The following is a 114,417-nucleotide window of genomic DNA, read 5'->3' on the forward strand; positions in this document are numbered from 1 at the left end:
AGCGCCGTGGATGGGCGACGGCCTATCTGCGCGTGCCGATGGCGGCCGGTCTGGCGACGGAACGGCTCATCCTGCATATCGGCCAGCGGATGCGATGGGCACGTGGCATGTTGCAGATCCTGCGCCTCGATAATCCGCTGATCGGGCCAGGCCTCAGCTTTGCCCAGCGTTTGTGCTATTTTTCCGCCATTGCCGGTTTCGGCTATGCAATTCCCCGGATTATCTTTCTCGGATCGCCGCTCGTTTACCTGTTTTTCAGCCAGACGCTGATCGCCGCGTCGCCGATGGCCATCGCGGTCTATGCGCTGCCGCACCTTGTGCACAGCATTGCAACATCGGCCCGCGTCAACCGCAACTGGCGCTATTCGTTCTGGAGCGAGATCTACGAGACGACGCTTGCGCTGTTTCTTGTGCGCGTCACGATCGTGACCCTGCTTTTTCCCCGACGCGGAAAGTTCAACGTGACGGATAAGGGCGGATTGCTGGAGCGATCGTATCTGGACTGGACGGCGATTTACCCAAACGTTGTCTTTGCCACCATTCTTGGGTCGGGTGCGCTGTTTGGCGTGTGGCGACTGGTCATGCAGAACAACAGCGCAATTGTCGTCAACGCATTATGGACGAACCTGCTCTGGATTTCGATCAGCCTCATCATCGTGCTGGCCTCGATTTCGGTCGGTCGCGAGAGCCGTCAGATTCGCCAGAGTCCGCGTGTGAATGTTCGTATGCCGGTGATGATCCGCTTTCCGGACGGTCGCCTGCTGACCGGACACAGCACGAATATGTCGAATGGCGGCCTATCGTTCGTTGCGTCGGATGTGCTGGACCCGATCGATGCAGGACAACAGATTCAGGTGCTGGCGGACGATGGCGGCACCATGCTTGCCATTCCGGCGGAAATTCTGCGCAAGACCGATGCGCACGTGCTTTCGGTAAAGTGGCGCAATTCAACCCTTCTGGAGGAAGCCCAGATTATCCGTCTCGTGTTTGGTCGTCCGAATGCCTGGGTCAACTGGGCGAACTATCCGCCGGATCGTCTGGCCCATTCGGCGTGGCTCGTCCTGCAAAGTATCCATTCCCTTTTCCGGGCACCGAAAAAGATTGCTGCGACCCCACCGGGACCACGCGCGGCGCCGGGTCGAGCGGAGAAGCGCGCGATCATGCTGCGACCGCAAAGATCTTCGCTTCTGAAAATCGTCGTGGCGGCCCTGGCTCTTGGCTACGGAACCGACACACTGGCGCAGACGCCTCCTGTGGTATCCTCACCACCGGCGACAGCCGGCGAACCGCCGCTACCGGACCTGCCGACGGGGAATGCGTCGCCAGACAATGGCGCATTATCGGCGCATGAGGCCGCACCCGTCCCTGGTCTGGACATGGCCGACGGGCAGACGATGCTGCGCAGTTTTACCCAGCTCGGAAGCGCTGACATATTGCCCATGACACCGTGGATTCCGATCCAGGGGCTGGAATTCGGCGTTCCTTCGACCCAACTGGTAACGGGTGCCACGCTGAATGTTTTCGGCGCGCTGTCGCCGAACATGCTGCCGGCCGCCAGTGGCGTTACGATTTTTCTCAACGACCAGTATGTTGGCACGATTCACGTGGATCGCGAGCATCCGGCCTTCGGCCCGCTCGCATTTCCCGTCAATCCGCTCTTTTTCAAGAACCGCAACGTTCTGACGTTTCATTTTGCCGGTCAGTACACCGAGACATGTGGCAATCAGGTCAGCGAGACGCTCTGGGCCCGCATCATGGGCAAATCGACCCTGTCGATCAGCACCGCGCCATTACCGCCAACGCATGACCTTTCAGGCCTTCCTTCGCCGTTCTTCGATCCGGCCGTTCGCGAAAAGGCCCGCATTCCGCTGGTTCTGGCAGCAGATGCCGATCGCGTAACGCTCAAGGCCGCCGCTATTCTTGCGTCGTGGTTCGGCAGTCTTACCGATTATCGCGGCGTGACATTTCCCGTGCTGCAGGATGCCCCCCCGAATGGCAATGCGGTGGTGGTAGGTACCGCGCAGCAGGTGCGAAGATTTCTGACGAACAGTTCGCCCATCGAAGGTCCGACGCTGCTGGAGGTGAACAATCCGAACGATGCGTTCGGCACCCTGCTGCTGGTCACAGGACGCTCCGCCGCCGAAGTGACGACGGCCGCGCGGGGGCTGGCTTTTACCGCCGACGATCTGGCCCATGCCGCGCGTCAGACGGTTGTGCCGGTCAATACGCCGCCACGCCGCCCCTACGATGCGCCCGCCTTCATCAATCTGACCCGGCCGGTACGGTTCGGCGAACTGGTGGATCTGGGGCGTCTGGAAGGGAACGGCTACGTGCCGGGAACGCTTTCCGTTCCGTTCAAGGCACTGCCGGACCTGTATACATGGCGAAACCGGCCATTCCTCGCCAGCGTCAGTTTCCGTGGTCCCCTCGGCACGGAAATCGAGCGGTCCCGGTCGCATGTCGATATCAGCATGAACGATATCTACCTGCGCAGTTACGCGCTGGCGCCCCCGCACCGTCTGCCGGCATGGTTGCGAAGCTTCTGGCCGGCTGCCTCGGCGGTACAACAGGGGCATGTTTCCATCCCGCTCTGGACCTTGTACGGCCAGAACGACTTCCGTTTTTACTTCGAAACGAGACCGATCGGGCAGCGTGATTGCAGCGGCATGACGCAGGATCTCCGGAGCAGCATCGATGCTGATTCGACGATCGACCTCAGTCGCGCCTACCATTTCACGTCCCTGCCGAATCTGGCTTTTTTCGCCAATAGCGGGTTTCCCTATACCCGCATGGCCGGCCTGCACGATACGGCTGTCGTTTTGCCGCAAGTTCCGTCCCCCAGTCTGTTGACAGGATTTTTCGATCTGATGGGCAGTTTCGGGGCGATGACGCATTATCCTGTCGTCAACATGGGCTTGCTGGCGCCAAACGAGGTGAACGATCAGGAGACGCGCGACCTGATCGTCATCGACAGCCTGCCCGGCAGCGACTGGCTGCGTGGTCTGCTGGCAGACACGCCCTATAGCCTCGATGGCCGCAGCCTGGTGTATTCGGCGGGCAGCTTGCTCGACGGCATTCATTTCGCCTGGCCCGCCGCGTCGGATGAGCGTGTCCAGACGCAGTCTTTCCGGAGCAGCACCCTTCTGGCGGAAGGGGGTGCCCTGTTCCAGCGCCAGTCTCCCTATGCCGCCCATCGCACGGTGACGGTATTGCTGGGCGGAGCGCCGCAGGGCGTCGATCGTCTGGTGCAGGCCATGCGCGACCAGCACCTGCAACCCGCCATTCAGGGCGATCTTGCGATCGTCAACGGGCAGAAGGTGATGGCCACGCGTAATCTGCCGACATACACGGTGGGCAAGCTGCCACTCTGGTTGTGGCCGGATTTCTTCATGCGCAACCATCCGGGGCGTGTCGTCATCGCCGGCCTGGTGGGTGCGCTGCTGTGCGCGCTCGTGCTATACAAAATCCTGACATTGCATGCCGCCATCCGTCATCGGGATCTCGACGATGCGCCGTAGATTTCTCACATGGCATGGCGAACGATCATGCTTCATCGTCCTGCATGGCGGCCTTGCCGCCATGCTGCTGATGGGCGCGGCAACTCCGGCTCAAGGTGCGCCGCCGGCGTCTCCTGCCGCGGCACCGGCGAGTTCGACGGCCTTCCTGCTGGCACGCGCACGTTACTGGTATGAGCGGCGGGCGTTCAGCGATGCGCGTGCGGCGCTTGAGCAGGTCCAGCGCATGGCGCCCGATGATCCGGACGTGATCGAATTCACCGGGGAATGGGCCCTGAACGACGGCCGGCCCGCAGAAGCCACGGCGGCCTTGCGGCGTCTTCAGCAGATTGCGCCGGATAGTCCGGCATTGCAGCATCTCTCGTCGATCATCCGGCTCCATCGGATTTCGCCGGAGGAGCTGGAGCAGATCCGTTCGCAGGCAAGAAGTGGGGAAACGGCCGAAGCGGCACGGCGCTATCAGGCGCTTTTCCCGCAGGGACCACCACCGCAATACGCGCTGGAATATTACACCACATTGGCCGGCGTCCCCAGCCAGCGCGCAGCGGCACAGGCCGGTCTTGCCCGGATTCTGACCGCGTCGCCGAACAACATGGCGGCCCAGATCGCCTATGCGCAGAGCCTCACATGGACCGAGGGCACGCGCGTCGCCGGCATTCAACGTTTGCAGCGGCTTGGCGACAACGCGGCCACAACGGCTGAACAACGTGAGCAGATCCTCCGGCTGGAGCGTCAGGCGATCCTCTGGTTGCCGGCAACGCCCCAGAATGCGCCGGTCATGTCAGACTGGCTGCGGACGCATCCGGATGACACGGACGTTCTGGCGTTGCAGAAACGCGCGCAGACCGACAATGTCGATCAGGGCAGCCTTGCGCGGATGCAAGGCTATCACGACCTCGACAGCGGCAATCTGGATGCAGCCGCAGCTAGTTTCGAAAAGCGTCTGGCGACGGCGCCACAGGATGCGGACGCGCTCGGTGGCCTTGGCGTGGTGCGTCTGCGCCAGAAGCGCAATGCCGAGGCTGTCAGGCTGCTCAACGAGGCGATTGCCGCCGATCCGGCCCATGCCGACCACTGGCGTCAGGCGCGCGATGGTGCGCAGGTCGGCAGCCGCTACGAGGATGTGCGTAACATGGTCTCCGCGGGGAATTTCCATGGCGCCGAGCAGGCGCTGGCCCCCATTATCGCCGGCTCTCCGGGCGAGACAGGTGCGCTGCTGATGCAGGCCGATATCGCGCGTCGGGCAGGGGAGTACGATCATGCGATCGCCCTGTATCGCCGTTTGCTGGCCAGTCATCCCTCGCTGGCTCTCGCGCAGGCCGGTCTGGTGCGCACGCTTCTGGCCAGCGGCCAGACCGATGCGGCGGCGCGGGCGTTAAACGATTCCTCAATTTCCGACCCTCGTTTGAGGGCATCGATCGATATCGCGCGCGCAGACCGCAGCACGAGCCTGCCGGACAGGATCCAGCTTTTGCGTCAGGCCGTTTCCAACAACGGCAGCGATCCCTGGGTCCGCCTGCATCTCGCGCAGGCTCTGGTTGCGCAGGGCACGCCGGACGAAGCCCGTGAGGTCATGGCGCCGCTGCTCGCACCCGGCGCTCGCCTGTCCACCGAACAGCTTCAGGCCGTATTGTTCTATGCCGGACAGACCGGCGATTCCGCGACCATCGAGCGCCTGCGGTCGCGACTTCCGGCGCATGCCTATACGCCGGAAATCCGGGCACTCTTTCGGCAGGCGGAAGTGCGGGAGGCGGTTCGCAACGCGCCGGAGGATCCGATTGAGGCGCGGCTCTACTTCATGGGTCTGGTGCGGGATGGCGACCCGGATGGTGCATTGGGTGCATTGATCGGCAATGCCTTGCTGGATCGGAACGACCGGGCTGGCGCGTCGGAAGTGCTCAATGCGCTCTGGCGTCAGAGCGGCACCCTGTCGGCCGGGCAGCGTCTTGCCTATGCGGGGATCGAGATGCGGATGGGTGATCTGGGGCGCGCACGCCGTCTGATCGCGCCGCTTCGGGAAGTCGAGCTATCGTCTGCGCAGGCCTCCTCGCTGCAACAATTGCAGACCGGTCTCGCCGTGGCGGCGGCCGACGCCTACAACGCACATGGCGAGCGGGCCAAAGCCTACGATGTTCTGGCACCGGCGCTCAATTCGGCTACTGCCCCGGTTTCGGCACGGCTCGCGTTGGCGCGCCTTTACCAGTCGGACGGTCAGTTGGCGGAGGCTTACCAGATCAACGCGGCGGCCGTGGAGCGCGATCCTTCCGATCTCGATGCGCGTCTCGCTCTGGTCGAGACGGCGGTGGCGATGCATCGTTTCGACGATGCCCAGAATCTGGTCGAGGAGATGAACGGCGTGGGTCCCTCGGACCCGCGTAGCTGGATCGCCGCGGCGACGCTGGAACGGGCGCGCGGCAACTGGACAACTGCCGTTCAGGATCTTGCACAGGCGCGCACGCTGCGGAGCCAGCAGATCGGGCAAACGGGCGTTCAGCCGGTCATGGACCAAAATCCGTTTCGGCAGCACGACACAGACGTATCGGACGGCGCGACGTCCGGTGATCCGATGTTGCAGCAGATCGATACCCGTCTGAATGACGTGACGCAGGCTTTCGCGCCGACGATCAATATCACGCCGGGGATCGACAGCCGGTCCGGCTCCGGCCTGAACGGGCTTACCGCGCTTTCGGTCAAGGCGGATGGCAGCCTGCCACTCGGGACGGGGCGTCTGACGCTGTCGGCGACCCCGACGGTTCTGAACAGCCGCGCCTATAGCGCCGATGATGCGGTCGGACTGCGTTCGATCGGCTCGACGATACTAACGCCGGGGGTAAATCAGGGAGGCCGGATGAACGCGACCGGCGTCGCGCTGGGCGTTGTCTATGCATGGCGCTGGCTGACGATGGATGTCGGTACGTCGCCGCTGGGTTTCCGCGTCAATAATATCCTTGGCGGTGTCGAGGTGGCTCCGAAGCTTGGACCTTATACGGTCCTGCGCTTGCAGGCGGAGCGACGGTCGATTGCCGACAGCATCCTTTCCTACGGCGGTATAAGGGATGTCGGGACCGGCGCGACGTGGGGCGGCGTGACGCGAAACCGCGCCAATATGCAGATCGAGTATGGAACGGATGCCGTGGCCGTTTATGGGCGGGCGGCTGTCTCGGCCATCGAGGGGCGAAATACCAAGGGGAATACCGAATACGGGGCTGGCGCGGGCGGCAGCATCCCGGTCTATGACGCTGATAACCAGCATGTGCGTGTCGGGACCGATCTGACCTGGTTCCGGTACGATCGCAACGAATACCAGTTCAGCTATGGCAACGGCGGGTATTTCTCGCCGCAATCGTTCTTTGCCCTGACCTTTCCGGTCAACTACACGGGCCAGCAGGATCAATGGTCGTGGAAGCTGGGCGGCCGTATCGGCTATCAGACGTATCATTCCAATCCGTCGCAATATTTTCCCAGGAACCCGGCGATGCAAAGCGTCCTGGTATCGCGGGACCCCGTCAACAGCATGTTGCCCGGCCAGTCGACGTCAGGTCTGACCGGTGGCGTCGATGGCTATCTGCATTATCAGCTGACATCCGCGCTGCGACTGGGCGCCGAATTCAGTTATCAGAAAGCCGGTCCCTGGAATGAACTCGGTGCTCAGCTGTCCGCTCATTATGTCTTTTCGAAAGCCCCGTAATGTCCGCTGATTTCTCCTTCTTCCTGCATGCGCTTGCGACGGAATTCGATGCCCAGGCCGGCGTGAAGGCGCGTGACCACCTGTTGCGCGCGGTGGGTCATCGCATGGCGCAGCGTCTGCCGCTTCCCGAGTGCCGGACGCTGGAGGCTCTGGAGATGGAGAGCAATGCGTTGCTGGCGTTTCTCGGATGGGGCAAGGCGCGCATCACGGTATCGACGCAACCGCGCGGACTGATTGTGTCGCTCGTGGACTGTCCCACGGTCGGCGCTCTCGGGGAACCTGCCGGTTACTGGCTCGGATGCAGTATTGGCGGGCTTTACGAGATCTGGCTGAAAAATGCCGAACACGATCAGGAAGTCGACTGGACGTCAAAAATCCAGAAGGGTGTGGATGCTTCCGCATCGGGCGCGTTGTCGATTCTCCTTGAGGCACAGCGCCGCGAATGATGCGGCCTGCGTTTCCGCATTGTCACGCATGATGTAGACGCCTCCTGCCGATGCCCGTTAAAAATCAGGTGCAGAGCATGGAGAAGGATGTATGGCGCAAGATCCCTATGAGATCCTGGGACTGACGCGGCAGGCGAGCGCCGATGATATCAAGCGGGCCTATCGTGGTCTGGCGCGGAAATATCATCCGGATCTCAACCCTGACGACACCGAAGCGGAGGCCCGTTTCAAGGCCGCGAACGCCGCGCATGGATTGCTGTCCGATCCGGAAAAGCGCGCGCGCTATGACCGTGGCGAGATCGATGCCGACGAGCAGGAGCGGGGACCGCCGCCCGGATCGGGTGGCGGTTCGTGGCGGACGCATGCGGAAGGCGCGCATGGCGACCGCTATCGCTGGCAGGGTGGGGGCGAGTCGTTCGACGCCGGCGGCTTCGAGGATTTTTTCGGCGACTATTTCCGTCATGGCGCGGCACAAGATCAGGCGCCTGGGCGCGGTCGGGACGCGCAATATGTCCTGACGGTGCGCTTCATCGATACGGTGCGCGGCGCGACCAATCGCCTGACCCTGCCGGACGGCCGGACGCTCGATGTCAGGATTCCGCCCGGCATTGAAACGGGACAGGTCCTGCGTCTGCGAGGCCGGGGAAACCCCGGTCGCAACGGTGGGCCGGACGGCGACGCGCTGGTCGAAATCTCCGTGGCGCCCGACCCCGTCTATACCAGGAACGGTCAGGATATCCTGCTCGATCTACCCGTTGATCTGCGGGAGGTCGTTCTGGGCGAGCGTGTGACGGTGCCGACGCCGCATGGCAATGTCGCGATGAAGATCCCGGACGGGGCCGATACAGGGCGGGTCATGCGGCTCCGTGGAAAAGGAATGCCGGCGCGGGGATCGACGCCGGCAAGCGATCTGCTGGTCACGCTGCGCGTTCAGGTTGGCGCGCGCGACGCGAAGCTGGCGGACTTCCTGCGCGACTGGAAGCCTGACGGCAATGTGCAGGATCCGCGCGCGTCCCTCTGGGCCGCCCTCAAGCAGGCAGGAGATGAAGCATGAGCCAGATCGTTACCATCGAAATCATCTGCCGCCGTCATCAACTCGAACAACAGGTGATCCAGCAATGGATTGCGCGTGACTGGCTGCGTCCGGACCCGCTGGGCGAGGACGATTACGCGTTTCAGGACATCGATCAGGCGCGTGTCAGCCTGCTGGTCGAACTGCGCGATCTGGAGATCGGGGATTCGGCGATGCCGGTTGTCCTGTCATTGCTTGACCAGTTGTATGATGCGCGGCGTCTTCTGGGTCGGCTTCGCGAAACGTTGGCGACGGCACCTGCTCCGGTGCGGGAAATGCTTGGCGCAAATCGTCACGAAGGCTGAAAGTCCTGTTGGCGAGCAGGGGAACGGGCCTGCTCGTCAGGGTATAATCATTCCGGTCCAGGCATATGTTTCACGTGAAATGCCGGACCGGTTTGACGTGAAGCGTTACCCTTCCAGGTCTTCGCTTTCTTCCTTGCGGGTGGCGAACGGCACTTCCCGTTTGTTATCGAGTTCGTTCATGTCCCCGCCGGAATTCCCGAGATTTTCCTCCAGCCAGGCTTCCTCGATCGGCTGACCGTTGGCGGCAAGGCGCACGGGGGACTGCACCGGCTTCTGCCCCGCATCGGGGTTGCTTTCCATGCCGACCAGATCGGTGGCGGCTTCCCTGTAGCCCTCCGGTCCGCATGCCGGCTTGCTATCCGCGGCCCATAGTTCCCTGGCCTTGGCGAGGATGCGTGCCGCGCGCTGCGGGGAGTCTTCGAGAGGGTTATCCATTTTGCCGACTTTCCAGTTTCTGACGTGATGAAACAATTTCGGAGAAGGATGGCTGGCGCCATGCGGTGAGGCGTTCGCTTATTTGTCCAGCAGGCTTCGTTCACCCAGTTTGACCAGTTGATCCGCCTCGACACCTTCGGGGTTATGTTTCGCTTTCCGGGCGATCTCGCGTTCCTCCTCCGTGGCATGCTCGCCGCCTTTCAGCACGTGTTCGGCCAGGCGAATGACTTCCTCTTTCGTCAGCAGTTTCGGCGTATGCGTTGCCTTGCGACCGAGGTCCCGAAGCGAACTTGCGGCATGAGGCACACGATCATGAGGCATGGTGTTCTCCTTATCCTGCTGTCTGACAAGATAACGGCCACTATGCGCAGTCCTGATTATGAGGCCGTGGGTGCTGCTTCTGCCGCCCTGTTGATGGCGACTGTTGCTTCGCTTGTCAGCACACGGAAAACAAAGCTCTCCGTCAGGTAAAGTTCCACCGTCTCGGCCGTATGGCTGGCATAGCCGATCGAGAAATCCTGCCCGATATCGAGCGCCAGATCACCGCCGCGCATGGAGACGACAAAGCCGCCCTCGATGGCGGGCGCCCAGATGAGCTTGCCGTCGATCATGCTTTCGATGTGCCTGCGCACAGGGTAGCCGTCGTCATCGCCGCTGCTTATGGCACGGTAGGCCTGCGCGCCCAGCACGATCGAATATGGACCGTTCACGCCGGCCAGGCGCAGGGTATTGAGTGCCTCGGCGATGACGCGGGGATAATCCTGAACGGAGGGCGGCAAGGCCAGATGGGCATTCGATGTTGCTTCCCGCACGCCCTGAATGCCGGCGGCGGCGTAACCGTCGAAGATGGCCCGGTCTTCCGCGAAGGCAATCTTGCGCGCCGCATCCTTGACCGGCTGCCAGTCCGAGTCCTGCGAGCCGTTGTCCACGGCATCGATTTCCTCGCGGGATAAGGTGAAGGGCACGCGCAGTTCCACCGGTGCCAGAACCTGGCGCCGCAATGCCTGTATGCCGTCGCCCGGCGCATCGATCTTCTGGCCGCGACCGGTGCCCACGCCGGCAAAGGCACTTCCCTTGGGCTCGGATGTATCCACGACGCGCCGACCGGCGAGATGGCGACGGATGGTGCGTGCGGCTTCGTCTTCGATCTGTGCCCATGCCGCGCTGGAGATCGGGGCCAGATGCCGATGGAGATTGTTCATGTCATGGTTCCTCTTTCAACGAGCCGATACCCAGAGACGTGCCGCTTGCCGCGCCCTGCGCATCAGGCGGCGCGGGAACGTGCTCACCATTGTCTTCCGCAGCGGGTGGCGCGACCGCGATATCGGGTGCACCATCAAGGAAATCGGCGGTGGGAATGAAGAACAGCGCGCCCGTGACGGGGCGGCTGACATCGAGGATGCGGTCGTAATTGCCGGGTGGCTTGCCGACGAACATGTTTTGCAGCATTTGCTCGATCCGGGCCGGGGAGCGGGCGTAGCCGATGAAATATGTGCCGAACTCGCCCTTGCCGACTTCGCCGAACGGCATGTTGTCGCGCACGATCTGCAATTGCTGACCGTTCTCCTCGATCGACGTCAGCACATTATGGGCATAGCTGGGCTTGGCAGCGTCGGCCAGTTCGATATCCGACAGTTTCTCCCGCCCGATGATGTGTTCCTGCACGGCGGTGGGGGTCGCGTTCCAGCGTTTCAGGTCGTGGATGTATTTCTGGACGATGACGTAGCTGCCGCCCGTGAAGTCGGGATCTTCGTCGCCGATGATCGTTGAATCGATGGCGGCCTGTCCGCTCGGATTTTCCGTGCCGTCGACGAAACCGAGCAGATCGCGCTCATCGAAATATTTGAAACCGTGGACCTCATCCACGACTGTCGCTGCGCCTTCGAGGCGGCCCACGATCGCCCGTGCCAGTTCGAAGCACAAATCCATGCGTGTGGCGCGAATATGGAACAGAAGATCGCCGGGCGTGGCCGGGGCGTGGTGAACACCGTGAATTTCCTGGAACGGATGAAGGTCTTTGGGTTTCGGCGTGCCCAGAAGGAACGCCCATGCGGCCGAGCCGATGCCGGTCACGCAGGTCAGGCGTCCATCGGGAATGCGGAAGCCGACCCCGCGCACGAGGGATGACAGGTCGCCAAGCAGGTCGCGTATCTGCGCGCCGGTATCCGTTGTCGCATCGCGGTCGAGGGTGGCAACCAGAAAGACCGCGCTGCGTGTCAGTCTGGTATCGACGGCTTGAGGTATGGCCAACAGATAAACACTCCACCTGAACGGCGTTCACATCACGATGATTGATCCCGGAGAATAGGGGATGGGTCGATGATGGCAAGGCGGGGGAGCCGACTCTCTTCTGATATTCGCTTTCTCATATTGGCAACGGACAGTAAGCATCCGGCGAGAGCCGCGGATATATTCAGGCGGCCTGGGTATGCTGGTCTGAGCGGGCTGCTTACCGTTCTACATGGCTGAACGGGAGATCGAACGCTGGCAATACTGGAAGCGTTTGCGCGTATTCAAGCGCCGCATGTTCACACTGGCCAAGGGCAGGCAGCCGGTCCGGTCGATATCGGGCACGTGTCGACGCCGAGTGAAGCGGCCTCGACGGCCGAAACGGTGCCGCAGGCGTCATCCGCGCGGGCTGAGCCGGCATCAGAGGCGGCGGAGCCAAAGGCGACCGAGGGCGAGAATGCCGCCGCGCACGATCCGGATCCGGCGACACAGCACCAAGAATAGAGCTTGGGGCCAAAATGATGGCCATCGGCTTAAAGCCTAGTCATATCAATGTGTTATGATTGGGATTTTGGTGGAGAGAGTTGGATTCGAACCAACGTAGGCGTACGCCAGCGGATTTACAGTCCGCCCCCTTTAGCCACTCGGGCATCTCTCCTGGCCGGGTTGGGGGATATGGCGGATCGTGTTGCGAGTCAACTGGCAAGCATTCATTTTGTGGCATGACGGCGCATAATCCTTCGGATTATACGAAGCGCATGTCCAGACGACCCGCATCTCCGTCCCGCCGTTCTTCCTCCGGTTCGCGTGCCGCTACGGCCATGCCGTCCGGCAGCTACTGGCTGTATGGCCAGCATGCGGCAGAGGCCGCCTTGGCCAATCCGCAGCGTCAGGTGCATGAGATACTGGCGACCAAGGACGTGGCGTCGGCGCTGGACCCGAAGCGCTTCGGGCGGACGCTGATTCCCAATGTCGTCGATCGGCAGCGGCTGGACCTTCTTTGCGAGCGCGATGCCGTCCATCAGGGGATCGCATTGCGTGTCGATGCGCTGGCGCCCCCGTTGATCGATGAAGCCTTGCAGCGTCCCGGACCGATCCTGGTGCTCGATCAGGTGACGGACCCGCGCAATATCGGGGCCATTCTGCGCTCCGCCGCGGCATTCGGCGCGGCGGCGTTGCTGTTGCAGGACCGGAACACGCCGCAGGAAAGTGGTGCGATGGCGAAGGCCGCTTCCGGCGCGCTCGACATCGTGCCCATCCTGCGGGAGGTCAACCTGTCCCGGGCATTGTCGCAGCTTCAGAATGCCGGTCTGTGGGTGGTCGGGCTGGATGCGGATGGCACGCGGCTTGATGGTCCGAGCTTCGGAAGCCGGCGGGTGGCGCTCGTTCTGGGCGCGGAAGGGGCGGGCCTGCGCCGGCTGACGCGTGAGAACTGCGATGAGATCGCCAGTGTCTACATGCCGGGCGACATGGAAAGCCTTAATGTTTCCAATGCGGCGGCTGTCGCTCTTTATGAGCTGGTCCGGCCGCATTAGGATTTTACTGGCGGCGGCCTGTCGGGATGGATGGCAGCTTCCGTTCTGGGTGGAGATGGTGACGGAAACGGAAACCGGCGCGTGATGTCGCGTTCTGGATCCGGGCATTGCGTATTGTCGTGACCGCCGTTCGCAAAAGGAAGTTTCCGTATGAAAGCCATAGGCTACAGCCGCACGGGCGACGTCGACGTCCTGCAGGATATCGAATTGCCCAAGCCGCATCCCGGCCCGCGCGATCTGTTGGTAAAAGTGGAGGCGATCTCCATCAATCCGGTCGATACGAAAGTTCGCAAACGCGCGGCGGCGCTGCCTGGCGATGCCTATCGCGTTCTGGGTTGGGATGTTGCCGGCACCGTGGAGGCCGTCGGCGATGCGGTGACACTCTTTCAGCCGGGCGATGCCGTCTTCTATGCCGGTGAATTGCAGCGCCCGGGTGGAAACGCCGAGTTTCAATGTGTCGATGAACGGCTGGTCGGGCACAAGCCGGCATCGCTGGACTGGGGCCAGGCCGCCGCGTTGCCGCTGACGGCCGTCACGGCCTGGGAGATGCTGTTCGATCGCATGAAGATTGCACCTGATACGACGGGTGCATTGCTGATTGTGGGCGGTGCGGGCGGTGTCGGCTCGATCATGATCCAGCTGGCGCGGAAATTGACAAAACTGACTGTCATCGCAACGGCATCACGTCCCGAAACGGCGGCATGGGTCGAACGAATGGGTGCACGGCACGTCATCGATCACCGGGGTGATATGAAGGCGCAATTGCAGGCGCTCGGCATCCAGACTGTAACCTATATCGCCAGCCTGACGGCCAGTGACGAGCATCGTCTGCTCTACAGCGACATTATCGCGCCGCAGGGTTATCTTTCGTTGATCGATGATCCGGCCAGTTTCGACATTATGCCATTCAAGTCGAAAAGCGTGACGATCTGCTGGGAACTGATGTTCACGCGCTCTCTGTTCGAAACGGATGACGAAATCCGCCAGCATGAGATTCTCGAAAGGGTCTCCAGTCTCGTGGAGGACGGGACGCTGGTCACGACGGAGAATGAGCGTGGCGGCAGGATCGACGCCGCAAATCTGCGTGCGGCGCATGAGGCGTCCGAACGGGGACGCAGTATTGGCAAGACGGTGCTGGTCGGCTTCTGATCGGGGAGAGGTGAACCCTCTCCCTGTCAGGCCGCACTTAAGGCGCGGTCACCAGAGCGCGACGATCCATGCGACGATGAACGTCAACCAGACGACGGCGATGAACGTGGTCATGATGACGCTTTTATCCGTGCCGCGCTGACAGGCACGCTCAATAGAGATAAGCCAGGAAGGGTGGTAAATTGCGCGCATTGGAGTAGCCCTCGCCGGAACAGTCGGTTCCTTTTCATGACGTAGGAATTTCCGAAAAATTACGCAAACTTCATCATTTCATATCCGCCATGTCCTGAATGCAGGGCTTCCGGGAGTGACGGGTATCGAACGTTACATTTGGAAACCCGACGCGAGACAGAGAGCCATAGTGTTGACATGGCGAGGGGGGAATTTCGGTTGTCAAATCGGAGCCTTACGATGTTTCGCAAAGTTTTCAGCCTGATCGCTCTCGGCAGTGTCGTCATTGCCACGCAGGGTGCTGTTGCCCAGCCCGGCATGCATGACCGCGGTTATGGGCGTGGGGATCGCATGGGGCCTGCCAACGGTCCTGACAGATATGATGGTGGCTATGAATGGCGGCGGGGAGATTATTACCATGGCCCGCGCGACCGGCGATGGATCGTGCGTGACTGGCATCGCCATCATGGTCTCTATGCGCCACCACAGGGCTATTACTGGATCCAGTCCGGCGGCCAGTATCTTCTGACAGCGGTCGGCAGCGGGTTGATCGCGGGGGTGGTCGGCGGGACGGTCGTCGCAACGCCGGTGCCTCAGGCTTACGGCCCACCACCACCACCGCCGCCCTATGGCAGGCCGTGAGGCAGCGGCGTCAGATCGCGTAATCGACCGGCGGCAGGCGCTGGTCCATGCCCAGCGCGGGGAGGGACGTATGCCGCGTCCCGATCCGGCGGGCAGGATTGCCGACGACGGTTGTGTAGGGTGGGACGCTCTCCAGAACGACCGATCCGGCGCCGATCTTCGCGCCTTCGCCGAGTTCGATGTTGCCCAATACCTTCGCGCCGGCCCCCACAAGGACGCCACGGCGGACCTTGGGGTGCCGGTCCCCGACGGATTTTCCGGTGCCGCCGAGCGTGACGCCTTGCAGCATCGAAACGTCGTCCTCCACCACGCAGGTTTCACCGATCACGATGCCGGTCCCGTGGTCGAACACCAGTCGTCGGCCCAGCTGCGCGGCGGGATGGATGTCGACTCCGAAGCGCTCGCTGACCAGACTCTGAAGATGGCGCGCCAGGTGTCGGCGATCATGCCCCCATAGCCAATGGGCGATACGATGTGCCTGAATGGCGTGAAAGCCTTTGAAGAACAGGAACGGGGTGACGTAATCCGGGCAGGCGGCGTCGCGTTCGAAGATCGCGATCATGTCTTCGCAGGCCGCTTCGGCAATCGCCGGTGTGTCGAGTAATGCCGATGCCACGAGGGCCGAAAGCGCTGGGGCGGAGATCGCACGATCGGCAAGCTTGGTCCCCAGCAGTGCCGAGAGGGCGCTCTGGAAACTGCGATGTTCACTGATGCCGGTAGCGAAGACGCCCTGGATCAGGACATCGCAGCAGACGTCGCTCTGCACGAGCATTTCGCGCCAGACGGCGTCGAGATTAACGGGCGTTGTCTCGCTCATAATCCCATGGCCCGACGTACGAAGGCACGTTTGAGTCCCGGCATCCGGTTCATGGTCTTCAACCCCCAGTCGCGTGCCAGCCGAAGGGCGGGATTGTCGTTGCCGAACAGGCGTTCCAACCCGTCACAGGCTGCCAGCATCATCATGTTGTCCGGCCGTGCCCGACGCTGATAGCGCATCAGCAGTTGGGCGTCGCCGAGGTCATCGCCACGCCGCCGGGCTTCCTCCAGCAGGGCGGACAGGGCCACGATGTCCTTGAACCCCGCATTCAACCCCTGTCCGGCGATGGGATGCAGGCCGTGCGCCGAATCACCGGCGAGTGCGAGACGCGGCCCGACATATCGTTGGGCATATTGGGCGGAGAGCGGATAAATCCACCGTCTTCCGAGCGGCGTGATGTCGCCAAGCGCGTCATCGCCCATGCGTCCGGCGATTTCACGTGCAAAAACGTCGTCCGGCAAGGCGTAGGCGCGTTGGGCGCGGAGGGTTCCGTCCGCCCAGACGATGGCCGAGCGGTGTGGATGCCCGGCATTGCCGGCAAGCGGCAGGCGTGCGAACGGTCCCTGCGGCAGGAAGTGCTCCAGGGCGCGACCGTGATGCGGTTTTTCGTGCGCGATGACGGTGATGATGCCGCACTGATCGTATGGCAGGCGGGTGACGCCGATACCGGCCTGATCGCGCAGGGGGCTGCGTCGACCTTCCGCCGCCACGGCCAGGGATGCGCGGTAGGTTTCGCCGGAGGCCAGATGCACGGTTACGCCCGCTGCATCGAAGGTGAAACGGGCGGTGTCAGGCGCGCGCAGGATAAGCCCCTCCCGATCTGTCAGCGCCGTGTTGAGGGCCGTGCGCAGATCGCGTGCTTCGACCGTGAAGCCGAACGGTCCGTCGGCATCCTCTTCCGTGAAATCCAGGGACCAGGACGACGGGCGGCGATGCGGCTGCCCGTCGATGACGTGAATGGCGCGGATCGGTTGCGGGCGATCGCCCAGATGCGTCCAGACGCCGGCGGCGGCCAGCATGCGGCGCGACCCTTCGGCGATCGTATAGGCGCGCCCGTCGAAAGACGGATCTTCCTGTCCTGGCAGAGCCGCCCGATCGATCAGCAGAACTTTCATTCCGGCTGCCGTCAGGCGGCAGGCCAGCGTGGCGCCCACGGGGCCGGCGCCGTTGATGCAGACATCGACGACCGGCGTTCCTGCCGCGATGGCGCCGGTTTCGGAGGGATCGTTCATGGTCATGGCGACAATCCTAGAACAACCGGGTGCGTTCCGAAAATCCGCTTCTGTCGGGCCCTTGCCAACATCGTTGTGAAACTGGCACGAGTTCCTGATATACACGCGGTATCCACGGCGGCCCGCCCCGCCAGACCCAGCACGGAGAAGGTGCGATGAAACTCGTCACGGCCATCATCAAGCCGTTCAAGCTCGACGACGTTCGCGAGGCGTTGACCCCGCTCGGCGTTCAGGGTTTGACGGTTACCGAAATTCGCGGCTTCGGCCGCCAGAAGGGCCAGACTGAAATCTACCGCGGCGCGGAGTATCACGTCAGCTTCCTGCCGAAGGTCAAGATCGAAATCGCGGTGTCGGAAGCCATTGTTGACGAGGTGGTCGAGACCATTCTCTCGGCTGCCCATACCGGGAAGATCGGCGACGGCAAGATTTTCGTCTCGCCGCTGGATCGCGTCATTCGCATCCGGACGCGCGAGACGGGGGAAGGCGCCCTATGATGCCGCGCTTCCGTGTTGCATCGGTGGCTGCGCTGGCTTTCGCCATCGCGCCGGACGCCGCTTTGGCCGCCACGCCGCAGATCGATACGGGCGACACGGCATGGATGCTGGTCAGCACCGCGCTGGTGTTGCTGATGACCATTCCGGGGCTGGGCCTGTTCTATGCGGGCATGGTGCGCAAGAAGAACGTGCTCGCCACGCTGATCCAGTCTTTCGCGATCTGTTGCATCGTCAGTCTCGTCTGGATGGTGGCGGGCTACAGCCTTGCCTTCGGCACCGGCACGCCGTGGATCGGCGATTTCTCCCGTGTCATGCTGCATGGCATTGCCGATCATTTCCATCATGGCGTGGATGACGCATTCGTTCTTGGGGCCGGTTCGTCGAACCCGACGGTCATGACCATTCCCGAGAGCGTCTACATGATGTTCCAGATGACGTTCGCGATCATCACGCCGGCGTTGATCGCGGGCAGCTTCGCCGAACGCATGAAGTTCTCCGCGCTGTGCGTCTTCACCGTCTTATGGTCGTTGCTGGTCTATGCGCCGGTCGCGCATTGGGTGTGGAGTCCGATCGGCTGGGTCGGCGGTTTCGGGGCGGTGGACTTTGCCGGCGGCACCGTGGTGCATATCAACTCCGGTATCGCCGGTCTGGTCACGGCACTCGTGATCGGCAAGCGCAACGGTTACAAGCAGGACGATCTTTCACCCTTCAATCTCACCTATGCCATCATCGGCGCCGCGCTGCTCTGGGTCGGTTGGTTCGGCTTCAATGCGGGCTCGGCGGGCGGCGCGAACGGCCGTGCGGGCATGGCGATGCTGACCACGCAGGTTGCCGCGGCGGCCGGCGGTTTGGCCTGGATGATCGCGGAATGGATTCATTCCCGCAAGCCCACGGCGCTGGGCATCATCTCCGGCGCTGTCGCCGGGCTGGTGGCCATCACGCCCGCCGCCGGATTTGTCCTGCCGGGCGCGGCGGTGCTGATCGGGCTGATCGCAGGCGGCATCTGCTTCTGGGCGTCCGTCATCCTCAAGCATCGTCTGGGCTATGACGACAGTCTCGATGCCTTTGGGGTGCATGGTGTCGGCGGGATCACGGGGGCCTTGCTGACGGGCCTGTTCGCTTACGGTCCGCTTTCCGCGACGGATGCCAATCCGTCCGGGACGGTCGGGTCGCTGGTTCAGTTCGTCCGGCAGGCGGAGGCGGTGGGCATCACGATCGTCTGGAGCGTGGTGGTCACATACCTTCTGCTGAAAGCCATTGACCTGACGATCGGCCTGCGTGTCAGCCGCGAGGCGGAACTCGAAGGTCTCGACATGGTTCTGCATGGTGAACGCATCAATTGAGCGTCGTCTGTTCTGGTTCTGTAGAGGGAAAGCGTTGATGAAATTCACTCGTTACTTTGGTGCCGCCTTGCTGAGCGGTACGATTGCCGCCACGACTTTCACGATGCCGCCGGCGCATGCCATCTCCGCGCGTGAATGTCATCAGAAGTTCACGGCCGCCAAGAAGGACGGCACGCTGAACGGGCAGAAATACAAGGAGTTCAAGGCCGCGCAGTGCGGCGATGCGAGTACGGCCGCTGTTGAGAAGAATTCCACGCCGGCGGACAAGGCGGCCGATACCAGCGCGAGCACGAAGCCTGCCGCATCGACCACGACGCCTGCCTCGCCGGGGGCCGGGATCGCGTCCAGACCCAGCACGGTTGCCGCGGGGAACGTCGTGTTTCCGTCATCCGTCGCGGCGCAATATGCCAAGCTGACGCCCGGCAAGGCCCGCATGAAGACCTGCGTGGACCAATACAACGCCAACAAGACCACGGGCGGGAACGGCAATCTGAAATGGATCGAGAAGGGCGGCGGCTACTGGTCGCAGTGTAATGCCAAGCTGAAAGGCTGAGCCTTTCGCAGGGAGAGACCCCGGTCGGCGGACCGGGTTTTTTTTGCCCTGTCTTCAGGTCGCGTTGGCGGCGCCACCGGACCCGAAACGGCTTGCGAGGATGGACATCTCCGGGATCTCCACCCGTTGCGTCGGGAACGGCAGGGTGATGCCGCGTTCCTGGAATACGCGTTTCATGCGGCGGTTGAATTCGCGCTGGACGGGCCAGCGTCCGCCGGTGGTCGTCGGCAGGGCGCCCAGGACGCTGACGGATGTATCGTTGAGGGAGTCGACGCCCCAAAGCTGGAAATCGTCGGTGATCCAGTCCCTGAATGCCGGGTCATCACGCATGGAGGCGGTAATGTCGTTCAGGGCCGTGACGACATGGTCCGTGTCCACGTCGTAACCGACCTTGGCGACGATCATCGCCTTGGCGAAGTCGCGGTTGAAATTGGTGATCTGTCCGAGTGAGCTGAAGGGGAAGATGTTCATCGAGCCATCGCCGCCACGGACGTGTACCGTGCGCAGCGACAGTTTCTCGACAACGCCTCCAACGCCGTTCAGCGTGACAGAATCGCCGACTGTCAGTGCGTTTTCCATCAGCAGGAAAATGCCGTTGATGAAATCCTGCACCAGTTTCTGGGAGCCGAAACCCAGCGCCACGCCGAAGATCGAGGCGCCGGCCAGAAGCGGGGCGGTGTTGACGCCGACCTGACTGAGGACCGTCAGGCCGATCACCACCGCGAGGACGACCAGCAGGAGGATGCGCAGCATCGGTTGCAGGGTGCGAATGCGTGCGATGCGGATGGCGCCGTCATCCCAGCCATCGGCGCGCCGCACATAACGTTCGATCGCGACGTTGACCCATTCCCAGACACCGGCGGCGACGATCAGCGCGACGAGAACGGTCATGATCGACGACAGCGTGCGGCTGCCGATTCCCCCTTGCCGGAACAATGTGTCCATCGGTGTGCCCCAGGCCACGAAAAGCGCGAACACCGTCAGGAGTGAGATGATGAAAGCCAGGATCCGCCGTGTGATGGGGTAGTAGAGGCTCAGGCGGGCTTTCGTGTCGTCGCTCAACGCGGCCCATTCCGGCGCATGCCGGAAAAAGCGCTCCAGCATGCCGTAGGCCGCGATGCTGATGACCCGCATGATGACGAGCGCCGCGACGCTGCGGAAGAAAATCGTCCAGATCGTCGAATAGCCGTTATGGATTTCCGCGGCCCAGACGAGCCAGAGGCCCATATCGAAGAACAGGGCCGCGATCCACCAGATGCGTCCGACCAGAAGGATGAGCCGGGACGCATAGGCGTTCTGGTTCAGTTGGCGGCAGACGGCCATGACATGTGTCCGGCTGCGCAGGATCATCATCGCGATAAGCAGGTGCACAAGGAGTGCCAGGACTTTCGTCAGCGCCAGGACGATGGCTGTTGGCAGGGCGCAGTCGTCCAGCAGGCCGATGACCGCGCCGCCGATCATGACGACCATGGCGATCAGCCTTATCCATCCGAACAGATATTCGGCGGCCCAGTTTGAGATCGTCAGCAGGCGAAGCCATGGTTGCGCCGGTGCGAAGAGCGCGCGCGCGGTCACGATGACGGCGCTTCCCGCGACGCCGATCACCGCCATGTCGCGAAGCGCGAGGCCGATGGTTTCATCCTCCGAGGGATCGAGCCAGATCACCAGTGCGGCAGCCAATGGAATCATCCCGACGGCAAGCGCGTCCAGTAACAGCCCGCCCAGGGCGAACGGAAGACGCCGCAGGGCGAGCAGCAGGCGCGCCAGTGCGCCCTGATGGCGCAGGCGCGCTTCCTGTTCGGCGGCGATATCGTCCGGCTGGGACAGATTGTCCGGTGTATCGGGTTGGGGCACATCGACGGTGCGTGCGGCGTTGACGGCGGCCATTTCGCCAGCCGAGAGTGCGGCCGCGCTCTGGTCGTTTTGCGCAGTGGCTTCGGCTTCCTGTGCTTCGATATCGCGGCGGACAGCCTGCGCCGCTTCTTCCTGTTCCTGTCGCGCGCGCGCCAGATTGTCGAGGCCACGTTGCCGCGCCAGATTGGCGAGCTTGTCCTTCGGGCGTTTGATTAGCAAACGCATGATGATGACGAGCCCCGCGGCCACGGCCGCGAAGATCGCCGCGCGCAGGATGATGCCTGTCAGCTCGGCCCGCAGGGGAGCGTTCTGCCGGATATGCCGCATCCAGGCGGGCACCTGGCGAAAATCGATGACGGTATGAATCAAGGCATCGAATTTGCGTCGCCCCGTATCGCTGAAATTGGAAAATCCGCTGACCAGCTGGCCGCCGAGGCTGTCGGGACGCAGTTTCTTGGCCGGCGTCGTTGCGGGCGCCGCTGCCGCCTGCGTCGCTGCCGGTGCGGCACCGGTCGCGGCCTGTGCCTTGACGAAATTCTGCAGGGTGCTGGCGAACTGTCGCCGTCTGGTGTCGTCGTTCAGGACGCCCAGCAATTGCTGGGCCTGCGCTGTCGTCAAAGCCGGTGGCGTCGATGCCGGGTCGGCGGCGTGAGCATCCGGTGGAGCAGCCAGCAGTGCGGCGACCGAAAAAAGGATGACTAGGAAAAGTCGTCTTACGGTCGATGCCGGATATTCCGCCAGATCGATGCTGACCCGCATGAGGCGCCGCTCCATTCGTTAGAACAAACGTCGTGCTCCGGCTCATGATGGGTTGGATACGATCGGAACGCGACAGCGTTTCTACGCGCCGTGCGGTGCCGGCGTTGCCGGGGGGTAACGCAGGGATTACCTCCCTGACATTCACATTTTCCGGCGTATCATGGTACGTTGTGCTCCAGTTCCGCGAGCCAGACGGCGGCGTTGCCGTCGGAAGGCGCGCGCCAGTCGCCGCGTGGCGAGAGGCTGCCGCCGGGCGAAAGCTTGGGGCCGTTCGGCGCTGCCGAGCGCTTGAACTGGCTGAAACCGTAGAAGCGTTGCAGGAAAACCCGCAGCCAATGCTTGATCTGCGGCAGGTCGTAGGCGATGCGGCGGTCGTGCGGGAAATGGGCCGGCCAGCCGCCTTGTGTCGCGTCCTGCCAGGCTGCTTCCGCCAGCCAGGCGATCTTGGACGGCGTGAAGCCGTAGCGAAGGGTGTAGAAAAGGTTGAAATCCTGCAGGGCGTAGGGGCCCACTTTCTCTTCCGTGCTTTGCACGCCCTTGGCATCGCCCGGCACCAGTTCGGGTGTGATTTCCGCACTGACGATCCGTTCGAGGATCGGTCCGATATCCGGGGCCAACTGGCCTTCGCGTGCGAGCCAGCGGATCAGGTGCTGGATCAGCGTCTTCGGCATGCCGGCGTTTACGTTGTAATGCGACATCTGGTCGCCAACGCCATAGGTGCACCAGCCCAGTGCGAGTTCGGACAGGTCGCCGGTGCCGATCACCAGACCGTTCAGCTGGTTGGCCAGGCGGAACAGGAAATCCGTCCGCAGGCCGGCCTGCACGTTTTCGAACGTGACATCGTGCACGGCCTCGCCGCGCGCGAAGGGGTGGCCGATCGTCTCGAGCATCTGCAATGCCGTCGGGCGGATATCCAGTTCGTGCGCGGAGACGCCCAGCGCCGTCATCAGTGCATGGGCCAGGCCACGGCTTGTCTCGCCGGTCGCGAAGCCTGGCATCGTGTAGGCTTCGACGCGGTTGCGGGACCAGCCCAGTTCATCGGCCGCCCGCGCGGCGACGAGCAGCGCAAGGGTGCTGTCCAGCCCGCCGGAGACGCCGATGATCGCGCGCGCGGCGCCGCTTTCGCGCAGGCGTTGCGACAGGGCGCTGACCTGAATTGTCCATGCCTCGTAACAATCCTGCGCCAGTCGGCGCGGGTCCTCCGGGACGAAAGGAAAGCGCGCGATGTTGCGTCGCAGGCCGATATCGCCTTGCGGCGGTGCCAGGGTGAATACGATACGTCGCCATGCCGTGCTTACGCCGTGCGCATCCGCGCAGGCGCCGAAGCTGCCCATGCGCATGCGTTCCTGCCGCAGCAGGTCGAGATCGATATCCGCCAGGACATGGTGCGCGCCCGTCGGGAAACGCGCCGATTCCGCCAGGACGCGCCCGGCCTCGTAGATCGATACCTGACCGTCCCAGGCGACATCCGTCGTGGATTCTCCCGCGCCGGCTGCCGCATAGACATAGGCGCATAGCGACCGGGCGGATTGGGAACGACATAACAAATGCCGCTCGTCCGCCTTGCCGATCGTCACGTTGCTGGCGGAGGGGTTGGCGATCACGCTGGCGCCGGCCAGAGCCAGCGCCGTGCTTGGGGGCGCCGGTACCCACAGGTCCTCGCAGATCTCCACGCCGAGTGTCAGGCCGGGCACGTCTTCGGCCTCGAACAGAAGATCCGTGCCGAATGGTATGTCGGTGCCGTCGAGCCTGATGGTTTCTCCACGGCGACCGATGCCGGGTGCGAAATGACGGGCTTCGTAGAATTCGCGATAGTTGGGCAGATAGGATTTCGGCACGACGCCGAGTATGTGCCCGCGATGGATGACGACGCCTGTGTTGAACAATCGATCGGCGTGGCGTAGCGGCGCGCCGACGACGATCACGCAGCTCCAGTTCCGGCTTTCGTCGCGTAGAACCGCAATCTGTTCTTCGACGGCATCGAGCAGTGCATCCTGAAAACGCAGGTCGTCGATCGCATAGCCCGAGAGACCCAGTTCCGGAAAGACGGCGATGGCCACGCCGAGTGCGTCGCAATCTGCTGTCATGTCCGCCAGCAGGCGGGCATTTGCCGCCGGGTCGGCCAATCGCACCGGCATAGTGCATGCGGCCAGACGCGCCATGCCGTGACGATATAATGAGCGGAAATCCGACAAGCGTGCCTCCATCGCTGATGTGGAGCATGTAGCATGGCTGCAACACGAAAGACGATTCCTGCCGAACTGACCGATCGGCAAAGCATCCGTCATCTCCCGGCAATGAACTTTTGTATGTCTTCGACCGTTGCAGCGCTGATAACGGCGGATTGGCCCGTCCGTGCTCCCGTTGGGAGCCTTTAATGGAGTTTCGTCATGGACCTGTTGCGCTGGACCGTTGTTTTTCTCATTCTGGCCTTGCTGGCTGGCGTTCTGGGTTTCGGCGGTATTTCGGCGGATTTCGCCTATATCGGCAAGATTCTGTTCTTCATCTTCCTTGTCCTGCTGATCGTCAGTCTTGTGTTGGGGCGCGGCCGGGGACGCGGGCTGTAATCATCCTCGCGATTGCTGCGGCGTCATCGAGAGCAACCTCGGCCACTACTGTGGCCGAGGTTTTTTAATGCGGTTTTCTGTCAGAAATTCGTGGTGAACTGACCGCCGATGACGGCTGCGTCGCCGAACGTGGTCGTGGCGCCGGGGTGTTCGAGATACTGGAAATCGGCCTGAAGCGCCGTCGCCCGGAAAAGATGGATGCTGTAGAACGCTTCATAGACGTTCTCCCAGCGCTGCACGCCATAAACCGGACCCCATTGATTGGAGATGAACGGCATGCCCAGGGCCAGGGACGATTCCTGCTGCAGGCGCACCGTGTGGCTCATATCCATATGCTGGAACATGACGCCGACCTGATCCAGGGGGCGTCCCCATGGTTCGCCGCTTTCCAGCAGGCCGATCCATTCATGATCGCGCATGGCGACCTGATTGCCCTGTGCGTAACCCAGACCACCGATGACGATCAGGCCGTTCGACACGCCTTTGCCATTGCGCACCAGCATCTGGTTGAACATGAACCAGCTCGACCACTGGCCCGACTCATAGCGCTGGGGCAGGCCTGTCGCCTGAAAGGAATTGCCGTTGGCGTCTTCATACAGGTTCGGGTAGCGGGAGTTATCGTACCACGCGCCGATCTTGTAGTGGCCCAGCAGATCGTTCTTGCCGAAAGAGGGCGTCCAGCCGACTTCGATCTGGGAAGAGATCTTGCCCAGTCCATCCTGACCCAGCGCCCAGCCGGAGATACCGCCGTTATAGGCATGAGGGCTGACGGCGAATATGCCGCCCATGATATAGGTGCGCTCTGTCGGCCTTACGCGCAGAACCGCGCCGATGTTGGCGGAAGGCCAGTCGCGACCGCCTGGCACGTATTTGCCGGGGGCGAAGTTGCCGCAGACGGAGACGTTCATGAACGAGCAGGCGAGGGCGTCGAAATTGAAGAATGTTCCCGTCGGGATCACGCCGAGCGACAGGATGATCCGGTCATGGAGAAAGGTCTTGTCAGCATACATATCGACGAGATGCGCAACGACGTTACCGCGTGCGCCGTAGATCTGTTCCGGATTGGTGACGGAATCGCCGAGAGTGTGACTGAAATTGTTGCCGTGGCCGTTGATGACCAGAAGGTGGGTCCATAGCCCCGGGATACCCGCCAGTTTCTGCCAGTCGATATCCAGTTCTCCCGCCAGCTGACCTGCGACGACATGATCACGTGTACGACCGCCTGTAACGTTCCCCATGAACTCCTCGTTAAGAGCGATATTGAGAAAGATACCACGGTCCTGCAGCCAGGGTTGTATCCCGCCCCAGTCGCCGAACAGATGAGGGTTGCCGTAAAGCGACGGCACGAGAGGGCCGATCGGCACGGCGCCCTCGCCGGCAATTGGAAAGCCTATCGCCTTGTAATTCGGTGAAAAAAGCGTTTTCGCCGTCTCGGATTGAGCGGAGGCCCTTCCCACGAAAAGGCGGTGCGTCACGGGCGCGACAGATAATGTTATAAATAACACGAAACCCATGCAGAGACGGTGTTGCCTTGGTTTCGACAGCAGCATTTTGAGAACCTTCCATCCGGGGCAATCATAAAACAAGCGCATAAACTGCACATAAGTTAATAAATCTACATTATTCGGAAAGTAACTTATGTCGAAACACGTTCCTGTGACGCAAATAGAATGAAATAAAAAAATATGTTCGTAATATAAAAATCATGAAAAATATTTCGATTTTAAGTGCACGATTTATTATTTGGAAATACATGGAAAAAACACGACAAAAGCAGATTTTGCTTTTACCGGGGATAAAAATCGATGTTTTCAAGGATGGGATTGATTTCTTGAGAAAGATAACACACATTGTGAAACAAAGTAAATTTTAAAAATTACATGTATCGATTCCCCAATAAAAATGGGAAATGACGATATCCGTAATGTAATTATCGGTGATTGGTCACTATTTAACCGATGTATTGAAGTAATGGAGGCGCGGTAAACTTTCGGCATGGTATCAGAATGAATATTCCGACGATTCATTCTGGTGCTGATTGCAGTGGCCACGACTCACGGTCTATATTTTGAGCCCGTATCCTGGTGCTGATCTGTTGCGAGCACCGGTAAAGCAGTGGGGCAAGGCCGCGATCATCGATATTTCGGAGGATGGTTCGTAGTATGCGGACGATGATGATGGACGTGAATGTCGATCTCTTCGCGGCAAAAACTACGAACCGGGAGATTTCAAGGGGCTCTTTACGCCATGATGTGGTCGAGCGCCTTACAGAAAGCCTGCATATCGGCCATCGAGCCGACCGTCACACGAGACATGGTGGGCCAGATTTCCCAGTTTCGGCCGATTTCGACGTTTTGCTTCGCAAATGCGGCTTTCATCTGGGCTGCCGATTTCTTCCAGTCCACCATGAACATATTGGCCTGACTGTTGGGCAGGAAATGAACGCCCCGCTTTCTGAGATGATCGAGCGTCATCGTGCGGGCGGCGATCATTTCATTGCGGCGGGCAATGATGTTTTCAGTCTGCGTCAGGCTGCTGGCGCCGCAGGCAAGCGCGACGATATTCAGCATGGTCGTCACGTTGGCGCCATCATAGCGCATCATGCGCTGCTGCAGGTCGGGGCGCGCGAAGTTCAGGCCGAGGCGCAGGCCGGCCATGGCGAACATCTTGGAGAATGTTCGCAGCACGACGACGTCCTTGCCCTGTTTGACGAGCGATATGGCGCTGGGTGTTCCGGAGAAGTGAATATAGGCTTCGTCCACCATGACGATGGATCCGGCGGGCTTGTTATCGACCAGCCAGGCGATATCTTCCAGCGGGGTGACGGTGCCGGTCGGATTGTTGGGCGAGCAGATGTAATAGAGACCGGCATTCGGATCGGCCTGCAACATGGCGCGGACATCGGTCACGTAACCGTTGTGCGCGGTGAGTGGAACGCGTGAGAGCTTGACGTTGAGCCAGCTTGCGGTGCGCCACGCTGCTTCATAGGAGGGGTTTGCCGTCACCAGTCCGCGGGTTGGGGAGCAGAACGACACGACCGCGCGTGAGAGCGGATCGCTGGAGCCCGACCATGGGAGAATATGGTCGACGGGACAGTTTTCGACCTGCGCGGCCGTATCGAGCAGAGTCGAGCGCAGGTGATCGGGCTCGTAGCGATTGCCGTGAGGAACCATGGCCTGACCGGCACTGCAGGCGGTCGGGAAAGGGCCGGTCCAGCATTCATTGCTGCCGATGCGCACCATGTTCGGGTGACCGACGAAAGCCTGGTCGGGCTTGAATGTCTCGGCGTGAGCACTTGGTGCAAATCGTGTCAGGGCGGCGCCCATGCCCAGCAGGCTGGAGATGCGACCAAATTGCCGGCGGGAGTAGCCGCGCGACTGGAGTTCTTCTCGGGCGTCTTTTGATAGCGTGGCACTCATGTGGGTCTTTCCTGATCCGGAATGGTTCGGATATGCAAGCTAGGGATCGGCAATGAATAATGTCAATGTCGTGACCGTAAAAGGATGAATCTTTCTTTTTTCAGTTGATATCTGCTCGAATCTTACCAGAAGCGTGCGGCGAGCGTGTGGATGAAAACGGCTGTCGCAACGCAAAGCCATGCGGTGAGCAGGATGGGAATGATCGGTCCCCGAGCTTTCCCGAAAGGCAGGAAAAGGATTGAAAAACAGGCGACCGGCAGGAAATAGCGCCCGTGAACGCCATGGATGACCGATGCGCCGACTGGCGTCCAGATGACGTCCAGCGACAGAAAAATAGCGGCAGCAGCCAGCAACATGATGCTGGCGAGAATGCTGCCTCGGACGATCCCCGGAACGTTGAGCGACAATCCCGGTCGTAAGCCGGGCCAAAGGGCGCAGAGCAATGCGGCGCTGCCGATTTCGACGAACCAGGCGGGGACCGGCGTGTCCATCCAGGCAAGGACGCCGATGAACTGGTGCAGATAGCCGTTGCCATAGACGACGAGCGACCGTGCGATCTGGCTTGGGAAGGCCGTGGGGTGGTGGAGGAGATAGAGGAACTGGCCGCGATCCGACACGCCGAGTTCCGGCAGGAACTGAAGTTTGATGGGGGCGACGCAGAAGATCAGCCATCCGAGGGTCTGGATCGCGGCGATCACCGGGCAGAGCACGACGACAGGCCGGTCGGCACGGCTGGCGATCGCGCAGGGCAGGAGCGAGAGAACAAGTTCAGGGGGCTTGGCGGTGCCCAGAATGCCGAATGCGAGCCCGAAACCGACCCATGCTATCCGTGGCCAGCGGAAGTCGGACCGGGTTTCGTACCGGCTGAGAAGAGCGGCCAGCAGGGCGTTCGCGGCGATCAGGGGGCCATCCTGCGACAGTGAGGCGGCGAGGTCGATGCTCATCGGCAGGCTGCAAATCAGAAGTAGAAATGCAGTGCCGCGCATGGCGATGGCGATGGCGGCCGTGCAGAGCAGCGCAAAGACCATGCCGTTCATCAGACGTGCGATGTAAAAGGTATCGAGGATCGGCAGGCGAAGTATTTGCCCGAGGCGGATGGCGGCGGCTTGCGGCAGGTAGCAGAACGGGCCGTACGTGACGGTGTTCGGAAAGCCGATCAGCGCGCGTGGACCGGTCCAGGTGGACTTTCGCATATCGGCGATGACGGCGGGGGACGCTTTTCTGTCAGTATGGAATCGCAGGGTGTCGAAGCGGTGAAGCAGCGGCAGGACATTGGCTGGGACGTAGCCGCCGCTCTGGCCCTGGGTCTTGATGCCGATCAGCCCGCCCTGTGCGACCTGTATGGCCCGCAGGAAATGAGAGGCTTCATCCAGGACCTGGAATGGCGGGCTCAGGAAACTGCCGCCGACGATCAGAAGAATGGCGAACGGCAGGAAAATCGTTGCGAGCCGACGGGAGGAGGGCTTGATGACCATGCTGCGCACTCTGGTGTCCCGACGGCGAAAGCGGATGTCCCGAACAGGGCCGCAAGGTCATAACGGAAATTCAATATTCCGGTTGCTCGCCCTTGATAGGGACGGATGTCGGCGTGCCTTTCGTGCCCGCATAGGTCAGCAGGACGACCGTGGCCGTGTCGCCGGAGACGCCCCGATGTACGTCATCGACGCTTTCGGCAAAGGCCTGCCCGGTCTGGAATGTCCGGCGCTTGCCGCTTTCGCGATCCTCGATGGTCAGCGAGCCTTGCAGGACGTAGCCGGCATTGGGGAATGGATGACGGTGCCACGGCAGGGCGCTGTGGGGTGGGATCGTCAGCTTCAGGACGGTCAGTTGCGGCGGGGTCGCAGGATAAGCCTTGTATGGAACGCCATTCCATGAATGGTCTTCTTTCAGAAGGATTTCCGCATGGCCGGAGGCACTTTGTGGTGTCTGAGCGTGGGAGACGGCGGGCGTTGCAACGAGAAGGGCGCAGATTGTCATAGTTTGGCGCACGTATGAACTCATGTTTCTTGCTGACGATGGCATTGGAACGTGTGGCCATGCGGGTTGGTTTTGCCGTGTCGCGGGTTTGTCGATAGAAGCGGCATCGAGCGACGGTCGCCGGTCAGTCCGGCCTTGAAGTGGAGAAAATCGTTGAGCGCATGGCACCGTGGAACGTTGGACTGCGCCGAGGCCGATCGGCAGCACGTCGCGGAGATCGTCGACAAGGCCGGAACCTCGTTCGCGCGGGGCATGCGTATTCTGCCGCCGGAACGGCGTTATGCGATGTATGCGATCTATGCTTTCTGTCGCGAGGTCGACGACATAGCGGATGGCGATGCAGGCGTGGCCGATCCCAAGGCTGCTCTGGACGATTGGCATGCGCGGATCGCGCGACTGTATGAGGGCGAGACGCGGGGCGCGCTGGACCGGGCGTTACATGCGGCGATCCAGCGCTACAACCTGCGGCAGGCGGATTTCGATGCGGTCATCGACGGCATGGCGATGGATGCCGGGGCGCCCATCGTTGCGCCGGATGAGGCGACGCTCGATTTGTACTGCGACCGGGTGGCTTCGGCTGTCGGGCGGTTGTCGGTCCGGGCGTTCGGCGATTCGTCGGATGCCGCGGATCGGGTGGCGCATCATCTCGGACGTGCGCTGCAACTGACGAACATCCTGCGCGACATCGAGGAGGACGCCGAGCGCGGGCGCCTTTATCTTCCGAAAGAACTGCTGGAGCGATACGGTGTGCCGGCCGACCCCAACGAGGCACTCTATGCGCAGGGGCTGGACACGCTGGCGCGCGTGTTGGCGGCGCGCGCGCAGGATCACTTCCGGCAGGCGCGGATCACGATGAAGATGTGCGACCGTCGGGCGATGCGCCCGGCACGGATGATGGCGGCGTCCTACGTCTGTGTCCTGTCGGCGTTGCAGCGGCGCGGCTGGCGCCATCCGGAGCGCCCGGTCCGTGTCGGGCGCATCGGGCGTGTCCTGCGCACATTGGCGGCGTATGTAGGCTGACCGATGACGCATGTTCACGTAATCGGTGGCGGTCTGGCGGGCCTTTCCGCGGCGGTGGAACTGACGGGCCGAGCACGGGTGACGGTCTACGAGGCGGGGCCGGCATGCGGTGGCCGGGCGCGGTCGTATTTCGACAGGGCACTGGGCACGCGGATCGATAACGGCAACCATCTGTTGTTGTCGGCCAATGACGCGGCTTTCCGGTATCTCGGGCTGATCGGTGCGGAGAAATCGCTGAAAGGGCCGGGCAAGCCGGTTTTCCCGTATTTCGATCTGGAGGCCGATCTGGCCTGGACATTGCGGTTGTCGCGGGGACGGATTCCGTTCTGGGCCCTGCCGGGCGGCGCGCGCGTGCCGGGAATGCGGCTGAAGGAATTACGATCGTTGTTCGCGCTGCTTGGCGCGCGGGACGAGACGACGGTGGCGAACTGTCTTGTGCCGGGGATGTTGAGCCGCCGTTTGCTGGAGCCGTTCGCCGTTTCCGCCCTGAATACCGATTGTGAGACAGGCAGCGCGAAACTGTTGGGCAATGTGGTTCGTCAGTCCCTTGCCAGGGGGGGGATGGCGTGCTGCCCGTGGTATCCGGAGAAGGGCCTGTCCGAGAGTTTCGTCGATCCGGCGGTGGCGCATCTTTCGGTCATGCAGGGCGAGGTGCGGCATGGCGCGCGCGTCTCGGGAATCGAGACGAGGGGAGCGCGGGTCACGGCGTTCGCGCTCGGTGCGGAACGCATTGTCGTCGGCTCCGAGGACTACGTGATTTTCGCTGCGCCCGGATCTGTCGCGGGTGGCGTGCTGAGCGCCCATCTGTCGAGTTTTCAGGTCCCGGATGCCTTCGAGAGTATCATTAATGTGCATTTCCGGCTGCCATTCGTGCCGGACATACGCGGTCGCGTGGCGGAGGCCGGGTTTGTTGGTGTGGTCGGCGGCATAACGGAGTGGGTGTTCGTCAAAGGGGATGTGCTGTCCGTGACGGTCAGTGCCGCCAATCGTTATGCTGCGCGTGATAACGAAGAGTTGAAGGCAATGATCTGGAACGAGGTGCGGCGCGTCATCGGGCCGGTGACGGTCGGCGGCCTTCCGGAAGCGATGCCGACGGCGCGCCTCGTCTGGGAAAAGCGTGCGACTTTCGCGGCGACACCGGCGCAGGACAGGCGTCGTCCTGACGCGAAAACGCGGTTTGAGAATCTGGCGTTGGCAGGAGACTGGACGCAGACGGGTCTGCCTTCGACGATCGAAGGGGCAATCCGTTCGGGCGTTGCGGCGGCGCACACGCTGGGGCTCGTCAGCTAACGCCGTATAAACGTGACGATTTGATGACGATCCGGTAGAACGCGTTTTCTTTGCAGTAGTTTGAGGACGACAGCGAACAATGTTGATCTATTCCGACGTTCTGGAGCGGCGCGATGCGTCGGCGCAGCCTGACCTGGCAGCGACCGAGACGCAGCGTGTGCAGCAGGCCGTGGAATCCGCGCAGGCGGCACTGGCCGGCATGCAGCAGGACGATGGACATTGGGTATTCGAACTCGAGGCCGACGCGACGATCCCGGCCGAATATGTGTTGCTGGAGCACTATCTCGATCGGATCGACGATACGCTGGAGAAGCGGATCGGCGTTTATCTGCGTCGTATCCAGGGGGAGCATGGCGGCTGGCCGCTCTATCATGACGGCGGCTTCGACCTGTCGGCTTCCGTGAAGGCCTATTTTGCGCTCAAGGCGATTGGCGACGACATCGATGCGCCGCACATGAAGCTCGCGCGAGAGGCTATTCTGGACCGTGGCGGTGCGGCGCGCACCAATGTGTTCACGCGCTTTCAGATGGCGCTGTTTGGCGAGGTGCCATGGCACGCGACGCCTGTCATGCCGGTCGAGCTGATGTTGCTACCGAAAACGGCGTTTTTCTCGATGTGGAACATGTCCTACTGGTCGCGTTCAGTGGTGGCGCCGCTGCTGGTCTTGCGGGCGATGGAACCCAGGGCCATCAATCCGCGCGGCATCCACATTCAGGAACTGTTCGTCACGCCGCCCGACCTTGTCACGGACTGGATTCGTGGTCCGTATCGTTCTGTCTGGGGGCGGGTTTTCAAGCATCTCGACAGTGTTCTGCGCCCGATCGAGCCGCATTTACCGGAATCGCTGCGCAAGCGTGCGATCAGGAAGGCCATCGACTTCATCGAGCCGCGTCTGGGCGAGGGTGGTCTGGGAGCGATCTATCCGGCGATGGCGAATGTCGTGATGATGTATCGTGCGCTTGGCGTCCCGGACACGGATCCGCGTGTGGAGCAGGCCTGGCGCGGCGTGCAGGACCTGCTCGTGCATAATGGTGATGAGACCTATTGCCAGCCATGTGTTTCGCCGGTGTGGGACACGGGACTGTCCGGTCTGGCCATGGCGGAGGCATCTTCGGGGCCGGGGGCGACGAAGCCCGCGGAAACGAAGGAACGGTTGCGCCGGAGCATGGAATGGCTGCGCGAGCGGCAGATTCTCGACGTCAAGGGCGACTGGGCCGTCAATTGTCCGGACGTGCGGCCCGGTGGCTGGGCGTTCCAGTATGAGAACGATTTCTATCCGGATGTCGACGATACGGCTGTGGTCGGCATGCTGATGCATCGGGAAGATGCGGCGGGCAATCAGGAAGCGATCGAGCGTGCGCGTGAGTGGATCATCGGCATGCAGAGCACCAACGGCGGTTGGGGAGCATTCGATATCGACAACGATCTCGAGTTGCTCAACCATATTCCGTTCTCCGATCATGGTGCGCTGCTCGATCCGCCGACGGCTGATGTGTCGGCACGGTGCATATCGTTCCTGTCGCAGTTGGGACATGCGGAAGATCGGCCCGTCATCGATCGGGCGCTGACCTATCTGTTCGAGGAGCAGGAACCGGAAGGTTGCTGGTTCGGGCGTTGGGGCACCAACTACATATACGGCACATGGTCCGTATTATGCGCGTTCAATGCCGCGGGCGTTCCGCATGACCACCCCGCTGTGCTGCGGGCCGTAGCGTGGCTGGAGAACGTGCAACGCGCGGATGGTGGCTGGGGCGAGGACTGCGCGACGTTCGAAGGTGGCACGCCGGGGCAATATGACGAAAGCCTGCCGTCGCAGACGGCCTGGGCTGTTCTGGGTCTCATGGCGGTCGGACGACGTGAATCCGAGGCGGTCAAGCGCGGCATCGCCTATCTGGTCTCGGCGCAGGACGGGGAAGGTCGCTGGCACGAGCAGCCATACAATGCCGTTGGCTTTCCGAAAGTCTTCTATCTTCGATATCATGGATACAAGCAGTTCTTCCCTTTGATGGCCCTGTCGCGGTTCCGTAATCTGGGACTCAGCAACACAGGCAAGGTCGAATACGGCTTCTGATGCTAGGCGCGCTCGTTGGATTGACGGCGGAAGCCAGGCTGTTGCGGAAAGTGCTGCCCGAAGCGCCGATCGCGGTGAGTGGCGCGACCCTTGACGGTGCGCGGCGGGCATTGGCCACATTGCGCGCGGCAGGTGCGACGGAATTACTGTCATTCGGTTGCGCGGCGGGGCTGTCGCCGGCCATGCGGCCCGGTGCGATTCTGGTGCCGGAGCGAGTTTGTGTTCACGGGCGCCATTATACCGCGAATGCGGCGCTGAGGCGGCGGTTTGGTGCAGATCGCGCGGATGTTGTGACCGCCGGTCTGTTGCAGAGCGACGTGCTTGTTGAGACGGCGCGCGAGAAAGCGGCGTTGTTCGCCGAGAGCGGATGCGTGGCCGTGGATATGGAAAGCGGGCTGGTCGCCGAGAGTGGTCTGCCTTTCGCCGTGCTGCGCGTGGTTTGCGACGACGCGGCGCGGGATTTGCCGCCGGTGGCGTGCGATGTCCTGTCCGCCGGTAAAATTTCGGTTCCACGGCTGGTGGGCGGTCTGCTGCGTCAACCGGGGCAGATCGGTGCCCTGATGGCGCTGGGACGCGAAGCGGCGGTGGCACGCAAGAGCATGGCGAGTTTCCTGCGCGGCTTATAGGCCGATTGGCGTTGCGGGACTTCAGTCGAGATCAGCCGAAACGTTCCACGGCCATTCCTGCCGCCAGTCCGGCCAATGCGCCTGCGGGTGTCAGCCAGGAAAAGGCGATTGCGTGCCCTTGTATCGACACGTCGGCGAGAATGCCGAGCGTGGCGAGTGCCGCGGCGAAGGCGGCATAGGCGCAGCGTGGTTTGGCGCCCGACCGCAACATGGCGAGCAGGAACACGCCAAGCACGGCCCCGTAGCAATAGGATGTGATGGAAAACGCGAACAGAACGGCGGAGTGAATGCCGCTGGAAAAGAACAGCGTCGCCAGAATCAGGGCGACGGCCCAGAACGCCGTGATGCGCTGCGACAGTGCACGGTCCGACAGTTCGAACCGGCGGAGGAACGGCTTGAAATCGCCCATCACCGCGCCTGTCATGGCATTCATCGCGCTGGAGAGGGAACCCATCGTGGCGGCCAGGATGCCGGCGACCAGCAGGCCGCGCAAGGCGGGTGGCAAGGTCAGGATGAAATCGGGAAAGAGCTGGTCTGGCGTGGCGAGCGGGGCGCCATGGTGTTGCGCATACAGAAGGGCGCCGACGAGTGACAGGGCGGCGAAAAGCAGGCCGACAAGGAAGGCGCTCCCGATCATGGCGGCCTGCGCGCCACGCAACGTGCGGGCGGCGAGGCAGCGCTGGATCATGAGTTGATCGGTGCCGTGTGAGGCCAGTGTCATGACCGTGCCGCCGATGATCGCGGCGGTAATCGTGAAGGGGCTCGTGAACGGCGGCTTTCCGGAAGAGAACAGATGCGCGTTCTGGAGTGTGTGCGACAGCGTGCCGGGTTCGAGCCGGTGCAACAGGATGGCGATGCAGGTGAATGCGCCGACGAGATAGAGCACGAGCTGGATGGAATCCGACCATATGACGGCCTTCAGGCCGCCGAGCATGGTGTAGGACAATGTCAGCGCCATGATCGCGGCCAGCAGGGCGATATGTCCGATCGGTGAATTCAGACCCGGCAGGCCGCTGGCCGCGCATAGTGCCGCAACGGGCAGCATGCCGGCGAACAGCCGCACGGATTCGGCGAGCAGGCGTGTGACCAGGAAGCTGGCCGAGACAACGCGCTGCACGCCATGGCCGAATCGCTGGCCGAGATATTGGTAGGCGCTGGCCATGTTGCGGTCGCGGAAGAGTGGCAGAAAGCGGAAAGCGACGATGATGCGGCCCAGAAGATAGCCGAGTGCCAGGCCGACGAAGACGAACGAATTGCCATAGGCGACGCCGGGAATGCTGACGACGGTGAGAGTCGAGGTTTCCGTTGCCACGATGGAAAGGCCGATTGCCCAGGCGGGCAGGTCGTGATGCGCTTGCGACGGATCGCCGCGCTGGCCGCGCGACAGGGCCAGCGAGACTGTGGGCAGGAACACGAGATAGGCCAGGATGACGAGCGCGGTGATGGACATTCCCTTTGCGTAACTTGTTACCGGGTTTGCGCAAGAGGGCGACGCGATCGATACGAATCCGAAAGGTGCGATAACCTTTTGTGGGATTGTCTCGTTGCCGGGGTCGCTTCAGGATGGTGGGCATGAACGAGCATCATATTCCTGAATCGGTTCGGCTGGCGCGGCGGACCCTGCTGGCGTCGGCGCCTCTTTGGCTTGGGGGATGCGCGCAAGGCCGACAGGAAGCGCGTTTCGCGGACGTGCACCGTCGCATACGGCGTGCCATCGCTGACCGGCAGACGCTCGGCGCGGTCGTGGCCATCGGGCATGGCGGGCAGGTCGTGTATCATGGCGCGTTCGGCCTGCGCGCCGTGGTGCCGCAGCGCCTGCCGATGCAATGGGAGACACGTTTCGACATGGCGTCGCTCACGAAAGTGCTGATCACGGCGCCGAGCGTGATGCAGTTCTGGGAGCAGGGCCTTTTCGATCTGGACGATCCCGTGGCCCGTTACTGGCCGGCTTTCGGTGCGAATGGCAAGGACGGGATCACCATCCGCATGTTGCTGACGCATTATTCCGGTCTGCCGCCGGATCTCGACCTGATCGAAACATGGTCGGGACGCGAGGCGGCCTTGCAGCGCGTGATCGCAGCGGCGCCGACGGCAACGCCGGGGCGGAACTTTGTCTATAGCGATATCAATTTCATCACGCTCGGCGTGCTCGTCGAGCAGTGGAGCGGGATGTCGCTGGCCGATTATGCGCGCGAACATATTCTTCTGCCGCTGGGCATGACGGAATCGGGGTTCCTGCCGCCGGAGGCCTGGCGCGCGTCGATTGCCCCGACGCAATACGACGAGCATGGACACCTGTTGCAGGGCGTGGTGCACGACCCGACGGCGCGACGAATGGGTGGCGTGGCGGGGCATGCGGGCCTGTTCTCGGATGCGCGGGATACGATCTTCTATGCGCAGGCGCTGCTGGACCGTCTGGCCGGGCGCCCCAGCGCGTTCCCCTTGAAGCAGGCGACGCTGAGGATGATGACGACGCCGCAGCAGCCCAGGACGGATGCGACCGACCTGCGTGGGCTCGGATGGGACATCGCCACGCATTTTTCATCGCCGCGTGGCGATATTTTTCCGAAGGGATCGTTCGGACATACCGGCTTCACCGGAACGTCGCTCTGGTTCGACCCGCTTTCCGATAGTTACGTGATGCTGTTGACCAATCGCGTGCATCCCGATGGCAAGCGGAGTGTCGTATCGTTGCGGCGCGATGTGGCAACGCTGGCGGCAAAGGCGCTGGGACTGGAAAAGACTGTCTAGTCTCAACAACCCCGTCGGGAAGCGATGACTCTCAGGACGACGAAGCGATACCGGATCGCCTGACAGGCGTTTTAACTGGGAAGACGGGGTCGGCGGCGTGATGCTGGTCCCTGATTTCCGGCATGCCGAAATCCTTGCGCTGTCGGGTATTTATTGCAATCGCGGTCGATCTCGACTATGTCTGTGGCATAATGACAAAATCAAAAGGCGCCCCATTGTGGGCGCTTTTTTTATGCGCGGAATTTGAACATGGCGATTGATTTGCAGATCAACCCGGCTGATGGCGGCCCGCTGGCTTTGCGCCTGCTGGAAGATCGGGTGCTGAGGCTGGAGACGTTGTCGGGCACGTTGTCCGACCAGCATGAGCAGCTTCGCGCGGAGATGCGGCACGAAATCCTGTCGCTGCGTGACCAGATGAAGGCGTTGGAGAGCAAGGTGGAAGACGGTAACCGGATCGTCAACGGCAAGCTTGACCGCCTGATCGGTGAGCGCGCAGTGGTGACGGGGCTGATTACGCTTGTGACGTCTGTGCTGGGGACGGGTGCCGTGCATATCGCGTTGTCGATGGGGATTCACTGATGTCCGGTATCGATGTCAGACAGTTGAAATACCTTGTGGTCGCGCCTTCCCTGGCGGCGCTGGGGCTGAACGAACCGGCGGCGATCAATCTGGTGACGGGTACTGCGCTGGCCGAGACGCGCGCGGTCTATCTGCGTCAACTCAATGACGGGCCGGCACTGGGGCTATGGCAGATGGAGCCGTCGACACATGATGACTGCTGGGCCAATTTCCTGAATTTTCCAGCGCAAAAGCGTTTCCTGACGGTTCTGCGGGGTATGTTGAGCCCCGATTTGCCGAAGGCGGCGCAGCTGGTGACGAACCTGCGGTATGCGGCTGCGATGACGCGGATCAGGTTCTATCGTGTGGCGGAAAATCTGCCGTTGGCGGATAATGCAGCCGCGCAAAGCGCCTATCACAAGAAATATTATAATTCTTGTCTTGGTTCGGCAAATGCCGATGCGAATACTGGGCTTTTTCAGCAGGCTATCGATGCGTGATGTGGCGGTGCCGAGGACATTTATGCATCACGCTCTCGACACCACCATCAACATTAACGAATTATTTGTGACGAAAAAGGGGCAGAAGATGCCGATTGAATGAAATTTCACAAAAACGATACAGGATCGATATCAATATCGACGCGCTCCTGCGATGCCGTGCGCAGGCCGGCCAGCCATTGACGCAGGATCGGCTGCACCGCGACGTTGCGTCGTGTGCGCAGGAGAAGGCGTCGGCGATGTCGGCCACGCAGCATGGCGAGCGGGGCCGGGGCGGGACCCAGGATCTGCACGCCGGGAAGATGTGGCGCGTGCTCCCCGATGGTGCGGGCCAATGCGTCGGCGGCCTCCGCCGTTGCGGCGCTGACGATAAGCGCGGCGAGGCGACCGTAGGGCGGCCAGAAGCCGGGGCGGCGCTGGTTCGCTTCCTGCTCCATGAAAGCGCGATAATCGTTGGAGACGAGGGCCTGCATAACCGGATGTTCGCTGACATAGCTTTGCAGCAGGACGCGACCGGGCGCCTCCGCACGACCGGCGCGCCCGGCGACCTGATGCAGCAGTTGCACGGTGCGTTCCGCGGCGCGCAGATCGCCGCCGCCGAGACCCAGATCGGCGTCCACCACGCCGACGAGCGTCAGATGAGGAAAGTGCCAGCCCTTGGCGACAATCTGCGTGCCGATGATGAGGTCGACCTCCCGCGCGGCGATGCGCCGGACGGCGTCCGCCGTGGCCTGGGGTGAGCCGAGCGTGTCGGACGCCATCACCAGGATGCGGGCATCCGGGAAAAGCGCGCGCGATTCCTCGAGAATGCGTTCGATGCCTGGCCCGATCGGCACGAGGCTTCCTTCCGCCTGACAGTTCGGGCAGGTCGGAGGCAGGGGGTCGGTATGGCCGCAATGGTGGCAGGCCAGTTCACGCCGGGCGCGATGTTCCACCAGCCACGCCGAACAGTTCGGGCATTCCATGCGGAAGCCGCAGGCGCGACACAGCGTCAGCGGGGCATAGCCGCGACGATTGAGGAAAAGCATGGCCTGTTCCTGCCGTGCGAAGCTTTCGTTGATGGCTTCGGTCAGGACCGGTGAAAGAAAGAGGCCACGTTCGGGCGGGTGCGCGCGCATGTCGATCAGCCCGACTTCGGGCAGGACCGCGCCACCGTGTCGGGCGGCCAGCGTGAGATGGGCGTAGCGGCCCGCCTCGACATTGGCGAGGCTTTCCAGGCTTGGTGTCGCGGAGACGAGCACGACCGGTACATCGGCGATCCGGGCGCGCAGGACGGCCATGTCGCGGCCATGATAGGTGACGCCGTCTTCCTGCTTGAATGCCGTATCGTGTTCTTCATCCACGACGATCAGGCCGAGGTCCGGGAAGGGCAGGAAAAGCGCCGAGCGCGCCCCTACGACCACGCGGGCCTGTCCTTCGGCAACCGCGCGCCATGTCATGCGCCGTCGCTTGGCGCCGAGATCGGAATGCCAGACGGCGGCCTGCGCCCCGAAGCGCCGGGCGAAACGGTCGGTCCACTGGGCGGATAGTGCGATTTCCGGCAGGAGGACCAGCACCTGCCGGCCCTGCCGCAAGGCCTGGGCGACGGCTTCCAGATACACCTCGGTCTTGCCCGAGCCGGTGACACCTTCAAGCAGTGTCGCGCTGTAGCGCCGAGCGTCGACGGCCTCGCTCAGGGCCTGGGCGACGATGGCCTGTTCGTCCGATAGTACCGGTGGCCGGAAATCGGGATCGAGTGCTGCGAACGGTGCGGCGACGGGAATGACCATTTCGCGAATAAGGCCGACATTGGCCAGCCCGCGCACGACGCTGGGGCCCACATCGGCGATGGTGGCCAGCTCGGCGGTGGTGCGCGGCGCATTGCCGAGGGCGTCCAGCACTTTCCGTCGCGCCGGCGTGAGGCGGACTTCCGTCGGATCGGCATTCCCGCGCACCCATCCCAGCGCCGGACGCGGCGGTTCCGCGCTGCATGCGCGTATGGCCATGGCCAGAACGAGGCCGGGCGGCGTCAGCGTGTAGGCGGCGAGCCAATCGATGAATCGGCGCAGCGTTTCCGGGATGCGTGGGGTGCCGAGCAGGGCCCGGACAGGCCGGAGCCGCCTGCGCTCGATGGGCTGGGAGGGTTCCGGTGCGAAATCGGCGGGGACGGTGCTGGTCGCGTCCCAGACGCAGCCGATCTCTTCCCGTCGGCCCAGCGGCACGGTGACGAGATCGCCCGGCTCGACGGTATCGGGCGGCAGGAAGCCGAGATAATCCAGCGGGCCGGGAAACGGCAGCGGCAGCAGGACCGACAGGCGCGGGCGTGCTGCGTCGGGGCTCTCGCGCTCTGCTGCGCCGTCATCTAAGGTCATGGATGCCATGCATATTGTCGAACGTTCTTCATCCGGTCCCGGTTCTAGCCCAAGGCGGCGGCCTCGTCGCCTCAATCCTTGTCGGATGATCTATCCATGATGGCCCGGGCGGCGCTGGACGCGTGGCTGTCCTGGCTGGCGCAGGCGCGACGTGCGAGCGGAAACACGGTCGCCGCCTACCGGGGCGACATCGAACAGGCGCTTGGTTTCCTGACCGATCATCTGGGCCAGGAGCCGGATCTGGCGGCGTTGCAGCGCCTGTCCCTGGCGGATCTGCGGGCATGGCTGGCGTATGAAACGGCGCGGGCGGAACGGGGTGTCACCGGTCGTGTCGGGACGCGTGACGGGCAGGCACGAACGCGGGCGCGCCGTGTTTCCGCCCTGCGGTCGTTTTTCCGCTATCTCTCCGAACGGCACGATATCGACAACCCTGCGCCGGGTCTCCTCGCCGCACCACGCGTCAAGAGACGGCTGCCGCGCCCCCTGACGCGCGATCAGGCGCTGGCGGCGCCGGAGGAAATCGCCGTCATGGCGCATACGGGGATTGGCGCCCTGCGCGATGAGGCGCTGTTTACGCTGCTTTACGGCACCGGCATGCGGATCGGCGAAGCGCTGGCGCTGAATATCGGCGATCTCGATGCGTCCGGTGGCGATGTTCTGCGTGTTGTCGGCAAGGGCGGCCGCGTGCGCATGGTGCCGCTTCTGCCGATCGTGGCGAAGGCGCTGACGGACTGGCGTGCCCAGCATCCGTCACCATCGCCCGATGCACCGCTTTTCGTGGGCGCACGCGGCGGGCGGTTGCAGGCCCCTGTAGCGCGGCGGGCCATGCAGCAATGGCGGAATACGACGGGTGCTGCCGCGAGTGCGACCCCCCATGCGCTACGCCATTCCTTCGCGACGCACATGCTGGAGGGTGGCGCGGATTTGCGTGCGATTCAGGAACTGCTGGGCCATGCCAGCCTTTCGACGACGCAGACCTATACCCTGGCCGATGAAAAGCATCTGATGTCCGTCTGGCAGGCGGCGCATCCGCGCGCGCGCCGGTCATGAGGTGCCGCTGGTGGGCTGGCTTTCTGGGGCTGGGCGCGCTGGTTTCAGCGAGTGCCGCTATGGCGTCGCCCTGTCGCATGACGCCGGTCGCGCAGGTTCCCCTTCATGACGACGGATTGTTTCTTCATATTCCGGTCATGCTCGACGGCCGGGCGGCGAGTGTTCTGGTCGATACGGGTTCGGAGGGAAGCCTGATTACCCCGGAGGGCGCGGATCGCCTGCGGCTGCGTCCGGATGCTGCGCATGCGACGTTCATGCAGGGGCCGAACGGACGCGGCCAACTGGTGCCGAACCTGCTGGTCTCCTCCATGCGGATCGGCGCGATGGACCTTGGCGCGCGCACCATGCCGCTCGGTGCATTGCCGGGGCTTCCGGCGGTGACGCCGCCGATCATGGGACTGATCGGCGCCGATGCGTGGCATGGCTATGATCTGGAGATCGACGCGCCCCATGGACGGTTGACGTTATGGGCCGTTCGACTGGGATCGACGGTCTGCCGCCGACCGCCCGACTGGCCTGACGGCTACGCGGCATTGCCCGCTTTCACCGACGGCGGGCGTCTGACGGTAGCATTTCAACTGGATGGCCGCGCGGGTCGCGCACTGGTGGATAGCGGCGCGCGTTCGCATATCGTCGCGCGGCGTTTCGCGCATGAACTCGGGATCGGCGATGACGCACTGGCGCGCGATCCCGGCGGCATCACCAGCGGCGTGGACCTCAATGCACGACGTTACATGTGGCATCGCTTCCATCGCCTCACGCTGGGAGATGGGGCGGGGACGACGAATGCCGCCAATCCCGCATGGTCCGCGCCGGTTCTCACGGTCTCGGATATTCGCGATTCAGCGGATATGCTGCTCGGCGCCGACTGGTTTGCCCGGCACGATGTCTGGCTTTCCTATTCGACCGGGCAGGTTTTCGTCGCCGCACCGGAATCGCCGCGCGTGCCGCTGAGGCGATAACCAGCCGAAGCGGTGCTTTCATCTATTGCCGCTGGCGTGCCTCGGCGGCGACAAGGCGGATCCACGGGTGCCGTTCGGTCACCAGCGAGACCACGCGTGCCTTATGGGCCGCGCGTTCGGTGATCCCGTTGGTCATTGAGGCATCATGGTGACGGTATTCGGCCAGAACTTCCGGCACGTGACGGCCCGTCAGGCCGCGCTCGGCCAGCCCGCACCACAGATCGTAATCCTCCCAGCCCATCGCATCGCGCGCCACATAATAGCCACCCACCGCAGCCCAGGCCCATTTCGCCACCATGGCCATGGCATCGACGTGGTTGCCGCCGATAAGCGCGAGCGGTTCGAAGGGCAGGTTGCCCAGGAGGTCCGGTCTGGTGGCGTTGTCCGGGTCATCCGGCGTTGCCTTGCCCATGACGATGCCCTCGGTATTGAAGGCGCGGAGGACCGGATAGGCATAAGCGGTCTGCCCGTCCGCCATGGCATCGCGCAGTCGTGCACAGGCATCCGGCAGGAGGCGATTGTCGGCATCGAGTTGCATGACGAAGGGCGTTTCCGTCGCGGCCATGCCGACGTTTCGCGCGCCACCCAGACCGGCGTTTTGCCGGGTGCGACGCAGGATCAGGCGGTTGAAGCGCTCCGCATGGCGCGTCATCCAGTCCTCGACAAGCGTGACCGAATCGTCCGTCGAGCCGTCATCCACGACGATCAGGTCCAGCGGTGAGAGGGTTTGAGCGCGAACGGAATCCAGCGCATCCAATATATACGTACTGTAGTTATAGCTGGTCACCACGACGGTGACGTCAGCCCCTCCCAAAAGGTCGCGCTCGAACAATGCGTCGCTTTCCGGAACGACAGGCAGTGGCGCCCTGGGCATGGCCTGACGGGACAACAGCGTTTCAGCACTGCGGGCAGCATCGGCGTCCGTTGCGCCCAGGCCGTCGAAAATCGTTCGCAGGCGTTGCGTCTGAGCCTGCGGGCCGAAATGCCATAAAACGTCGTGATACGCGTCCTGCGCCATGCGACGACGCTTCCCGGGATTCTCGATAAGATTGCGTAATGCCGCAGCCCATTCCTCGGGCGTGTCGGCCAGAAAGCCGGTGATTCCCGGTCGAATTACGCGGCGGAATGGCCCGGTTGGCGAGGCGATGCAGGCAGCGCCGGCCAGGGCGGGCTCGAAGAACTTGATTTCCGATTTCGCCTCGCAGAAGACATTGCCGGTCTCCAGTGGCGCGATAGAGATATCGAAACGGGCGAATTCGTCCGGCAGATCGGCCAGCGCGACCATGTCGCGCCATTCGATCCGGTCCGCGATCGTCTCGAGTGCGGGAAACTCCTCCATGAGCAGGACGGGGCGCCTGTTGCCGGCTTCACGGAACAGCACGAGCCGGACGTGCGGATAGGTCCGCAGGAGATCCGCGAGAACAGGGGCGACGGCTGCGAAGTCGCGCTGGTGCGTCCGAGAGCCCGTGGCATAGCCGATGCGGACCAGTCCATCGTCGATCCGGCGTCGATGTGCCAGCCGGGATTTCGCATGGGCGGCGTCATTGAAGATATTCGGCACTTCGTGGGTCAGCGGCAGATTGACGCGCATGGCGTCGCCGAGTTCGCGGGTTGTCGCAAAGCCGAGATCGCAGCGCAGCATCGTGCGTCGCATATCGGCGAAACAGCGCTCGATCCGTTCTTCCGTCGCGCCGATGGATCGTATGCCGTCAATGACGTCGATCCGGGCGAGGTGCGGGATGAAAACGATATCGTCCGCGTCGAAAACGAGTGTGGCGCCTTTCTCCCTGCCCAGTCGCAGGAGGATATCGACATGACCGCTGAATTCCACACGCCACAGAACCATGATGTCGGCCCAGGCCACGTCATCGCCGCCAATTGTGGCACAAGGCATGACACGGGTGGCGTATCCGGCGGCGCGCGCGGCTTCGGCGAGCCGATCGCAACGATAGGCGACGCCAGGCGTGTCCGGCTCGCCGGCGATGAACAGGATGTGTCGTTCGGACGACGGTAGTTGTGCGGTGACCGGCGCGGCAACGACCGGCGGATGACGTGGTCGCAAACGGCGGCCAAGGTAGCGGACGGCACGTAATGGCAGGGCGCGGCGCGGGGGAACTGTCGCGGATTGCGCGTGGCGTTCGGAGAGTGCGGCATCGCGCTCGGCGACGGCGGCCTCATAGGCTGCCTGCGTCCGATCGTATTGGGCAAGGGCGGCGTCGCGTTGGTATGCCATGTCGCGTTGCAGGGTGACGAGTGTCCGGATGCGTCGGGCGTCGTCCTGCCGTTGCTGCAACAGACGGGCCTGCGCCTGTTGCGACTGCCACAGGGCAGCGGTGGTGGCGGCGCGACGGCGCAAGATCCGGCGTTCCGCGGCGTAGGCCGGATCGGCTAGCCATGCGAGCGCGGCTCGATCGGTTCCCGACGGTGTCGGCATCCGGATGAGCACATGAGAATCGAGATGGAAGTCATCATCGTGCGCATGTTGTTCGGAAAAACGGATGACGGTCGCTGAGGATGTAAATTCGTGCCGGGGATCAGTATCGCTTGTCACAACGATCGACGATATCTGCGATTCGTGCGGCAGAAGCGCAATCCGACGCTCGAATATCTGATTGCCGAGCATCTCGCGCAGCGGCCTTATCATCCAGCCGCAGGATGACGTAAAAGTGATCGTGCAGGGATTTGAGTCGGAAAGCTGATCGAATACCCACAACAGGAACGGCAAATATCGGGCGAATTCGTGTTGCAGTGCATCTGCCGGAACTGGCTCGTCGAAAATGGAGAGCCTGTTCACGGTGACACATGAAAGGATGGTGTGTTCTTTAGACACGTTGATTTCGATACCCGCCTATTTGAAATAACAAGCCGTCTTGCTCAATTTCACGATCTTTAGCCTATCTGCACCGCAAATTTAAGATTGCCGTATGACTCTCAGGGCCCACTTATCTTGCGGCATCCCAGGGGGCAGCGGGATGTAAATCGAAAAAAACATGAACAATTCATAAAATCTCATGCGCTAATTATTGCATTCATGCCACGCGAAGCTGGTTGCCGGGAAAAGAAAAAAATTATGACTGGTATGGCTGCACGAATATCATTGCCAAGGCGCGATTCCATTTGATAGAGAGCGGTTGGATAGAAAAAGTCGGGGCGGTCGTGCGGCTGTCCTTGGTAAAATGAATCCTTCGGGATCAGAAAAGGAGCAGAGCGTATGGCAATTGTGACCGTCGTTGGCGCTTCCGGCACGCATGTTCAGGTTACCGTCGACGGTGGCCAGACTCAGCGTCTTGCGCAGGAATACGCGACCAGCATTCAGAATGCCTTCAGTGGCGGCACCCTTGACGTGGTGGACCTTGCACCGGGCAGCAATCAGTTTGCGTCCAGCGCGATGTCGACAGTTCAGGGGCAAATCACCGTCGGTGGTTCCTATACGTTGAATGGCAGCTATACGAACGTTGCAGTTGGCGCTTTGGCCTCCAACGACAGCCCCGTTACGCCGCTTAATGGCCAGGTTACGATCAACGCGGCCGGTAGCACGGGTTCGTCGCTGAGCATTCTGACGGGCAACCAGGGCAACACCGATGTGACGGTCGGCAACCAGTCCGGCACCTTTGTTGCCGCCGCTGGCACCAACGCGTTTCATGGTGGCGACAGCACTGGCGACTGGCAGATCGCAACCGGCGCGGGCACGACCAACACGCTGTCGCTCGGCACGGGCGCCAATTATGTTGCTTCCGAAGGGCACGACACCATTGATGGGGCGGCCGGCGGTACCGATACGGTTACGCTGATCGGCGGTAGCTCGCTCGTTTCCTTGCAGCAGAACGCTGCCGTCGTGGATCTGAGCACAGGTAACAACATCTCTGTTGGTGACAACAGCACCGTCTTTGGTGGTTCGGGATCGAGCGCCAACTTCACGGGCGACTCCAGCACGATCGTCGGGGCGTTGGGCGACACCATCTCGGCTGCCAGCTCGCTGCAGGTCATCCATGGCTCGAACAACGACATCTCGGTCAGCGGTAACCTGTCGTTCCTGAACGGCACGGGCACCACGACCATCGCTGCCGGCAATGCGACGATCTTCGGCGCCTCTGGCCTGAACGCGATCACGAGCACCATGTCCAGCCCGGCGCTTTTCGTCGGCAACGAGGGGCCGGAAACGGTCAACGGCGCTTCGTCGACATCGGCGCTGCATGCCTTCGCCGGCTCGGGCAACGATGTGCTGATCGGTGGCAGCGCGTCCGATACGCTGGTCGGCGGTGTTGGCAATGCCACGCTGACGGGTGGTTCGGGTGCGTCCAACCTGTTCGCCATCACCAAGGATCATGCCGGTGGTAACTATACCATCACGGATTTTGGTAGCGCGGCTGGTAACATCACGGCGCTTTACAACTACGGCCTGCAGAATAACAACGGTCTGCAGAGCGTGTTGAATAACGCAACGGTGGCTGGCGGCAACACGACGATCCAGCTGTCCGACAACTCCAAGATCACCTTCGTCGGTGTTACCGACCTGAAGGCCTCGGACTTCAACCTGAGCTGATTTCATCTGGTTGATCGATCGAGAAGGGCTGGACCGCGAGGTCCGGCCCTTTTTGTTTGTATAGCCGATTTCGAGAGGCACTCCGAAGGTGTATGTCGCCTGTCATGCGTCCGACCGATTTCCCTCACCTGAGTGACTCGCCATCATCAGATCTATTGGCGGCGCGAGACGCAGCCCTGCGTGACAGTTACCGTGAAAGTGCGGCGCTCTATGGGTTGCGTGCGGCGGACCTTCGTGCCGAGATCGATGAACTCCGGCGCATCAAACGTCTCCGTGAAGAATCGCTTTCCTGGCGCATAACGGCGCCCCTGCGCTGGGTTCGGTCGCTTAGTCTTGGCCGCATGCCGTCCGGCCGACCGCTGAGCAATGCGCCGGACAGGGTGCGTGCATTGTGGCAGTCGGGCGGTCTGCGCGCCGTCATTGGCACCCTGCTGTCGGAAGGGCGCAGCAAGCGATTCCTTGCGGTCGATTCGGCTGACGATCAGGCGATCAGGCGTTACAAGGCGCCGTTGAAAACAGGCCAGACGCCACTGGCGCCCCATATTCTGATCATCGCCGAACTCGGCCTCCGGCAATGCGCCAAATATCGTGTCTGGCAGAAGCGGACCTTTCTCGAATCGTTGGGCTGGCGCGTAACGGTCGTGGATTGGCGGATGACCAAGCTGGCCTGGGCGACACTTCAAACTTGCAGCGCCGTCATATTCTATCGCACGCCGGGATTCGACTCGGTCCTGGCTCTGGTGAATGAGGCCCATCGTCTGGAGCTATCTCCCTGGTGGGAAGTGGACGACCTGATTTTCGATGCGGACGAATATCGTCAGAATGGCAATATCGAGACTCTTCCCGCGTCAGAGCGCGAACTTCTTCTGTTCGGCGTGACCCTGTTCCGCCGCTGCCTGATGGCTTGCAACCGCGCCATCGCATCGACTGAGAGTCTCGCGGCTGCCATGCGTCAGGTCGGTGTCGATGATGTTGCGGTACTGGAGAACGCGCTGGACGAACAGACGCTGCGTTTCGCGGAGGGCGCTCTGGCACAAGCGCAGCACGACCCTTCGCGCATATGGGTCTGTTATGGCTCCGGGACCAACACGCACGATGCCGATCTGCTACAGGCAGCGCCCGGATTGCTGATGGCCATGCAGCAGATGCCGGAACTCGGTATCCGCCTGTTCGGGCCGGTGAGGCTGCCTTCGGAGTTCGACGCGTTCGGCGAGCGTGTGGAAAGGCGCGACGGTCTTGACTACGCCCATTACCTTCGGGAACTGGCCTGCACCGATATCAGCATTGCGCCGCTGGAAAACACGTTATTCAACGACGCCAAGAGCAACATCAAATTCCTCGAAGCCGCGATTCTGGGGCTGCCGACGGTGTGTTCGCCACGATCGGCTTTCATGACCGTCTTGCATCCGGGTGAAAACGGCATGGTGGCGACGACATCGCAGGAGTGGGCGGATGCGATCGTCCAACTCGCCCGCGATCCCGCACTGCGCTATCGGCTTGGCGGGCAGGCGCGTCAGGACGTGCTCGACCGTTATGCGCCCGACATCATGACCCGCACGCAAGCGGCACGTATTTTCGGGCAGCCGCAGGCGCGGCGTGGCGACGCGATGCGCGTGTTGATGGTCAATGTGTATTTCGCGCCGCGCTCGTTCGGCGGCGCCACGATGATCGTCGAGGAAATGAGCCGTCGGCTTCGGCAGGATGGGCTTGAGGTGGGCGTATTCACGACGGAAGTCTCGCAGGAATCCGCCTTCGAAGCCGGGCATCGCTATCAGGTGGATGGCATCGATGTGCTCGCGGTGCCGGGTGCGGTCGAGGGGGATGCGCTCGGCAGTCTGGATAATCCGGATGCCGCGGCATCCTTTGCCGCCTGGCTGGCGGCATTCCGGCCGGATATCGTGCATATCCATGCGTTGCAGGGCATGGGTGTCGGCCTGCTTCGCGTTTGCGAGGAATACGGTGTTCCGTATGTCATCACGGTGCATGACGCATGGTGGCTGTGCGACCGGCAATTCATGGTTCGTGAGGACGGTCGATATTGTTTCCAGAAGACGATCGACCTGCAAATCTGCCAGACCTGCGTACCGCATGCACGACATCTGGCCAGTCGCGCGGTCATCATGCAGCACGGTTTGAAGAATGCGGCCCTGATCCTCAGTCCTTCCGCGACACATCGCGATCTCTACATCGCCAATGGCGTCGATCCGTCGCGCGTGGTGGTCAATGCGAATGGCTTTCGCTGGCCGGCCCGACCCAGAAAGCCACGGTCGGTCGGTGCGCCGCTGCGCTTCGGCTTCGTCGGCGGCACGGAGGATCTCAAGGGCTATTCGTTGCTGCGCCGCGCGGCCAGGGCGGTGGCGCGCGCCGACTGGTCGTTGATCGTCGTGGACAACAAGCTGAACCTCGGTATTCGCTCCATCGACCCGGAGGACTGGCATATCGAAGGCCAGTTCCGGATCCGGCCTGCCTACACGCAGGACACGATGGACGATTTCTATGACGAGATCGACGTGCTTCTTTTCCCTTCACAATGGAAGGAAAGTTTCGGCCTGACGGTGCGCGAGGCCCTGGCGCGCGATGTCTGGGTGATCGCTACGGCCCCGGGCGGTCAGGCCGAGCCCATTGAGGATGGCATCAACGGCACGCTGATCGACCTCGACAACCATCCCGAAACGCTGATGACCGCCATGACGGCGCTACTGGCGGCACCATCGCGCTTCGATGGTTACGTCAATCCCCTGAAAGACCGGTTGCCCCATTATGAAACGCAGGCAACGGAATTGCGTGAAATCTACGCACGGATCCTGAACTGATCGCGCAGCAGGAGAGAAAGCGCGCGCCAACGGTCTTCCGCCGCCACAGCCTGGATCAGCTTGCCGCGCCACGTCGCGCGCAGCGCGCCCGGACGACGTGGGTGATGGGCCAGATACGCATCGATCCATGCGGGATCGAAAAATCCGGGGTCGGGCAGCGCATCCCGCCAGCCCTCGATACCCTGGATGGCGCTGGGGTTGTCGCGCAGCAGTTCCACCTTGATGAAGGGCGCACGGTCGCTGCGCAGCACGGTGCGCCAATCGGTATGCATGGGGTTGGTGGCGATCAGGCGCGCGATGCCACGTGTGCTGGACCAGCATGCCCCCTGTTTCAGGCCGGCCGCCTGTAACGCCAGCCCCAGGCCGAGTTCGCCATGCAGGACGATCTCGTCTTTCGTCATCTCGTTGAAGGGCTGCCTCAGCACGCGCTGTATGGCGGGGCGACGAAAGGCATCAGCCGTGAAACAGACGAACCACGATTGCAGATGATCCACGACGGCACGGGAGGCGACCATCCCCCAGACGTCATATTGCTGGCGGCGCATCCGCTCGACCAGAGGGGAGAGTGGCTGGAGCGGGCCGAAGACGCTGTCATTGGCGAGGAGGATTTCATCCGCGTCCTGTGCGAGGTCCAGTTCGAGCAGATGCTGCCATGCGCCGAAGTCCAGCCCGCCATTCGGGCGCGGATGGAAGGCGATGGGCAGCCCTTCCAGTCCCGCGTGCAAGGCAAGGCGACCGGCTGACGTCAGGTTTTCGCGACCGGACAGAGCAATATGAATGGAAAAGCCACAAGAAGCGATCTGCCGCAGGTAATGCCGGGTCTGCGGCGGAATTTCCGGTTGTTCGTCATACTGGGCAAACAGGCAGATGGATCTTTTCACGCTGTAATAACCATTTTAATTTCTTTTAAGTTACTTGGCCGGTATGTTTTTGCGGTGCCCGTGAAAGGGCGTCGCCCAGCTGTCTGACGAGAAAAACGCGGAGTTTCAATGAGCAAAGCTTTTATCGCCGCCGCCTTGCAGGAGTCGATGCAATGCACGGGCGTCGCCGCCAACCGCGCGGCAACGGACCTGATGGCGGCAATTGTCGCGGAACTCAGGAAGGAAGGGGGCTTCACGCTGCCGTCCTTCGGTACGTTCTCGGTCCATAAGCTCAAGGCGCGGAAGGCCCTCAATCCGCGCACCGGGGAAAGCGTGCGGGTCAAGGCGGGCAAAACGGTTCGGTTCAAGGCCAGTCCCAATCTTCGCAAATCGGTTTGACACCGACCCGTTCAGGCATCGGGCGCCTGAACGGGTTGAGTCTGCTGGTCCTTAAACGTCGTGCACGGTGTCGAGATCGCCGAAGCGTGTGAATTCCCCTTCGAAATAAAGCGGAATCGTGCCGGTCGGCCCGTGGCGCTGCTTCTCGAGGATCAGCTCGGCCTTGTTGTGCACGAGCGCCATTTTGCGTTGCCACTCATCCATGGCGACCTGGTATTTATCCATGCTCTCATAGGCGCTGTCTTTGGGCATGCGCTGTTGCAGGTAATATTCGTCGCGATAGACGAACATCACGGCGTCCGCGTCCTGCTCGATCGAGCCGGATTCACGCAGGTCGGAGAGCATCGGCCGCTTGTCCTCACGCGATTCCACCTGTCGCGAAAGCTGGGAGAGGGCGATGACCGGCACCTCGAATTCCTTGGCGATCGCTTTCAGGCCCTGCGTGATCATCGAGATTTCAAGCACGCGGCTGTCCGGCTTGGTGCCGAGCGCCGGCCGCATGAGTTGCAGGTAGTCCACGACCACCAGGCTCAGCCCCTTGGTGCGTTTCAGGCGACGGCACCGCGTGCGCATGGCGGAGAGCGAGATGGCGGGCGTGTCGTCGATATGCAGCGGCAGGCTGGAAAGTTCGCGCGACACGCGCACGAAGCGGTCGAACTCGCGCTGTCCGATATCGCCGCGGCGGATACGCTCGCCGGAGACTTCCGCCTGTTCGGACAGGATACGTGTGGCCAACTGCTCCGACGACATTTCCAGCGAGAAGACGGCCACGGTTCCGGCCGGGGGCTGGTTTCTGTCCTCCGCTTCCCGCTGAATGGCGCGCGCGGCGGAGAAGGCGATCTTCGTGGCCAGCGCGGTCTTGCCCATGGCCGGACGCCCGGCGAGGATCAGCAGGTCGGATGGATGCAGACCGCCCGTTTTCTTGTCGAAATCGCGCAAACCCGAGGTCAGGCCGCTGACATCGCCCGTGCGCTGGAAGGCGTGCTCGGCCATTTCCAGCGCGCCGGTCAGCGCCCGTTCGAAACTGACGAAGCCGCCGTCCTGTCCCTTGTCGGTGGCGAGCTTGAACAGCGTTTCCTCGGCCACGGCGATCTGGTCCGTGCCGTCCAGTTCCGACCGCGCGCCGAAGGCGTTGTTGACCACGGTTTCACCAATGTCGATCAACTGGCGCCGCACCCATGCGTCATGGATCGCGCGTCCGTAATCGCCGGCATTGACGATGCCGACCATCGCCGTCAGCAGTCTGGCGAGGTAGGCCGTGCCGCCAACCTCGTCCAGCAGGCCGCTATGTTCGAACTCGGCCCGCATGGTGATCGGATCGGCCAGCATGCCGCGGTCGATACGCCGCGCGATGGCCTCGAAGATGCGCCCGTTGATCGGATCGGCGAAATGCTCGGCGATCAGGAAGTCGGACACGCGCTCGTAGGCCTTGTTATTGGTCAGCAGCGCACCGAGCAGAGCCTGCTCGGCCTCGACATTGCTCGGCGGGGCGCGACGGAGCAGGCCGAGAAGGCCATCGGTTGAATCGGTGTCTTTGGGGGGCGTATCGATCATGTTCACGCCACCTTCCTATCATGGGCCGGTGCGATTCGAGAACGCGCCGGATCGTGTCGTTTGCGCCGTGCAGCATATCCGCATTTACATGTGCCATGTATGCGACGGTCGGCGAGAAGCCTCGCCTGACGTCCGGCATTCATGAAATCAACCGCAACATATCGGCCCTTATCGCGCCCCTTTTGAACAGGCCAACTGCCGGAACAGGGACGCTGGGGGGCATGATGCAGACGATCGGCGCATTGTCGGGGATGGGTTGGGGCAGGCGTGGTGACGAACCATTGCCGACGAATCCGATCGCATGGTTGCGGCAGCAGCTGGACGGGCCGGATCAGGCCGTCTTCCCATCGTTAGGCGACAGCGCGGACGGGCTGATCGCGCTCAGAACCCAGCGGCATGACAAGATGCCCGGCGACCCGCTGGTCAAGCCGGTCTTCCAGGCGGAGACCGTCGCGCAGATGAACAATCTGCTGCGGACCGAACAGCCGTTCCGCGAGCGGCTTGCCTGGTTCTGGTGCAATCACTTCACGGTCAGCGTGCGGCAGGGTGGCACGCGCGCCGTCGTTGGCGCCTATATGCGTGAGGCGATCCGCCCGAATGTTACGCGGCGTTTCAGCGATATGCTGCTGGCGGTCATGCATCATCCGGCGATGCTGATGTATCTCGACAACACATCGTCGATCGGACCGGACAGTCGCGCGGGACTCAAGCAGCATCGTGGCCTGAACGAGAATCTGGCGCGCGAATGTCTGGAATTGCACACGATATCGCCCGCCGCCGGCTACACACAGGCGGATGTCACCAGTTTCGCGGCTGTCCTGACCGGTTGGGGCGTGGACATGAAGGCCGAGCGCCCCGGTTTCGTCTTCCGGGCCAACGCGCACGAACCGGGCGAAAAGACGCTGATGGGCCGCACGTTTCCGGAAGGCGAGGAAGGTGGCCTTCAGGCGCTGCAATTCCTTGGCACGCATCCGGCGACGTATCGCCATATCGCAACGCAGATGGCGACGCATTTCCTGTCGGATGTGCCATCTCCCCATGATGTGGCGGCGATTGTCGCCGCCTTGCATGACACACAGGGCGATCTGGGTGCGGCGGCCATGGCGCTGGTGCATCTGTCGGATGCGGGCCGACCGGGCGCCAAGTTCCGCACGCCGATGGATTACACGACGGCCGTTCTCCGGGCGCTCGATGACGGGGAGGCAAGTGTCGCGCCTGACGACCCCCATTCTCCCGCGCATCGACTGGCTGGCGGCCTCGGTTATCTCGGGCAGCCGTTGTGGAACGCGCCCCTGCCCAATGGCTGGAGCGATCGGGCAGCGGACTGGTCGGCTCCGGCGGATGTGATGGCGCGGGCCGACTGGGCTTATCGCATCGCGGCATCTGCCCCGCCGGTCGATCCGCTGGACGTTGCCCATGCGACACTTGGCCCCGCATTGCGCCGGGAGACCATCACGGCCATCCGCCATGCCGGATCGCGGCGCGACGGACTCACGCTGTTGTTTTCCTCTCCCGAATTTCAGAGGCGATAATCATGATGCTTCGTCGTCGCTCCGCGCTTCTCGGGCTGACAGCCAGCTGGATGCTGGGTCGCTCGTCACTCGCCATGGGGGCCGTTGCCGCCGGACCGGACGACCCGCGCTTCGTCGTGATCATCCTGCGTGGCGCGCTGGACGGCATGGCGGCCGTCACACCTTATGGCGATCCCAATCTCATCGCATGGCGGCGGGACCTGTTGCTGCCCGAACCGGGGCGCGAGGGCGGCCTGCTCGACCTTGGCGGATTCCATGGGCTGCATCCGGCGCTCAGCGGCATGCATGATCTTTACGGCGCGGGGCAGTTGCTGCCGGTCCATGCCGTCGCCGGGCATTATCGCAGCCGTTCGCATTTCGAGGCGCAGGATTATCTCGAAAGTGGCGCGGACGAGCGGCTGACCAGCGGCTGGCTCAATCGCGTCGTGGGGGCACTACCCCGGCATTCGTCGCAACCTGATGGCAGCGGACTCGCCATGGGCCTTTCAGTGCCGCTGCTCCTGCGCGGTCCGGCGCGCATCGGCAATTTCGCGCCGGCGGGCGGGCAGCGGCCGGATGCCGATCTCTATGCGCAGATCGCGGCCCTGAACGCCACCGACCCGACGACGGGCCCCGCTTTCCGCAACGGCCTGAAGGCACGCGGCTTCTCGGAGGATGCCCTGCGTGGGGACGTGCCGGCGACCGGCGACGATCATCACAAGCCGAGCGCGTTTGTCACGCTGGCCGATGCGGCAGGGCATATGCTGGCCGACTCGAACGGCCCGCGCATCGCCGCGCTGGAGGCGGGAGGATGGGACACGCATGCCGCGCAGAAAGGGCGACTGACCGGACCGTTGAAGCAACTCGATGCCGGACTGACGGCCTTGCGCACGGCGATGGGCCCGGCGTGGTCGCGCGCTGCCGTGCTGGTCATGACGGAATTCGGCCGAACGGTTCGCATGAACGGGACCGGCGGCACCGATCATGGCACAGGCACGGTTGCCTTCCTCGCCGGCGGGGCCGTGGCCGGCGGGCGTATCGGTGGCACATGGCCGGGGTTGAGACAGGACCAGCTGTTCGAGGATCGGGATCTCGCGCCGACCACCGATCTGCGCGCCGTCGCCAGCGGGGTCCTTCGCGATCATCTGGGCCTGAAGCGTGCCGAACTGGCACGTGTATTCCCCGGATCGGACGCAACGCCGCTCGGCGGGCTGATCCGCGCGGCGTGAACGCCCCTAGGCCGGATGGGCGCACTGGCGGATGCGTGCCGTCCAGTCCCGGTCCGGTGAAAATTGCCGATGGCCGACGGATCGAACGACACGCAACGACAGGGCATTCAGAAGCCATGCAGCGCGGACATCCGGCAGATCGCGCGCGATTTCCTGCTCGATACACAGGCCACTGGCCAGGAGCCGGCGGCGTCCGATGCCCGGCAGGGCGCCGTCCGAGAGCGGTGGCGTCACCAGCCGGTCGCCGCGCAGCGCCACGAGCGTCGCGGCACTGGCGCAGGCCAGCCGTCCGGCCTGATTGAGCAGGAGCGCATCGTCCGCGCCCGCGTCCTGCGCCTCCATCCGTGCGAGAATGCTGGGGAGGTAATTCAATGTCTTCACGCGGCTGAGGATCGTATCGCCATGCCGGATCTGGCGACTGATATGCAAGTTGACGGCGGGCAGGGTGGGGGTGGAAGGGAAAGTCGCGATCAGGACCGTCTCCTGCGTTTCCTCCGGCGGCAGAAGGCCGCGCGGGCCGGGTCCCCGCGTAAGCGTCAGGCGCAGTGCGCCGTCCCGCAAGCGATTGGCTGCGATTGTCTCGGTGATCGCCTGGCACAGTTCCCGGCGATGCGGCGGCGACAGGCGGAGCAGGCGCGCACCTTCGGCCAGACGGTCGAGATGCAGTTCGATCAAGGGCGGGTGGCCGTTCACGACGCGCATCGTCTCGAAGATGCCGTCGCCAAGCAGAAAGCCCCGGTCGCCCGGATCGATCCGCGCTTCGGCCGGAGGGCCGATCCGGCCATCGAGCCAGACAAGCCCGCTCATGCCCGGAACATACCGAGCAGCGGTGCGGCCTTGAGCAGCATCTCGTCGTATTCCCGCTTCGGATCGGAAGGGTAGGTAATGCCGCCACCCGCGCCGAGCGTCATGTCGTCACGCGAGATGCCGAGACTGCGGATCACCACGTTGCTGTCCATGGCGCCGTCGACGCCGAGACGGAACATGCTGCCGCAATAGATGTCGCGTGCCGAGGTCTCCACCGTGTCGATGATCGACATGGCGCGATGCTTTGGCGCGCCGGTGACGGAGCCGGGCGGCAGCGTGGCGCACAGCAGGTCGATCGCATCCAGCCCGGGTTTCAGGCGCCCCCGCACCGACGAGACGAGATGGTGCCAATGGGCGAAGCGTTCCACGACGCAGAGTTCCGGCACCTCGACGGACCCCGTGGCGCAGACACGGCCGATATCGTTGCGCATCAGATCGGTGATCATCAGGTTCTCGGCATATTCCTTGTCGTCGCGCGCCAGGGCCGCGGCGATCCGCCGGTCGTCTTCGGGGTTGCGGCCCAATGGCGCGGTGCCCTTGATCGGCCGGGTCTCGATCCTGCCCGTGGCGCTCAGTTGCAGGAAACGCTCGACCGAGCTGCCAAGCAAAGCATATTCCGGTGAGATCAGCATGCCGCCGAAAGGTGCGGGGGCGGTTTTGCGAAGATGGCGATACAGATCGACCAGATTCAGCGCGGCGGGGCGCCGTGCCCGCCATCGCTGCGTCAGGTTCGCCTGAAAGATATCGCCCGCCGCGATGGCGTCGATCACGGTGCGCACCGATTGTTGCCATGCCGATGCGGTCTGGTCAGGTGCGAAAGCGACGGACGGCGGCAAAACCGCCTTGCGTGTGCAACCGGGCAGATCCGGTGGTGGCGCATCGTGCAGGCTGCTCCACCACAGGCGCTTGTCCTGCCGGTCGAATACCAGCGCGTTTTCATAGAAAGCCGCCACGATCTCCGGCGTGGGATCGACATGACGCGACGGCACATTCTCCAGCCGCAGGCCCGCGCCATAACTCGCCGCGCCGATGACGCCCGCCTGGAACGGCAACGGTCCGGACGGCTGCCGCGGTGGCATCAGCGCGCGAAGCCGCGACCATGCGTCCGCGCCGCTGGCGACGAGGGTGCTGCGGGGGCGACGGCAGAGCACGGTCCAGCGCGCCCGTTCGGTGATCGGGCCGCCGCTGTCGAGCATGGCCAGCCAGGGCTCGTCCGCCCATTCGGCCAGAAAAGCGTCCGGCGTGCGCCAGGGCTGTTCGACGATGTTCATGGCGTGTCGGGCGGGGACGGGTCGGGGGGTGGCGCGCTGTCCGCCGCGCCGGTGGCGAAGGCCAGGCTGGCAGCGGCGATCAGCGCGGCATGATAGGCATCCGATTGCGTCAGGGTGGCGTCGAGCAGGGCATTCTGCGCCATGTCGACCTGCGTGATCGCACCCTCGCCACTGCGATAGGCCGTCAGCGCGGCATCGAAGCTGGTCTGCGCGGCAATGCGCAGCCTGCCGGCGGCGGCATAGGCGCTCAATGCCGAGCGCAGGCCGTTTTCGGCGGCGACGATCTGTCTGACCGACTCGTCCATTGTCTGCCGCAGGGTCGTCTGTGCGCTGTCGGACTGGTTCTGCGCCTGCTTCAGCAGCGCCGCACGCAGGCCGCCATCGAAAACCGGCACCGTGATGCCGCCGAGAATAAGGCTGCTGAACGCATTGGTGGACAGATTGAGGGTCGGCGAACTGTCGCTGCCGATGCCGGGAACGGAGGAGAGGGCCAGGCGCCCGGTCGTATAGGCGACGTTGCCGGTGACGAAGATCTTGGGCAGGAACTCGCTGCGCGCGGCGGCAACGCGGCTGGTGGCGGCGCGCGCGCTGGCGTAGGCGGCCAGCACGTCCGGGCGGCGGGCGACGTCACGCTGGATCATGGCATCCGTCAGCCGCGCATCGTCCAGTCGCAGGGGGCGGTTGGCCACGTCCTGCGTCTGCAGGGGCGTGTTCGGGGCGATGCCCATGGCCGTCATCAGGTCGAGCGTCGTGTTCTCGACCCCGCCCTGCGCCTGCACCAGCCGCAGGTCGTCCTGCGCGGTGGCCTGTCTGGCCTGCGTGACATCCACGATCGTGCCCTGGCCCTGATGCAGCCGCGCTTCGGCGGCTGTCTGCACCGCGCCTGCGTTCCGGCGGGCCTGTTCCAGCAGGGCGACGCGCGCCGTGGCCGCCGCATGGGTGTAGAAGGCGAGCGTGACCGTATAGATCACCTTCTGGTGCGCCGCCGTGAACAGCACGTTGGTGGCGATCTGTGCCTGTTGTGCGGCGTCGATCGTGGCTTCCCGCTTGCCGAAATCGAACAGCAGCCATTGCAGACCCAGCGTTTGCACCTCGCCGCTGCCGGAGCGGCGGTTCTGCACGCCGCCGGTCAGGGTCTCGATGTCGTTTGCGCCATTATTGGCGAGTTGTCCCAATGCCCCGCCATTGCCGATGCTTGGATTGCCGCCATCGTTGCGTGTGTGGTTGTAGCCGCCGACGACTGTCGCCGTCAGTTGCGGCAGGTAGGTGCTGCGTGCCATGCCGGTCGCCAGGGCGGCGTCGCGCGCCGTGTTCCATGCGCGGCGGGTGGACGGATTGCTGGACTGGGCGATGTCGATCAGTTCTGGCAGGCTGTAGGCATGGCCGCTCTGGATATCGGGCGCGGGCAGGCGGGCGGGCAATGCCCTGTTCGAGGGCAACGCATAGCCCGGCGGCAGGGCAAGGCTATGGGGCTTTGCCGTGCCGGGAACGATTTCCCCATTCGCGGCGACATTGGGCTGCCAGGGCGTGTTCGGGCGCTCGGGCGCCGTACGCAGTGCATCGGTCGCGCAGGCGGTCAGGCCCAACGTGCAACCCGCAAGGAGGAAAGGCGGCAGGCGGGTCATGCGGCGACGTGATCCAATCGTATCATGCGGCGGTCGATATCCATGTCGTCATGCGCCAGCAGCAGGTCGTCCGACAAGCGTGCGGCATCGTCCAGCGCCGCGCGAAAGGTGGCAAGCTGTTGCGCGTCGGCACGCATATGCACCGGCTCGGCAGCCGCGTATTCGAGGGTGCGTTCGCCCTCGGAAAGGGCCGCCTGCACGCTGGCGGCGCGGATCAGGCGTTCCTGAACCGTCGTGCTCTCGCGCTGCGCGGCCAGCGCCTTTGCGATGGCACGGAGCTTTTCGCCGACATGGTCGTAGGCGCTGGCGGGCCAGAAGCTCGTGAACATGGCATAGGTCAGGAAATTGCCCAGCAGGATGCCGACGATGCGGTCGCGGGCCGTCGCCATGTCGGTCGTGGGGCCGTAACCTTTGAGATCGGTCAGGAAGAAGGCCAGTCCGATCTGGAAACCTGCATAGGAAATGCGCGCATCGCCGGTTTTGATCCAGGCGGCGAACAGCGAGACGACGAAGATCAGGACCAGAAAGCCGGTGATGTCGTTGAGATGCGGCATGACGCCGATGATCGCCGCGATGCCGATCGCTCCGCCGATCAACGCGCCCACGATGCGCAGGGTCAGCTTGGCGATCATCTCGCCCATCGTCGGCAGGGCGACGATGAAGCAGGTGATGATCATGGTGTGAATGCCCTGCCAGTCCAGGATCTTGAACAGAAAATAGGCCGTCATGACCGCCGCCGTTCCTTTGACGGCGAAGCGGACGTGATCCGGATTCGTGAAGGCATCGGGGAAGAAAAAGCCGCTTTTGCCCTTTTCCTGTGGTGCTGCCGTTTCCGGCGGGGTCGTGAAACCGGGCAGCAGCGATGCCATGGCGGCCAGCGCGGCGCTGTCGGCCGGCACGGGCGGACGCGTGATGTGAGCGGGATAGTCTCCGCTTTCGAAAATCGCCGCCATGTCGGACAGGGTCGCGATCAGGTCGTCCGGCGCGGCTTCCTGCCGCCGGACGGCGGCTTCGGCAAGGGACAGCGTGCCCACGCTGGCATAGGCTGCCTGCGTCAGGGCGGCGAGATCGTGCCGGGACCAGACTTTCTCAAGTCCGGCCATCTTCACGTTCGAGAGCATGCTTTTCACGCCCGCGCGGAGCATATCGGCAGCGCGTTCGCGTGTCGGCTGATCGCGGTAGTGGAGCAGGTCGATCGTCATTCGCAGCCGGGCGGCGATGCGCCGGGTCAGGAGGGTCTTCGGCGACGGGCAAATCAGCAGGCCGAGCACGATCATGACCGCGCCCGGCACAGCCAGGAACAGGTCGGTATAAAGCAGGGCGCGGGTGATGACTTCGCCGACCGGAACCTGATCGATGGCGATCAGACCGTAGACCACGATCAGTCCCAGCATATAGGAAACGGGTTTCAGCTTGCTTGCCGAGCCGAGAAAAAAGAACCCGAAGGACAGCAGCGCGACAATGATGGCGATGCCCATCGGGTGGTCCAGCGTCAGGCGAACCAGCCCGTAGACCAGCGCCAGCAGAAGAACGATGAGAATATTGAGCGCCGCCCCCGCCAGGGCGTTCGTCACCCGATCCTGCTGCCACAGGATGAGTGTCACCAGCGCGGGCACGGCGAGGTCCGGCACCTGCCAGATCTCCCCGACCAGCACGACCGTCGTGCAGGCGGCGGCGATGCGGATCGAATAGGCCAGCCGTCCCGGCGCAGGATCGCGCACCAGTCGCCAGACACGATCGAGCGTCAGACGATGCGGATCGAGGAAACGCCGCTTAGTGGCAGGCCGCGCCATGCCGGATCTCGACGGATGCCGTGGCCCCGAGCCGCAGCAGGTTGGGATCGGCCCGATCGATCCTGATGCGGACCGGGAAGCGCTGCGCGACATGCACCCAGTCCATCTCACGCGGGACGAGCGGCAACGAGCGTGCGATGCCGGCGGAATCCGTGGACAGGACGCCCCACCCGATACTTTCGACATGCGCGCGAAGTGCCTGTTTGCGGTCGAGCATGGAATAGACGGTCGCGCAGTCGCCCGGCCGCACCGCGCCGAGATCGACCTCGCGGATATTGGCGGTGGCATACCATGCATCGTTGGCGATCAGCGTGAAAAGCACCTGCGACGGAGCCAGCACCTCGCCGGGTCTGACGCGCAGGCTGGCCACGAAACCATCCACCGGCGCGCGGACATCGGTCTGGCGCCGCTCATAACGCGCATGGTCGAGCGCGGCCTGGCTGGCGGCCTGGGCTGCCAGCGAACTCTTCAGGTCTCCGATGGCGATTCCGGCGGCGGCGGCCTGCTGCTTCGCCTGTGCCAGAGACACATCGGCATCGTGCAGGGCCACGCGCGCCTGATCGTATTGCTGCCAGGGAATATAGGCGTGCCCGGCCAGTGGCTTGAGCCGTTCGACGGTGCGTGCGGCAAGATCGCGGTTGGCCTGCGCACGCGTGACCTGATCGCCGGCGCTGGCGGCGTTGGCGGCCTTCACGGCGACGAGGCGGCGCTGGTTCTCCACTTCCGCATCCGCGAGCGCGAGGTTCGCTGCGGCCTGACGCACGGTGAGGTCGTAGGGCTCAGAGTCCAGCCGATAGAGCAGGTCCCCCTTGTGCACGGATTGATTGACGCGTGCATGGAGTTCGATCAGTCGGCCGCCGACCGTCGCGGCCATGTGCACGACTTCGGCGTCGATGCTGGCATCGTCGGACGACGGATAGGCGCTGTCCTCATGTGCGACATGGATGCCGAAGACGATCGCGACGATGACACAGATCGCCGCGATAACGATGCCCAGCGGCTTTTTGCCGGAGATATGCACGCGCTCCATCGCCCTAGGGTCCGAAGGCCAGCACCCATACCGCCAGCGCGGCAATGGTGCCGAGCGCGACATAGGTGAAAAGACGAAAGCTCAGGACCGCGTCGATGCCCGTCAGCACGAATGCGACCCGCAACCCCACGGCGGTTGCGATGCCGATCAGGCCGCACATCATCCAGCCCGGAAAATAGGCGCCGACAAGCGGGAAAGTCGGCGCGCCGCCGGGCGCGCAGGCGGCCAGCATGGCGACGGGTGCCCAGCAGAGCTGGCGCGGCGTGAGGCGGTGCATGGGACGGCGGGAAACGCTTTTCGGTCAGGAGGGGAAAAGGCGAGCGTTCCGGCAGCTTACGTTATTGTGACGCCGGTGCAAGAACCGGGAAGTCATCGTCCCGTTTCAGTCGTGTACGCCGCCGGCATGGGGAGCGTGCAGGGGAGAACGCAGGATGACTCATCCAGTCATACCAGAAGGGGCATGGCGGCCCCAGGCCGGTCTGGACGCCCTGTTGCGGACCACGCGCATGATGGGCGACGACCTGTCACCCGGCGAGGACGGCGAGGACGAGCACGCGACCGCCAATCTCCTGCAGAAGCTGATGAATCTCGGCGCATTGACAGCGGGACTGCCAGTCGAGAACGGTGGTTTCGGCCTGTGCGATTCCCGCGATGGCGCATTGCCGCTGCGCGATCTGCTGCGTCACATCGGCCGGATCAGCCTGTCGCTGGGGCGCTGTCTGGAAGGACATGTCAATGTCATCCGGCTGGTGGCGCTCTATGGCAGTCCGGATCAGCGTGCCGAACTGGCGCGGAGTGTGCGCCGGGGGATGCTTGCCGGCATATGGGTGACGGATGGCGATCCACCGGTGCATGTCACGCCCGCCGGCGACGGCTTTGCGCTAAGCGGCGTGAAGGGGTTCGCCAGTGGCGTGCGGCTGGCTGGTCTGGCGCTGATGACGGCGCGTTTGCCGTCGGACGAGACGGTCATGGTGCTGGTGCCGGTCGGCGATCCGGCCCGCATCCGGCGCGGTCCGGGCATACTGACCGGCATGATGGCCAGCGGGACCGGTGCCTACGATGTCACGGGCGTCTCGATCGGGCCGGGCGCGATCGTGGGGCGGCCGGGCGATTATCTTCGGCAGCCCGAGTTTTCCGCCGGGGCATGGCGTGGCGCCGCCGTGGCGCTGGGTGGGCTCGATCGGCTCATCGATCTTATGCGCACGGAGCTGCTTGCGCGTGAGCGGGACGGCAACCCGCATCAGCAGGTCCGGTTCGGCCAGGCGCTGATCGCGCGGGAGACGGCGGCACTCTGGACGCGGCAGGCCGCTCTCGCGGCTTACGATACGACGAGCGATCCCGGCGATGTTTCGGGCGTGGTCAATCTGGCGCGCCTTGCCGTGGAACGGGCCGGGCTGGATGTCATGGAACTGGTGCAACGCGGGCTCGGGCTTTCGACCTTTATACGTGGGCGCCCGGTGGAACGGGTCATGCGTGATCTCGCGACCTATCTGCGCCAGCCGGCACCGGACGAATCACTGACGGAGGCCGCCGCATGGTTCATGCAGCATGAATGGCCGGAGGGCGCTGCATGAAGGTCGGGGACATTCTGGCCGCGTTCGATCGCCTGCCGTTCGGAGCTCTGGAAGCGATCGCGCCCGGCACGGCGCTGGTCGTTGCACCGCATCCGGATGACGAGAGCCTGGGCTGCGGCGGGTTCATTGCCGAGGCCGTCCGTCAGGGGCGTCCGCCTGTTGTTGTGATCGTGACCGATGGCGCCGGATCGCATCCGGCATCGAAGGCCTGGCCGCGCGAACGCCTGGTCGCGCGGCGGCGGCAGGAAGCGCGCGAGGCGGTCGCGGAACTGGGCCTTGCGGAGGACCGGATCGTCTTTCTCGGGCTGCAGGACACGGCGGCCCCGACGGAGGGGGCGGATTTCGAGAAAGCAGTCGACGCCCTGAAAACGCTTGCCGACCGCTTCGATTGCGACACGGTTCTGGCGCCATGGCGGCACGATCCGCACGGCGATCATGAGGCGGCGTGGTTCATGGCGTGCGCGCTGACGCACCGTTATCCGGCGCGGCGGTTGCTGGCCTATCCGGTCTGGGGCCTCACGCTGCCGCCGGAACAGGAGATCGAGGAACGCCCCCCGCATGGCTGGCGGCTGGATATGCGTCAACATATGGCGGCGAAACATCGCGCGGTGGCGGCGCATGTCAGCCAGCGCGGCCTGCTGATCGACGATGACCCCGACGGCTTCATCCTGCCGGTCAGGCTTCTGGAGCGGATCATCCGCCCTTTCGAGGTCTTCATCGAACCATGAGTCATGACAGCTGGACCTCGGACATCTTCGAAAACCTGTTCCGGTCGCGCCCCGACCCCTGGGCACTGGCGGACAGTCCCTACGAGCGGGACAAGCTGGCGCACCTGCTGCGCAATCTCCCGGAGCGCCCCGTTCGTCTTGCGCTGGAGCTGGGATGTGCGATCGGTGTCACGACCCGTAACCTTGCATCGCGCTGTGATCGTGTCGTTGCGGTGGACGCGGCGCAGAGCGCGTTGGCGGCGGCCCGACAACGCTGCGCGGGACTGGAAAACATCGTGTTTCGCGAGGCTTTCCTGCCCGGCGGCTTTCCCGTCAGGGATGCGGAAGGTTGCGATCTTATCGTCGTGTCGGAAATCCTGTATTTCCTCAGCGAGGCCGATGTCGCGGAACTGGCGTCGCGCGTCATGGCCAGCGCTGCGCAGGATGCCGTCATCCTTCTGGTCAACTGGACGGGCGAGACCGATACGCCCTGCACGGGCGATCAGGCGGCTACAACGTTCGTCACGGCGTGCCGGGCGCATGGATGGCGGCGTGATCGCGCGGAACGAAGGGCATCGTATCGTCTGGACCGGCTTGTTCGGCCGAGGACATAGACGCGGCGTCGCGCATTCGTTGCAGGCGCGCCAGGACACGCAGCGCACGGGCATGATGACGGGGCAGATCGGCGCGCCGGATAGGGGGATGCACCGTCATGCCGATCACATGGCGGCGGATTCGCCGCATGCGCTCGGCCACCGTCTCCAGCGCATCGTCGATGAAGGGGTCCTGCGCGATCAGGCGCCGCGCAATCGTCTCGGCCATGCCACCCCTGGCACGACCGACCACGCGAGCTGACACATACACGAACACATCCGGCGCATGGCGCGCAGGAAAGCCGCCTTGGCGAAGCGCCTGATAGAAGGCGCGATCTTCGCTGCTGGCGACGTCCGGTATGCCGCCGACCGCAGCCCATGCCGTGCGCGTCACGGCGATGCTCGCGCCGGAATGCTCCGCGTGGCGCGGCCATGGATCATGCCAATCGGGGGCGAGTTGCGCGCTGATCCGCTCCAGCGCCGCGGCGTAGGCCTGCTCGGCGTCGTCGTCGACCTGCAGATGCGCGGGGATGCTCGACGCCTCATGCGGGAACAGCAGGGCACGCCCGAAAACGGCCCCAACCTTATAGCGTGCGAAAGCCGCCAGCGTGCGGCGCATCCAGTCCGGCGCGACAGCGCCGTCAGCATCCGTCGTGAACAGCAGGGCGTCTTCCGGCGCGAGGCTCGCGGCGCAGGCCATGGCATCGCGGCGCGCGCGACCGGCGCTGGCCTCCGACGCGGCATAATCCACGGTCCTGACATGCACCGTGAAGGGCAGGCGCGGTGCGAGCGCTTCCACACACTGAAGCGTCCCGTCCGTGGAGTTGTTGATCCAGATCACGACGGCATGCGGCCGGATGGCCTGTTGCGCGGCCAGTGCCTTGAGGCAGGTGGCGATATGCACTGCCTCGTTGCAGGCCGGTATGGCGACGATACGGTAACGGCGGATGATCGATTGGCTGATATTGAGGTGACCGGCGGTCAGATGCATTGAGTCGTCGTACCACGGCATTGTCGAACTTTCCTCATACGGGCGTTCGTCGTGCTGGAAGGCTGCTGGCTTCCCGGGGACACCGCGCGCGTCTGCCATAGACGCCGCTGGTCAGGCGAAGTTCGCAGACGGCAGCCGCAGGGGGCGATCACATTTCGAACGGATGACGAACTCAGGGCGCAGGGCGTGTCGGCAGGTCATCGAGGAACGATCTCGCCTGTGCCCGGATGGCGTCGCGCTCCGCAGGCGGCAGGCGCGCCACGTTTTTGTAGGCCAGTGCCATGCGCGGGTTGTGTGCCAGCCTGTCCTCATGCCGCAGCATGAAATCCCAATAGAGGAAGTTGAACGGACAGGCGCCGTCGCCCTGTCGTTTCTTCACGTCATGCACGCAGGCGCCGCAGTAATCCGACATCCGGTTGATATAGGCGCCGGAGGCGGCATAGGGCTTGGAACTCAGCAGGCCGTCATCGGCGAACAGTACCATGCCGTGCGTGTTGGGCAGTTCCACCCATTCGTAAGCGTCGATGAAAACCGCGAGATACCACCGCTCGACCTCGACAGGTGCGATACCGGCGATCAGCGCGAAATTGCCGGTCACCATCAATCGCTGGATATGGTGGGCATAGGCATGATCGCGCGTCTGGCCGATGCTTTGCGCCATGCATTCCATGGTTGTTTCACCAGACCAGTAGAGCCACGGCAGCGGGCGGGTCGCCTCCAGGGCGTTGCCGTGGGCGTAGGTGGGCATTTTCAGCCAGTAGACGCCACGGATGTATTCGCGCCAGCCGATGATCTGCCGGATGAAACCTTCCGCGGCGTTCAGCGGGGCATGGCCGTCGCGATAGGCCTGTTCCACGCGCTGGCAGGTCTCGCGTGCCGTCAGGAGCCCGATATTCAGGTAGGCGGAGATCAATCCGTGATGGAGGAAAGGCGCGTCGCGCTTCATCGCATCCTGCGAGCGCCCGAAAAAGGGCAGGGAATGGATGACGAAGTCGTCCAGCGCGTCCAGCGCGCCCTGCCGTGTCACGGCCCAGTCGAAGGCGTCGAGCGTGCCGAACGTATCCGGGCAGTGCCGTTCGACCAGCGCCATGACCTCGCGCGTGATGGTATCGGGCGGGAAGCGCCGACGGGCGGGCGGCGTTTCCCGCTTCGGCCATGGCTTGCGGTTCTCGGCATCGAAGTTCCAGGCCCCGCCTTCGGGCCTGTCGCCGTCCATCAGCAGACCGGTTTCGCGCCGCATGTCGCGATAGAAGAACTCCATGCGCAGACTCTGCCGCTGTCGCGCCCATTGGCGGAAGCGTGTGGCAGTGCAGATGAACCGATCGTCGCGCCGGATTTCGACCGGCAGACCGAATGTCGCCTCCCAATGGCGCATGGCGTCCCACACGCGATACTCGCCCGGTGCGGTGACGACCACCTGTTGCGGCGTGAATTTCTCGATGGCGCGTTTAAGCTCGCCGGTGAAGCTGCCGCTGTTGCCGGGCTCATCGAGTGTCACGTAATGCACGGTCGCGCCTTCGCGCCGCAACTCATCCCGGAAATATCGCATGGCGCTGAGGATCAGCACGATCTTCTGCCGATGGTGCGGAACGTAGGCGATTTCGTCCTGCACCTCGCACATCATGACGACGTCGCGTTCCGTATCGAGATCGCGCAGGGCGGCAACATGGCGGCTGACCTGATCGCCGAGAACGAGGCGTAATGTGCGCATGACGGGCTGTCTCTTCTTTTTGTTCTTCTCCACCTAAGCGACCGGCGGGGCCGTAAGTTTTCAGGCGGGAAGGCGGAAGAGGGCGCGGGCTCTGTCGGTGACGGGCGGCTTTTCAAAATGCGCCGGCGCGATCGGTCTTGATACAGCTAGATGGAGCGGATGGCGCATCCATCGCGATACAAGCCGCGCCGGGCCAGGACAGGAAGGGGGCTGGTCGTCACACGCCGCGCGGCGTTTTCTGCGTCGGCCAGGGCGGGAGGCAGCAGGGACAGCCAAAGCCATCCTCATCATCGTCGATATGGTCGTCCTGCTCCGGTGGGGAAGGCGCGCAGGTAAACCGGGGCTGTGAAACGGGCGCGGGTTCGGTTGCCGGGGTGTCCCGACCCGTGCTGCGCCGATAGCGTTCTTCAGTCATGGCATCCTGCCCCAGTCCTGCTTTTGTCCCGACAGCCGTTGCGTGTGGGGTTAAGGCAGTTCGGGGCGTGGCACAACGCCATATGCCCGGCTTCGGCGCGGCCGGCCCGCTTTCGGGTCGATGGAATCATGGTAGTCCTGTCCGATCATGACGCCTATCCCTGCACCTGCTTCGCGACTGGCCGCTCAATCGACACGGCTTGCCTTTCTGATCGCGGGATTCGCGGGGGCGGCATGGGCACCGCTCATCCCTTATGTGAAACTTCGATGCGGGTTCGACGATCGGCATCTCGGGTTGCTGCTGCTCTGTCTGGGGTTGGGTTCGATCACGACCATGCCGGTTGCGGGCGTGCTGGCGGGCCGGTTCGGATGTCGGTGGATCATTGCCGTGGCGGTCGCCGTCGTGGCCTGCGCGCTGCCGGTTCTCGCCTTTTCCGGCGCGCCGATTGTCATTGCCGTCGCATTGGCGCTTTTCGGGGCGGGCATCGGGTCGATCGATTGCGCCATCAATCTCCAGGCCATCATCGTCGAACGTGCCTGCGGGCGCGCCATGATGTCCGGTTTCCACGGGCTGTTCAGTGTCGGCGGCCTTCTGGGCGCGACGGGCGCCAGTGGCTTGCTCGGTCTTGGGCTCTCGCCGCTCTCTACCGCCTTCATCCTAACCGGGCTGATCGTGGTGGCCGGCATCGCGGCGGTGCCGGGCTTGCTGTCGGGGCCGCTCGGTGCCGGTGAAGGTCCGGTATTTGCCTTGCCGCGCGGTGTTGTGCTGGCGCTGGGGGCCATGTGTTTCATCGTTTTCCTGGCCGAGGGCGCGGCGATCGACTGGAGTGCCGTGTTTCTGACCACGGTGCGTCACGTGGCGGTGCGCTATGGCGGACTGGGCTACGTTGCTTTCGCCTGCACGATGACTGCTGGCCGATTGTATGGCGACCGGCTGGTCGGGCGGTTTCGGGGGCGGACACTGGTTGTTGCCGGTGGTCTGCTGGCCGCGGCGGGGATGTTGCTGGTTGCGACTGTACCGCTGTGGCCCCTGACGCTGGCCGGATATGCCATGGTCGGCGCCGGGTGCGCGAATATCGTGCCGGTGCTGTATTCCGCCGTGGGGCGGCAGCGGCGCATGCCGGAGCATCTCGCCGTTTCCGCCATAACGACGCTTGGCTATGCCGGCATTCTCATCGGTCCGGCGGCGCTTGGTTTCGTCGCCAACGCGGCAAGTCTTGCGCTCGCGCTCGCCGCTGTCGGGGTGATGCTGGTGGGCGTGGCCGTCATGGGGATGTTGTTGCGGCGTTCGCTTCTGGAGGGACGCTGACAGTCGGGTCTCGATTTTACCAGTCCGGTATTCTTCCTTTGTGAAAAGCGCGCTCGACCGTCCGTTGTTGTCTTTGGAGCTATGCCGGTGAAGGTGGAGACTTCGGCGGAGCGGATCGCTGATTGGTCTTTTTGCGGTGTCGAGGGGGAAGGCGAGACCCTTACGAGATCGAGCCTTATCGATGGCTGGGGAACATGCTTGAGGCGATGATTGCCGCGTACTCCGCCAGCCGGATTGATGAGATGGCGCCAGTTTTTGCGTCTGTAGAACGGTTGATTTCGCGGGGAGGGGGCGGAAGTCGGCTCTTGGTGGAAAAGATAGAAAACCCGACACTCCCTTGCTGTTTCATCGGGTCATTCTTTCTCCCTGGCGCATCAGCCTGTAGCGGGTCAGTCGCGCGATATAGATAGCCCGGCGAGAAGTGGGGTGTATGCGGCGAGCCTGCGGGATACGAACTCGGTGAAGAGCCGCACGCGCTTCGTCCTGCGTGTCTCCCCCTGCATGAGAAGCCAGAGCGTTCCATGCCCGTGCAGGTCGGTGCCGGGCACCCTGACCAGCAGCGGATCGGCATCGCCGACGAAGCACGGCAGTTTCGTCATGCCGATCCCTTGCCGCGCTGCGACGATCTGCGTTTCAGCGTCCGGGGTCCTGAACAGAGCCCCTGTGGTACGAACCTCTCCTTCGTGAACCCAACCGGGAAGACCGTCATTGTTGATGACGATCCAGCGGATAGGGCCGGGGACACCCGCACGCCATGACGTCAAGCGATCGTGGGACATATAGATGCCGCTGGACAATGTGGGGCCGATCAGGCCGTGAAGATTGGGCGGCAGCTTTTCCCGGTTCAGTACGATACGGATCGCGACATCGGCTTCCCGGTTCGTCAGGTTCGCGACCGCGCCGGTCGGCACGATCTCCAGTTCGATGTCTGGATGCATGCGGGCAAAATCAGCAAGATCCGGCATAAGCAGATGTGTCGCGAGGAACGGCGGCAGCGTTATGCGCAAAAGCCCGCGCACACTCTGGTCGCGACCGAAAACGCGCGTTTCCAGTTGGTGCGACGACGTTTCCATCTGGTTCGCGAATTCGAGGATTTCCTCGCCCGCTGCCGTCAGGCGATAGCCCGCAGGCAGTTTTTCGAACGTATGCGTCCCGAGGTGTTTCTCAAGCTGGGCAATGCGGCGCAGCACGGTTGAATGGTTTACCCCCAGATGCCCCGCCGCAGCCCGCACCGAGCCACCGCGCGCGACGGCCAGGAAGTAGCGAACATCGTCCCAATCGGTCATGGTGCATTCCAGCACCGTACGGTGCGCCTTCCAAAGTCCATTTCCGCCACATCGTGCGCCATGGCGAGCCGCCATCATAGCGGCTGGCGATTCATTTTTCCCGACTTTCAAACGGGGAATACCGATCGTCCGACCGACGTCACTCGTCCAGCCGGATCGATTTCGCACCACCGATATGCGCGTTTTCGCACTCAATGCCTGACTCCGGACGACCCATGTTGGGATTGTCGGGGGACCACCCCGAACGATCAAAGATGAAGTCTGAAGGGAAAAGTCATGGGAAAGCTTGAGGGTAAGGTTGCCGTCATCACCGGTGGATCAAGCGGGCTGGCGCTGGCGAGCGCCAGGCAGTTCGTTGAGGAAGGTGCCTATGTGTTCATCACGGGCCGGAGGCAGGAGGTGCTGGACGAGGCCGTCAGGCTGATCGGTCGGAACGTGACCGGCGTACGCGGCGACGCGGCCAATCTGGACGACCTCGACCGCCTGTTCGACACGGTCAAGCGGGAAAAGGGCAGGATCGACGTCCTGTATGCGAGCGCTGGCACGGGCGAAGCCCTCCCGCTGGGCGAGATTACCGAGCAGCATTTCGATGCGACCTTCAACCTGAATGCGCGCGGCACGCTGTTCACGGTCCAGAAGGCGTTGCCGCTGTTCAACGATGGCGGGTCGATCTTCATGACCGGCTCGGTGGCCTCGATCAAAGGTTTCCCCGGTTACAGCGTGTACGCAGCAAGCAAGGCGACGCTGCACGCCTTCGCACGCGGGTGGCTCAACGAACTGAAAAGCCGGAACATCCGGGTGAACGTGCTGCACCCGGGGCCGATCGCCACACCGATGCAGGACCAGGTTCTCACGCCAGAAGCAAAGCAGATGTTCGAATCCCTGATCCCGCGGGGAACGATGGGCCGTCCCGAGGAAATTGCGGCGGCCGCGCTGTTTCTTGCTTCAGACGAGTCCAGCTTCGTGAACGGGGTGGAACTGTCTGTCGACGGTGGTTTCTCGGCCATCTGAAATCGCGCCGGCCGCGCGAAAGTCGCGCACGCGCGGGCCGCCACATAGCAGAATGGAGAGGCCTGCGCCGTTGAAAGCCGGGCAATCGATATCAATTGGAGAAGCACAATGAACTACGCGATTATAGGTTTCGGCAAGATAGGCCAGGCTCTCGCCCACGCCTTCGCCCGCAGGAACATCGACGTAACCGTCGCGAGCCGCCGGTCGTCCGAGGCGCTGGCGCCGCAGGCTCGGGCAATTGGCCCCACGGTGGTTGCCAGGTCGTTGCGGGAAGCACTTGAGGCCGACACCATCATTCTTGCTGTCCCGTTCGAGCAGCACCGGGAGGTTGCGAAGGCCCTGCCGGACTGGAAAGGCAAGACGGTCATCGACGCGATGAACTCGCTGGCTCCCCTTGAGGAGATGGACGGTCTCCTGTCCTCCGTGTACGCTGCGAAGGCGTTCTCCGGCGCCAATTACGTGAAAGCGTTCAATCACCTGATTGCAGCCACTCTGGCGACCGATCCGGTCGTCGAAGGCGGCCACCGGGTCGTCTTTCTGTCGAGCGACGACGAGGACGCGACCGCTCCCGTCGCGGCCTTGGCCAGACAACTCGGGTTCGCACCCGTCAAGCTGGGAAAACTCGACGAAGGTGGCGCGCTGGTGCATGCACGCGGCCGCGTTTGGGGACCGCTCATTTTCCAGGATTTGTTCAGGAAGGAGTAGTAATCGATCTACTTCCGTCTGATATCGGCTCACCGTGCCGCCTTGCGTTCCCGCCAGAGGCTGAGCTTGATGTAGAGCGAGGGCAGGACCAGCAGTGTCAGGATCGTGCAGGATACCAGACCGCCAATCACAACGGTCGCCAGCGGCTTTTCAACCTCCGCGCCCTCGCTGGCGGAGAATGCCATCGGGAAAAAGCCTAGGCAGGCGACGGTGGCCGTGGCCATTACCGGGCGAAATCGTTCCCGCGCGGCGGAGACGGCGGCCGTCATGGCATCCAGCCCGGCGCGCCGCTTGTCGCGTACGTAGGAGATCAGCACCACGCCGTTGAGCGTGGCCACGCCGAACAGGGCGATGAAGCCGATCCCGGCGGAAATGCTGAACGGCATGCCGCGCAGATAGATGGCGATGATCCCGCCGGTTGCGGCGAAGGGCAGGTTGACGAACACCAGGCCGGCCAGCCACGCATCGCCCAGTGCCAGGATCAGCAGGCAGAAGATCAGGACCAGCGTGATCGGCACGACGACCTCCAGCCGTGCCACTGCCGTTTGCAGGTTGCGGAACTGGCCGCTCCATTCGATGCGATAGCCGGGTGGCAGATGCACCTGCCGCGCCACCTGCGTCTGCGCCGCGCCAACGAAGGAGGCGAGGTCGCGGCCGCGCACGTTGGCCTGCACCATCATGCGGCGCTCGCCCTGGTTGCGGCGGATCGCGGCGGGGCCGGTATCGAGCGTGATATGCGCGACCTGCGCCAGTTCCACGATGTGATCGTCGCGCGTGACGACCGGCAGGCGCCTGATCTGGTCGAGCGTCAGGCGGTCCGACGGGCGGATGCGGACCTCCGTCGGGATCAGCGCCGCCTCCACCGAGACCGGCGGTCCTATATGGCCGCCCACGGCCTCGACGGCATCCAGCACGTCGCTCGTATCGACATTCAGCCGTGCGGCGGCGGTGCGGTCGGCATCGATGTGCAGATAGGGGATGGTGCCGACATCCTGCGGCGCGACGTCGGCGGCGCCGTCGATGCCCGATACGATGGACGAGATCTGGCCCGCAAGGCGCGTCAGCGTCTCGATATCCGGCCCGTAGATGCCGATGGCGATCTGCGACCGCACGCCCGATTGCAGATCGTCCATGCGCATCTGGATCGGCTGGCTCCAGTTGTAGAGCGAGCCGGGATTGTTGCGTTGCAGCGCCGCGTTGAAGGCCCGGACCAGCCCCTCCTGCGTGTCCGCCGTCTTCCACGCGCTACGGGGCTTCAGCAGGACATAGGTGTCCGTCTGTTCGCCGCCCTGCGGGTCGGTCGGGATGGCGGAGGTGCCCGTATTGCTGACGGTCGTCCGGATATCCGGGAACTGCTTCAGCGTGGTTTCGATGGCTTGGACCGCCCGCACGGATGCATCGAGGGAGATGCCCGGCAGGCGCGTGGAGGTGACGATCAGGTCGCCTTCCTGCAACTGCGGAATGAATTCGCCGCCCAGTCGCGTGGCCATCCAGACGGAGATGCCGAAGACGACGAGCGCGATGAGCGTCACGCGGCCGGTATGCGCGATGCCGTAATGCGAGGCCGGCACGAAGCCGCGCCGCAGGAAGCCGATCAGGCGGGTATCGTGTTCGGCTTCGGTCTCCGGCCCATGGTCGAGGTCGTGGTCGGCATGGCGCGGCGTCTTCAGCAGGACGCTGGCCAGCGCCGGGATGACGACCAGCGCGAAGAAGAGCGAGGCCAGCAAGGCCAGGATGACGGTTTCCGCCATTGGCCGGAACATCCGCCCCTCGATGCCTTCCAGTGTCAGGATCGGCAGATAGACGAGGATGATGATTAGAATGGCGAAGGTCACGGGGCGCGCGACGCTTGCCACCGTCTGGGCGATCCGGTCCGACAGCGGCGTGCCGCGTGCGGCCGGGCTGCTGAGCACGCTTTCGACGATGACCAGCGCGCTGTCCACGATCATGCCGAAATCGATCGCGCCAAGGCTGAGCAGGTTGGCCGAGATGCCGAGATGGTTCATGCCGACCATCGCGCAGACCAGCGAGAACGGAATGACGGAGATGATGACGAGCGCCGCCCGCCAGTCGCCGATCACCATCATCAGCACGGCGAAGACGAGGGCCGCGCCCATCATCAGGTTGTCGCGCACCGTCATGATCGTGACGTTCGTGAGGGTCGAGCGGCTGTAATACGGCTCCAGCCGCACGCCCTGCGGCAGGGAAGCCTGGATTTTGGGCAGGGCCTGCTTCAGACGCGCCAACGTTTCGCGCGCATTCGCCCCTTCCTGTAGCAGGACCACGGCGTTGACGATCTCGCCATGCGCGTCACGCGTGACCGCGCCGAGGCGGGGCAGGCGGCCTTCATGCACGTGGCCGACATCGCGGACATGCACGACCTCGCCATTGGGGCCGCTGCGCAGTTGGATGTCGCCGAGTTCGGCCAGATTGTCGATCAGGGATCGCCCGACGATGACGTGCTGCTCGTCGTTATGTTCGATCCAGGCACCGCCGGCGGCTTCGTTGTCCTGATCGATCGCGCGAAACACGTCGGCGATGGAAACGCGATAGCGCCGCAGGGCCTCGGGGTCGAGTTCGACCTCGAATGTCTCGGTCGCGCCGCCGTTGACGTTGACATCCACCACGCCGGAGACCAGCCGCAGCTTCGGCACGACGTTCCATGTCATGATACGGTTGAGCGCGCCGAGTGACTGACCGCCACCGCGGATCTGCAACTGCATGATCTCGCCCATGCCGGTCGCCATCGGACCCATGCTGATGGTCAGGCCATGCACGGGGACGGCAGCGCGGGCCTGGTCGAGGCGTTGCGCCACCATCTCGCGGTCGCGATAGATGTTCGTACCGTCGCCGAACTGGAGATACAGCACGGCAACGCCGGTGCGTGAGACGGAGCGCATCGTCTGAAGCCCGACGACGCCGGACATGATGTTCTCGATCGGGAAGGTCACCAGCCGCTCGACTTCCTGCGTCGGCAGGCCGGGCGCCTGGACGGAGACCAGAACCTGCCGGGGCGAGATGTCCGGCACCGGTTCGACCGCCAGGGAGCGGAGATCCGCGATGCCGGCGATCATCAGCAGGATGACCGCGCCGAGGATGGCCGCGCGGGCGTTCAGAAGCCTAACGAGAATCGCCATGCTTCAGCCGGCGTTTCGGGGATGGTCGGGCGCCGGGGACAGCAGGGCCTGGGATTTGAGGATGAAACTGCCTTTGGTCACTACCGTCTCGCCGGATTTCAGGCCGGAGGTGATGACCGTCTCGCCCTCCAGTGTCGGGCCGACGCCGACATGGCGGGCCACATACTGGTCCGCGCCGGTACGGACGAATAGACAGGGCTTCTCGCCGATCGTCTGCAAGGCGATGGCGGGGACGAGCTGGCCGCCGACGTCACCGGCCGCGAAAAGCCGCGTGCGCACCAGCATGTCCGGCCGCAAGGCCTGCGTATCGTTGGGAATGAGACTGCGTACGAGCACATGCCGCGTCGCGGGATCGACACTCCCTTCGATAATGTCGATGCGCGATTCGATCGGCGGCCTGTCGGGGCGGAACCAGGTGAGCTGCCGGCTGTTCCTTGTGAGTTCGCTCGCATCCGCTTCGTCGATCTGCGAGATTACCCAGACTTTCGACAGGTCGTCGACTTCCACCGGCGGCTGCGCACCGCTGGAGACCTCCTCGCCCGCCGTTACGGAAATGCGCCGCACGACGCCGTCGATCGGCGAGACGACGGTGGAAAGAATGCCGCGTGTCTGTTCCGTCCGCGAGGAGAAACGCGCCATGCGCTCGCGCTCGTTCTGCAACATGGCTTCCCGCTGCTGGACAAGGCCCCGCGCGTCCTGCAGGCGTGACAATCGCCGGTGCGCCTCACCGGCGGAGACCGCGCCGCCCTGCAACGTGCGCGCGCGGCTGTAGGCGAGCGAGGCTTCTTTTTCCAGCGCGCCGGCCTGCTGCAAGGCCGCCTCCGCGCTCAGCAGGCGCTGCTTCTGGTCGCTCAGGCTGAAATCGTCATAGGTCAGCAGGACCTGTCCGCGTTTGACCGGTTCTCCCGTGCTGACCTCGACGGACCGCACGCGACCGAACCCGACCGGGCGGATACGCACCACCCGCCGCTCGTCCAGCGCAACATAGGCGGGCGCATCGATATGCGGCGGCAGCCGACCAGGCCGGGCGGTGCCGGTTTCGATACCTTCCGTCTTCAACGCATCGGCAGCAATCGTAATCGGCGCGCTCGGCCAGGTTTCCTGTGCGATGGCGTGTGGTGCGACGAGGAGGGAAAGGGCAAGGAAGGCAGCGCCGCGCCGGGAGGCGGTCATAGGGTCTGTCCCGCCATCAGCAGGATACGCACCATCGCGGCATGCCAGATCACGTCGGCCTGCACTGCGCGTTGTCGTGCATCCAGCGCCGCGCGGCGGGCGCGGATATATTCGATGACGGGTGCCTCGCCGACCTGCCACGCCTGTTGCAGATGGGTCGCGCGACTGTCGAGCGCGGTCTGCGTGGCGCGGGCGTGGCGCAGGATGTCGAGCGCGGAGGCCAGTTGCGCGCGGGTCTGGCGGTATTCCACCCGGACCTTGCGCTGCGCCAGCGTGGCATCGCGATCGGCGGCACCCATGGCGCGCACCTCCTTCATCACCATCGGCGTGTTGCGGGCCTTGCTCGGCAGCGGGATCTGGAACTGCACGCCGATCTGCGTGTCCCATGGACTGCCGTATTGCTCCTGCCGCGCGAGCATGACGCCGACCTCCGGGTTGGGCATGTAGGAGTGCCTGGCGACGTCGAACGATGCGCGGGCGCCGCGCGCGACGGCGTCGGCCATCTGGATGCGCGGGTCGTTCTGCGGATCGAGCATTGCGCCGCTGGCGGCCAGGGTACGGCCGTCGAGGCTCATGAGATCGGGAATATCATCGGAGCCCGTCAGGCCTTCGAGTTCCGCGCGCGTGCTCTCCAGCCGCTGCTTCTGCTCGTCGATCCGGCTGTCGAGATCCTCCTTTTCGCCGATGATCGCTTCATGGTCCGTCGCCGCGATCTCGCCGCTCTGCAATGCCTGCCGCGACGACAGGACGAAACGGTCCAGGATGTCGCGCGCGGATGTCAGGTTACCGATCTCGCGTTGCAGCAGCGCGGCGGTGCTGGTGAGGTCCAGCACATGCACGGCGACGAGCAGACGCTGCACTTTCACCCGCGCGCGGGAGACGGCCTCATCGGCGAGTGCGTTCCTGACCGTGGCGGTACCCTGTCCCGGCAACCACAGCGGCACGCTGATGCCGCCTTGATAGGTCGTGTAGCCGACCTTGCTGCCGATGAAGTGATCGTCGAAATACTCGCCGGAGAGAATCGGGCCGCCCGGAAACCAGGAATCGACATCGGTCGCCGTCTTGTGGGCGGCGTCCGCGTCGATGTGATTGGCACGGTTGACGGGGTCGATCGTCCAGGCGGCCTGGATGGCATCGTGGAGGCTCTCCGCATGAACGCTTGCAGGCGCGGCGGAGGCGATCATGGCAGCGAACAGGTGGCCGGATTTCAGGCGACGATGCAGCGTGGGAAAGTTGGGCGGACGAACCGGCAGCAGCCGTTTTCGACGTCGGGGCAGACATGCGGACATGGTCCACAGTCATACGAAACCCGTCCGCGTTGTGTATAACAAAACTTGGCAGGTTCCTAAATATATCGATAAGCCTGCCGGCTCCTGCAAATGTGAACGCTATGGCCTCCCGTCTGTCGCGATACGGGCGGCCATGCGACCCGGCTACTTTGGCAGGGCGAAGGCGACGACCTCGTCCCCGTTACGGGTCTTCAATCCGCCATGCCCGCCGACGGCAAGCACGACATACTGGCGGCCGTCCTTGCCCGTATAGGTCATCGGCGTGGCGTTTCCGCCGGCGTCGAGTTCGGTTTCATACAGCACCTTGCCGTCGCGACCGTCGATCACACGGAACGCCTGATCGGCCGTTGCTCCCATGAACACCAGGCCGTTCGGCGTGGTCATGGTCCCGCCCATACTGAAGATGCCGGTCGGCAGGCCCACGGGCATGCGCAGCATGCTGCCGGGGCCGACGTTCTTCGTTGTGCCGAGCGCGCGTTCCCAGATCACGCGACGATTGACGAGGTCGATCGCCTGCGTCTTGCCCCATGGCGGCGCCAGGCAGGGGGCGCCGAAGATGCCGAGCCAGGGCTTGATGACCGCGGCATAAGGCAGGCCATGCTGCGGATTGTTGGTGAACACCGGCTCCGGATAAGGCTGGTTCCAGCCGCTCCACGGCTTGTACAGGCCTTTCGAGAGCGCCTTGTCCTGCGGCACGAGCGTCATCAGGAAAGGGATGAAGGTCGTGTTGACATACATCACGCCATGTTCCGGATCGATGCTGGCGCCATACCAGTCCGCCACGCCGTCGAAGGCCGGGAAGCCGATCGTGCCCTGAAGGCTGGGTGGCGTGTAGAGGCCGTGATAGCGCATCTTCTGCCAGCCGATGCGGCATGCCATCTGGTCGAAAGGCGTCGCGCCCCAGGTCCAGTCCGCGCCGATTTCATGATTGCGCAGATTGGGCATCTCGACCGAATGCGGCTGGGTGGGGGAATATCGTTCACCGGGGACGTCGCCGCCGGGCGCGGCCTGTTCCTCGACGCGATAGAACGGCTTGCCCGTCCGACGGTCGAGCACGAACAATTCGCCCTGCTTTGTGGTCTGCACGAGGACAGGCGTCATCCGCCCGTGTTCATCCGGCAGATCGACCAGTGACGGCCCGACGGGGATGTCGAAATCCCACAGATCGTGGTGCACCGTCTGGAAGTGCCATTTCTCCTCACCCGTGGTGATGTCCAGCGCAACGAGGGAACTGTCGTATTTCTCGTCGAAGTCGCGGCGCTTGCCGCCGAAATAGTCCGGCGTGGCGATGCCGAGCGGCACGTACACCGTGTTCAGTGCCGGATCGGCCGTATAGACGCCCCAGCCGTTCGCGGTGCCGCGTGTGAAGACCTCGCCCGGATCGAGCGGCCGGTTGGCCGGATTATGGCCCATGTCCCAGCCCCAGGACAGCTTGCCGGTCGTGGCGTCGAAGCCGCGGATGACGCCGGAGGGCTCGTCGACGGACTGGTCGTCATACACCCAGCCGCTGAGCATGATGCGATTGTTCATGACCATCGGGGGCGAGGTGATGAAATGGAATCCTGGCGGCATCGCGCCCATGTCCTGCCGGAGATCGACCACACCGTTATCGCCGAAGGACGGGCAGAGCTTGCCGGTATCGGCGTCGATCTCGATCAGCGTGGGCGGGGAGCCGGAGACGGTCGAGATGATACGGTGCGGGCAGGGCGTGCCCTCCGGTGCATGGAAATAGGAAACGCCACGGCAGGCCTGATAGATGTTCTTGTCGAAGTTGCCGCCCGGGCTGTAGCGCCAGACCTGCTTGCCGGTCGTCGCATCCAGGGCGACGACGTCACGATGCGGGGTGCAGAAATAGAGATTGTCGCCCACCTTGATCGGCGTGGCCTCGAAGCTGAATTCGCGGCCGCGCGAATTTTCGCCGGGGCGGGGCATGTCGCCGGTGTGGAACGTCCAGGCCGTCTGCAACGAATGCGCGTTGGCTGCATCGATCTGCGTCGGTTCGCCGTATCGCTGGCCGGATGGCGCGCCGCCATAGAACTGCCAGTCGTTCTTCGCTTCCGCAGAGGCCCCGACGGGTGCGGCGTTGAGATGGCGCGTCGGGAACATGTTCGGCTGAACATAGCGCGTGGCCGTAATCAACCAGCCGCAGGCGAACATAAAGACGAACAGCAGGACGCACGCGCCCATGCCGCCAATCACCCTGGCATTGACGCGCGTGCGGTGCATCGGGTCGGTCAGCTTGCCGCCGACCCAGGGACCGAACACCCACAGGCCGACGCCCGCCGGGAACGCCAGCGGCGGGATCATGCGCCAGCCATCCAGCCCGACCGTCAGGAGAACCCAGCCCAGCGTTACGGCCAGCATCAGCGCATAAACCCACAGGCCTTCCCGCCGACCGATACCGATCAGCTTGGCGCTGACGAGGGTTAGCGCCCCGGCGATGGCGTAATAGGCAGTGCCCCCCAGACTCAGGAGATAGAGCCCCGGCAAAAGGAGGGCGAGCCCGATGAGAAGCAGGAGGAGTGCGGTCAGTCGGACCGGCAGGGCGGTCGATCGCAATCGTGACAAATTGAGGATTCCCGTCAGACAGGACGTCCGGCGACGTCCATTGCTTTGACGGGTCAACAAAATTCGTGACGTACGGTTTCCGGATTGCGGCCACATTGTGGATGCGGTTTCGACGGCCGGTCGCGACCGTGACATTGAAGCAACGGCCGAACCCGCGGGTCATCCTGTGCGGGGCATGGTGGAAGGGAGCCTGGGGCTGGCGTCAGATACCGGCGAGGAACGTCATCATCAGTTCCGAAAAGCGTCTTGGGTCTTCCGCATGCAGCCAGTGACCGACCCCCGCCATCGTCTCCAGCCGATAGTTCGGGAACAGGCGTCCCATCACGGCCAGATGCTCCGGCCCGACATAGGGCGAGTTCTCCCCGCGCACGAACAGGGTTGGACCGTCATAGACATGGCCTTCGGGCATGTAGGGCCAGTTCTCGATATTGGCCATCGAATCGACGATTTCCCGCAGGCCGATTTCCCAGCCGGGCGCATCGCCCAGGCGAAGATTCTGCAGGATCAGGTCGCGGACTTCGCGTCGTGGCGCGATTGTCTGCAGGAGTTCGGTCGCCTCCTGGCGGTCGAGGGATGGCGGAAAGTGCAGATGCAGCATCGCTTCGCCCAGCACGCCCTGTCCATGTCCCGTGCGGGCCGGCGCCATGTCGCCGACCAGCAAGCCGCCGACACGTTCCGGATGCTGGAGTGCCATGACCATGGCGACCTTGCCGCCCATGGAATGGCCGATCAGGATCGCGGGTAGCGCGTCGTAGGCGCCCAGCGTCTCCATGACGTCGCCGACCATGGCGGGATAGTCCAGCCGCCCATGCGGGCTCTCGCCATGGCTGCGCAGGTCGAGCGCCAGGGTGCGTCGTGTCCGGGAGACCTGGCGTTGCAGGAAACCGAGATTGCGGGCGCGACCGAACAGCCCGTGCAGGAACACGACGGGCAGGCCCGTTTCTCCTCCTTCGGGCCGACGCTCGATGACGTTAAGCCGCATGGTCGTTGTCACTCCCTTCCACCAAAGCTCCGCAATGTTTCTTTTGTCGCTGCGCCATGCAAGTCTTGTTGTCAGAGAGGGCGTCATCCAACGGCGCTTTTTGCAGTCGAGAAACGGTCCTTGTCATCTTCCTCCGCCGAGCATCGCCGACCTGTCATACCAAGTTTGCGGCGTATGTGGCATGCGCCGAAGCACTGGCGCGCTCTGGTCCGCGCGGACGAGATCTGGCTGATCGCCCTCTCGGCATTCATCGGTGCGCTGGCGGGCATTTGCGTCGTCATCATAACGCGCTCCACGCTCTGGGCGCACCGCTGGCTGTTCGCGCTCGACAATGACGGGCGCCTGTCGGGGCTTGGCCATCTGACGCCCCTGCGGGCGCTTCTGGTGCCGGTCCTGGGTGGATTGGCGATGGGGTTGTTCAGCCTGGTCGTCGCGCCGTGGCTGAAACGGCGGCCCGTCGATCCGATCGAGGCCAATGCCCTGTATGGCGGTCGAATGTCGGTGCCGGACAGCCTGATCGTCGCGGCGCAGACGGTCATATCCAACGGCGGCGGCGCCTCCATCGGGCTGGAGGCGGGATTCAGCCAGCTTGCTGCCGCTCTCGGTTCCTGGTTCGGCCAGTTCTTCCGAGTGCGGCGGGAGGATCTGCGCGTGCTGGTCGGTGCCGGTGCCGGTGCCGCGATCGGGGCCGCCTTCGATGCACCGGTGGCGGGCTCGTTCTATGCGTTCGAACTGGTGATCGGCGCCTATTCGCTGGTCAGCCTGTCGCCCGTCGCCGTGGCGGCATTGTGCGGTGTCGGTGTCACGCGGTTTTTCGGCGGCGTGTCACCGGCTGTCGTCATCCCCGCTGGCGACGTGCTGACTGTGTCGAGCGGGGTCGAAGTGGCGTTGATCGCGCTTGTCACCTCGCTGGCCGCGATCGGCATCATGCAGGGCGTCACGCTGACGGAAAGCGCCTTTTCGCGGCTCCCATTGCCACGATGGCTGCGACCGGCCGTGGGTGGCGCAATGGTTGGCGGCATGGCCATCATCACGCCGTCCGTCCTGTCGGCCGGCCATGCTGCGATGCGCATCGTTTTCGACGGCGATCTGACGCTGCGCTGGGCGATCGTGCTGCTTCTGCTGAAGGCCGCCGCATCGTGCATCTCGATCGGATCGGGATTCCGTGGCGGTCTCTTCTTTGCCTCGCTCTATCTCGGGGTGCTTGCCGGTAACATCGCGGGCGCCGTTCTCGGATGGGCAGGGTTGCAGGATCTGTCGCCCGCGGCCTGCGCCACGATCGGCATGAGCGCGATGGCGGTGGCGATCATCGGCAGTCCGATGACGATGGTCTGTCTGGCGCTGGAAATGACGGGGGATCTCACGTTGAGTGGCGGCGTCCTGTTGTCCAGCGTGCTGTCGCTGCTCACGGTGCGCCGCTTGTTCGGCTATTCGTTCGCCACATGGCGGTTCCACCTGCGCGGCGAATCGATTCGTTCCGCCGTCGATATCGGGTGGATGCGCACGTTGAATGTGCGTCGCATGATGCGCACATCGGTCCGCACGCTGGGGGCCGACACCACGATCGCCCGTGCCCGCGTCCTGTTTCCGCTTGGCGCGGCGCAGCGCGTTGTCCTGACCGGCGCGGACGGGCGTTACAAGGGACTCGTGCCGGTGGTGGAGTTGCATGCGCCCGAACACGATGGCGACGCGCCGCTTTCCGCGCTGGCGATCCATTCCTGCGATGTTCTTCTGCCGCAGATGAACGTGCGCGAGGCCGCCGCGGCATTCGAGCGCGCGGAGGCGGATGCACTGGTGGTGGTCGACGACCGCGATTCGTATCGTGTGACGGGCATCCTGACGGAGCAGCACACATTACGCCGCTATGCGGAAGAACTGGATCGGACCCGACGCGAACTGGCCGGGGAGCGCCGTCGCCGGACATAGGAAACGGTGTTTGTCGGCACATTGCGAGATTGTGAACGCACGAACAGACGGCTTTGCCCTCAACCGCACGTTGACAGGGGCGGGTATGGCCGGTAGCAAGCGCCGACACCAATGTTTCCCATCGAGGGAGGCATGACGAGGTATGGAATCGTGAGCGCGCGGGACGACCTGAACGCTTCTTCGCCATCCAGTGGCGGTCCGGCCGGTTTCGATCAGAGACTGGCTCAGGCTGAGGCACGGCTGGCGGGTAAGAGGGCGGGAAGTGCCGATGCACCTCAAGGCGCGGGTTCGGGGGAGGATTTTTCCGCTCTCGGTGCTGCCCTGCGCATGGGGACAGAGCTTGTCGCAGGACTTGCGGTCGGCGTGGCGGTCGGATACGGGCTGGATTACTGGCTCGGGTTTCGCGCCCTGTTCCTGATTTTGTTCTCGTTGCTTGGTGGCGTGGCAGGCATGCTCAATGTCTGGCGATCGGTCAGCAAGGCCGGGAGCGGTCTGGGCAATTGATCTGAGCGCCCATCGGCGGTCGAATTTTTCGAGTCGCGTCCTTCAGGGTGCGGCGGGGTATGTGCAGAGTAAGCGGGAGAGCCAGCTTGGCGGCCGGATCAACGATTGACGCACTCGGCCAGTTCGAGCTGCACCCGATTCTTGGACAGGTCGGCGAGGTACTGCATTTCAGCCAGTCGCCGGCGTTCATGATCGTCGCTGTCGTGCTTGTTCTTGGTTTCCTTTATCTGGGCATGCGCCCGGCAGCCGTCGTACCCGGCCGCCTGCAGGCAGCAGCCGAGATGGGATACGACTTCATCCACGACATGGCCGTGGACACGATGGGGCATGAAGGCACGGCCTTCTTTCCGTTCGTCTTCGCCATCTTCTTCTTCATTCTGGCCGGCAACTATCTCGGTCTGCTGCCTTACTCCTTTACATTCACAAGCCATATCGTGGTGACGTTCGCGATGGCGATGATGGTGTTCATCGTCGCTATCCTCGCGTCGCTGCGTTTTCAGGGACTGGCATTCTTCGCGCATTTTATGCCGGAAGGCGCGCCGAAAATCCTGGCGCCGCTGCTGATCCCGATCGAGATTCTTTCTTTCCTCTCCCGGCCCGTCAGCCTGTCGATCCGACTTTTCGCCAATATGATGGCGGGGCATGTGCTGTTGGAAGTGTTTGCCGGCTTTACGCTGATGTTGGCGGGTCTCGGTGCGATCGGCCATGTGCTGGCCGTGCTGCCGATCGTCATCAACATTGCACTGACGGCTCTGGAACTGCTGGTGGGCGTTCTGCAGGCGTATGTTTTCGCCATTCTCACCTGCATCTATCTGCGCGAGGCCGTGGCTCACTAGGCGCCACTTCCCGCGTTTCTGCTTCATTCGTTTCCCAACCTAAGGAACTCGACCCATGGACGTCTCCGCTGCTCGTGAAATCGGCGCCGGCATCGCTGTTATCGCTCTCGCCGGTGTGGGCATCGGCCTCGGCAACATCTTCTCGACGCTGGTCAGCTCGATCGCGCGTAACCCGGCAGCTCGCCCGCACGTGTTCGGCCTTGGCATGCTGGGTTTCGCGCTGACGGAAGCCGTCGCGCTGTTCGCGCTGCTGATCGCGTTCCTGATCCTGTTCGTCTGATCCCGAAGGCCGCCGCTTCCATGCGTATCTCGTCACGCAAGCTGACCGTTTCGCTGGCCGTGGTGCTCGCGCTCGGCATCGTGCCGAGGCACGCCGTCGCGGCGGGTATGCCACAGCTCGATTTCCGCGACCCGTTCCTGCTCTGGCAGGTTGTCTGGGGCGCGGTCATTTTTGTGGTTTTCTACGTCATTCTCAGCCGCTCGGCCCTGCCGCGCGTCGAACGTGTGCTGTCGCACCGTCGCCATCGTATCGAAGGCGATCTGGATATCGCCCGCCGTGCGCGCGACGATGCCGATCGTGCGGTAGACGAGCTACGCCGTGCGCGTCACGATGCCGCGACGCAGGCTCAAGCCAATATTGATCGCGTGGTGCAGGAGGCCCGTCAGGCGGCTGAAGCGCAGACGCATGAGATGAACCGTCGTCTGAACGACGATATCGCTGCCGCGGAGGCACGTATCGCTGCGGCACATCGTGATGCGATGGCCAGTCTGCCGAATATCGCGACGGACACGGCCCAATCGTTGATTGCCAAGTTGTTTCATCCGGTTGGCGGCGGCGCGCATGTCAACGACGACACGGTGGCCGACGCGGTTCGCGAGCGCTTGTCGGCGCATGCTGGATAAGGAATAGCGCCATGTTTCACGATCAACGGTTTTATGTGGCGCTGGCCTTCGTCCTCTTCTTCGTCCTGTTTGGGCGGAAGCTGTGGGCCGTGATCACGCGTGCACTCGATGCGCGCGCCGAGCAGGTGCGCAGTGACCTCGACGAAGCGGCGCGTTTGCGTCGTGAGGCTGAGCAGATGCTTGAAGCCGCGACACGCGAGCGTGAACAGGCGCTTGAGGAAGCACAGGCCCTGATCGAGCGTTCTCGTGCGGAAGCAGCGCAGATCGCGGAGAATGCACGCAACGAGGCGCAGGCTGTTGCCGGACGGCGCGAGCAGATGGCGCGGGATCGCATCACGGCATCCGAGCGTGCCGCCCTGCGTGAAATGCGTGAGACTGCGGCGACCGTTGCAGTCGATGCCGTGCGCGACGTGCTGACAAGACATCTGGCTGAGGATCATGGCGCTGCCAACGCATTCCTCGATCATAGCATCGATGCTCTTCCGAATGCGCTGCGCGCCTCCAATGAAACGTCGAACCCCGGTGGTCAGCACGCGGCTTGATGCCGTGTGTTCGATGACGGTCATCGGGTCATGAACGTGCGTCTCTCGATTGTCATCGCAGTTCTCGACGAGAGCGATAATGTCGTCCCGGTCTGCCGGGAACTGGCAGGCGTTGTCAGCCAACTTCCCAATACCGAAATTTTGTTCGTCGATGACGGTAGTCGTGACGACACGGTGAAGCGGCTCATCGAAGCGCGTCAAACTCTCCTTCCCGATCTGCGTATCATCAGCCATGATCGGCGCCTCGGAAAATCCGCAGCCCTGCGGACGGGAATCGAGGCGGCGCATGGTCATTGGATCGCAACGCTGGATGGCGACGGGCAGGATGACCCGCGCGTCATCATCGATATGCTGGCACGTGCCGAAGCGGCAGGCACGCCGGAGCCATTGGTGGTCGGCGTCCGTCTGAAGCGCAACGATCGGCTCTCCCGGCGTCTTGCAACGCGTTTTGCGAACGGCTTGCGGCGGCGCCTGCTTCGTGACGGATGTCCCGATACCGGGGCGCCGATGAAGCTTTTTGCGCGACGGTCTTTCCTGCGCATTCCGCAGTTCGAAGGCGTGCATCGCTTCCTGCCGGCATTGCTTGGCCATTACGGCGCGCCGCTCATCTGCGTGGAAACAAGGCACCGTGCCCGGTTGCATGGTCAGTCGAAATATACGAACCTCAATCGCGCGTTGGTCGGTATCCGGGATCTTCTTGGTGTCATGTGGTTGCAGAACCGCACCAGATTGCCACGCCACCTGACCGAACACTGAACACAAAAAGGCCGCCCATGAAGACGCTGAACTGGCGACATTACGTGGCGCTGGCGCTGCTGACCTTCGGGCTTTTCCTGCCGGGGCGGATGACGTTGCCGCCGCTGGACCGTGATGAGCCGCGCTACATGGAAGCATCGGCGCAGATGCTTGAGACGCGCAATTTCATCGATGTGCGCTTTCTCGATCAGCCCCGCTATTTGCAACCCGCCGGAATCTATTGGCTTGAGGCGGGAGCGGAAGCCCTGTTCGGCGGCGTACATGCACGCCATCTCGCCTGGCCGTATCGCATTCCGAGCCTGATTGCCGTGACCCTGGCCGTCACGTTGACTGCCTATCTGGGGGCAAATCTCTTCGGTGGCCCGGCGGGATTGCTGGCTGGCGCGCTGCTGGCGGTATCGACACTGATGACGGCCGAAGGCCGCATGGCGACCATCGATACGGTTCTGCTATTGGATATCCTTCTGATCGAGACGGCTCTCTTGAGTGCGTTTCTCGATCGTCAGGCGGACCGGCCGACCAGACTGGCAACCGCGCTGCTTTATTGGGCGGCGATCGGATGCGGACTGATGCTCAAGGGGCCGGTCGTGCTGATCCCCGCTTTCGGCACGCCATTGGCGCTCTGGGCTGTTGAGCGTGACAAGGCCTGGTGGTCGCGCTTGCGGCCGGCCTGGGGTTGGCTGTTGAGCGTCGCCATCGTGCTGCCCTGGTGCGTGGCTATTGATATCGTCAGCCACGGCCATTTTTTCAGCCGAGCCGTCGGGACCAACTTTCTCGGCAAGATTGGGCATGGGCAGCAGGCGCATGGCATGCTTCCGGGCTATTACCTTCTGGTCTTCGGTCTTTCATTCTGGCCGGGTTCGCTGTTCGCTGTTCTGGCATTGCCGGCGATCTGGCAGCATCGGCGCGATGCGCGCGTCCGGTTTCTTCTATGCTGGATTCTGCCGCACTGGCTGGTGTTCGAGTTTATCGCGACGAAGCTGCCGCATTACGTCCTGCCGACCTATCCTGCAATCGCGATGCTTGCTGCAGCGTTCCTGACGGCGTGGCCGGTTCACAAGCCGCTGGCACGGTGGGCACGGTGGCTGATGACTACCTATGCGATCATATGGTGCGTCATTGGTGTGGCATTCTGTGGCGCAGGGGTTTGTCTGCTCTGGCAACTTGAGCACCACGTCACGCCCGGCGCGGTCATCGCGACCTGCGGCGCCTTACCGTTGATGGCCCTTGCAATCCGCCTGTTGATGCGCGGCGAACGTCTGCATGGCGCGGTATCAGCGGTTGCTGCGGCTGTCGTCATTCATGCGGGGCTTTTTATTGCCGTCATCCCGGCGCTGGATACGATTCGTCTGGCCCCACGCGCCGCGGCGCTGTTCGATGACTATCGTCCCTGTGCGGAGAGCCGCCTGATTTCCGTTTCATATTCGGAGCCGAGTCTTGCGTTTCTTGCCGGCGCCAGCACGCGTTTCCTCGGGATCGACGCAGCGGCCGACCTGATGGGAAAAGATGGCGAGTGCACGCTGGTTCTTGTGGATCGGCGAGACGAATCTGCCTTCCGCGCGGCAATGCAGCAGCACGGGCGCAATATCGTCGAATATGGTCGCGTGGCGGGGCTGAACTATTCCAATGGCCACAAACTCGATTTGGGCCTGTTCGCGGGCGTCATGCCCTGATCGCGACGGGTCGGGGTGTCGCCGCTCCGGGCAGGCAGGCGCGGACCTGCTTCGGTGCCCGCCGAAGCAGCATTTCACGCTGCCGGGTATTTAGTGCATTCCATGCCAGTCGGGGCGTGGCGGCGTGAGGCGGAAGCCAGTCGGGCCGACCGAGCAGCAGGGCCATGATGACGCGTTCCGGCGTTGTGGTGATCTGCCATAGGTGGTCCGCTGGCATCACGCCTGTGGATATCAGTCTGGCCGCTTCGATCACGCGCATTTCTCAGCCCTCCGTTCAGGCGCTGAGTTCAGCATGTCAGTCTTAAGAAACGGTAAATTCCCCGACGAAAACCATATTCATTCGCCTGTCAGTCTCCAACGAAGGCCGCCCCGATGCGTAGGCGCGTGGGGCGGGGTGTGGCTCGGTCAGTTGCAAACAGCCGCCTTGCCGTTCATCGGCGGGATATCTGCCCGACGTCGCGCTCTGGGGGCGACCAGATTGAACATCGGGCCTGTGAGCGTGGTCGAAATGACGGCCAGAACCATCAGGGAGGCGAAGGCGAACTCCGAAAGCATGCCTTGGCCATGCAGGATTGTCGCCGCTACGATCTCCATCAAACCCTTGCATTGCAACAGGCTGCCAATGCTGAGTGCCTGCCGGCGCGTTAGTCCGCTTGCGGGCGGAAAGAGATAGACCGCACCGATTTTGGTGGCGATCGAGATCACCACGAGCATCAGCGACGCTAGGACCGACGGCCAGGTGAGTGCGTCACCATCGATATGCAGACCGCTGTGACCAAAGAACATTGGTGCAAGCCAGATGAGAGAGAAGGTCCCGACCCGTTCCACCGGCAAGCGGCGCACCCAGCTTGGCGGCATGATCGCCCCCGCGAAATAGGCGCCGATCAGTTCGTGCAGCCCCAGTTGCATGCTCGCCCATGAACCGGCAGCCAGATAAAGGGGAACGATAGCCCAGATAACCCAAAGGGGCGGATGCCGGAAATGGCGGGATGCCCAGCTTCCGCCCCATGCCAGTATCGCGAGGAGCAAAACGGCGAAGAACTCGAGGATCGTCCAGCCATGGAGCGCGGCCGAGCCTTTCGCGGCGAATTGCAGCAACGCAAGGCCGATCCACAATGCGGCATCGTCCACGACGGCGAGTTTCAACGCCAGTTGTCCGATAGGGCGGTGAACGGGATCAAGTTCGCGCACAACGCCGATCAGGACCGGCAAGGCGCTGACCGCGATGCACAAGCCGATGGACGCCGCAGCGACCCACCCGCTGACGCGCGGTGCTTGCCAGCCGTGCAGCGGCAGGAAGAATTCATAAACCAGCAGGGAGCCGACGATGAACGGACCGCCAAGCGCCACGCCGGCGCCTCCAAGCAGGCGACCCAATGAGGGCGTCGGCATTGCATCGGGCGAGCTTTCCTCCCCGGGATGTTGCCACATTTCCAGGCCGGCCGTGAAGGCAAGCACCAATACGGCAACCCAACCGATATCGTTGCCATAGAGCGACGGAATACCAAATCGCTGAACGGGTACGTGAAAGACAGCCAGCAATATGCCGACAAGTATTGGCAATACGGCTATAGGTAATGTTTTTCGAAGGAGTTGCCAGATCAACCAAGGAACAATAACGAATAGTCCTGCATCGGCGATAAGCACGACAATGTTTGACATAAATCAACTTTCCCGCTTTTACATTGCGGTGATCCTAACAGAAGATTTGAAAATTTTGCAAATATTCTATGGAAAGGTCAATTTTCTATGCGATTTTAAAGGCTTGGATTTTTTTTGCATCAATAAAAATGACAGTCATGGCGAATGACTTGACGGGGCACGATCATGAATGCCAGCCGGATACGTCACGATGAAACCGCCGCCGTGACAGAGGTTCATCGTGATGTCTGGAGAGAAGTTGTCAGAATGCGCGCTGGTCGTCCGACCGATCGGTCTCCGGCAGGGCGTGATCGGGGTCCAGGGTCACGCGCGTGGCGGTTTTGCTGCCGGCAACCGTGATGTCGATGCTGTCATGAAGGTACCAGCTTTCGGTCGGGATGACGCGATCGGCATGCGTGCCGTCCGCGTAATCGATCCGTAGCGTGACCGGCAGCAGCAACCTGCCCTTGTCGCGCACGGTCACGCGTATGCCGTCCGGTGCTCTGGACAGGCTGTCGATGGCATAATCCGGCGACCAGTTCTCGAAATACCAGCCGCGCCAGAACCACGTCAGGTCTTCGCCGGTCTCACTGCTCATGAAACGGAAGAAATCCGATGGGCCGGGATGCTTGAATGCCCAGCTCTTGATGTAGCGGCGGAATGCGGCGTCGAAGCGGTCCGGCCCAAGGATCTGTTCGCGGAGTAGCGTCAGGCCATAGGCGGATTTGAAATACGTGACGGGGTGTCGATATTTCTCCGACACCAGTTCGGACGGCAGCATCAGCGTCGGCGCCTGCGGATCTTTCAGGACGGAAAGGATGTCTTCCGCTGGGCGCCCGGTTTTGGGGGCATATTCCCCGTCCTGCTTCGGTGCGAATTCGCCGTGGTTGAAATGCTGCGAGGCGTAGGCGTCGATGAAGGTATTGAAGCCTTCATCCATGAACGCGTTGCGGCGTTCGTTGGTGCCGACGATCATCGGGAACCAGCCATGGCCGAGTTCATGCGTCGTGATGAAGAAGAGCGCAACGCCCTTGTCGTCCCAACCGTCGAACACGATGCCCGGATATTCCATGCCTGCACCATGACCGCCGAGATTGACGGCGTTCGGCCAGGGATATTCGAACCACTGCTGGGAGAAATACTCGATGGCGTGTTTGACGTATTCCGTGGAGCGATCCCAGCCTGTCGGGCCGATGCCTTCCCTCGGATAGACGGACATGGCCAGTCGGGGTACCGGCTTCATGCCCGGCGCGGGCGGCAGGGGCGGCAGGTTGATGCGTGCGGCATCCCAGACGAAGACGGGCGAGGCCGCGAAGGAAACATCGCGCGTGTTCGTCATATGGAAATGCCAGGTCTTCTCCCCGCTGCGCGCCAGATGGCTTGCCGGATCGGTCACATCTTTTGCGGTGCGGATCATGACCCGCGTATCGCTTTTCGACGCCTGCGCCAGACGGTCGCGCTCTTTCGCCGTCAGCACATCCGCCGGGTTGGTCAGCGCGCCGGAACCCACGACCGTGAAGTTCCACGGCACGGTCACGGCGTAGTCGAAATCGCCGTAATCGAGAAAGAATTCCTGCCCCAGGAAGGGAAGTGTGTCCCAGCCGCGCTTGTCGTCGTAGACCGCCATGCGTGGGTACCATTGCGCGACTTCGTAAATGTCGCCGTCCTTCGTGGGTGTGACGGCCGTACGACCGCCCCAGACGCCGGGAATGGTGTGATGCCAGGCGACGTGGAGCTTGAGTTTGCTGCCGTGTCCCTGAAGATCGGCGGGTAGACGAACCTGCATCCGCGTATCGGAGATCGTCGGTGTCACGATGGTTTCATGACCGTTGACCACGATGCCGACATGCTCGATCGTGACGCCGTCCGTGTGCCGGGGATGGCGCTCGGGGTTGGTGAAGGTCGAGCGTGCCCCGTCCTTGTAGATGTTCTGATCCAGCTGCACCCAGAGCTCGTCCAGCGCATCGGGACTGTTGTTGGTATAGGTGATCGTCTCGTCACCATGCAGAATATGCGTTGCCGTATCGATCCGCGCCTGGATCGTGTAGTCGGCCCGGTTCTGCCAGTAATCCGGTCCCGGCAGGCCGGAGCCCGACCGGTAGCGATTGGGCGCGTCCGGGAGAGTGAGTGGCGCGAAGACATCCCGCATTATTTCGGGCGCGGTCTGGGTCGGTGCGGGTGGCTCACCGGCGTAAGCGGGGCTCAGCCACAAGGCCGATGACAGAAAAAGCGCGCGACGCAACATGCAGGAAAGCCCGGAACAGTGGAGAGGGTCTTCTTGCCGTAGCGTAACGTTCAGGGGGAGGCAACCGACCCCTGTCGATTATCCCCGCAGGCGATGATGCGGATGACGAACGGCGCTGGTGGAGAGAAGGCTGGTATAGCCTGCGCCGATCCGTTCCGTGGCGCTGAAGCAGGAATGCAGGGAGATCGGCTTGCGATCCGGTTCATAAGCCGTGCGGACGAGATTGGCGCCGGGTGCGCAGCGCAGCGGCGCGCGGTTGTCCATGTCCAGATGCCGACCCGTGGCGGCGTCGTCCGTATTCGCCGGTTCGCTGGCCGTGGCGATATCGTGCGATACCGGCGATGCCTTGGCCGCGACGACCGGCAGGGTCGTGCCGATGCCGAAGGCAAGCGTCAGAACGGGCAATACACACGATACGGCACGCATCGGGGGCCTCATCGAAAAAGAAGAGAAACGGCGCCGGGGTGAACCTTCTGGCGCGCGCCGGACAGGATATTTGACGACTCTTGAAGGCAAAAGTTTCGATTCTTTGAGAGGTCTCTTGATATCCCTCTCTTGTCCTTTGTTTCCATTGGGAAAATAGCGTGGAATCGTTGCTGATGTCATGTCGGCCATGCACGCAGCGCCATGACGTGGTCGCATTTTGCGCGCATAGTCAGTGTCGCTTCGCCAGAAGGAGGGCGGCATCATGGGTGAACTGGGCGTGACACCGGGGGCGCTGAACGGCGCGAATACGGTTTATCTGGCGGACCTGCATGCAAAATGGGCGCGCGATCCGCAGAGCGTCGATCCGTCCTTTGCCGCGCTGTTCACGGCGCTCGATGAAGAGCGTGCGCAGATCCTCGCGGATGCGGACGGTGCCGACTGGGCGCCGCATCCATCGTTGCTCGACGCGGAAACGCCATCGGCGCCCCGACCATCCGTGGCGCAGGATCTTGCCACCAGCGCGGACGACAGCCTGCGCGCCATCCAGATGATCCGCGCCTATCGCGTGCGGGGCCATCTCGAGGCACGGCTCGATCCGCTTGGTCTGTATGTTCCGCCGTCGCATGCCGACCTCGATCCCGCGACATATGGTTTCGGCCCACAGGACCGACAGCGCCCGATCTATCTCGGCAACATGATGCGTGCGCTTCTGCCCGGTCGTGACAGCGCGACGGTCGAGGAACTGATTGCGGCCCTGCGCGAGACGTATTGCGGGCCGATCGGCACGGAATACATGCACATCCAGGACCCCAGGCGGCGCCAGTGGTTGCAGATGCGTCTGGAAGGTGACGACTGGCGGCACAGCTTTGCGCCGGAGGGCAAGCGTCAGATCCTGTCGCAACTGACGGAAGCCGAAGGTTTCGAGAGCTTCTGCCAGAAGCGCTTTACCGGCACCAAACGCTTCGGCCTTGAAGGCAGCGAAGTCACGATCCCCGTTCTTCATGCCGTCATCGATCAGTCCACACGTCACGGCACGCGTTCCGTCTCGCTGGGCATGGCGCATCGCGGGCGGCTGAATACGATGGCGAACATCGTGCAGAAGCCCTTTGCCGCCATCTTCAGCGAATTCGCCGGCGCGTCCTTCAAGCCGCATGACGTGCAGGGTTCCGGCGACGTGAAATATCATCTGGGCACGGCGGCCACGCTGCGCGTCGCGGGGCAGGACGTGCGCGTGTCGCTGTTGCCCAACCCGTCGCATCTCGAAGCCGTCGATCCGGTCGTGGTCGGGCGGGTGCGCGCCATCCAGGACCGCGAGGGATGCACCGGGGTCGATGGGCGGCATCGCCACCTCGGGCTGCTTGTGCATGGAGATGCCGCTTTTGCCGGTCAGGGCATCGTCTACGAGACCATGGCGATGTCCCAGCTTATCGGGTATCGCACCGGCGGCACGATCCATGTCGTCATCAACAACCAGATCGGCTTCACCACCATTTCGGCGCATGCCTATTCGGGTCTGTATTGCACCGATATCGCCAAGGCGGTCCAGGCGCCGATCTTCCACATCAATGGCGACGAGCCGGAGGCGGCGGCCTATTGCGCGCGTCTGGCCGCCGACTATCGACGCGAATTCAATGCCGATATCGTCCTCGATCTCGTCTGTTATCGTCGCCATGGCCATAACGAGGCCGACGAGCCCGCGTTCACGCAACCGACGATGTACAAGGCGATCGCCGCGCGTCCCACGGCGCGCACGCTTTATGCCAAACGGCTGGAGCGCGAGCGCGTGGTCGATCGTGCCGCGGCCGAAGCGCAGTGGCAGGAGTTCCAGGATCACCTTCAGGCGGAGTTCGAGGTCGCCAAGTCCTACCGCCCCAATGCGGCGGACTGGATGGATGTCGGCCAGGATCCGACCCGGCTTTCGGACAAGCCGCAGCGCGAGCAGCCGACGACCGGAATCGGCGAGAGCGCGCTGGCCGAGATCGGGCGCGCGCTGACGCAACTGCCCGACGATTTCGCGCTTCATCCGCGTCTGAAACGCGTGATCCAGGCGCGTGCCGATGCGCTGGAAAAGGGCGAGGGCATCGACTGGGCGACCGGCGAGGCGCTGGCCTTCGGCAGCTTCCTGCTGGAGGGGCACCGCGTTCGCCTTTCAGGCGAGGATTGCCAGCGCGGCACGTTCTCCCAACGTCATGCGGTTCTGATCGATCAGGTGAACCAGAACGAATATGTCCCGCTCAACGCCATGCCGAACGGGCGCGCGCAACTGGAGGTCTACAATTCGCTGCTGTCCGAATTCGGCGTTCTGGGTTTCGAATACGGCTATACGCTGGCGGACCCGGAAACGCTGGTGCTGTGGGAGGCGCAGTTCGGCGACTTCGCCAATGGCGCACAGGTGATTATCGACCAGTTCATCGCCTCCGGCGAGACGAAGTGGCTGCGCACCTCCGGCCTCGTGATGTTGCTGCCGCATGGTTATGAGGGACAGGGACCGGAACATTCTTCCGCCCGGCTGGAGCGCTACCTTCAGCTTTGCGCCGAGAACAACCTGCGCGTCGCCAACATCACGACGCCGGCGAACTATTTCCATGCCTTGCGGCGGCAGATCCATCGCACCTGCCGCAAGCCGCTGGTGCTGATGACGCCCAAATCCCTCCTGCGACACAGGAGCGCCGTCTCGCCGCTGTCCGACTTCGTGCCCGGCACCTGTTTCAGGACCGTCATCGCCGAGACCGATCCTCTGGCGCCGGATCAGGATATCGAGCGCGTCGTCCTGTGTTCCGGCAAGGTCTATTACGATCTTCATGCGGAACGCGCGGAGGCCGAGGTGCAGAACGTCGCCATCCTGCGGCTGGAGCAACTTTATCCGTTTCCGCAGCAGGATCTGGCCGACGAGCTGGCCCGTTATCCCAATGCCCGCGTGATCTGGTGTCAGGAAGAGCCGGAGAACAGCGGTGCGTGGAACTTCGTCGATCGGCGGATCGAGGCCACGCTTGCCGCCATCGGCCATGCGGCGGGACGTCCGGTCTATGCGGGACGGGCTGCGGCCGCGTCGCCCGCGACCGGTTCGGCCAGCGAACATGCGGCACAGCAGGGCGCCCTCGTCGCGGAGGCGCTGGGTCTGACATGACCCGGTCCCACCGACGCGCCACGCGTGCCGACGTGCCGGCGATCCGGGCGTTGATGGCGGCCGCGATCGACAGGTTGCAGCGGCCGTTTCTCGATGATGCTACGATTGCCGCCAGCCACGCCGTCATGGGGCTGGATACGACGCTGATCGATGACGGCACGTATTATGTCATCGAGATCGACGGCCACATGGCCGGATGCGGCGGGTGGAGCCGTCGCGCCACGCTGTTCGGCGGCAATCACACCAGCGGGCGCAGCGACGCGCTGCTCGACCCCGCAATCGATCCGGCGCGGTTTCGGGCGATGTACACGCACCCCTCCTTCATTCGCCGCGGAGTCGGCAGCGAAATCCTCGCATTATCCGAAGAGGCGGCGCGAGCGGAGGACTTCCGGCGCGGCACGCTGGCCTCGACGCTGGCTGGCGCGCCGCTTTATCGCGCCTGTGGCTGGCGGGAGGTCGAGACATTCCTCGCTCCAAGTGGCGACGGGCCGGATATCCCGCTGATTCGCATGGAAAAACAGTTATAGGACGCTCTGCCGCCCCTGGTCCTGAGCCCTTACTAATGATGATGGATGGTTTTCAGGGCCGGATAAATTTCCCGGTAGCGCTGGTGGGCGCGTCGATACGGTCCCTTCAGGGACAGGTCCGGCGCAATGGCGCCGACGCGTTCCGGCGGCGTGCAGACGGACTCCACGCTTTCGCCTGTTGCGGCGATGCGCGCCAGTCGCGCCGCGCCGAAGGCACCGCCCTGTTCGCCATGCGCCAGCCGGTGCAGCGTCACGTCCAGAACCGTTGCGAGAATGGAGGTCCAGAGCGGGCTTTGCGAACCGCCGCCGATCACGTCGGCTTCGTGGAAGATGGATCCGGACGCCGCCAGCCCCTCCAGCGCATCGCGGAAGGAGAATGCCACGCCTTCGAGCACGGCCTGGGTCATTTGCGTGCGGGTGGTGTCTTGCGAAAGTCCGATGAAGGCCCCGCGGATGCTGCCGTCGTTATGCGGTGTGCGCTCGCCGGAGAGATAGGGCGCGAATACGACGGGGGAGGGCGCGATCGGCTTTTCCGGCAGTTCGGCCAGCAGTTCGCCTTCGCTGAGGCCGGAAACGCGTGACCACCAGGCGAGGGAAGCTGCCGCCGAGAGCGTGACGCCCATCTGGTGCCATGTATTCGGCACGGCATGACAGAAGGAGTGAATGGCGAACTTGCCGCCGGGATGGAAGGAGTCCGTGGTCATCCAGACCACGCCCGACGTGCCGAGCGAGATGAAAGCGTCGCCCGGTTTCGTGGCGCCCAGCCCGACGGCGCCACCGGCATTGTCCCCCGCGCTCCCTGCGAAAACCGGTCGTTCCGCCATGCCCCAGCGTGTGGCCAGATCGGCGTGCAGGCGACCGGCGACATCCGTGCCTTCGCACAGTTCCGGCATGTGTTGCAGGCGCAGGCCACACGCTTCCAGCGCCGCATCCGACCAGAGGCGCCGTCCCGTGTCCAGCCACAGCGTGCCGGAGGCATCCGACATATCCTCGATCATCTCGCCGGTCATGCGGAAGCGCAGCCAGGCTTTCGGCAACAGGACGTGCCGCGTCCTGCCGAAGATATCCGGTTCATGCCGGGCGACCCACATGACCTTGGGCGCGGTGAATCCGGGCATGGCGATATTGCCGGTGATCTGGCGGCTCTGCGGGAAGCGACGCTCGAAGACGTTGCATTCCGTCTCGGCGCGGGTGTCGTTCCAGAGCATGCAGGGCCGCAGGACCTTGTTGTCGCCGCCCAGAAGGACAGCCCCATGCTGCTGTCCCGACAGGCCGATGCCCCTGACGGCCCCGACCTCGCGCGGGAACTTTTCGTGCAGGGCATCGATGGCCTTGCAGGCGGCGACCCACCAGTCCTCGGGGTCCTGTTCGCTCCAGCCCTCGTGCGGTCGGCTGACCGTCAGCTTTTCCGTATGCGAGGCCAGCACCTTCTGTGCCTCATCGACCAGGACGGCCTTGATCCCCGAAGTGCCGACATCCATTCCAATAAACATGCACGATCCGATGCGATGACTTGTTTCGTTCCCTTCCCTTCATATCGCGTACTCCGCCCGTTCCGCTCCTGCACATTGTGGTGAGTCGGATATGGGCATGGACAATGCGGGCATGACACGCATCAATGCCGCATGACGATATGCCTCACGATCCGAATCGAAAGTTCTCATGAGCGGTGACTTCTCTTCTGACCTTGCGATCGACCGCTCGGCGACGGCGCGCGATCGCGCCACGGCGCGGCATGTCGTCGCGGCATCCTTTCTGGCGTGGATGCTTGATGCGTGCGACTTCTTCATTGTGCTCTTCACGATCGACAACGTGGCGCGCAGCTTCGGCGTCTCGATCGGCGCGGTGCTGCTGGCGCCGACGTTGACGCTGGTCACCCGCCCGATCGGCGCTTTCCTGTTCGGTCACGCGGCGGACCGGTTCGGGCGCAAGCCGTTGCTGATGACGGCGATCGTCACCTACTCGTTGATCGAGGCCGGCTCCGCCCTGTCTCCGAACCTGACGGTCTTCCTCGCCTTGCGTGCGCTGTTCGGCGTGGCGCTGGGCGGCGTGTGGGGTGTCGGGACATCGCTGATTATGGAAAGCGTGCCGACATCCTGGCGCGGTATCGCGTCCGGCATCCTGCAGGCGGGTTATCCGGCGGGCTATCTGCTGGCGTCCCTGACATTCCTGCTGCTGCCGGCGCTGGGCTGGCGTGGCCTGTACGTTCTGGGCGGCTGCTCCATCCTCGCGGCGGTCTATATTGCCGTGCGCATTCCGGAGAGTCCCGTCTGGCTGTCGCAGAGGGGGAAGACCGCGCACGGCGCACCGGCGCCCGGTCTGTGGTTCGTGGTGCGCAACAATGCGGCCCTGTGCGTTTTCGCCGTCGTGCTGATGGCGTCGTTCAACTTTCTCAGCCATGGATCGCAGGATCTCTATCCCAAGCTGTTCCTGGGTCTGGAACGCCAGATCCCCCATCCCTCCATCACGCTGATCGTGGTGCTCTACAACATCGCGGCGATTGCGGGCGGCTTGTGTTTCGGCATGCTGTCGGAGCGGATCGGCCGACAATACGCGATCGCGCTGGCGGCGTTGCTGATCCTGCCGCTGCTGCCGCTCTGGACGTTGCCGCATTCCATCCTGTGGCTGACCATCGGCGCAATGGGGGTGCAGTTCTGCATCCAGGGCGCCTGGGGCGTGGTTCCGGCCTATCTCAGCGAATTGTCGCCACCCAGCGCGCGTGCCACGTTTCCGGGCGTGGCCTATCAGTGCGGTAACCTGATCGCGGCCAGCAACGCTGTCCTGCAGAACGGCATCGCCGGTGCGTTCGGCACCGGGCTGGCGCTGCCGCTGATGCTCGTGACCGGACTGGCGGCCCTGGCCGTGCTGACGCTTTCCCTGCTCAATGCCCGTCTGCACCCCGAAAGTGCGGTCCGGCGTTCATGAAGCGTCTCGTCATTGCGTTTGACGGCACGTGGGACAGCGCGGACAGCTGCAATGCGGAAACCAACGTCGCGATTCTGACGCGCGCGATCCATGCCACGCGGCATACGGGCGGCATCCTTCAGGTGACGCTTTATCTGCGCGGCGTCGGCACGACGGGATTGCAGGCGGATCGCCTGTTCGACGGCGCCACGGGGCTGGGTGTCGACGACAATATCCGCTCGGCCTACATGTTCCTGGCGCAGAATTATGTGCCCGGCGATGAGATTTTCCTGTTCGGGTTTTCGCGCGGGGCATTCTCGGCCCGCAGTTTCGCGGGGCTGCTGAATGCGACGGGCCTGCTGAAACGCCAGAGCCTCGCCGCGTTGAGCCGGGCCTGGCACTTTTATCGTGCCGATGTGGCGCCGCGAACCCCGGCGGCATTTCTCGCCGCCAATCCCGGCATCGACATTCATCCGGACGTCACGATCCGCTTTCTCGGCGTCTGGGACACGGTAGGATCGCTCGGCATTCCGTCTCCCCTGCGGCTGCGGATCAACCGCGATCTTTACGGCTTTCACGATACGTCGCCATGTCCGATCGTAAAGGAGGCCTGGCAGGCCCTGGCCATCGACGAACATCGTCGCAGCTTCGTGCCGACACTCTGGACCGGCGTCGTGCCGCCCGGCTGCCGCATCGGACAGACATGGTTCGTGGGCGCGCATTCGGACGTGGGCGGCGGTTACGTGCAGCGGCGGCTGGCCGATATTCCGCTTCGCTGGATGGCGGAGAAGGCCGAGGCTGCCGGCCTGTGTCTCGACTGGTCCTGCCTTCCGCCGGCGGGACCGGACGATTGCCATGCCGCGCGGCACGATTCCAGCCGGGGCGTCTTCGCCACCGCGCAACTCCTGCCGGTCTTGCGGATGATCGGCGGCCGCGCCATTCGTTTGCACGGCCCGCAGCGCTGGCGCACGACGATTGCCGGCACGGAAGGCGCCATCAACGAAACGGTGCATCCTTCGGCGATCGCCCGCTTCGGGCATGAGGGGCTGCTGAACCGCGATGATGTCGGCGCACGCAACGTCACAGAGACATATCGCCCGGCCAATCTTGCCGCCTATCTGACCTGATCGCCTGTCAAGTTCTTGTTTTGTTTTCCGTTCCGCGCCATCTCTGGAGGCCGTGGATGTCATCATAGGATCGTGCCGCCGTGGCCAAACGCCCCGCTTCCCATTTCGTCTGCCAGTCTTGCGGCGCCGTTCATTCGAAGTGGTCGGGGCGGTGCGATGCCTGCGGCGAATGGAACACGCTGGTTGAGGAGAGTGTCGAGCCGACCAACCGGCCCACGAAGTCGCGGGCGCGCGCCGGGCGATTGAATACGGTCCATCTCGATGGCGCCATTCATCCGCCGCCACGCACGGAAACGACCATCGCGGAGTTCGACCGCGTGCTGGGCGGGGGGCTCGTTCCCGCGTCGGTCGTGCTGGTCGGGGGTGATCCGGGGATTGGTAAATCGACGCTGCTGCTTCAGGCCACCTGCGCGCTGGCGCGGGCGGGCAAGCGCGTTCTGTACGTGTCGGGTGAGGAGGCGGTGGACCAGATCCGTCTGCGGGCGCGCCGTCTGGAACTAGATGCGCCGACGCTGGATCTCGCGGCCAGCATCAATGTCAGCGAGATCGCGGCCAGTCTCGAACACGACCGTGAGCATCAGGTCGTCGTCATCGACTCCATCCAGACGATGTGGCTGGAGAACATTGAAAGTGCACCGGGTTCGGTTGCGCAGGTGCGCGCTTGTGCCTTTGAACTGATCAGGATGGCGAAGAACATCGGTTTCTCGCTTATCCTTGTCGGGCATGTGACGAAGGAGGGTGCGCTGGCGGGGCCGCGCGTGCTCGAACATATGGTCGATGCCGTCATGTATTTCGAAGGCGATCGCGGGCATCAGTTCCGTATCCTGCGTGCGGCGAAGAACCGTTTCGGCGCGACGGACGAGATCGGCGTGTTCGCCATGACGGATACGGGCCTGACCGAGGTGCCCAATCCTTCGGCGCTCTTCCTGGCGGAGCGGCGGGGTAACATCGCGGGATCGGCTGTCTTTGCCGGACTGGAGGGAACGCGCCCGGTCCTGCTGGAAATTCAGGCACTCTTGTCGCCCAAGGCCGGGGATGGCGCGCCACGGCGCGCTGTGCTCGGCTGGGAGACGGCCCGGCTGAACATGCTGCTGGCCGTGCTGGAAGCGCGCTGCGGGCTCAAGCTCGGCGGCATGGACGTGCATCTGAACATCGCGGGCGGCTTGCGCGTGACCGAACCGGCGGCCGATCTGGCCGTCGCGGCGGCACTGGTTTCCGCGGCGACGGGCACGCCGACGTCATCCGGGACGGCGTATTTCGGCGAGGTTGGCCTGTCCGGAGAGATCCGTCAGGTGGCGCAGTCGGACCTTCGGTTGAAGGAGGCCCAGAAGCTGGGTTTCGAGCATGCCGTGCTGCCCCGGCGCGTTGCCGCTGGCAGCGCCCGTAACCGGCCGCCGGAAGGGCTGGGGTTGCGGGAGATCGGCCATCTCAACGATCTGGTCGAGATGTTCGGCCCAGGCGATAACGCCGATTGACGCCTTAAGGCCATGACCCAAACGCTCGTATCAGCCGCCACGCTCGATCTGACCGTCAGGAAAAGCCTGTTTCGCGCCCATGCGGCGCCGGTCGATGATGAGGATGCCGCCATGCGGTTCCTCTCGGACGTCAGCGTGCCGGACGCCACACATAACTGCTGGGCCTGGCGCGCGGGCGGTCGCTATCGGAGCAGCGACGACGGGGAGCCGGGCGGCACGGCGGGCCGACCGATCCTGCAGGCGATCGAGATGCAGGATTACGACCATGTTGTCGTGGTGGTCACGCGCTGGTTCGGCGGCGTCAAGCTCGGTGCGGGTGGACTGGTCCGCGCTTATGGCGGCGCGGCGGCGGCCTGTCTGCGCAGTGCTGAATCCGTCGTCATCGTCCCGCAGCTCGGATTGCGGCTGCATGTCTCTTTCGCCGTTCTGCCCCTTGTCCAGGCGCGGCTGGAAACGTGGCAGGCGCGTCAGATGCGGTGCGATTTCGATGCGGAAGGCGCGTGGCTCGATCTGTCGGTCCCGGTCGCGGATCAGGATGTCATCGCGCAGTCGTTGAGGGACATGACGCGTGGACAATCACCGATTCACGAGATCAAGGCAGGAGACTGATTTGCCAACGGAGAAAATCAGGCCGTGCGGTCGGCGGCGATCGTAGCGACGAGCAGCGCGGCGATGAGCGGAACGAAGGCCAGCATCGACAGTTCGGCCAGGAACTGCATCGGGTGGCTGAGAAGAGAGATGATTGTCAGGCTGTTCATAATGAAGGCTCCTAAGAGGTGCAAAGTTGTCGGGGAGCGCTAAGAGCCTATTTGGTCATGACGGGGCAATACGAAGAAACGCCGGTCTGCCACGCGTCTGGCGCATAAATAATTGGGAAACCATCACCTCATTTATGCCGTATTCGCATAAATCTTCCGATCATTCCCCAAAATTATGATTGAGGGATATTTTATTGCTTTCTGGTGCCGCCCGGACGAGGCAAAGTGCCGTCGCTGCGTAAACCGTGCCACGACAGCACGGTATCGATCAGGAAGGCGGTGAGGGCTGCGACCGTGCATGCCAGGGCTGCGCCGAACAGAAAAATCAGCCAGGACGCGGTCTGGGTGTTCCGAAGACTCCCCAGAAAGAGCGCCAGCGCCGCGCCGCAGGTTGCCGCGCCGCCGACGCCGCCCAGAATGATGGCATTATCCAGCGCGAACACGCGCCGATGCAGGCGGCGCTGATGATTGAGCAGGCGATGTCGTTCCTGTTCGTCGCTTTCATCATGCGGATCGCTGAGCTGGTGGTCGACTTCCTCAAGGTGGTCCGAGACGCGGGCAAGGCGCGTATTGAACAATGTCAGCAGGGAGGCGACGCCGGACAACATGAAGACCGGCGTGAGGGCGACCTGGATCAGATGGGCGACGCTATCGATCGGTTCGGGCGTCAGCAGGGCGTTGACGCCAAGGGTCGGGTCAAGCGCCATGGCGAAAACCCCCGGATGTCCGATGTGTCGTCAGCGTTCCCGCCATATGCCCTCGTTCCATATGCTGTCACATTCAAGGAATGGAGCACTGCCGGAACGGGAAGCGCGATGCAAGCCGCAATGGCCCGATCATTGGCCTGGTTCCGGTTTCTTCTGGCTATCGCCCGCGTCATCCAGAGCGCCTATCAGTGCCGCGCGGTGGGCGTCGGCGCCGGCCTTCGCCGTAACGAAGGGTGCTGGCCGGAATGCAGCAGTCCGGCGGCGTAAATCCCCTCTGGCGCTAGGGGGCGGATATGACTACACACGCACCGTCCGCATCGCTTTTCCGACTGGGTTCGTGCCGCTTTGCCTTTCCGTCGCATCATGGAATTCGCCCGCGTTTCGGGCCTGTGCGTCGCCTGCTGTGTCGCTGTGCCCTCAGCGAAAGCCCAGCCGGTCGATAACGACGTTGAATTCGCCCGTCTGACCTGGACGGAAGTCGCGGCGGCGGTTCGCGCCGGGACCGATACGATCATCATTCCCATCGGCGGAACGGAGCAGAGCGGCCCCTATATCGCCGTCGGCAAACACAATGTGCGTGCGCAGGTGCTGGCGGCGCGCATCGCCCGTGAACTCGGCCATACGCTTGTCGCGCCTGTCGTGGCCTATGTGCCGGAAGGGGGCACGAATCCGCGCACGTCGCACATGCGTTTCCCCGGTACGATCTCCATTCCGCCTGCCGCCTTCACGGGCCTGCTGGAGGGCGCGGCCGAGAGCTTCCACGTGCAGGGATTCCGGCGCATCGTTTTTATTGCCGACCACGGTGGATACTTGTCCTACGTCAAGGCGGTGGCGACACATCTGGATCATGAATGGCGTGGCGCAGGGCGTGCGATCTACGTGGCGCCTTATTATGATGTCATCGCGACACGGTATGCGGATGCGCTGCGGGCACAGGGGCTGGGTGCGGATGTCGGCAAGCATGCCGATCTCAGCGACACCGCGCTGATGCTCGCCGTCGATCCCGGCATGGTGCGGGAGACGGCGTTGAGGGCCGCGCCGTTGCCGGGCGCATCGGCAGGGGTTTATGGCGGCGATCCACGCCCGGCCACGGCGGCACTGGGGCGGATCGGCGTCGATATGCAGGTTCAGGCGGCGGTCGACGCGCTTCGGCGCGAGCATTGATCGATCGTCTTTTCGTCAGGAGCAGGTATGAAGTTTTCTCGCAGCACCTTGGCCGCTTCCGTCGGCGTGGCGGTCATGGCCGGGATTTCCGCTTTCGGCAGCGCCATGGCGCAGACGTCTGCGCCCCCCGCGCCGAATGCCGTGCAGACCATTCCCGGCATGCCGCCGGTCATCGATCCGCGCAACATCTACAGCGAGACGAAAGCGGGCAACATCTCGCCGGCCATCGCGGGTGACCCGGCGCGTGTCTATGTGCCGAACCTTCGCGGCAATAGCGTCTCGGTCATCGATCCGGCATCTTTCATGGTCGTGGATACCTTCAAGGTCGGTCGCAGCCCGCAGCACGTGGTGCCGAGCTGGGACCTGCGCACCCTGTGGGTCACGAACAACTCCGAGGGGCGTAGCGACGGCAGCCTGACGCCGATCGATCCGCACACGGCCAGGCCCGGGCCCGCCGTTGCGGTGGACGATCCGTACAACATGTATTTCACGCCGGACGGCAAATACGCCATCACGGTCGCCGAAGCGCATGAGCGGCTTGATTTCCGCGATCCGCATACGATGGCGCTGATCGGTTCGGTCAATGCACCGCAGTGCAAGGGCATCAATCACGCCGATTTCTCCATCGACGGCCGTTACGCCATCTTCACCTGCGAATTCGGCGGTTATCTGGCGAAGGTCGATACGGTCAATCGGCAGCTGATCGGGATGCTCAAGCTCTCGAAGGGCGGTATGCCGCAGGACATCCTGACCGCGCCGGACGGCCACAAGTTCTATGTGGCCGACATGATGGCGGATGGCGTGTTCGTCGTGGATGGCGACAGCTTCAAGGAAACCGGCTTCATTCCGACCGGCATCGGAACGCATGGCGAATACCCGAGCCGTGACGGCACGATGATGTATGTCGCCAATCGCGGTTCGCACAAGGTGCATGGCCATCGCCATGGGCCGGGCAGCGTGTCGGTCATCGACTTCGCGACGGACAAGGTGGTCAAGACCTGGCCGATTCCCGGCGGCGGCAGCCCGGACATGGGCAATGTCAGCGCTGACGGTAAGCTGCTGTGGCTTTCGGGCCGGTTCGACGATGTCGTGTACGCGATCGACACCGATACGGGCGCGATGCGCGTCATCCCTGTCGGCGCGGAGCCGCATGGCCTGACCGTCTGGCCGCAGCCGGGCCGGTACAGTGTGGGTCATACCGGCATTCTCCGGTAATGCCCTGGCCGCCCGTTCACACGGGCGGCTTTTTTGTTATTTCAGCGGAAAACCCAGCCTGGCCAGCGTCGCGCGCATGGTGTCACGACCGTGCAGCCCGGCCACCGTGGCGATACGATCGATCATGGTGCGTGACCATGCGCGGGATGGCAGGTTCTGCTCCCGCTGGAAGGCGTCGGCATCGCGATCGTATTGGGCGATCAGGCCGTTCTCGCCTTGCGGATCGTATTGTTCCCGGTGCAGGACGCAGGCCTGAGGCAGGCGCGGCTTGATGGACGCCGGATGCGCCATATCGGGATAGCCGACGCAGAGTCCGAAGGCCGGAAAGGCGAGCGGCGGCAGGCCGAGTTCGGCGGCCACAGCTTCGGGATGGTTGCGCAGCCCGCCGATATAGACGGTGCCGAGCCCCATGCCCTCCAGCGCCACGGTGGCATTCTGGGCGGCCAGCGCGGCGTCGATCAGCGAGGTCATGAAGGATTCGGTGTAATCGAGCGCTTCGTGTGTCTGTCCTTCCGCCGTGGCGAGGCGCGCCAGCCGGGACAGGTCCGCGATCCACACGAGGAACAGCGGCGCAACGGTGATGTGCTTCTGATTGCCGCCCAGCGTTGCCAGACGCTTACGACGCGCCTGATCCTTGACGGCGATCACGCTCCAGCTCTGAAGATTGCTCGATGTCGCTGCCGACTGTGCGGCGGCAATCGCAGCAGGAAGCGCGTGCTCCGGCAGCGGGTCCGGCCGATAGGCGCGCACGGAGCGATGGCTCATCAGCGCGCGCAGAACGGGACTATCCGGCAGGTCCATCGGCGCCGGATGGCGATAGCGGGCCTGCCAGAGAGCGTCCACCGATGTCATTCGGCGTACTGGATCAGACTGTGCAGGGGTGTGTCGAGCTTGTCACGGCCACCCAGGGCGGTCAGTTCGATCATCACCGAGGCACCGACGACGTTCGCGCCGACCTTGCGCAATAACTGGACGGAGGCTGCCAGCGTGCCGCCGGTGGCCAGCAGATCGTCCAGCACGACGACGCGCTGGCCCGGCTTGATGGCATCGGACTGGATGTGCAGCGTATCCTGACCGTATTCCAGACCGTAGCTCAGCGATACCGTGTCGCCCGGCAGCTTGCCCGGCTTGCGCAGCATGACGAAACCGCAGCCCAGACGCTGCGCCAGCGGTGCTGCCGTCAGAAAGCCGCGGCTCTCGATCCCGGCGAGCAGATCGGGCTGCCACGGCGCGATGGCACGGGCGAGGCGGGCGGTCGCGACCTGCCAGGCATCCGCATTCCGCAGCAGCGTGGAGATATCGTAGAAGAGGATGCCGGGCTTGGGGAAATCCGGCACTTCGCGGATGTATTTCTTGAGGTCGAGCTCGGGCTGTTCGCCGGGCTTGGTGCTGGAGAGCATGTCCTTGCCTGTCCAATCGTCCAGTGGGTTTTGGAAATTCGTTTCAGGCTCTAGCGGGTCAGGCGCATGCTGGCAAATATGGGCGCGTTCAACCCTGTGCCGTGGCAATGGCCGTCAGAAGCGCGGCGCGGCGGAACGGCTTGGCCAGGCAGGCGGCATGCGGCAGGTCAGGCGGGGGCGTTGCATCGTCATCGTATTCGCCGGAGATCAGCACGGCCGGCAGGGTGGGCAGTTCCTGCCGCAGGGTGCGGACAAGGTCGGCGCCGTTGATCCCGCCCGGCAGATTGAGATCGGTCACGATCAGTGCGGGTGCTGTGTCCGCGGCGATCGCCAGGGCTGTTGCGCCATCGGCGGCGCGGCGCACCTGATGACCGTCGGCTGTCAGCACGGTCTCGACGATCAGGGCGATCGAATCGTCGTCTTCCACGAGAAGGGCCAGGCGGCTCATGACCTATGCTCCCTCAATGCGCCGTATTGGCGTGTTCCATCGCTTCCTCGATCTCCGGCGGCAGATGGGGGCGGAAGACGGCAAAGAAGCCCATCATCAGGGCGGCGAACAGCATCAGGGCCGCCATCGGCGCAGGGGTATCGGAAGGCAGCAGACCGATGGCCGTGCTGGCGAGCGACCCGAGCGCATATTGCAGCGTCCCGGCGAAAGCGGAGGCGCTGCCTGCGTATTGCGGTTGATTGGACAGGGCGCCCACCATCGCATTCGGGCCGATGATGCCGGTCGTGCCAAGGGTGATCATCATGCAACCGACGATCGGCAGCAGCATGATCTTGCGGATCTGGTGTGTCTCGGGGCTGGGATACTGTTCGCCCAGCATCACGACCACGAGCAGGGCGATTGCTCCCACGATGGCGATGGCCAGCGCAATGCCCAGCAGCCGCCCGGCGCTGACGCGCCCGACCAGCGCCCCGTTGATCTGCGATGCGCCAATCATGCAGACGGCGAACAGCCCGAACAACATGCCGTAATGGGCGGGCGTGAAGCCGAAGATATGCTCGAACACCGTGGGCGCGGCCGTCAGGTAGGTGAAGGAGAGGAAGCCGCTGAAACCCCAGATCATGCCATTGGTGATGAAGCTGCGGTCACGCGCGATGCCTGTATAGCGGTGCAGCAGGGACAGCGGGCGCAACTCGCGCCGTGCTTCCGGTCGGAGTGTTTCAGGGAAGATGCGCAGCAGAAGCAACACGCAGATGCCGCCATAGCCGGCGGACACCCAGAAGATCGCGCGCCAGCTGATATAGTCGAGCGCCATGCCGCCGAGCATCGGCGCCAGGATCGGTACCACGCCCTGGATCAGGATCAGCTTGGACATCAGCTTGGCGGCAGCATTGCCGGACGACAGGTCACGCACGCAGGCGCTGGGAATGACGATGGATGCCGAGGCGGCAATTGCCGCCAGCAGCCGGAAACCGCACATCTCCCACAGGCTTGTGGACATCGCGCAGCCAACGCTGCCGATCGTGTAGACGAGCATGCCGAGCAGCATCGGAATTCGGCGACCGAAGCGATCCGAGAGCGGACCCATCGAGATCTGCCCGATGGCCAGCCCGATCATCCACGCGGAAAGCGTCATGCCCGCCGAGCCGGAGGCCGCGTGCAGCGAACGCTCCAGTGCCGGGAAGGCCGGCAGGTAGATATCGGTCGAAACCGGGCCGACGGCTGTCAGGAAGCCCAGCAGAATGGGCAACCATGACGGCATTGCCGGATTGGCTGTCGTGTCCGCGCCGGGACGCGTGCTGGCTGCCGGCGGTTCCTGGGATGCGGTCAGAGTGATCCCGTCGGGAGAGGCCATATGGCACTCCTGCTGGATGGCGATGCGATAGGGCACGCGACGTCCCTCGTCCGGGGAGCGGCGTGCAACCGTTCAGATTCTGGTCATGGTGTCTGGACACCTATAGTACGGCTTCGAAGCGTCAGATAACGCAACCCACGAGTTTTTCAATTAACTTTTTCGTCTAACTTCGCGTCGACATCGGTGGTGGACCCGAGTGCGCCGACGAAGGCGGGGTTCTGCCGGCGTGCCCGCTTCAGCAACACAATGCCGAGAAGCGAGGAGATCGCGAACAGGGCAATGCCGAGAAGCATCTGGCTGGTATGGTCGATTCGTGCGCCAGCGCCGATGAGAACGAAGACCAGATTCTGGGGCAGCGCACCCAGCAGGGTGGCGAAGGTAAAGGACAGGACCGGCACACCGTAGAGCCCGGCGGCCATTGTCACCATCAGCGCCGAGCCGATCGGCATGAGCCGCAGGATGAGCACCGACTGGAACGGCGCGTGGTTGAGCGCATCCCCCACCGGCGCCAGTCGCCCGGCGAAACGGCGCCGCAGGGCATCGCGACTGCGCGCCCCGCCCAGATGGCGGGTCCAGAGGAAGCCGGCGACGTTGCCGCCGAGCGTTGCCAGCGTCGCCAGGGCCAGCCCGCCAGGGCCGCCGAACATGATTCCCGCTGCCAGGCAAAGTGCTTGCCGTGGCAGGCCGATGGCGCTGTAGGGGATGCCGATCAGAAGAAGGTAGAGCGCCGCCATCGGATCGTGACGCCGCGCCGCGGCGAGATCGAGCAGCATGCGCGTGACGGGCAGGCGGTGCGCCAGGTACAGCAGGATTGCCAGCGCGACGATGGCCACGAACGGGCGCCACGGCAGGGTGCGGCGCGACCGGGTCATGGGGTCGGGAGGGGGCACATGCGTTCCTTCAACTGGACGGGCGAACGCTTAACAGGGCACCGGAAGGAGGCAAAGCGGTATTAATGATGCAGATTGGTAACAGTGCGGGATCGAAAACGTTCCGCGTCTGGCGTAGTCGTTGCGGTGGCAGGGGGAAGATTGTTAGCGGAAGGGCATTCGGTCAGGACCAGCACGGCCCCACGCGCTGCAATGATTCGACATTGATCTTGCCAAGGAAATTGCTGTTCGATGCCGCTTCGCGCTTCTCGCACTTGTCTACTGACCTTTCTGGCCGGCACGACGCTGGCGACCTTCGCCCACCCGGCGGCGGCGCAGACGGCGTCTCGCCATCGTGCGCATGCGCGGCATGCAACGCATGCGCATTCCGCCGCCCGTCCCCCCGTTGCGCCCGCTGCCGTCGCCACGCCGGCGGTCGCCGCTCCGGTCGTGCCGCCGGCACCCATGATGGCGCCCGAGCGTGCCGAGGAAGTCTCGGTGACAGGCCGCAGCGCACGCACGCGCCAGCCTGGCGGCGGTCTGATGAAGATCGAAACCGCGCCGAAAGCCGTGCAGTCCGTTACGCGTGACTTCATCGCCAAGCAGGTGCCTTCCGCCAACGTTCAGCAACTGATCGCGATGATGCCGAGCGTCAACGTGGCGCAGCAGGACCCGTATGGCCTGCAATCGGGGCAGGTCAATGTGCGTGGTTTCGACCAGAGCGAGATCGGCTGGACGCTGGATGGCGCGCCGTTGAACGATATCGGCGGTGGTCAGTTCTACGCGAACGAAGTGCTGGAATCCGAGGATCTCGAAACGGTTCAGCTGACGCCGGGGTCGACGAACATCGATAGTCCGGTGGTGAGCGCTTCGGCGGGTCTGACCGCCATGAGCATGAGCAACCCGACGTCGAAGGCCGGCGGCCTGATGGACGTGTCCTTTGGCTCGTTCGACACGTTCCGCCAGTTCCTGCGCCTGAATTCGGGGTATATCGGCCATAGCGGCATCCGCGCGATGTTTGCGTTCAGCCATACGAAGGGCAATCACTGGCGCGGCCCGGGACAGGACGAGAAGTTCCATTACGACTTCAAGGCCGTCAAGGATTTCGAGAACGGCAGCCACACCGGCCTGACCGTCTCCTATAACGACCAGGTCAACGACTTCTACCTCAACCCGTCCTACTCGCAGTGGAATACGCTCGGCTACGGCGCGAACTATGCGGCGAACTACGCGCCACAATATGGCGGGTCGCTGGCGGCAGGTGCCAGCTACTACAAGCTGCACGTCAATCCGTTCCGCAACGTCGTGGCTGTGGTGCCGACCCATATCGTCGTCACGCCGAAGATCTCGATCGAGGATTCGCTGTATTTCTGGCACGGCATCGGCAACGGCACCGGCGCAAGCACGATCGGCGCTTCACCTTCTCTTGGAACGACGCCGGTCAGGCTTGATCTGAACGGTGCATCGCAGGTTCTGGCGCTTTCGCCATCCAACCAGGAGCAGTTCCGCACCGGCAATACGCTGTCGGCGCATTACAAGCCGGACAGCCATCATGATGTCGTGCTGGGCTGGTGGTATGAATATTCCAACGAATTGCAGTTCTCGCCCTATGGCAAGGTCGATCAGGCCACTGGCAACGCCTACAACATCTGGGGCGTGAACAGCCAGATTCGCACAACCTCTGGCGAGCCGTACTACGCGCGCAACTTCCTGTCGCTGACGCAGGTGAACATGCTGTTCCTTGGCGACACGATGAAGTATTTCAACGACCGCCTGAACATCACCGTCGGCTTCAAGGAGGCGATGATTACGCGTCGCCTTTACAACTATACCCCTGGCACCCAATACAACCGCAACCTGCATACGGCCGAGCCTTTGCCGCAGGTGGGGATTGCCTGGAACTTCGACAAGAAGAACCAGATCTACATCGCCGGGAACACCAATTTCAAAACGCCGTCGAATACGTCACTAGTGGATTACGTCAACACGTCTGGCAAATTCACGCAGTTTGGCGGTCCGTCCCAGCCGGAATACTCGATCGAGGAAGAACTGGGTTATCGCTATAACGGTGACTGGCTGATCGGCTCGGTGTCGTTCTTCAATTACAACCTGACGAACCGCCAGCAGAGCCTGAGCTATTACCAGAATGGCGCGCAATACAGCCAGACGGTCAACGCCGGTGGCCAGACGACGCGTGGCGTGGACGTGCAGCTCAGCACGCGCCCGATCTGGTATCACCTCCGGCCGTATGTGACGTTCGAGTATCTTCACTCGACCATCGACAACAATATCCGTGATGGCGCCGATCTTCTGCCGACCAAGGGCAAGATCGCCATTCGTTCGCCCAAGGAACAGGCCGGCCTCGGCATCGATTACGATGACGGGCATCTGTGGTTCTCGGGTCAGGTCAAGTATGTCGGCAAGCAGTATGCGTCGTTCATGGATGACAACTCCGTGCCGCAATACGTCACGAACCAGATCGGCATGGGCTATCGTTTCCACAACTTCGGTTATCTGAAGTCGCCGGAAATCCAGCTGAACATGCAGAACCTGACCGGCGCGAAGTTCCGCAACGGCATCTACGGCTTCACCACGAACGCGAATGCGGTGAAGGGCGTCTATGGCACGACCATCGCGGCGGGCAGTGCGGCATCGTACTATCTGCAACCGCCTTTCTCGGCGATGGTCACGCTTTCGACCGGCTTCTGATCACTCGGCGATCGAATCGACCGTCCAGCCGAAATGCCGGGCGGCCGCCTGCGGTGCGATCTGGCATTGCAGGCCGCGCCGGCCTCCGTTGACGTAGATCGTTTCATGCTCGAGGGCGCTGGCGTCCAGCATGATCGGCGACGTTTTGCGCTGACCGAACGGGCTGATGCCGCCGGTCTTGTAACCCGTCAGGCGTTCGGCATCGGCAGGTGCCATCATGGAAGCCGATTTGCCGCCTTGCAGGGCGGCGACCTTCTTCAATGCCAGCCGTTTGTTCGACGGCACGATCAGGCAGGCCGGGCGTGTTTTGTCGATCAGTACCATCAGCGTTTTGAAGACCTGCTCTGGCGGTGCGCCGAGAGCTTCCGCGGCCTGCAGGCCCTTGGCGCTGGCGTCGGCATCATATTCGTGGGCGTGAAGCGTGTAGGCGAGCCCGGCCTGATCCAGCAGGCTGGTCGCCGGCGTGGCGCCGCTTACAGGTTTCTTGGACATATTTTCTCCGGCATCAGTTTCGCGCGCGCTTGGTGGACAGAATCATGGCCGAGTGCGTGCGCTGGACACCGTCGATCGCGCCGATGGCGTCGATCGCGCGGTCCAGGCTCTCGGGACTTTCCGCGCCGAGCAGGGCCATGAGATCGAATGAACCGCTGACGGCATGCAATTCGCGCAGCCCGTCCACCGCACGCAGATCGCGTTCCACCTGTATGGCATGGCGTGGGGTGAGCGTAATCATGACGAAAGCGCGCACACGATCGGCGATGGCCGGTTCGGCGATGGTGTAACCGGTGATCGCCCCCTGACGTTCGAGACGTTCGATCCGGCCCTGCAGGGTCGTGCGCGACATGCCGAGGCGGCGCGCCAGCGTGGCGGCCGGTTGGCGCGCGTTTTTGCGCAGCAGTTCCAGAAGGGCCTTGT

98 protein-coding genes and 1 tRNA gene (2 of these 99 cut by a window edge) are annotated in these 114,417 nt (G+C 63.4%); 51 read left to right on the forward strand and 48 right to left on the reverse strand.

The window, feature by feature from the left end; translation table 11 throughout:
* The 5 genes from bcsA to A0U93_RS11980 form a co-directional block, all read left to right on the forward strand.
* On the forward strand, positions 1–3,518 hold the 3' portion of the coding sequence (gene bcsA / locus A0U93_RS11960) for a UDP-forming cellulose synthase catalytic subunit (protein ID WP_077807540.1). It extends 1,042 nt beyond the left edge of the window; only the last 3,518 of its 4,560 coding nucleotides appear in the window; its start codon lies off the left edge, out of view; its stop codon occupies positions 3,516–3,518.
* Complete coding sequence (locus A0U93_RS11965) at positions 3,508–7,203, forward strand: cellulose synthase subunit BcsC-related outer membrane protein (protein WP_169852761.1); 3,696 nt, start codon at positions 3,508–3,510, stop codon at positions 7,201–7,203. The genes bcsA and A0U93_RS11965 overlap by 11 nt, the downstream gene beginning before the upstream one ends.
* Positions 7,203–7,649, forward strand: coding sequence for a cellulose biosynthesis protein BcsD (gene bcsD, locus A0U93_RS11970; protein WP_077807542.1), 447 nt, complete (start codon positions 7,203–7,205; stop codon positions 7,647–7,649). Before A0U93_RS11965 ends, bcsD begins: the two co-directional genes overlap by 1 nt.
* Positions 7,650–7,740: 91 nt before the next feature.
* Complete coding sequence (locus A0U93_RS11975) at positions 7,741–8,703, forward strand: DnaJ C-terminal domain-containing protein (RefSeq protein WP_077807543.1); 963 nt, start codon at positions 7,741–7,743, stop codon at positions 8,701–8,703.
* The gene (locus tag A0U93_RS11980) at positions 8,700–9,026 is read left to right on the forward strand and encodes a chaperone modulator CbpM (protein ID WP_077807544.1); all 327 of its coding nucleotides are present in this window, start codon (positions 8,700–8,702) and stop codon (positions 9,024–9,026) included. The genes A0U93_RS11975 and A0U93_RS11980 overlap by 4 nt, the downstream gene beginning before the upstream one ends.
* A 105-nt stretch (positions 9,027–9,131) precedes the next feature.
* Here the strand turns inward: A0U93_RS11980 and A0U93_RS11985 are convergent, their stop codons facing one another.
* From A0U93_RS11985 to A0U93_RS12000, 4 genes are all read right to left on the reverse strand, one after another.
* A complete protein-coding gene (locus A0U93_RS11985; RefSeq protein ID WP_077807545.1) occupies positions 9,132–9,461 on the reverse strand; it encodes a hypothetical protein in 330 nt (109 codons plus the stop codon).
* A 78-nt stretch (positions 9,462–9,539) separates the two neighbouring features.
* A complete protein-coding gene (locus A0U93_RS11990) occupies positions 9,540–9,782 on the reverse strand; it encodes a hypothetical protein (protein WP_077807546.1) in 243 nt (80 codons plus the stop codon).
* 56 nt (positions 9,783–9,838) lie between these two features.
* Positions 9,839–10,663 carry a family 1 encapsulin nanocompartment shell protein gene (locus tag A0U93_RS11995; RefSeq protein WP_077807547.1) on the reverse strand — a complete coding sequence of 275 codons (825 nt, stop codon included), beginning with the start codon at positions 10,661–10,663 and terminating at the stop codon, positions 9,839–9,841.
* Position 10,664: 1 nt separating this feature from the next.
* Positions 10,665–11,711 (reverse strand): Dyp-type peroxidase, encoded by a 1,047-nt coding sequence (locus A0U93_RS12000; protein ID WP_077807548.1) that lies wholly within the window; start codon positions 11,709–11,711, stop codon positions 10,665–10,667.
* A 324-nt stretch (positions 11,712–12,035) separates the two neighbouring features.
* Here A0U93_RS12000 and A0U93_RS16490 point away from each other — a divergent pair, with 324 nt between their 5' ends.
* A complete protein-coding gene (locus A0U93_RS16490) occupies positions 12,036–12,194 on the forward strand; it encodes a hypothetical protein (RefSeq protein WP_169852762.1) in 159 nt (52 codons plus the stop codon).
* 68 nt (positions 12,195–12,262) lie between these two features.
* Here A0U93_RS16490 and A0U93_RS12005 read toward each other — a convergent pair.
* Positions 12,263–12,348 (reverse strand) — tRNA-Tyr (locus A0U93_RS12005).
* Between the two features lie 100 nt (positions 12,349–12,448).
* On the opposite strand from A0U93_RS12005, the gene rlmB reads away from it, so the two are divergent.
* Together rlmB and A0U93_RS12015 are read left to right on the forward strand one after the other, a co-directional pair.
* A complete protein-coding gene (gene rlmB, locus A0U93_RS12010; protein WP_077808499.1) occupies positions 12,449–13,225 on the forward strand; it encodes a 23S rRNA (guanosine(2251)-2'-O)-methyltransferase RlmB in 777 nt (258 codons plus the stop codon).
* A gap of 150 nt (positions 13,226–13,375) precedes the next feature.
* Positions 13,376–14,374: a zinc-binding alcohol dehydrogenase family protein gene (locus A0U93_RS12015; protein WP_077807549.1), complete on the forward strand. Its 999-nt coding sequence runs from the start codon at positions 13,376–13,378 to the stop codon at positions 14,372–14,374.
* A 48-nt stretch (positions 14,375–14,422) separates the two neighbouring features.
* Here A0U93_RS12015 and A0U93_RS16495 read toward each other — a convergent pair whose 3' ends face one another.
* Positions 14,423–14,566 carry a hypothetical protein gene (locus A0U93_RS16495; protein ID WP_169852763.1) on the reverse strand — a complete coding sequence of 48 codons (144 nt, stop codon included), beginning with the start codon at positions 14,564–14,566 and terminating at the stop codon, positions 14,423–14,425.
* 219 nt (positions 14,567–14,785) lie between these two features.
* Here A0U93_RS16495 and A0U93_RS12020 point away from each other — a divergent pair, with 219 nt between their 5' ends.
* On the forward strand, positions 14,786–15,187 hold the full coding sequence (locus tag A0U93_RS12020; RefSeq protein ID WP_077807550.1) for an RcnB family protein: 402 nt from the start codon (positions 14,786–14,788) through the stop codon (positions 15,185–15,187).
* 10 nt (positions 15,188–15,197) lie between these two features.
* Here the strand turns inward: A0U93_RS12020 and cysE are convergent, their stop codons facing one another.
* Complete coding sequence (gene cysE, locus A0U93_RS12025) at positions 15,198–16,004, reverse strand: serine O-acetyltransferase (protein ID WP_077807551.1); 807 nt, start codon at positions 16,002–16,004, stop codon at positions 15,198–15,200.
* On the reverse strand, positions 16,001–17,242 hold the full coding sequence (locus A0U93_RS12030) for a UbiH/UbiF/VisC/COQ6 family ubiquinone biosynthesis hydroxylase (protein WP_077807552.1): 1,242 nt from the start codon (positions 17,240–17,242) through the stop codon (positions 16,001–16,003). Before A0U93_RS12030 ends, cysE begins: the two co-directional genes overlap by 4 nt.
* A 149-nt stretch (positions 17,243–17,391) precedes the next feature.
* Here A0U93_RS12030 and A0U93_RS12035 point away from each other — a divergent pair, with 149 nt between their 5' ends.
* From A0U93_RS12035 to A0U93_RS12045, 3 genes are read left to right on the forward strand one after another with little or no spacing between them, the layout of a single operon-like run.
* The gene (locus A0U93_RS12035; RefSeq protein WP_077807553.1) at positions 17,392–17,730 is read left to right on the forward strand and encodes a P-II family nitrogen regulator; all 339 of its coding nucleotides are present in this window, start codon (positions 17,392–17,394) and stop codon (positions 17,728–17,730) included.
* Positions 17,730–19,073, forward strand: a complete 1,344-nt coding sequence (locus A0U93_RS12040; RefSeq protein WP_077808500.1) for an ammonium transporter — start codon at positions 17,730–17,732, stop codon at positions 19,071–19,073. The genes A0U93_RS12035 and A0U93_RS12040 overlap by 1 nt, the downstream gene beginning before the upstream one ends.
* A 37-nt stretch (positions 19,074–19,110) precedes the next feature.
* Positions 19,111–19,626, forward strand: a complete 516-nt coding sequence (locus A0U93_RS12045; RefSeq protein ID WP_077807554.1) for a hypothetical protein — start codon at positions 19,111–19,113, stop codon at positions 19,624–19,626.
* 54 nt (positions 19,627–19,680) lie between these two features.
* Here the strand turns inward: A0U93_RS12045 and A0U93_RS12050 are convergent, their stop codons facing one another.
* Both A0U93_RS12050 and A0U93_RS12055 read right to left on the reverse strand, forming a co-directional pair.
* Entirely contained in the window at positions 19,681–22,239 is a 2,559-nt protein-coding gene (locus tag A0U93_RS12050; RefSeq protein WP_169852764.1) for a mechanosensitive ion channel family protein, read from the reverse strand.
* 158 nt (positions 22,240–22,397) lie between these two features.
* The gene (locus A0U93_RS12055) at positions 22,398–24,434 is read right to left on the reverse strand and encodes an NAD(+) synthase (protein ID WP_077808501.1); all 2,037 of its coding nucleotides are present in this window, start codon (positions 24,432–24,434) and stop codon (positions 22,398–22,400) included.
* 195 nt (positions 24,435–24,629) lie between these two features.
* On the opposite strand from A0U93_RS12055, the gene A0U93_RS12060 reads away from it, so the two are divergent.
* A complete protein-coding gene (locus A0U93_RS12060; protein ID WP_077807556.1) occupies positions 24,630–24,806 on the forward strand; it encodes a DUF1328 domain-containing protein in 177 nt (58 codons plus the stop codon).
* Between the two features lie 80 nt (positions 24,807–24,886).
* Here A0U93_RS12060 and A0U93_RS12065 read toward each other — a convergent pair whose 3' ends face one another.
* The 4 genes from A0U93_RS12065 to A0U93_RS12080 form a co-directional block, all read right to left on the reverse strand.
* Positions 24,887–26,356, reverse strand: a complete 1,470-nt coding sequence (locus A0U93_RS12065; protein ID WP_371862851.1) for a carbohydrate porin — start codon at positions 26,354–26,356, stop codon at positions 24,887–24,889.
* Between the two features lie 690 nt (positions 26,357–27,046).
* On the reverse strand, positions 27,047–28,225 hold the full coding sequence (locus A0U93_RS12070; RefSeq protein WP_077807558.1) for a pyridoxal phosphate-dependent aminotransferase: 1,179 nt from the start codon (positions 28,223–28,225) through the stop codon (positions 27,047–27,049).
* Between the two features lie 122 nt (positions 28,226–28,347).
* Positions 28,348–29,700, reverse strand: a complete 1,353-nt coding sequence (locus A0U93_RS12075) for a DUF2142 domain-containing protein (RefSeq protein WP_077807559.1) — start codon at positions 29,698–29,700, stop codon at positions 28,348–28,350.
* Between the two features lie 70 nt (positions 29,701–29,770).
* Positions 29,771–30,202, reverse strand: a complete 432-nt coding sequence (locus A0U93_RS12080) for a cupin domain-containing protein (protein ID WP_077807560.1) — start codon at positions 30,200–30,202, stop codon at positions 29,771–29,773.
* 153 nt (positions 30,203–30,355) lie between these two features.
* Between A0U93_RS12080 and hpnD the strand changes: the two genes are divergently transcribed.
* From hpnD to A0U93_RS12100, 4 genes are all read left to right on the forward strand, one after another.
* Positions 30,356–31,222 carry a presqualene diphosphate synthase HpnD gene (hpnD, locus tag A0U93_RS12085; protein WP_245824870.1) on the forward strand — a complete coding sequence of 289 codons (867 nt, stop codon included), beginning with the start codon at positions 30,356–30,358 and terminating at the stop codon, positions 31,220–31,222.
* A gap of 3 nt (positions 31,223–31,225) precedes the next feature.
* Positions 31,226–32,512 carry a hydroxysqualene dehydroxylase HpnE gene (gene hpnE, locus A0U93_RS12090; RefSeq protein ID WP_077807561.1) on the forward strand — a complete coding sequence of 429 codons (1,287 nt, stop codon included), beginning with the start codon at positions 31,226–31,228 and terminating at the stop codon, positions 32,510–32,512.
* A 79-nt stretch (positions 32,513–32,591) separates the two neighbouring features.
* Positions 32,592–34,583 (forward strand): squalene--hopene cyclase, encoded by a 1,992-nt coding sequence (shc, locus tag A0U93_RS12095; RefSeq protein WP_077807562.1) that lies wholly within the window; start codon positions 32,592–32,594, stop codon positions 34,581–34,583.
* A complete protein-coding gene (locus tag A0U93_RS12100) occupies positions 34,583–35,209 on the forward strand; it encodes a phosphorylase family protein (protein ID WP_077807563.1) in 627 nt (208 codons plus the stop codon). Before shc ends, A0U93_RS12100 begins: the two co-directional genes overlap by 1 nt.
* 31 nt (positions 35,210–35,240) lie before the next feature.
* On the opposite strand, the gene A0U93_RS12105 is transcribed toward A0U93_RS12100, so the two are convergent.
* Positions 35,241–36,659: a sodium:solute symporter gene (locus A0U93_RS12105; protein ID WP_077807564.1), complete on the reverse strand. Its 1,419-nt coding sequence runs from the start codon at positions 36,657–36,659 to the stop codon at positions 35,241–35,243.
* 122 nt (positions 36,660–36,781) lie between these two features.
* On the opposite strand from A0U93_RS12105, the gene A0U93_RS12110 reads away from it, so the two are divergent.
* From A0U93_RS12110 to A0U93_RS12120, 3 genes are all read left to right on the forward strand, one after another.
* Complete coding sequence (locus A0U93_RS12110) at positions 36,782–37,960, forward strand: serine hydrolase domain-containing protein (protein WP_077807565.1); 1,179 nt, start codon at positions 36,782–36,784, stop codon at positions 37,958–37,960.
* 249 nt (positions 37,961–38,209) lie between these two features.
* Positions 38,210–38,539: a hypothetical protein gene (locus A0U93_RS12115; protein WP_077807566.1), complete on the forward strand. Its 330-nt coding sequence runs from the start codon at positions 38,210–38,212 to the stop codon at positions 38,537–38,539.
* Complete coding sequence (locus A0U93_RS12120; protein ID WP_077807567.1) at positions 38,539–39,018, forward strand: hypothetical protein; 480 nt, start codon at positions 38,539–38,541, stop codon at positions 39,016–39,018. Before A0U93_RS12115 ends, A0U93_RS12120 begins: the two co-directional genes overlap by 1 nt.
* Positions 39,019–39,125: 107 nt before the next feature.
* On the opposite strand, the gene A0U93_RS12125 is transcribed toward A0U93_RS12120, so the two are convergent.
* Entirely contained in the window at positions 39,126–41,369 is a 2,244-nt protein-coding gene (locus A0U93_RS12125) for a primosomal protein N' (RefSeq protein WP_245824872.1), read from the reverse strand.
* A 96-nt stretch (positions 41,370–41,465) separates the two neighbouring features.
* Between A0U93_RS12125 and A0U93_RS12130 the strand changes: the two genes are divergently transcribed.
* A complete protein-coding gene (locus A0U93_RS12130; protein WP_077807569.1) occupies positions 41,466–42,419 on the forward strand; it encodes a tyrosine recombinase XerC in 954 nt (317 codons plus the stop codon).
* Positions 42,416–43,381: a retroviral-like aspartic protease family protein gene (locus A0U93_RS12135; protein ID WP_077807570.1), complete on the forward strand. Its 966-nt coding sequence runs from the start codon at positions 42,416–42,418 to the stop codon at positions 43,379–43,381. Before A0U93_RS12130 ends, A0U93_RS12135 begins: the two co-directional genes overlap by 4 nt.
* A 22-nt stretch (positions 43,382–43,403) precedes the next feature.
* On the opposite strand, the gene A0U93_RS12140 is transcribed toward A0U93_RS12135, so the two are convergent.
* Positions 43,404–46,175, reverse strand: coding sequence for a glycosyltransferase (locus A0U93_RS12140; RefSeq protein WP_245824874.1), 2,772 nt, complete (start codon positions 46,173–46,175; stop codon positions 43,404–43,406).
* A gap of 417 nt (positions 46,176–46,592) precedes the next feature.
* Here A0U93_RS12140 and A0U93_RS12145 point away from each other — a divergent pair, with 417 nt between their 5' ends.
* Positions 46,593–47,924 (forward strand): beta strand repeat-containing protein, encoded by a 1,332-nt coding sequence (locus A0U93_RS12145; protein WP_077807571.1) that lies wholly within the window; start codon positions 46,593–46,595, stop codon positions 47,922–47,924.
* Between the two features lie 104 nt (positions 47,925–48,028).
* On the forward strand, positions 48,029–50,737 hold the full coding sequence (locus A0U93_RS12150) for a glycosyltransferase (protein WP_077807572.1): 2,709 nt from the start codon (positions 48,029–48,031) through the stop codon (positions 50,735–50,737).
* Here the strand turns inward: A0U93_RS12150 and A0U93_RS12155 are convergent.
* Entirely contained in the window at positions 50,716–51,618 is a 903-nt protein-coding gene (locus A0U93_RS12155; protein WP_077807573.1) for a rhamnan synthesis F family protein, read from the reverse strand. The two genes, A0U93_RS12150 and A0U93_RS12155, sit on opposite strands and share 22 nt — an antisense overlap.
* A 108-nt stretch (positions 51,619–51,726) precedes the next feature.
* Here A0U93_RS12155 and A0U93_RS12160 point away from each other — a divergent pair, with 108 nt between their 5' ends.
* Positions 51,727–51,996, forward strand: coding sequence for an HU family DNA-binding protein (locus A0U93_RS12160; protein ID WP_077807574.1), 270 nt, complete (start codon positions 51,727–51,729; stop codon positions 51,994–51,996).
* A gap of 51 nt (positions 51,997–52,047) precedes the next feature.
* Here A0U93_RS12160 and A0U93_RS12165 read toward each other — a convergent pair whose 3' ends face one another.
* Positions 52,048–53,550, reverse strand: a complete 1,503-nt coding sequence (locus tag A0U93_RS12165) for a replicative DNA helicase (RefSeq protein ID WP_147150999.1) — start codon at positions 53,548–53,550, stop codon at positions 52,048–52,050.
* Positions 53,551–53,801: 251 nt separating this feature from the next.
* Here A0U93_RS12165 and A0U93_RS12170 point away from each other — a divergent pair, with 251 nt between their 5' ends.
* Together A0U93_RS12170 and A0U93_RS12175 are read left to right on the forward strand one after the other, a co-directional pair.
* Positions 53,802–55,082, forward strand: coding sequence for a DUF1800 domain-containing protein (locus tag A0U93_RS12170; RefSeq protein WP_245825196.1), 1,281 nt, complete (start codon positions 53,802–53,804; stop codon positions 55,080–55,082).
* A 2-nt stretch (positions 55,083–55,084) separates the two neighbouring features.
* Positions 55,085–56,290, forward strand: coding sequence for a DUF1501 domain-containing protein (locus tag A0U93_RS12175; protein ID WP_077807576.1), 1,206 nt, complete (start codon positions 55,085–55,087; stop codon positions 56,288–56,290).
* Positions 56,291–56,296: 6 nt separating this feature from the next.
* Here A0U93_RS12175 and A0U93_RS12180 read toward each other — a convergent pair whose 3' ends face one another.
* Genes A0U93_RS12180 through A0U93_RS12205 form a run of 6 tightly spaced genes read right to left on the reverse strand, consistent with a single transcriptional unit; the run spans position 56,297 to position 63,093 of the window.
* Positions 56,297–57,097 carry an aminotransferase class IV gene (locus A0U93_RS12180; protein ID WP_077807577.1) on the reverse strand — a complete coding sequence of 267 codons (801 nt, stop codon included), beginning with the start codon at positions 57,095–57,097 and terminating at the stop codon, positions 56,297–56,299.
* Positions 57,094–58,368: an anthranilate synthase component I family protein gene (locus A0U93_RS12185; protein WP_077807578.1), complete on the reverse strand. Its 1,275-nt coding sequence runs from the start codon at positions 58,366–58,368 to the stop codon at positions 57,094–57,096. Before A0U93_RS12185 ends, A0U93_RS12180 begins: the two co-directional genes overlap by 4 nt.
* Positions 58,365–59,993, reverse strand: coding sequence for a TolC family protein (locus A0U93_RS12190; RefSeq protein WP_077807579.1), 1,629 nt, complete (start codon positions 59,991–59,993; stop codon positions 58,365–58,367). Before A0U93_RS12190 ends, A0U93_RS12185 begins: the two co-directional genes overlap by 4 nt.
* The gene (locus A0U93_RS12195; RefSeq protein ID WP_077807580.1) at positions 59,990–61,786 is read right to left on the reverse strand and encodes an FUSC family protein; all 1,797 of its coding nucleotides are present in this window, start codon (positions 61,784–61,786) and stop codon (positions 59,990–59,992) included. The genes A0U93_RS12190 and A0U93_RS12195 overlap by 4 nt, the downstream gene beginning before the upstream one ends.
* Entirely contained in the window at positions 61,767–62,816 is a 1,050-nt protein-coding gene (gene mdtN / locus A0U93_RS12200) for a multidrug transporter subunit MdtN (protein WP_077807581.1), read from the reverse strand. The genes A0U93_RS12195 and mdtN overlap by 20 nt, the downstream gene beginning before the upstream one ends.
* Before the next feature lie 4 nt (positions 62,817–62,820).
* A complete protein-coding gene (locus A0U93_RS12205; protein WP_077807582.1) occupies positions 62,821–63,093 on the reverse strand; it encodes a YtcA family lipoprotein in 273 nt (90 codons plus the stop codon).
* 154 nt (positions 63,094–63,247) lie between these two features.
* Here A0U93_RS12205 and A0U93_RS12210 point away from each other — a divergent pair, with 154 nt between their 5' ends.
* From A0U93_RS12210 to A0U93_RS12220, 3 genes are read left to right on the forward strand one after another with little or no spacing between them, the layout of a single operon-like run.
* Positions 63,248–64,390, forward strand: a complete 1,143-nt coding sequence (locus A0U93_RS12210) for an acyl-CoA dehydrogenase family protein (protein WP_077807583.1) — start codon at positions 63,248–63,250, stop codon at positions 64,388–64,390.
* Positions 64,387–65,118: a PIG-L deacetylase family protein gene (locus A0U93_RS12215; RefSeq protein ID WP_174807256.1), complete on the forward strand. Its 732-nt coding sequence runs from the start codon at positions 64,387–64,389 to the stop codon at positions 65,116–65,118. Before A0U93_RS12210 ends, A0U93_RS12215 begins: the two co-directional genes overlap by 4 nt.
* Positions 65,115–65,711, forward strand: coding sequence for an SAM-dependent methyltransferase (locus tag A0U93_RS12220; RefSeq protein ID WP_077807585.1), 597 nt, complete (start codon positions 65,115–65,117; stop codon positions 65,709–65,711). The genes A0U93_RS12215 and A0U93_RS12220 overlap by 4 nt, the downstream gene beginning before the upstream one ends.
* Here the strand turns inward: A0U93_RS12220 and A0U93_RS12225 are convergent.
* From A0U93_RS12225 to A0U93_RS16270, 3 genes are all read right to left on the reverse strand, one after another.
* Positions 65,620–66,702 carry a glycosyltransferase gene (locus A0U93_RS12225; RefSeq protein ID WP_077807586.1) on the reverse strand — a complete coding sequence of 361 codons (1,083 nt, stop codon included), beginning with the start codon at positions 66,700–66,702 and terminating at the stop codon, positions 65,620–65,622. The genes A0U93_RS12220 and A0U93_RS12225 overlap by 92 nt on opposite strands.
* A gap of 151 nt (positions 66,703–66,853) precedes the next feature.
* The gene (locus tag A0U93_RS12230; protein WP_077807587.1) at positions 66,854–68,392 is read right to left on the reverse strand and encodes a cryptochrome/photolyase family protein; all 1,539 of its coding nucleotides are present in this window, start codon (positions 68,390–68,392) and stop codon (positions 66,854–66,856) included.
* Between the two features lie 217 nt (positions 68,393–68,609).
* The gene (locus A0U93_RS16270) at positions 68,610–68,807 is read right to left on the reverse strand and encodes a hypothetical protein (RefSeq protein ID WP_147150970.1); all 198 of its coding nucleotides are present in this window, start codon (positions 68,805–68,807) and stop codon (positions 68,610–68,612) included.
* Between the two features lie 147 nt (positions 68,808–68,954).
* On the opposite strand from A0U93_RS16270, the gene A0U93_RS12235 reads away from it, so the two are divergent.
* The gene (locus A0U93_RS12235) at positions 68,955–70,115 is read left to right on the forward strand and encodes an MFS transporter (protein WP_077807588.1); all 1,161 of its coding nucleotides are present in this window, start codon (positions 68,955–68,957) and stop codon (positions 70,113–70,115) included.
* A gap of 389 nt (positions 70,116–70,504) precedes the next feature.
* Here the strand turns inward: A0U93_RS12235 and A0U93_RS12240 are convergent, their stop codons facing one another.
* Positions 70,505–71,401 (reverse strand): LysR family transcriptional regulator, encoded by an 897-nt coding sequence (locus A0U93_RS12240; protein WP_077808505.1) that lies wholly within the window; start codon positions 71,399–71,401, stop codon positions 70,505–70,507.
* Between the two features lie 276 nt (positions 71,402–71,677).
* Here A0U93_RS12240 and A0U93_RS12245 point away from each other — a divergent pair, with 276 nt between their 5' ends.
* Positions 71,678–72,412 carry an SDR family NAD(P)-dependent oxidoreductase gene (locus A0U93_RS12245; protein WP_077807589.1) on the forward strand — a complete coding sequence of 245 codons (735 nt, stop codon included), beginning with the start codon at positions 71,678–71,680 and terminating at the stop codon, positions 72,410–72,412.
* A 108-nt stretch (positions 72,413–72,520) separates the two neighbouring features.
* On the forward strand, positions 72,521–73,117 hold the full coding sequence (locus A0U93_RS12250; protein ID WP_077807590.1) for an NADPH-dependent F420 reductase: 597 nt from the start codon (positions 72,521–72,523) through the stop codon (positions 73,115–73,117).
* Between the two features lie 29 nt (positions 73,118–73,146).
* Here A0U93_RS12250 and A0U93_RS12255 read toward each other — a convergent pair whose 3' ends face one another.
* From A0U93_RS12255 to A0U93_RS12275, 5 genes are all read right to left on the reverse strand, one after another.
* Entirely contained in the window at positions 73,147–76,254 is a 3,108-nt protein-coding gene (locus tag A0U93_RS12255) for an efflux RND transporter permease subunit (protein ID WP_077807591.1), read from the reverse strand.
* A gap of 3 nt (positions 76,255–76,257) precedes the next feature.
* The gene (locus A0U93_RS12260) at positions 76,258–77,427 is read right to left on the reverse strand and encodes an efflux RND transporter periplasmic adaptor subunit (RefSeq protein ID WP_077807592.1); all 1,170 of its coding nucleotides are present in this window, start codon (positions 77,425–77,427) and stop codon (positions 76,258–76,260) included.
* Positions 77,424–78,716, reverse strand: coding sequence for a TolC family protein (locus A0U93_RS12265; protein ID WP_077807593.1), 1,293 nt, complete (start codon positions 78,714–78,716; stop codon positions 77,424–77,426). The genes A0U93_RS12260 and A0U93_RS12265 overlap by 4 nt, the downstream gene beginning before the upstream one ends.
* Before the next feature lie 144 nt (positions 78,717–78,860).
* Complete coding sequence (locus A0U93_RS12270) at positions 78,861–81,284, reverse strand: membrane-bound PQQ-dependent dehydrogenase, glucose/quinate/shikimate family (RefSeq protein ID WP_245824875.1); 2,424 nt, start codon at positions 81,282–81,284, stop codon at positions 78,861–78,863.
* Between the two features lie 202 nt (positions 81,285–81,486).
* A complete protein-coding gene (locus A0U93_RS12275; RefSeq protein ID WP_077807595.1) occupies positions 81,487–82,266 on the reverse strand; it encodes an alpha/beta fold hydrolase in 780 nt (259 codons plus the stop codon).
* Positions 82,267–82,386: 120 nt separating this feature from the next.
* On the opposite strand from A0U93_RS12275, the gene A0U93_RS12280 reads away from it, so the two are divergent.
* The 8 genes from A0U93_RS12280 (at position 82,387) to A0U93_RS12315 (ending at position 89,406) form a co-directional block, all read left to right on the forward strand.
* Positions 82,387–84,192 carry a chloride channel protein gene (locus A0U93_RS12280; protein ID WP_371862852.1) on the forward strand — a complete coding sequence of 602 codons (1,806 nt, stop codon included), beginning with the start codon at positions 82,387–82,389 and terminating at the stop codon, positions 84,190–84,192.
* A 132-nt stretch (positions 84,193–84,324) separates the two neighbouring features.
* Entirely contained in the window at positions 84,325–84,696 is a 372-nt protein-coding gene (locus A0U93_RS12285; protein WP_077808506.1) for an AtpZ/AtpI family protein, read from the forward strand.
* A gap of 86 nt (positions 84,697–84,782) precedes the next feature.
* Entirely contained in the window at positions 84,783–85,532 is a 750-nt protein-coding gene (locus A0U93_RS12290; RefSeq protein ID WP_077807597.1) for a F0F1 ATP synthase subunit A, read from the forward strand.
* Positions 85,533–85,587: 55 nt separating this feature from the next.
* A complete protein-coding gene (locus A0U93_RS12295; protein WP_023977841.1) occupies positions 85,588–85,812 on the forward strand; it encodes an ATP synthase subunit C family protein in 225 nt (74 codons plus the stop codon).
* 20 nt (positions 85,813–85,832) lie between these two features.
* Positions 85,833–86,435, forward strand: a complete 603-nt coding sequence (locus A0U93_RS12300) for a F0F1 ATP synthase subunit B family protein (protein WP_077807598.1) — start codon at positions 85,833–85,835, stop codon at positions 86,433–86,435.
* 11 nt (positions 86,436–86,446) lie between these two features.
* Positions 86,447–86,977, forward strand: coding sequence for a F0F1 ATP synthase subunit B family protein (locus A0U93_RS12305; RefSeq protein ID WP_077807599.1), 531 nt, complete (start codon positions 86,447–86,449; stop codon positions 86,975–86,977).
* A gap of 30 nt (positions 86,978–87,007) precedes the next feature.
* Complete coding sequence (locus A0U93_RS12310) at positions 87,008–87,733, forward strand: glycosyltransferase family 2 protein (protein ID WP_077808507.1); 726 nt, start codon at positions 87,008–87,010, stop codon at positions 87,731–87,733.
* A 17-nt stretch (positions 87,734–87,750) separates the two neighbouring features.
* The gene (locus A0U93_RS12315) at positions 87,751–89,406 is read left to right on the forward strand and encodes an ArnT family glycosyltransferase (RefSeq protein WP_077807600.1); all 1,656 of its coding nucleotides are present in this window, start codon (positions 87,751–87,753) and stop codon (positions 89,404–89,406) included.
* On the opposite strand, the gene A0U93_RS12320 is transcribed toward A0U93_RS12315, so the two are convergent.
* From A0U93_RS12320 to A0U93_RS12335, 4 genes are all read right to left on the reverse strand, one after another.
* Positions 89,396–89,665 (reverse strand): hypothetical protein, encoded by a 270-nt coding sequence (locus tag A0U93_RS12320; protein ID WP_077807601.1) that lies wholly within the window; start codon positions 89,663–89,665, stop codon positions 89,396–89,398. The two genes, A0U93_RS12315 and A0U93_RS12320, sit on opposite strands and share 11 nt — an antisense overlap.
* Positions 89,666–89,811: 146 nt before the next feature.
* The gene (locus A0U93_RS12325; RefSeq protein ID WP_077807602.1) at positions 89,812–91,068 is read right to left on the reverse strand and encodes a cation:proton antiporter; all 1,257 of its coding nucleotides are present in this window, start codon (positions 91,066–91,068) and stop codon (positions 89,812–89,814) included.
* A gap of 241 nt (positions 91,069–91,309) precedes the next feature.
* On the reverse strand, positions 91,310–93,292 hold the full coding sequence (locus A0U93_RS12330) for a M1 family metallopeptidase (RefSeq protein ID WP_147150972.1): 1,983 nt from the start codon (positions 93,290–93,292) through the stop codon (positions 91,310–91,312).
* Positions 93,293–93,370: 78 nt separating this feature from the next.
* Entirely contained in the window at positions 93,371–93,718 is a 348-nt protein-coding gene (locus tag A0U93_RS12335) for a hypothetical protein (protein WP_077807603.1), read from the reverse strand.
* Positions 93,719–93,980: 262 nt separating this feature from the next.
* Here A0U93_RS12335 and A0U93_RS12340 point away from each other — a divergent pair, with 262 nt between their 5' ends.
* Together A0U93_RS12340 and A0U93_RS12345 are read left to right on the forward strand one after the other, a co-directional pair.
* Complete coding sequence (locus A0U93_RS12340) at positions 93,981–96,845, forward strand: 2-oxoglutarate dehydrogenase E1 component (protein WP_077807604.1); 2,865 nt, start codon at positions 93,981–93,983, stop codon at positions 96,843–96,845.
* Complete coding sequence (locus A0U93_RS12345) at positions 96,842–97,372, forward strand: GNAT family N-acetyltransferase (protein ID WP_077807605.1); 531 nt, start codon at positions 96,842–96,844, stop codon at positions 97,370–97,372. The genes A0U93_RS12340 and A0U93_RS12345 overlap by 4 nt, the downstream gene beginning before the upstream one ends.
* A gap of 32 nt (positions 97,373–97,404) precedes the next feature.
* Here the strand turns inward: A0U93_RS12345 and xylB are convergent, their stop codons facing one another.
* Entirely contained in the window at positions 97,405–98,865 is a 1,461-nt protein-coding gene (gene xylB / locus A0U93_RS12350) for a xylulokinase (protein WP_077807606.1), read from the reverse strand.
* Between the two features lie 169 nt (positions 98,866–99,034).
* Between xylB and A0U93_RS12355 the strand changes: the two genes are divergently transcribed.
* The 4 genes from A0U93_RS12355 to A0U93_RS12370 all read left to right on the forward strand — a co-directional run bounded on the left by A0U93_RS12355 (position 99,035) and on the right by A0U93_RS12370 (position 103,487).
* Positions 99,035–100,297, forward strand: coding sequence for an MFS transporter (locus A0U93_RS12355; protein ID WP_077807607.1), 1,263 nt, complete (start codon positions 99,035–99,037; stop codon positions 100,295–100,297).
* Positions 100,294–101,403 (forward strand): DUF2235 domain-containing protein, encoded by a 1,110-nt coding sequence (locus tag A0U93_RS12360; protein ID WP_077807608.1) that lies wholly within the window; start codon positions 100,294–100,296, stop codon positions 101,401–101,403. The genes A0U93_RS12355 and A0U93_RS12360 overlap by 4 nt, the downstream gene beginning before the upstream one ends.
* An 80-nt stretch (positions 101,404–101,483) precedes the next feature.
* Entirely contained in the window at positions 101,484–102,878 is a 1,395-nt protein-coding gene (gene radA / locus A0U93_RS12365; RefSeq protein ID WP_077807609.1) for a DNA repair protein RadA, read from the forward strand.
* 12 nt (positions 102,879–102,890) lie between these two features.
* Complete coding sequence (locus A0U93_RS12370; protein WP_077807610.1) at positions 102,891–103,487, forward strand: IMPACT family protein; 597 nt, start codon at positions 102,891–102,893, stop codon at positions 103,485–103,487.
* A 17-nt stretch (positions 103,488–103,504) separates the two neighbouring features.
* On the opposite strand, the gene A0U93_RS16990 is transcribed toward A0U93_RS12370, so the two are convergent.
* A complete protein-coding gene (locus A0U93_RS16990; RefSeq protein ID WP_255318284.1) occupies positions 103,505–103,636 on the reverse strand; it encodes a hypothetical protein in 132 nt (43 codons plus the stop codon).
* A gap of 191 nt (positions 103,637–103,827) precedes the next feature.
* Positions 103,828–104,343 (reverse strand): DUF2721 domain-containing protein, encoded by a 516-nt coding sequence (locus tag A0U93_RS12375; RefSeq protein WP_077807611.1) that lies wholly within the window; start codon positions 104,341–104,343, stop codon positions 103,828–103,830.
* Between the two features lie 120 nt (positions 104,344–104,463).
* Between A0U93_RS12375 and A0U93_RS16500 the strand changes: the two genes are divergently transcribed.
* From A0U93_RS16500 to A0U93_RS12390, 3 genes are all read left to right on the forward strand, one after another.
* Complete coding sequence (locus A0U93_RS16500) at positions 104,464–104,610, forward strand: hypothetical protein (protein WP_169852765.1); 147 nt, start codon at positions 104,464–104,466, stop codon at positions 104,608–104,610.
* Between the two features lie 96 nt (positions 104,611–104,706).
* Positions 104,707–105,507, forward strand: coding sequence for a creatininase family protein (locus A0U93_RS12385; protein WP_077807613.1), 801 nt, complete (start codon positions 104,707–104,709; stop codon positions 105,505–105,507).
* 105 nt (positions 105,508–105,612) lie between these two features.
* A complete protein-coding gene (locus A0U93_RS12390) occupies positions 105,613–106,722 on the forward strand; it encodes a YVTN family beta-propeller repeat protein (protein WP_371862854.1) in 1,110 nt (369 codons plus the stop codon).
* A 36-nt stretch (positions 106,723–106,758) separates the two neighbouring features.
* Here the strand turns inward: A0U93_RS12390 and A0U93_RS12395 are convergent, their stop codons facing one another.
* From A0U93_RS12395 to A0U93_RS12415, 5 genes are all read right to left on the reverse strand, one after another.
* Entirely contained in the window at positions 106,759–107,574 is an 816-nt protein-coding gene (locus A0U93_RS12395) for an NADPH-dependent oxidoreductase (RefSeq protein ID WP_077807615.1), read from the reverse strand.
* On the reverse strand, positions 107,571–108,122 hold the full coding sequence (locus A0U93_RS12400; protein WP_077807616.1) for an adenine phosphoribosyltransferase: 552 nt from the start codon (positions 108,120–108,122) through the stop codon (positions 107,571–107,573). The genes A0U93_RS12395 and A0U93_RS12400 overlap by 4 nt, the downstream gene beginning before the upstream one ends.
* 88 nt (positions 108,123–108,210) lie before the next feature.
* Complete coding sequence (locus A0U93_RS12405) at positions 108,211–108,570, reverse strand: response regulator (protein ID WP_077807617.1); 360 nt, start codon at positions 108,568–108,570, stop codon at positions 108,211–108,213.
* 13 nt (positions 108,571–108,583) lie between these two features.
* Complete coding sequence (locus tag A0U93_RS12410; RefSeq protein ID WP_077808509.1) at positions 108,584–109,924, reverse strand: multidrug effflux MFS transporter; 1,341 nt, start codon at positions 109,922–109,924, stop codon at positions 108,584–108,586.
* Between the two features lie 146 nt (positions 109,925–110,070).
* A complete protein-coding gene (locus A0U93_RS12415; protein ID WP_245824877.1) occupies positions 110,071–110,814 on the reverse strand; it encodes a TVP38/TMEM64 family protein in 744 nt (247 codons plus the stop codon).
* 231 nt (positions 110,815–111,045) lie between these two features.
* Between A0U93_RS12415 and A0U93_RS12420 the strand changes: the two genes are divergently transcribed.
* Positions 111,046–113,502 carry a TonB-dependent receptor gene (locus A0U93_RS12420; protein WP_077807619.1) on the forward strand — a complete coding sequence of 819 codons (2,457 nt, stop codon included), beginning with the start codon at positions 111,046–111,048 and terminating at the stop codon, positions 113,500–113,502.
* Here the strand turns inward: A0U93_RS12420 and ybaK are convergent, their stop codons facing one another.
* Together ybaK and A0U93_RS12430 are read right to left on the reverse strand one after the other, a co-directional pair.
* Complete coding sequence (gene ybaK, locus A0U93_RS12425) at positions 113,503–113,994, reverse strand: Cys-tRNA(Pro) deacylase (protein ID WP_077807620.1); 492 nt, start codon at positions 113,992–113,994, stop codon at positions 113,503–113,505.
* Between the two features lie 13 nt (positions 113,995–114,007).
* Positions 114,008–114,417: the 3' portion of an Lrp/AsnC family transcriptional regulator gene (locus A0U93_RS12430; RefSeq protein ID WP_077808510.1), read on the reverse strand. Its footprint extends 19 nt past the window's final position; the window shows 410 of its 429 coding nt (coding positions 20–429); its start codon lies off the right edge, out of view — the gene reads right to left on this strand; the stop codon is at positions 114,008–114,010.

The organism is Neoasaia chiangmaiensis (genome assembly GCF_002005465.1).
In the GTDB taxonomy this organism is placed as follows: Bacteria; Pseudomonadota; Alphaproteobacteria; order Acetobacterales; family Acetobacteraceae; genus Neoasaia; species Neoasaia chiangmaiensis.

What these genes read in the sequence shown, in the direction of transcription:
- A0U93_RS11965 (WP_169852761.1), top strand. Translation starts at nt 3,508, where the DNA reads ATGCGCCGTAGATTTCTCACATGGCATGGCGAACGATCATGCTTCATC.
- bcsD (WP_077807542.1), top strand. Translation starts at nt 7,203, where the DNA reads ATGTCCGCTGATTTCTCCTTCTTCCTGCATGCGCTTGCGACGGAATTC.
- A0U93_RS11975 (WP_077807543.1), top strand. Translation starts at nt 7,741, where the DNA reads ATGGCGCAAGATCCCTATGAGATCCTGGGACTGACGCGGCAGGCGAGC.
- A0U93_RS11980 (WP_077807544.1), top strand. Translation starts at nt 8,700, where the DNA reads ATGAGCCAGATCGTTACCATCGAAATCATCTGCCGCCGTCATCAACTC.
- A0U93_RS11985 (WP_077807545.1), bottom strand. Translation starts at nt 9,461, where the DNA reads ATGGATAACCCTCTCGAAGACTCCCCGCAGCGCGCGGCACGCATCCTC.
- A0U93_RS11990 (WP_077807546.1), bottom strand. Translation starts at nt 9,782, where the DNA reads ATGCCTCATGATCGTGTGCCTCATGCCGCAAGTTCGCTTCGGGACCTC.
- A0U93_RS11995 (WP_077807547.1), bottom strand. Translation starts at nt 10,663, where the DNA reads ATGAACAATCTCCATCGGCATCTGGCCCCGATCTCCAGCGCGGCATGG.
- rlmB (WP_077808499.1), top strand. Translation starts at nt 12,449, where the DNA reads ATGTCCAGACGACCCGCATCTCCGTCCCGCCGTTCTTCCTCCGGTTCG.
- A0U93_RS12015 (WP_077807549.1), top strand. Translation starts at nt 13,376, where the DNA reads ATGAAAGCCATAGGCTACAGCCGCACGGGCGACGTCGACGTCCTGCAG.
- A0U93_RS16495 (WP_169852763.1), bottom strand. Translation starts at nt 14,566, where the DNA reads ATGCGCGCAATTTACCACCCTTCCTGGCTTATCTCTATTGAGCGTGCC.
- A0U93_RS12020 (WP_077807550.1), top strand. Translation starts at nt 14,786, where the DNA reads ATGTTTCGCAAAGTTTTCAGCCTGATCGCTCTCGGCAGTGTCGTCATT.
- cysE (WP_077807551.1), bottom strand. Translation starts at nt 16,004, where the DNA reads ATGAGCGAGACAACGCCCGTTAATCTCGACGCCGTCTGGCGCGAAATG.
- A0U93_RS12030 (WP_077807552.1), bottom strand. Translation starts at nt 17,242, where the DNA reads ATGACCATGAACGATCCCTCCGAAACCGGCGCCATCGCGGCAGGAACG.
- A0U93_RS12035 (WP_077807553.1), top strand. Translation starts at nt 17,392, where the DNA reads ATGAAACTCGTCACGGCCATCATCAAGCCGTTCAAGCTCGACGACGTT.
- A0U93_RS12040 (WP_077808500.1), top strand. Translation starts at nt 17,730, where the DNA reads ATGCCGCGCTTCCGTGTTGCATCGGTGGCTGCGCTGGCTTTCGCCATC.
- A0U93_RS12045 (WP_077807554.1), top strand. Translation starts at nt 19,111, where the DNA reads ATGAAATTCACTCGTTACTTTGGTGCCGCCTTGCTGAGCGGTACGATT.
- A0U93_RS12050 (WP_169852764.1), bottom strand. Translation starts at nt 22,239, where the DNA reads ATGCGGGTCAGCATCGATCTGGCGGAATATCCGGCATCGACCGTAAGA.
- A0U93_RS12060 (WP_077807556.1), top strand. Translation starts at nt 24,630, where the DNA reads ATGGACCTGTTGCGCTGGACCGTTGTTTTTCTCATTCTGGCCTTGCTG.
- A0U93_RS12065 (WP_371862851.1), bottom strand. Translation starts at nt 26,356, where the DNA reads ATGCTGCTGTCGAAACCAAGGCAACACCGTCTCTGCATGGGTTTCGTG.
- A0U93_RS12070 (WP_077807558.1), bottom strand. Translation starts at nt 28,225, where the DNA reads ATGAGTGCCACGCTATCAAAAGACGCCCGAGAAGAACTCCAGTCGCGC.
- A0U93_RS12075 (WP_077807559.1), bottom strand. Translation starts at nt 29,700, where the DNA reads ATGGTCATCAAGCCCTCCTCCCGTCGGCTCGCAACGATTTTCCTGCCG.
- A0U93_RS12080 (WP_077807560.1), bottom strand. Translation starts at nt 30,202, where the DNA reads ATGACAATCTGCGCCCTTCTCGTTGCAACGCCCGCCGTCTCCCACGCT.
- hpnE (WP_077807561.1), top strand. Translation starts at nt 31,226, where the DNA reads ATGACGCATGTTCACGTAATCGGTGGCGGTCTGGCGGGCCTTTCCGCG.
- shc (WP_077807562.1), top strand. Translation starts at nt 32,592, where the DNA reads ATGTTGATCTATTCCGACGTTCTGGAGCGGCGCGATGCGTCGGCGCAG.
- A0U93_RS12100 (WP_077807563.1), top strand. Translation starts at nt 34,583, where the DNA reads ATGCTAGGCGCGCTCGTTGGATTGACGGCGGAAGCCAGGCTGTTGCGG.
- A0U93_RS12105 (WP_077807564.1), bottom strand. Translation starts at nt 36,659, where the DNA reads ATGTCCATCACCGCGCTCGTCATCCTGGCCTATCTCGTGTTCCTGCCC.
- A0U93_RS12110 (WP_077807565.1), top strand. Translation starts at nt 36,782, where the DNA reads ATGAACGAGCATCATATTCCTGAATCGGTTCGGCTGGCGCGGCGGACC.
- A0U93_RS12115 (WP_077807566.1), top strand. Translation starts at nt 38,210, where the DNA reads ATGGCGATTGATTTGCAGATCAACCCGGCTGATGGCGGCCCGCTGGCT.
- A0U93_RS12120 (WP_077807567.1), top strand. Translation starts at nt 38,539, where the DNA reads ATGTCCGGTATCGATGTCAGACAGTTGAAATACCTTGTGGTCGCGCCT.
- A0U93_RS12125 (WP_245824872.1), bottom strand. Translation starts at nt 41,369, where the DNA reads ATGACCTTAGATGACGGCGCAGCAGAGCGCGAGAGCCCCGACGCAGCA.
- A0U93_RS12130 (WP_077807569.1), top strand. Translation starts at nt 41,466, where the DNA reads ATGATGGCCCGGGCGGCGCTGGACGCGTGGCTGTCCTGGCTGGCGCAG.
- A0U93_RS12135 (WP_077807570.1), top strand. Translation starts at nt 42,416, where the DNA reads ATGAGGTGCCGCTGGTGGGCTGGCTTTCTGGGGCTGGGCGCGCTGGTT.
- A0U93_RS12145 (WP_077807571.1), top strand. Translation starts at nt 46,593, where the DNA reads ATGGCAATTGTGACCGTCGTTGGCGCTTCCGGCACGCATGTTCAGGTT.
- A0U93_RS12150 (WP_077807572.1), top strand. Translation starts at nt 48,029, where the DNA reads ATGCGTCCGACCGATTTCCCTCACCTGAGTGACTCGCCATCATCAGAT.
- A0U93_RS12160 (WP_077807574.1), top strand. Translation starts at nt 51,727, where the DNA reads ATGAGCAAAGCTTTTATCGCCGCCGCCTTGCAGGAGTCGATGCAATGC.
- A0U93_RS12165 (WP_147150999.1), bottom strand. Translation starts at nt 53,550, where the DNA reads ATGATCGATACGCCCCCCAAAGACACCGATTCAACCGATGGCCTTCTC.
- A0U93_RS12170 (WP_245825196.1), top strand. Translation starts at nt 53,802, where the DNA reads ATGGGTTGGGGCAGGCGTGGTGACGAACCATTGCCGACGAATCCGATC.
- A0U93_RS12175 (WP_077807576.1), top strand. Translation starts at nt 55,085, where the DNA reads ATGATGCTTCGTCGTCGCTCCGCGCTTCTCGGGCTGACAGCCAGCTGG.
- A0U93_RS12180 (WP_077807577.1), bottom strand. Translation starts at nt 57,097, where the DNA reads ATGAGCGGGCTTGTCTGGCTCGATGGCCGGATCGGCCCTCCGGCCGAA.
- A0U93_RS12185 (WP_077807578.1), bottom strand. Translation starts at nt 58,368, where the DNA reads ATGAACATCGTCGAACAGCCCTGGCGCACGCCGGACGCTTTTCTGGCC.
- A0U93_RS12190 (WP_077807579.1), bottom strand. Translation starts at nt 59,993, where the DNA reads ATGACCCGCCTGCCGCCTTTCCTCCTTGCGGGTTGCACGTTGGGCCTG.
- A0U93_RS12195 (WP_077807580.1), bottom strand. Translation starts at nt 61,786, where the DNA reads ATGGCGCGGCCTGCCACTAAGCGGCGTTTCCTCGATCCGCATCGTCTG.
- mdtN (WP_077807581.1), bottom strand. Translation starts at nt 62,816, where the DNA reads ATGGAGCGCGTGCATATCTCCGGCAAAAAGCCGCTGGGCATCGTTATC.
- A0U93_RS12205 (WP_077807582.1), bottom strand. Translation starts at nt 63,093, where the DNA reads ATGCACCGCCTCACGCCGCGCCAGCTCTGCTGGGCACCCGTCGCCATG.
- A0U93_RS12210 (WP_077807583.1), top strand. Translation starts at nt 63,248, where the DNA reads ATGACTCATCCAGTCATACCAGAAGGGGCATGGCGGCCCCAGGCCGGT.
- A0U93_RS12215 (WP_174807256.1), top strand. Translation starts at nt 64,387, where the DNA reads ATGAAGGTCGGGGACATTCTGGCCGCGTTCGATCGCCTGCCGTTCGGA.
- A0U93_RS12220 (WP_077807585.1), top strand. Translation starts at nt 65,115, where the DNA reads ATGAGTCATGACAGCTGGACCTCGGACATCTTCGAAAACCTGTTCCGG.
- A0U93_RS12225 (WP_077807586.1), bottom strand. Translation starts at nt 66,702, where the DNA reads ATGCCGTGGTACGACGACTCAATGCATCTGACCGCCGGTCACCTCAAT.
- A0U93_RS12230 (WP_077807587.1), bottom strand. Translation starts at nt 68,392, where the DNA reads ATGCGCACATTACGCCTCGTTCTCGGCGATCAGGTCAGCCGCCATGTT.
- A0U93_RS16270 (WP_147150970.1), bottom strand. Translation starts at nt 68,807, where the DNA reads ATGACTGAAGAACGCTATCGGCGCAGCACGGGTCGGGACACCCCGGCA.
- A0U93_RS12235 (WP_077807588.1), top strand. Translation starts at nt 68,955, where the DNA reads ATGACGCCTATCCCTGCACCTGCTTCGCGACTGGCCGCTCAATCGACA.
- A0U93_RS12240 (WP_077808505.1), bottom strand. Translation starts at nt 71,401, where the DNA reads ATGACCGATTGGGACGATGTTCGCTACTTCCTGGCCGTCGCGCGCGGT.
- A0U93_RS12245 (WP_077807589.1), top strand. Translation starts at nt 71,678, where the DNA reads ATGGGAAAGCTTGAGGGTAAGGTTGCCGTCATCACCGGTGGATCAAGC.
- A0U93_RS12250 (WP_077807590.1), top strand. Translation starts at nt 72,521, where the DNA reads ATGAACTACGCGATTATAGGTTTCGGCAAGATAGGCCAGGCTCTCGCC.
- A0U93_RS12255 (WP_077807591.1), bottom strand. Translation starts at nt 76,254, where the DNA reads ATGGCGATTCTCGTTAGGCTTCTGAACGCCCGCGCGGCCATCCTCGGC.
- A0U93_RS12260 (WP_077807592.1), bottom strand. Translation starts at nt 77,427, where the DNA reads ATGACCGCCTCCCGGCGCGGCGCTGCCTTCCTTGCCCTTTCCCTCCTC.
- A0U93_RS12265 (WP_077807593.1), bottom strand. Translation starts at nt 78,716, where the DNA reads ATGTCCGCATGTCTGCCCCGACGTCGAAAACGGCTGCTGCCGGTTCGT.
- A0U93_RS12275 (WP_077807595.1), bottom strand. Translation starts at nt 82,266, where the DNA reads ATGCGGCTTAACGTCATCGAGCGTCGGCCCGAAGGAGGAGAAACGGGC.
- A0U93_RS12285 (WP_077808506.1), top strand. Translation starts at nt 84,325, where the DNA reads ATGACGAGGTATGGAATCGTGAGCGCGCGGGACGACCTGAACGCTTCT.
- A0U93_RS12295 (WP_023977841.1), top strand. Translation starts at nt 85,588, where the DNA reads ATGGACGTCTCCGCTGCTCGTGAAATCGGCGCCGGCATCGCTGTTATC.
- A0U93_RS12300 (WP_077807598.1), top strand. Translation starts at nt 85,833, where the DNA reads ATGCGTATCTCGTCACGCAAGCTGACCGTTTCGCTGGCCGTGGTGCTC.
- A0U93_RS12305 (WP_077807599.1), top strand. Translation starts at nt 86,447, where the DNA reads ATGTTTCACGATCAACGGTTTTATGTGGCGCTGGCCTTCGTCCTCTTC.
- A0U93_RS12310 (WP_077808507.1), top strand. Translation starts at nt 87,008, where the DNA reads ATGAACGTGCGTCTCTCGATTGTCATCGCAGTTCTCGACGAGAGCGAT.
- A0U93_RS12315 (WP_077807600.1), top strand. Translation starts at nt 87,751, where the DNA reads ATGAAGACGCTGAACTGGCGACATTACGTGGCGCTGGCGCTGCTGACC.
- A0U93_RS12320 (WP_077807601.1), bottom strand. Translation starts at nt 89,665, where the DNA reads ATGCGCGTGATCGAAGCGGCCAGACTGATATCCACAGGCGTGATGCCA.
- A0U93_RS12325 (WP_077807602.1), bottom strand. Translation starts at nt 91,068, where the DNA reads ATGTCAAACATTGTCGTGCTTATCGCCGATGCAGGACTATTCGTTATT.
- A0U93_RS12330 (WP_147150972.1), bottom strand. Translation starts at nt 93,292, where the DNA reads ATGTTGCGTCGCGCGCTTTTTCTGTCATCGGCCTTGTGGCTGAGCCCC.
- A0U93_RS12335 (WP_077807603.1), bottom strand. Translation starts at nt 93,718, where the DNA reads ATGCGTGCCGTATCGTGTGTATTGCCCGTTCTGACGCTTGCCTTCGGC.
- A0U93_RS12340 (WP_077807604.1), top strand. Translation starts at nt 93,981, where the DNA reads ATGGGTGAACTGGGCGTGACACCGGGGGCGCTGAACGGCGCGAATACG.
- A0U93_RS12345 (WP_077807605.1), top strand. Translation starts at nt 96,842, where the DNA reads ATGACCCGGTCCCACCGACGCGCCACGCGTGCCGACGTGCCGGCGATC.
- xylB (WP_077807606.1), bottom strand. Translation starts at nt 98,865, where the DNA reads ATGTTTATTGGAATGGATGTCGGCACTTCGGGGATCAAGGCCGTCCTG.
- A0U93_RS12355 (WP_077807607.1), top strand. Translation starts at nt 99,035, where the DNA reads ATGAGCGGTGACTTCTCTTCTGACCTTGCGATCGACCGCTCGGCGACG.
- A0U93_RS12360 (WP_077807608.1), top strand. Translation starts at nt 100,294, where the DNA reads ATGAAGCGTCTCGTCATTGCGTTTGACGGCACGTGGGACAGCGCGGAC.
- A0U93_RS12370 (WP_077807610.1), top strand. Translation starts at nt 102,891, where the DNA reads ATGACCCAAACGCTCGTATCAGCCGCCACGCTCGATCTGACCGTCAGG.
- A0U93_RS16990 (WP_255318284.1), bottom strand. Translation starts at nt 103,636, where the DNA reads ATGAACAGCCTGACAATCATCTCTCTTCTCAGCCACCCGATGCAGTTC.
- A0U93_RS12375 (WP_077807611.1), bottom strand. Translation starts at nt 104,343, where the DNA reads ATGGCGCTTGACCCGACCCTTGGCGTCAACGCCCTGCTGACGCCCGAA.
- A0U93_RS16500 (WP_169852765.1), top strand. Translation starts at nt 104,464, where the DNA reads ATGGCCCGATCATTGGCCTGGTTCCGGTTTCTTCTGGCTATCGCCCGC.
- A0U93_RS12385 (WP_077807613.1), top strand. Translation starts at nt 104,707, where the DNA reads ATGGAATTCGCCCGCGTTTCGGGCCTGTGCGTCGCCTGCTGTGTCGCT.
- A0U93_RS12390 (WP_371862854.1), top strand. Translation starts at nt 105,613, where the DNA reads ATGGCGCAGACGTCTGCGCCCCCCGCGCCGAATGCCGTGCAGACCATT.
- A0U93_RS12395 (WP_077807615.1), bottom strand. Translation starts at nt 107,574, where the DNA reads ATGACATCGGTGGACGCTCTCTGGCAGGCCCGCTATCGCCATCCGGCG.
- A0U93_RS12400 (WP_077807616.1), bottom strand. Translation starts at nt 108,122, where the DNA reads ATGCTCTCCAGCACCAAGCCCGGCGAACAGCCCGAGCTCGACCTCAAG.
- A0U93_RS12405 (WP_077807617.1), bottom strand. Translation starts at nt 108,570, where the DNA reads ATGAGCCGCCTGGCCCTTCTCGTGGAAGACGACGATTCGATCGCCCTG.
- A0U93_RS12410 (WP_077808509.1), bottom strand. Translation starts at nt 109,924, where the DNA reads ATGGCCTCTCCCGACGGGATCACTCTGACCGCATCCCAGGAACCGCCG.
- A0U93_RS12420 (WP_077807619.1), top strand. Translation starts at nt 111,046, where the DNA reads ATGCCGCTTCGCGCTTCTCGCACTTGTCTACTGACCTTTCTGGCCGGC.
- ybaK (WP_077807620.1), bottom strand. Translation starts at nt 113,994, where the DNA reads ATGTCCAAGAAACCTGTAAGCGGCGCCACGCCGGCGACCAGCCTGCTG.